We start from the raw sequence: 114,830 nt of genomic DNA on the forward strand, positions 1-114,830 counted from the left end.
GGCGCGGAGAGTCCGCGCGCCCCGTGGACCAGGTCGGGGCGTACGGCGATGACGGCGCCCACGGTCAGCGCGGTGATCGCGGCCTCGCCGATGCCGATGAGGACGTGTACGCCGACCATCGCGGTCAGCACCTTGCCGATCGGCACGTCCGTCGTGCCGCCGACGGCGTAGATCAGCGTGAAGGCCGCGGCAGCGGCGGGCACGGACACCAGCGCGGCGACGAACGCGGAGGCGGTGACGGACGGGCGGCGGCGCGGAAGGATCTTCACGAGGCCGCGGAAGAGCGCGTACGCGACGAGAACCGTCACCACGCCCATGACGCTGATGTTGACACCGAGCGCGGTGAGCCCGCCGTCCGCGAAGAGGATGCCCTGCATCAGCAGGACGACCGAGATGCACAGCACACCGGTGAACGGGCCGACGAGTATCGCGGCGAGCGCGCCGCCCAGCAGATGCCCGCTGGTGCCGGCCGCGACGGGGAAGTTCAGCATCTGTACGGCGAAGATGAACGCGGCGACGAGCCCGGCGAGCGGGGCCGTCCGTTCGTCCAGTTCGCGGCGCGCGCCGCGCAGGCTGACGGCGACGGCGCCCACCGCGACAACACCTGCCACAGCCGAGACAGGTGTGTTGATGAATCCGTCGGGGACATGCATGGGGAGGCTCCGCTTCCTGCGCGTGCGCGGGGGTGATTAACCGTTCGATGATAGTGCCCTCTTGCAAAGAGGTCGCAAGAGCGCACTGGTCACAAATAAAGCGGAGCGCGCGCCCCAAAATATGGGACATTAGAGGACAAAGCCCCCGAAACTGAGGAGCCGCCCGATGCACCCCGCAATTGAGGACCACGCACGGGCTTGCCTGATCACCGATGGCCCCCAGCGCCACGCCGTCCCGGTCGCCCTCCGGTACGACCCCGGGGAAGACCCGCTCGCGGTGCACCTGATCTTCCCGCCGGACGTCTCGCCCGACGGCGCCGAGAACGAATGGGTCTTCGACCGGGCCCTCCTGGAGGGGGGCATGAGCCGCCCGACCGAAACGGAGAACGGTGACGTCAAGGTCTGGCCGTGCGGCAGGGTGCAGGCGGTGATGGAACTGCGTTTGCCGCAGGGCATGGCTGTGATCCAGTTCGACCGGACGCCGCTGCTGCGCTTCCTGCGCCGTACGCACGCCGTCGAAGAGCCACCACTCGCCGAAGCCGACCACTGATCCCGCCCGTCCCTCCCACCGAAAAACGGTGAGGTCCCCCTGGACCGGACCGGCAGTTGCCGTAACCCGCAGGGGGACCTCACCGTCGCACCGGATCCCGTCCCCACGAGCCGGTGCGCGACCGGGACCGCCTTCCGCTCAGGCAGCGGCCCCGGAGCTCTACAGCTTTCAGCGCCTACGCACGCACCAGCTCCCGCTCACCCGGGGCATCGCCGCCGGCGCCGTCGTCGCCCAGCTCCTTGCGCAGCTGCTCACCCTCGACGTCCACGTTCGGCAGCACCTTGTCGAGCCCGCGGGGCAGCCACCACGCCTTCTTGCCGAGCAGTGCCAGCACCGCCGGCACGATGGCCATCCGGACGACGAAGGCATCGAAGAGGACGGCGATCGCGAGCCCGAAGCCGATCATCTTGACCATCGACTCGCTGGAACCGATGAAGCCGGCGAACACGGCCATCATGATCACGGCCGCCGCGGTGACGACGCGCGCGCCGTGCTGGAAGCCGGTGACGATCGCCTGTCCCGGCCGCTCCCCGTGGACGTACGCCTCACGCATGCGCGTGACGAGGAAGACCTCGTAATCCATGGCGAGACCGAAGACGACACCCACCATGAAGATCGGCATCATCGACATCACCGGCCCGGTCTGCTCGACGCCGAACACACTCGCCAGCCAGCCCCACTGGAAGACCGCGACCACCGCGCCCAGCGCCGCCACCACGGACAGCAGGAACCCGAGCGCCGCCTTGAGCGGTACGAGAACCGACCGGAAAACGACCATCAGCAGCAGAAACGCGAGGCCGACGACGAGCGCGAGGTAGGGCAGCAGCGCGTCGTTCATCTTCTGCGAGAAGTCGATGTTCATGGCCGTCGAGCCAGTGACCAGGACTTCGGCGCCGGTGTCGGACGTCAGGTCCGTACCCGCGTCGCGGATGGACCGTACGAGCTCCTCGGTCCCCTCCGAACTGGGCCGGTCCTTCGGAACGACGGTAACCACCGACGTGTCGCCGGCCTTGTTCAGCGGCCCGGGCACGGTGGCGGCGACGCCGTCCATGCCCTTCACGGTGTCGGTGACCTTCGCCAGGGCGTCCTTGGGCTCGTCGGCGCCCTTGACGTCGACGACCAGCATGAGCGGCCCGTTGAAGCCCGGCCCGAAGCCGTCGGAGAGCAGGTCGTACGCCTTGCGCTGGGTGGTGCTGACGGGCTGCGAACCGTCGTCGGGCAGCCCCATCTCCAGCGAGGCCGCGGGTACGGCGACGATGCCGAGCCCGACAACCGCGGTGACGAGCACGGCGACCGGCCGGCGCAGTACGAACCGAGCCCAGCGCGTACCCATGTTGGGCTTGCCCGCGCCGTCCGCGGCGACCTCACCCTGCCGCTTGCGGGCCTTGCGCCCGAAGACCTTCTTCCCCGCGAACCCGAGCAGCGCCGGAACCAGCGTGAGCGCGATGAGAACGGCGATCACCACGGTGCCCGCTGCGGCGAAGCCCATCTTGGTCAGCATCGGAATGTTGACGACGGCGAGCCCGACCAGCGCGATCACAACGGTCAGCCCGGCGAATACAACAGCGGACCCAGCAGTTCCGACGGCCCGCCCAGCCGCGTCCTCCGGCTCACGCCCCTCGGCCAGCTCGGCGCGGTAGCGGGACACGATGAACAGCGCGTAGTCGATGCCGACCGCGAGCCCGATCATCATCGCGAGCGTGGAGGTGGTGGAGCCAAGGTCAAGAACGTTCGCCAGAGCGGTAATGGCGGAAATGCCAATCCCCACCCCGATGAGCGCGGTGAGCAGCGGCAGCCCCGCGGCGATCAGCGACCCAAAAGTAATGACCAGCACGATCGCGGCGATGGCCACTCCGATGATCTCGCCGGACCCGGTCTCGGGCACGGCCTGGAGCGCGTCACCACCGATCTCGACGGTCAGCCCCGCGTCCCGCGCCTCGTCACCGGCTTCAACGAGCGCCTCCCGGGCCGCGTCCGTCAGCTCCATACCGCTGACCTTGTACGAGACCTGCACATAAGCGGTCGTACCGTCACGGCTGAGAGCCTTGCCCGCGTACGGATCGACAATCGAGGCGATCTGATCGGCCCCGGAACCACTCTTGAGCCCGGCAACAACCCCCTCAACTTCCTCCCGGTGGCCGGCATCGGTCATCCGCTCCCCTTCGGGAGCCTTGAACACCACGCGGGCGGTGGCGCCGTCCGCGGCAGCACCGGGAAAGCGCTCATCAAGAAGGTCGAACGCCTTCTGAGCCTCGGTCCCGGGTATGGAGAAGGAACTGGAAGTGGCGGTGGACGCGGAGGCGGCGCCGACACCGGCGAGCACCAGCAGCGCGACCCAGGCGAGGGCGACGAAGGGGCGGCGGCGAAAGGCGAACCGGCCCATTGTGTAAAGGAATGTGGCCACGAGGGCGTACTCCCGGTCAGGTCGTTGGTACGAACAGGGCATGGGTGACCAGCCCGACGACGAGAGCGGTGCGCGTCAGGTGGAGCGTTTCTACGGGGACGGACGCCGGGCGGGGAGATTCCACGGCGCCGCTGGGACTAAGCCACTGCTACACCGGAGCCATCAGGCGGCACCCAGCGCGGGCAGCACCACGGCATCGACGTAGTCGGCGAGAAAGGCCCGGTCGGGCGACCGGCCCTCGATGAGCTCCTGGGCGACGAAGGCGCCGACCAGCATGTGCGGGACGTACCGCAGAGCGGCTGTCTCGGCAGGGATCTCCCCCCGGTCGACAGCACGCCGCAGCAGACCGTCCAACCCAGTGAGTTCAGGCGCGATGAGCAATTCCCGCAGCGCCTGATGGAGATCAGGGTTCGCGTGCACGGCCTGGGCGAGCCCCCGCATCAGCGCGGAGTCCCTCTCCAGCTGGCAGTCATCGGTCCGTTCCACCAGGGCGTGGAAATCGCCCCTCAGCGTCCCGGTGTCGATGTCGGCAACACTGACGGGCTTGTTGTGCCGCAGCGCCCTGGCCACGAGCTCCGGCTTGCTCCCCCACTGGCGGTAGAGGGTGGCCTTGCTCGACCGCGTGCGGGACGCGACGGCATCCATGGTCAGCCCGTCGTACCCGACTTCCCGGAGCAGGTCGAGGACGGCTTCGTACAACTCACTCTCGCGCTCGGCCGTAAGCCGCGTGCGTCCCATCCCAACCTCCTCCGAACCGAACGAAACGGTTTCGTACACCAAGTACGCTACGCCCCCGCCCCACCGAAACGAAACCGTTTCGATCGTGATCTGTCCCACAAGTTGCCGCGCCCCCGCCATGCGGAAAGCATTGGGGGGTGAGCGACGCACCCGGGTCCGTCGGCCCGCAAGAGACCACGCCCGCCGCGCGAAGCACGGTGCCAGGAGGGGACGCGTCGGGGCGCTCCCCGCAGGGCGTTGAACGCAACCACCCCGAAGAGATCTCCGTACCCGAACGTTCGACGCCCGAGGAGACGCCGCGGCGCGGCACCGACCCCGCAGCCCCCGCACACGGCAGAGGCGCGACCCCCGCGACCACACGAAGCGACACCCTCGCCTACCTCCGCTTCCCGCACCTGCACGGCGACCTGCTCTGCTTCGCCGCCGAGGACGACCTCTGGCTGGCCCCGATCGTCCCGCCCGGGAAGCAGCCGGACCGCGCCTGGCGCATCACCGTCGACCGTACGAAGGTCTCCCACCCCCGCTTCTCCCCCGACGGCCGCCACATCGCGTTCACCACCTGGCGCAGCCTCGACCCCGAAGTCCACCTCGCCCCCGTGGACGGCGGCCCCGCCCGCAGGCTCAGCTACTGGGGATCCCTCGACACCCGCGTCTGCGGCTGGACCCCCGAATCGCCCGACCACCCTCCGCACATCCTCGCCGTCGCCTCCCACGGCCAGCCGTTCTCGCACTTCTCGTGGGCCTACACCCTCCCCACGGACGGCAGCCCCGGCTCCCAGCTCCCCTGGGGCCCGGTCTCCGACATCGCGGTAGCGGACATCAACAACGAGCGCCGTACGCTCCTGCTCACCGGAAAACCCCCGCACGAGCCGGCAGCCTGGAAGCGCTACCGGGGCGGCGCCACCGGCCGCCTGTGGCTGCACGGCGAGCGACTGCTGCCCGACATCGGCGGCCACCTCAACTGCCCCATGTTCGTGAACGGACGCATCGCGTTCCTCTCCGACCACGAGGGCGTGGGCAACCTCTACTCCTGCCAGTACGACGGCACCGATCTCCGCCGCCACACCGACCACGACGCGTTCTACGCACGCAACGCCTCCAGCGACGGCACCCGCGTCGTCTACCAGTGCGCGGGCGACCTGTGGCTGGTCGACGACCTGTCCCCCGGCGCCGTACCGCGCCGCCTGGACGTCCGCCTCGGCGGCCCCCGGGCCGGCCGGCGCACGTACCAGGTCCCGGCCGCCGCCAACGTCGACGGCCTGTCCGTCGACGCCACGGGCCGCGCCAGCGCGGTCGTGGTCCGGGGCAGCCTGTACTGGCTGACCCACCGCGACGGCCCCGCCCGCACCATCACGGACACCCCGGGCGTACGGGCCCGCCTGCCCGAGATGCTCGGCGGCAGCGGCCAGGTCGCGTACATCACGGACGCGGAGGGCGAGGACGCGATCGAGATCGCGTACCTGCCGCGCGCGAGCGGCGGGCGCGAGCCGCGCCGCCTCGCCGCCGGCAAGCTCGGGCGCGTACACGACCTGGTGTCGGACCCGGAGGGCGAACGCATCGCGATCGCCTCCCACGACGGCCGCCTCCTCCTGGTCAGCACGATGGAAGAACCGGAAGGCGAACCCGGCGAGGTCACCGAACTGACCCGCTCCGCCAACGGCCCCGTCCGCGACCTCGCCTTCTCCCCCGACGGAGCCTGGCTGACCTGGTCGCACCCCGGAATCGGCCGCTCCCTGCGCCAGATCAAACTGGCCAAGATCGAATCAAAGCAAATCATCGACGTGACGAACGGCCGCTTCGAGGACGAGAACCCGGTCTTCACGAGCGACGGCCGCTATCTCGCCTTCCTCTCCTGGCGAGGCTTCGACCCGGTGTACGACGTCCACACCGGGGACCTCTCGTTCCCGCTGGGCTGCCGCCCTTACCTCGTCCCGCTCTCCTCCGCGACGCCGTCCCCCTTCGCGGTGTCCGCGGAAGGCCGTCCGGCGGCGGGCGGTCTTGACCCGGTGGAAGGCGAGGAGAGCGAGAGCACCGACGGCATGACGGTGCTCGTCGAGGTCGAGGGCCTGGCGAGCCGGGTGACGCCCTTCCCCGTGGCCGCCTCCAAGTACTCGGGCCTGCAGCCCGTTTCCGGCGGCGGCCTGGTGTGGCTGCGCTGGCCGATCTCGGGAGCGCTGGGCGAGACGTTCGCGAACCCTGCCGACGTGTCGGGCCGCCCCACCCTCGAACACTTCAACCTCACCAAGGCGCGCAAGACGGAACTCGTGGCCGACCTGGACTGGTTCGCGGTGAGCGGCGACGGCACCCGCCTGGTGGTGATGGACGAGGGCGAGATGCGCGCCGTCCCCGCCACCGAGACCGGCGACACCGACACGACGGTCTACCTGGACCTGCGCCGCATCATGCACCAGGTCGACCCGGAGGCGCAGTGGCGCCAGGCGTACGCGGAGGCGGGCCGCATCGTCCGGGCGTACTTCTGGGAACCGCACATGTGCGGCATCGACTGGGAGTCGGTCCTCGACCAGTACCGCCCGCTGCTCGAACGCGTGGCGACCCCCGACGAGTTCGCCGACCTGCTGCGCGAGGTCCTGGGCGAGCTGGGCACCTCGCACGCGTACGTCGCCTCCGCGCGCCGCAACGAGGGGCCGCCGCACTACCAGCGGGCGATGGGCCTGCTCGGCGCGAACTTCGTGTGCCGGGACGGGGCATGGCTGGTACGCCGCATCCTCCCCGGCGAGTCGTCCGACTCCAAGGCACGCTCACCGCTGGCCGGTACGGGCATCAGGGAGGGCGCGGTCCTCACGCACGTGGACGGCCGCCCGGTGGACCCGGTGGCGGGCCCGTACCCCCTGCTTTCGGCGGCCGGGGGAACGACGGTGGAGCTGACGTTCAAGCCGGCGGAGGGCGAAGGCCCGGCCCGCCGGGTCGCGATCGTCCCGCTGATCGACGAGCGTCCCCTCCGCTACCAGGACTGGGTGGCCAAACGCCGGGAGGTGGTGCGGGAGTTGAGCGGCGGGAAGTGCGGCTACCTGCACATCCCCGACATGGGCGGCTCCGGCTGGGCGCAGTTCAACCGCGACCTGCGGATGGAGGTCTCACTCCCGGCCCTGATCGTCGACGTACGGGGCAACGCGGGCGGCAACATCAGCGAACTGGTCGTCGAAAAACTCACCCGCACCATCATCGGCTGGGACCTGACGCGGGACGCGCAGCCGGTCTCGTACGCCTCGAACGGCCCCCGGGGGCCGGTGGTCGCCCTGGCCGACGAGGCGACGTCGTCGGACGGCGACATGATCACGGCGGCGTTCAAGTTGCTGAAACTGGGCCCGGTGGTGGGCCAGCGCACCTGGGGCGGCGTGGTGGGCATGACCGGCCGCCACACTCTGGGCGACGGCACGGTGATCACCGTGCCGATGAACGCGGCGTGGTTCGACGCGTACGGCTGGACGGTCGAGAACCACGGCGTGGAGCCGGACATCGAGGTGCTGCGTACGCCGCTCGACTGGGCGGAGGGCCGCCACGCACAGCTGGCCGACGCGGTCCAGGTGGCGCTGGACCTCCTGGCTTCGCGCCCGGCGGCAACCCCGCCGACGTACTCGAACGTCCCGAACAAAACCCGCCCCAACTTGCCCCCGCGCACGGGGTGAGTGGGCAGAGATGACGCGGGGCTCCGCCCCGCGCGCCCCACACGGCGCTCCGCGCCGCTGCGTAAGCCCGGCGCTGCGCGCCGCCCCCTGCCCCACCCCGCCCACCCGCTGGAACGGAGCTGCGAGAGGCACAGGTCTCCCGTGAGTGACGGAACACCGTCGGCGCCTGCGGCACTCAAAACGGCGGGCGCTGCCCTCGGCCACCGTCCGCCTGCGCGGCAGCGCAGTGGCGCCGCACCCAACCCGCAGCCGCCAACGGCGCCCGCACAGTGGCGCCCCACCCAATCCCCAGCCGCCAACGGCGCCCAGCAACCCACCGGAGACCCGCACCTCCGCAGCCCCGCCCCAACGGGCGGGCGTGGGTGGGCAAGGCCACGGCGCGCAGCGCCGGGGATCCCCCACCGGCGCGAAGCGCCGGGCGGGTGGGGGGCCGGGGCGAAGCCCCGCCCATCGGTGTCCCGCACCCCCGCCCCGCCACGCGAAAGACGCACCCAGTGGTGACCGGGTGCGCCCTTCACGACGATCACGAGGCAACGCCCCGCACCGCGTCAGCCGCGGTAACGCTCCGGGCCCTCGCCCAGCTCGTCGTCCATGTCCAGCATGTCCCGGCCCCGCCCCGGCTCCCGGTCCTCCCGGTCCTCCCGGGCCCGACGGACCCGCTCCGACGCTTCGTCCTGCACGCCGCCGCCACGCGAGGGCTGCGAGGGCCGCGTACCCTGCTGCCCACTCTGCTTGGCCTGCTTGGCCTGGTCCGCAAGCTCCTGCGCCTTGTCCTTGAACTGGTCCTTGATGCCCATGAGGTTCACTCCTGTTGGGGTGTGACGGGATGGAAGCGGGGCGTAGCGCCCCGCGGGCTCGACCAGACTGACACGACCGGACATTCAACGCATTTCGATCACTAACGCTGCGTACGCACCTTCGCGTCCGCCTCGCCCCCCGCCCCCACAAGCCCCTTCGAGACCCCCGCCAGCCGAGGCTCGAACCGCTTCATCTCCCGCTGCCCCACCACCCCGATCAGCGTCGGCAGATAGCCCCGCACGGACTGCATCCCGCGCAGCCACCACTGCGCGTACACATGCGACGAACGCCGCTCTATCCCCGCGACGATCCGGTCGACCGCCGGACCGAGCGGATATGTCCGGTTCGAAGGCCACGGCAGCCGCTGCCTCAACTCCCGCATCACGTCGTCCTGGTCCGCGCCCCGCACCATGTCCGTGTCGGTCCACGAAAGGTACCCGACCCCGACCCGCACCCCGCGATACCCGACCTCGGCCCGCAGCGAATGCGCGAACGCCTCGACCCCCGACTTCGACGCGCAGTACGCCGTCATCATCGGCGCCGGCGTGATCGCCGCCAGCGACGCGATCTGGAGGAAGTACCCCCGGCTTTCCATCAGCACCGGCAGGAACGCCCGCCCCGTCACCGCCCCGCCGATCAAGTTGACCTCGATGACCCGCCGCCAAGCGACCGGATCGGAGTCCACGAACGGCCCACCGGCCGCGACCCCCGCGTTGGCGACGACGATGTCGACCTTCCCGAACCGCTCCTTCACCTCCCGCGCGACCTGCGCCATCGCCTCGTGGTCGGTGACATCGGCGTACCACCAGTCCGCCTCGGCGTGCAGCCGCCCCGCCACCTGCTTCAGCTCGTCCGGCTCCAGCCCGACCAGCGCCACCTTCGCGCCGCGCGCCGAGAGCTTGCGCGCCAGCAGCTCGCCGACACCCCGTGCCGCGCCCGTGACGACCGCGACCTGACCCTCCAGGCTCCGCTTACTGCTCATACGGCCTGCTCCTTCTCTTCACTCGAATCGGCCGGAACGGCGACGTACTCACTCACAAGCTCACGAAGCTTCGCCGTAACGACCTCCGGCGCCTCCACCGGCGTCATGTGCCCGACGCCGGTCAGCTCGGTGAGCCCCAGCGAATGCGGCAGCGCCGCAGCGATCTCGCGGGCGTGCACAGGCGGCGTCAGCCGGTCGGCGGTCCCCGCGATGACGGCGGTGGGTACGGTCAAGTCCCGTACACCCGCAGCCAGATCCAGCTCGCCCAGCACGTGCGACCAGGCCACTCGCGCCGCTCGCGGACAGGCGTGGACGATACGAGCGCACTCCGCCACCCGCTCCGGCGACGCCCCGGGCCCCATGGTCCCGTACTTGAGAATGACCTTCGACAGCGGCGTGACCGGCCCCAGCGGCGCCCGCGCCCCCAGCACCGCCCGCGTGATCCGGGTCCGCAGCCGCCCGGCCCGCATCGGCAGTACGAGCGACTCGGCGACCAGCCGCGAAGTCCCCGTACTGCACAGCAGAACCGCCGCCGCGTGCTCACGGAAGCCCGGCCGCCCCGCGGCGGCCATCATCGTCATGCCGCCCATGGAGTGCCCGGCCAGTACGGCCCGCTCCCCGGGCGCGAGCGCGGTGGCGAGCACCGCTTCGAGGTCGTCGGCGAGGGCGTCGGTGCTGTATCCGTCGCGCCCGACGGCCGGGGAACGCCCGTGCCCCCGCTGGTCGTACACCACGACCCGGCACTCACCCGCACCGGCCAGCTCGCGGATCTGTGCCGCCCAGAAGAGCGTCGAGCACGTCCAGCCGTGCGCCAGGACCAGCGCGGGAGCATCCGCGGGCCCGTACACCTCCACGTGCAGGCGCGATCCGTCGGCGGAGACGGCGGTCAGCTCACGCGAGGCGACGAGCGGCTGCGGCTCTCCCACCACCCGCATCAGCCGGCTCATGCGACAACCTCCGCAGCCTCGACGCCGGCGTCGGCCCCGGCGTCGACCCCGGCCTCGCCCTCGCCCTCGTCCTCGCCCGCAGCGGCCCGCACCCGGATCACCTCGTACTCCGCGAGGTTCACCTCCCGAGTCGCGCGCCGGAACTCGCTCGGCGTACCGGGCCAGATGGTGGTGTTGCGACCGTTCGCGTCCAGGTACCAGCTGTCGCAGCCGCCCGTGTTCCACACGGTCCGCTTCATCCGGTCCTGCACCCGCCGGTTCCACGCGTGCACGGCCGAAGCCCGCGCCCCGAGCGCCGCCTTGCCGCCCAGCACCCTCAACTGCCGCAGATAGTCGGCCATGTAATTCAACTGGGACTCGATCATCAGGATCATCGAGCTGTTCCCGAGCCCGGTGTTGGGCCCGATGATCGTCATCCAGTTCGGGAAGCCCGCCGCCGTCGCGCCGCGCAGCGACTCCATCCCGTCCTTCCACGCCTCGGCGAGCGTGATGCCGTCCGCGCCCACCACTCGCTGGGCGATCGGCATGTCGGTGACATGGAAGCCCGTGCCAAACACAATCGCGTCGACCTCGGTCTCGGTCCCGTCGGCCGCCACGACCGTGGATCCGCGCACCTCCTTGAGCCCCGAAGCCACCACGTCCACATTCGGCTTCGCGAGCGCCGGGTAGTACGAGCTCGACAGCAGGATGCGCTTGCAGCCGATCCGGTACGACGGTGTCAGCTTGGCCCGCAGCGCCGGGTCCTTGATGGCCTTGGCCATGTTGGCCTTGGCGAGCGACTCGACGAGCCCGAGCTGGTTCGGGTGCTTGGTGAAGGCGGTGACCTGCAACTCCCGCACCCCGAAGAGCAGTCCGCGCCGCGCCTTCCCGGTGAACGGCAGCTGCCGGTGCAGCCACCGCTCGGGCCCGGTGATGGCCCGGTCCATGCGCGGCATCACCCACGGCGGCGTCCGCTGGAACAACGTCAACTTGGCCACATCGGGCTGGATCGACGGCACGATCTGAATCGCGGACGCACCGGTCCCGATCATCGCGACGCGCTTGCCGCGCAGGTCGTAGTCGTGGTCCCACTGCGCCGAATGGAAGACCTTGCCAGGGAACCCGTCGAGCCCGGGAATATCCGGAATCTTCGGATCGGACAGCGGCCCGGTAGCCGAAACCACCACATCCGCGGTGAGCGTGTCGCCCCGCGCGGTCTCGATCTCCCAGCGCAGCTCGTCGCCGTCCCAGTGCATCATCTTCACTTCGTGGTTCAGCCTGATGTGCGGCCGCAGCCCGAAGGTGTCGGTGACGTGCTCCAGGTACGCCCTGATGTGCTCCTGCCCCGAGAAGGTGCGCGGCCAGTCGGGGTTGGGCGCGAACGAGAACGAGTACAGATGGGACGGTACGTCGCAGGCGCAGCCCGGGTAGCTGTTGTCCCGCCAGGTGCCGCCCACCGAATCGGCGCGCTCCAGGACGACGAAGTCGGTGATCCCCTCGCGGCGCAGCCGGACCGCGGCGCCCAGGCCGCCGAATCCGGATCCGATCACCGCCACTCGTACGTGCTCGTGCTCGGCCATGCCGACGCCTCCCGCGGTCCCACGACTCTGCCAGCAATCACTGGCACGATTGGGAGAGTAGAGCAGCGCCGTACTCATGGGTAGGGGTCCGACAGAGGAAAGTTACCGGCGGTACGACATAAGGTTCCGGGGTGGACAAAGTCACAGCAGCACGCGAGTACCGCATGGAGGAGCTGGCCAGGGAGGCCGGCATCACCGTGCGCACCCTGCGCTTCTACCGCGAGCGCAAGCTGCTGCCGCCACCGCGACGTGAGGGTCGTATCGCCTGGTACGACGACCACCACCTGGCCCGGCTGCGCACCATCGCCGCCCTGCTGGAGCGCGGCCACACCCTGACCGGCATCGCGGACCTCACCGCCACCTTCGAGAGCGGCCGCGACGTCGGCGAGCTCTTCGGCGTCGGCGAGGACGCCGCCTCCGCCACCTGGAGCGAGGAGACCCCGGTCCGGCTCACTCCCGAGGACCTCGCCGACCATTTCGCGGGCGAGGTCACCGCGGAGAACCTGGCCACCGCGCTCGACCTCGGCTACCTGGCCACCGACGGCGAGGAGATCGTCCACGTCAGCCGCCGCCTGCTGGACGTGTCGGCAGCCCTGGTGCGCGAGGGCGTACCGCTGGCCGCCGTGCTCCAGGCGGGCCGGGAGGTGCGCGAGCACACGACGGCCATGGCGGGGATCTTCGCGACGATGGTCCGCTCCCACCTGGACGAGGACACGGCCGGCGCCTCTTTGCAGCGCCTGCGCCCGCTCGCCAAGAGCGTCGTCGAGGCGGAACTGTCGATGGCCCTGGACCGCCTGATCAGAGCGGAGAAAGACGTATGACCGACGTCAGCGCTCGAAAACCACCGTCACCGGCGCATGGTCCGACCAGCGCAGGTCATAGCTGGCCGCCCGCTCGACGTACGCCTTGACCGCCCGGTCCGCCAGCCCCGGCGTCGCCACCGCGTAGTCGATGCGCCATCCCGAGTCGTTGTCGAAGGCCTTCCCGCGGTACGACCACCAGGTGTACGGGCCCTCCTGGTCCGGGTGCAGTGCGCGCACCACATCGACGTACGCCGCCTCCTCGAACACCCGCGTCAGCCAGGCCCGCTCCTCCGGCAGGAATCCGGAGGACTTCCGGTTCGCCTTCCAGTTCTTGAGGTCGGCCTCCTGGTGGGCGATGTTCCAGTCGCCGCACACCAGCACCTCGCGCCCGTCCGCCGCCGCGCGCTCCTTCAGCCCCTTCAGGTACGGCAGGAACTCGTCCATGAACCGCACCTTCCCGTCCTGCCGCTCGGTGCCGACCTCACCGGAGGGCAGATACAGACTGGCGACGGTCACACCAGGCAAATCCGCCTCGACGTACCGCCCACTCCCGTCGAACTCAGCACTGCCGAACCCGACCTGCACCCGCTCCGGCGCCCGCCGCGTATAAAGCGAAACACCGGCCCGCCCTTTGGCCGCGGCCGGTGCGTGCACAACGAACCAGCCCTCGGGGTCGCGCACCTCCTCGGGGAGCTGCCCGGGTTCGGCCCGTACTTCCTGGAGGCAGATCACATCGGCGGAGGTCCCGGCCAGCCACGGCACGAAGCCCTTCTTGGCGGCAGCGCGCAGGCCATTTACATTTGCGGAAGTCACAGTGAGCACCCCGGCACAATACAGACCCCGAAAATCGTCCGATGCCAGATCCTGCATAGAAGTACGCTGACACGCATGAATATCCGCAGACGCCCGTACGACCACCCCGACGCCGTGAAGCTCGAAGCGGAAGTGCAGCAGGAGTACATCGAGCGCTACAACGGCGAGGGCGACACGACCCCGCTGGACCCCGCCATGTTCCGGCCGCCGGGCGGCCTCTTCCTCATCGCGTACGACGAACAGGACCGCCCCGTCGCCACCGGCGCCTGGCGCACGCAGGACGAGAACGGCGAGGGCTACACGGACGGCGACGCCGAACTCAAGCGCATGTACGTGATACCCGATTGCCGCGGCATCGGCCTGGCCCGCCGCATCCTCGCCGCCCTGGAGGACGACGCCCGCGCGGCCGGCCGCATACGCATGGTCCTGGAGACGGGAACGCAGCAGCCGGAGGCCATCGCCCTCTACACGTCGAGCGGTTACACCCCCGCCAAGAAGTTCGGCCACTTCCGCGCATACGAGGACAGCCGCTGCTTCGCCAAGCCGCTGACCCCGTAACGGACATGGCGCGGCATCAACGGAACGCCAAAGAGCCCCAGCCGGATCTCTCCGACTGGGGCTCTGAGCTGCGGTGGACCTGTGGGGATTTGAACCCCAGACCCCCTCGATGCGAACGAGGTGCGCTACCAGACTGCGCCACAGGCCCTTGCAACGAGTGAAACTTTAGCACCTCGATCGGGGTGCTTGGAAATCCGTTCCTCGCAGGTCACTCGTTGGCCGCCCGCGGCCGGTCCCCCTCCTCGTACTGGTCGAAGAGCGGCGTGCGCCCGCGGCCCCGGTCGCGGCGTGCCGGGTTGGCGCGCCGGCCCTGGGGCGGGTCGGTGGCGGGCGGGGATTCGGGGGCGGGCGTCGGCTCGGCGGTGCTGGAGCGGGCCGAGCTCCAGGTGCCCGGGTCGCCGAAGTCCACGCCGGCGGTGGCGCGCGGGGCGACGGGAGCGGTGACGTACGTCGGCAGCGGGACCGGGACCGGGTCCCAGCTCTCGCCGCGGGCCGCGCCGCGCTCACGCTCGCGCTGCTGGTCCACCCATTCCGCGTGGTCCGTCTGCTCCACCAGCGCGCGGCGGCCCGCCTCCTGCGGCGAGACCGCGGGCGCCGGTTCGGGTTCCGGGCGTACGACGGGCTCCTCGTCAGGGTCTGCCGAAACCGGCCGACGGCTTGGGTGCGGGCGGCGCTCGCGCAACCGCTGCGCCGCCACTTCCGCCCTGCGCCGGTCCATGGTGAAGGCGAAGCGCCGCCGCTCGGTGGCCCGCAGATGCACGATGTACGTGCTCAGCAGCACGGCGGGCACGGCCGGCGCCCAGAGGAACTTCAGCCCGCCGACCGCCGCGACGATCGCGCCGAGCGTGAAGGCGAGGAAGAGGATCACGGTGGTGCGTCTGCGGCGCGCGAGGACCTTGGAGCGCCGGGCCCGTTCGGCGGCGGCACCGGCGGTGCGTGCCCGCCGTTCCTCCCGCGCGTCGTCCCGGGCGCTCTCCCGCGCCTGCTCCCGCACGTCGTCCCGTGCGGCAGGGCGCTCCTTCTGTGTCGGGGGCACGGCGAAGGCCCGGACGTCGACGGAACTCAATCGGTCCGTCACGGCGTCCGGGTCCGCGTCGGGCTCCACCTCACCCGCGGCGCGATCCTGCAGCTCCCTGGCATATCGGCGCTCCATTGCCGCCCGTCCGGACAGCAGCCGGATGGCGGTGCTGAAGCGTTCCGTCGGACGGGCTTCGTTGAGCTCGTCCTGCCTGCGGAGCCACATCGGCACCAAGTAGGCGGCCCAGGCCCCGACAATGACTGCGTAAATCAGGCCGCTGCTGCTCACACCCCACACCGTAGAGGGGTTCGCGCAAGGCCATCGGCCAATTGAGCCGGTGTGTCGCACGATCTGGCTGATAACTCGAACTTTTTTGTTACTGATCGGATCAACGGGCTGCTTTGCCGATCAATTTCGAACACTTATTTCATTTATGAGATGTGCCGGGTCGCGCCTGGTGCCAGCGGTTCAGCAGCCCCTCGGGGACTTCTTCCGCCGTGAGCGCGTAGACCAGATGGTCACGCCACCCGCCGTCAATGTGGAGATATCGGGGACGCAGCCCCTCCTCGCGGAATCCGAGCTTTTCCACGACTCGGCGACTGGGCGTGTTCTCGGGCCGAATACAGACCTCGATGCGATGCAGGCCGACCGTACGGAAGCAGTGGTCGACGGCGAGGGCGACCGCCGTCGGCATCACACCGCGGCCCGCCACCTCGCGGTCCACCCAGTAGCCGACGTGCCCGGAGCACATCGATCCCCAGGTGATCCCGGCGACCGTCAACTGGCCGACCAGCTGCCCCCGGTACTCGATGACGAAGGGCAGCATCCGGCCCGCGTTCGCCTCGGAGCGCAGGTGGCGGACCATCTGACGGTACGTCGGACGCTGGGCCACCGGGCCGGCCGGCGCGGGCGGCGGGATCGTAGCCTCCCAGGGGCGCAGCCAGTCGCGGTTGCGCCGGTTCACCTCGCGCCAGCTCCCCTGGTCCCGCAGCTTTATCGGGCGGAGGGTGACATCGCCGTCCACCAGCTCGACGGGCCAGGACGAAACGTTCAGCTCTGGCTCCCGGATAGCGGCGATCCGGAGCCGGATCCGGGGTGGTCGCCGCCCCGGATCTGGTCCACGGCGTGGAGCAGGAGGCGCTCCAGGACCGCGAGTCCGTCCCGTACGCCGCCGGTGGAGCCCGGCAGGTTCACGATCAGCGTCCGGCCCGCGACGCCCGCGAGACCGCGGGAGAGCGCGGCGGTCGGTACCTTCCCCAGGCCCTCGGCGCGGATGGCCTCGGGGATGCCGGGAATGTCGTAGTCCAGGACGCGGCGGGTGGCATCGGGGGTGCGGTCGGTCGGCGAGATGCCGGTGCCGCCCGTGGTCAGGATGACGTCGTACGCCGCCGCGACGCCGGCCCGCAGGGCCTGCTCCACCGGGTCGCCGTCGGGGACCACCTGCGGCCCCTCGACCTCGAAGCCCATACCGCGCAGCCCCTCGGCGAGGATCGGACCGCCCCGGTCGGCGTAGACGCCGGCGGACGCGCGGTTGGAGGCCGTCACCACCAGGGCGCGGCGTGGCGGCTGAGCGGCCGGGGCCGGCTCGATCCCGGGCTCGGCCGCCGGCTCGTCGCCGTGGCTGTGGCCGTGACTGTGGCTGTACACCTCTCCGGCGCGCGGGGCGGGGCTCATGCCCGGCTCCAGTCGCCGGACTTGCCGCCCGTCTTCTCCTCGACCCGTACGTCGGTGATGACCGCGCCCTTGTCGACCGCCTTCACCATGTCGATCACGGTGAGCGCGGCGACCGTGACGGCGGTCAGCGCCTCCATCTCGACGCCCGTACGGTCCGTCGTACGCACGGTCGCGGCGATCTCGACGGCGTCGTCGGCGACCGTGAGGTCGAGCTTCACGCCGGAGAGCGCGAGCGGGTGGCAGAGCGGGATCAGGTCGGGCGTGCGCTTGGCGCCCATGATGCCCGCGATACGGGCGGTGGCGAGGGCGTCGCCCTTGGGGACCCCCTCGCCGCGCAGCAGCTCGATGACGCGCGGGGCGACAAGGACGCGTCCGGTGGCGCGCGCGGTGCGCGCGGTGACGTCCTTGCCGGAGACGTCGACCATGCGGGCCGCCCCCGCCTCGTCGATGTGCGTGAGCCGTTCGTGCGTACTCATTACGTGTGGCGCTCCCGGTCAGGGCCTATGAGGGCAGACACGGTACCCCCACCGGGCCCCGGTCACCCGAGCAGGACCACGTCGACCTCGGTTCCGGGTTCGGCCTCGGTGGTGTCCTCCGGGACGATGATCAGGGCGTTCGCCCGGGCGAGGGCCGCTACCAGGTGGGATCCGGCACCGCCGACCGGGGTGACGGTGCCCGCCTCCTCGTCGTACGTACCGCGCAGGAACTGGCGCTTTCCGGAGGGGGAGGAAAGGGGCTTGTCTGCTGTCAGGGTCGCGCGGGCCTTCGGGCGGTGCACGTCCTTGAGGCCCATCAGGGCGCGGATCGCCGGGCGTACGAAGAGCTCGAAGGAGACGTACGACGAGACCGGGTTGCCCGGGAGGGCGAGCAGCGGGGTGTGCTCGGGGCCGATGGAGCCGAAGCCCTGGGGCTTGCCGGGCTGCATGGCGAGCTTGCGGAATTCGATGCCGCTGCCGGGCTCGTCCTCGTCGCCGACGGAGGACAGTGCTTCCTTCACGACGTCGTACGCTCCGACGCTGACGCCGCCGGTCGTGACGATCATGTCGGCGCGGATCAGCTGGTCCTCGATGGTGGCGCGCAGCGTGTCGGCGTCGTCCGTGACGGCGCCTACGCGGTAGGCGATGGCTCCGGCGTCGCGGGCGGCGGCGGTCAGCGCGAAGCTGTTGGAGTCGTAGATCTGGCCGGCCGCCAACTGCTCGCCGGGCTGGACCAGTTCGCTGCCCGTGGACAGGACCACGACTCGCGGGCGCGGCCTGACCTTGACGGTGGCGCGGCCGATGGCGGCGAGCAGGCCGATCTGGGGCGGGCCCACGACCGTACCGGCCTCCAGGGCCAGGTCGCCGGCCTGGACGTCGCTGCCGCGCGCGCGGACGTGCGCCCTCGCCTCGACGGGGCGGTGGACGCGGACCTCGCCGGTCGCGCCCTCGGGGGCGTCGCTCGCGGCGCGCATCGTGGCGACCGGGCCGCCGCCCGTGCCCCCGTCGGTCCACTCGACCGGGACGACGGCCTCGGCGCCGGGCGGCAGCGGGGCGCCGGTCATGATGCGGGCGGCCTCGCCGGGGCCGACGTGAAGTGTCTCGCCGCTGCCCGCCGCCACGTCACCGATGACGGTGAGGACGGCGGGGAACTCCTCTGTGGCGCCCGCGACATCGCTCGTACGGACCGCGTAACCGTCCATCGAGCTGTTGTCGAAGGGCGGAAGCGCGATCTGGACCGTGATGTCCTCGACGAGGACACAGCCCTGCGCGTCGGGCAGTTGCAGCTCGATGGGCTCGAGCGGCTTCACCGCGGCGAGGATGTCCTCAAGGTGCTCGTCGACAGACCAGATCGTGCTGCTCAAGGTGCCTGCATCTCCTCGGTCACGTAACTGCGAAGCCAGGACCGGAACTCCGGCCCCAGGTCTTCACGTTCGCATGCGAGTCTGACAATGGCACGCAGATAGTCTGCGCGGTCGCCGGTGTCATAGCGGCGGCCCTTGAAGACGACGCCGTGCACGGGGCCGCCGACCTTGTCGTCCTCGGCCAGGTGCTGGAGGGCGTCGGTGAGCTGGATCTCGCCGCCGCGGCCCGGCTCGGTCTTGCGCAGTATGTCGAAAACGGCCGGGTCGAGCACATAGCGGCCGATGATCGCGTAGTTGCTGGGCGCGTCCGCCGCGTCGGGCTTCTCGACGAGGCCGGTGACCCGTACGACGTCACCCTCGCCGGTCGGCTCGACGGCCGCGGATCCGTACAGGTGGATCTGGGAGGGGTCGACCTCCATGAGCGCGATGACGCTGCCGCCGTACAGCGCCTGGATCTCGATCATCCGGGACAGCAGCGGGTCGCGCGGGTCGATCAGGTCGTCGCCGAGGAGCACCGCGAAGGGCTGGTCGCCGACGTGCGGCGCGGCGCACAGGACGGCGTGGCCGAGGCCCTTGGGGTCTCCCTGGCGGACGTAGTGCATGGTGGCGAGGTCGCTCGACTCCTGCACCCGGGCGAGGCGTTCGGCGTCGCCCTTGCGGCCGAGGGCCGATTCCAGCTCGTAGTTGCGGTCGAAGTGGTCCTCGAGCGGGCGCTTGTTGCGGCCGGTGACCATGAGGACGTCGGAGAGGCCCGCGGTCACGGCCTCCTCGACCACGTACTGGATGGCCGGCTTGTCGACGACAGGCAGCATCTCTTTTGGAGTGGCCTTTGTCGCCGGCAGGAACCTGGTACCGAGGCCGGCGGCAGGGATGACAGCCTTGCTGATCCCGGGGTGCGACTGAGTCATGGTCAGAACGATATCCGTTGCGTATGGGAGGAAGATGAGGCTCCGGTCATTAAATTCTCATACGAGCCGTTTTGTGGAGCCGCTGTGGTGTGTGACGAGCCTGACAAGGCCGGGTTGCGAAGAGAACTCCTCGACATGAGATCCCGGTTGACCAGGGATGACGTCGAGAAGGCCGCTGCGGTTCTGGCCCGCGTGGCACTGGAGCTGCCGGAGCTCGCGGACGCCGGGACCGTCGCCGCGTACGTCTCCATCGGGAGTGAGCCCGGCACCCGGGCGCTGCTCGACGCGCTGCGTGCGCGGGGCGTGCGGGTGCTGCTTCCCGTGCTGCTCGTGGACAACGATCTGGACTGGGCCGCGTACGAGGGGGCGGAGCAGCTGGCGCGCGCCCGGCTCGGGCTCCTTGAACCGCGGGGCGCGCGGCTCGGCGTGGAGGCCGTGCTGGAGGCCGACGCGGTGCTGCTGCCGGGGCTGGCGGTGGACGGGCGCGGGATGCGGCTCGGGCGGGGAGGCGGATCGTACGACCGAGTACTCGCCCGGCTGGAGGCGGCGGGCGCGCGGCCCCACCTGGTGGTGCTCCTGTACGACGAAGAGGTGGTCGCGCGGGTCCCGAGGGAACCGCACGACCACCCCGTGAGCGCCGTGGTGACGCCGGGCGGTGTCAGGCGTTTTACGGCCTGAGTACCAGTTTGTCGGTGGTGTTCTTCTCGACCGCCTGGTCGCTGAACGGCCAGTCCAGCAGCTCGCCCTTCGCCCACATGTCGGTCTGGTCGGTGTAGTGCGAGCTGTACGCGTGGCCCGACGCGCCGGTGAGGTTGATCCAGCGGGACTTGTCGAGGTCGTTGAGGTTGACCACCATGCGCATGGACGGCACCCAGATGACCTCGTAGCCGCCCGCCGCGTTCCAGCCGGTGGCGTTGACGGCCGCCTCGCCGCCGCCCAGGTTCCACGGGCCGCGGTTGAGGAGCGACTGGACGACGCCGGGGCCGCTCGTACCGAGGGTCTGGTTCTTCAGGTTCAGCTGGTGCAGGCGGCCCCAGCTCCAGGAGTCGATGTCCTTGCCGAGCTTGGCGGTCAGCTCCCAGCGGGCGTCCTTCAGCGCGCGGGCGAGTAGCTCGTCACGGGTGTCGGTCGGTCCGTCCAGGCGGTTCTTCGGCGCCTGCCACCACTCGTTCTTCTCGTCGCCCAGCATCTTGCGGACGACCTCGTACCAGCGGTCGCCGCCGTCCGGCTGCGCCGAGTCCTTGGCGCGCTGGCCGCATTCGCGTACCCGCTCGTCGAGGTCGTCGACCGGGCCCGTGGCGTCGGCGGGACGGACGCTGAGGCACTGTCCCTTGGCCCGCAGCTCCTTGGGGAGTTTGTTGCCGAAGGCGAGCTTGAGGACGTTGCGCCACACCGCGTTGAAGTACGCGGCGGCCGCCGAGTCCGGCTCCTGGGTGTAGTCCCAGCCTTCGAGCAGCTTCTGCGTCTCGCGGACGTTCGGGTCGGACACGTCGATCTTCAGCAGGTGGGGGGTGAGCAGCTTGGCGATCTCGCTGCTGTTGTCCATCTGCATGGTGCGCATGTCGTCGGTGGAGATCTTGCCGCCGTCGGCGATCTTCGACTCGATGAGGTCGTTGATGCGCTGACTGCGGGCGCCGTATCCCCAGTCCTCGGTGAGGAGGTAGGGGTACTTCTTCTTGTCGATCACGGCCTGGTTGGCGGTGACGATGTAGCCGCGCTCCGGGTTGTACTCGTACGGCAGCTCGGCCTGCGGGATGAAGCGCTTCCAGCGGTAGCGGGAGTCCCAGCCGGCGGCGGGTGTGGTGCCGTCGCCTGCGTTACGGACCGGGATGCGGCCGGGGGCCTGGTAGCCGATGTTGCCCTTGGTGTCGGCGTAGATGAGGTTCTGGGAGGGGACCTCGAAGTGGGCGGCGGCGGCGCGGAAGGTCTTGAAGTCCGTGGCCCGGTTGAGCTCGAACACGGCGTCCATGGACTTGCCGGGCATCAGGGCGGTCCACTTGAGGGAGACCCCGTAGCCGGCGCCGCGGTCAGGGGCGGCGTTGGTGACCGGGGCCTTCTCGCCGACCTTCCCGAGCTCGTCGTTGCGGTCGGAGACGAGCGGGCCGTTGGTGGTGGAGCGGACCGTGATCGTCTTCGGCTTGCCGCCGGCGACCTTGATGGTCTCCTCGCGGGTGGTGAAGGGCTTCGTACGGCCGTCGTAGAGGTAGCCCTCGTCGGAGACCTTCTCGAGGTAGAGGTCGGTGACGTCGGCGCCGAGGTTGGTGAAGCCCCAGGCGATGTCCTGGTTGTGGCCGATTATCACGCCGGGCATGCCGGAGAAGGTGTAGCCGGCGGTGTCGTACTGGCAGGTCTTGGAGAGGCTGCGGCAGTGCAGGCCCATCTGGTACCAGAGCGACGGCAACTGCGGCGCGAGGTGCGGGTCGTTGGCGAGCAGCGGCTTCTTGGTCGTCGTGTACTTGCCGGAGACGACCCAGGAGTTGGAGCCGATGCCGCTGCCGTTCGGGCCGAAGAGTGCGGGGATCTCGTCGAGGGCGTCGGAGATGCCGGAGAGCTGGGACTGGAAGCCCTGGGTGGCGTCGGCGGCGGCGTTGCCCACGATGCCGGTACCTGCGGTACCTGCGGTGCCTGTGCCGACGCCCGTACCTGTGCCGGTTCCAGTTCCGGTTCCGGTGCCCGTGCCCGTGCCGGTTCCCTCGGCCGAGGTGGCTGACGCCTTCGGGTCGTACTTCTTCGTCGTCTCGTCGACCGCGCCCTCTTCGACGACCGGCTTGTTCCGGTCGTACGGGTAGGACGGGTAGAGGTCCTTGATCTGCTTCGCGCTCAGCCTGCTCGTCATCAGCGAACGGTCGATCTCGTCCTGCATGTTGCCGCGCAGGTCCCAGGCCATGGCCTTGAGCCACGCGACCGAGTCGACGGGCGTCCACTTCTCGGGCTTGTAGTCGTTCACGAAGCCCAGAGCGGCGTACTCGACGGAGATGTCCTTGCCCTCGCGGCCCGCGAGGTAGGAGTTGACGCCGGCCGCGTACGCCTGGAGGTTCTTCTTCGTCTCCGGCGACAGCTTGGTGTCGTACTCCTGCTGCGCGACCTGGCGCCAGCCGAGCGTGCGCAGGAACGCGTCGATGTCGACCTGGTCCGCGCCGAACATCTCCGAGAGCCGACCCGACGTCATGTGACGGCGGACGTCCATCTCGTAGAAGCGGTCCTGCGCCTGGACGAAGCCCTGGGCGCGGAAGAGGTCTTCGTCGGTGTCCGCGTAGATCTGCGGGATGCCGTAGTTGTCGCGCTTGACGTCGACGAGGCCCGAGAGGCCGTCGATCTCGATCGACCCTGTGGTCTGCGGGAAGGAGGCGCGCACCGTGCTGATGCTCCAGTACGTGCCGTAGCCGACACCCGCGACGAGGGCCAACACCAGCACGATCACGATCAGGCGGGCGCGACGCCCCTTCTTCTTCTTGCCGGAAGAGGCGGTGGTGTTGGCGGGCATCGCTGTCCTTCGAGGGGCAGGGTGGTCCTTGAGTGCTGGAGCAACCATAGGCGCAGCGCTCCGGCGGCCTGGACTCGGTGCCTCCAACGGCGATCGTACGGACGATCGAGCGCGTCAAGGAAACGTTAAAGATTAGGTAAGGTAACGAAGTACCGGCCGCTGGAGGAACGATCCGGCAGGCGTGCGAGGGAAGGAACGGCCCGCTGACTGTCCACCAGCTCAATGAACTCCTGCTCATCTGCTCGCTCGTTCTGCTCATCGCCGTCGCGGCGGTACGCATTTCGTCCCGAAGCGGACTCCCCAGTCTGCTGCTGTACCTCGGGATCGGGATCGCCATAGGGCAGGACGGCATTTTCGATGTCCACTTCGACAACGCCGAACTGACGCAGGTGATCGGCTATGCCGCACTTGTGGTGATCCTGGCCGAGGGCGGCCTGGGCACGAAGTGGAGGGAGATCAAACCCGCGTTGCCCGCCGCGGTCGTCCTGTCGACCGTCGGCGTCGCGGTGAGCGTGGGCGTTACGGCGGCCGGTGCGCACTATCTGGTGGGGCTGGACTGGCGGCAGTCACTGATCGTCGGAGCGGTCGTCTCGTCGACGGACGCCGCCGCGGTCTTCTCCGTACTGCGCAAGGTGCCGCTGCCGTCGCGCATAACGGGCGTACTGGAGGCGGAGTCGGGCTTCAACGACGCTCCTGTCGTGATCCTGGTGGTCGCCTTCTCGACGGTCGGTCCGGTGGACGACTGGTACGTCCTGCTCGGCACGATCGTCCTGGAACTGGCGATCGGCGCGAGCATCGGTCTCGCGATGGGCTGGCTCGGGGCGTACGCACTGCGTCATGTGGCGCTTCCCGCGTCCGGTCTTTATCCGATCGCCGTCATGGCCATCGCCGTATCGGCGTACGCCGCAGGGGCCATCGCCCACGGCAGTGGCTTTCTCGCCGTCTATCTGGCCGCGATGGTGCTGGGCAACTCCAAGCTGCCGCACTGGCCGGCTACGCGCGGGTTCGCGGACGGGCTCGGCTGGATCGCGCAGATCGGCATGTTCGTCCTGCTCGGGCTTCTGGTGACACCGCACGAGCTGCTGGTCGACTTCTGGCCGGCGGTGATGGTGGGACTGATTCTCACCATGATCGCGCGGCCCCTGTCGGTGCTGCTCAGCCTGCTGCCGTTCCGTATCCCGTGGCAGGAGCAGGCCCTGATGTCGTGGGCCGGGCTGCGCGGCGCGGTGCCCATCATCCTGGCGACCATCCCCCTGGTGTCGGAGATCGAGGGCAGCGACCGGATCTTCAACATCGTCTTCGTCCTCGTCGTCGTCTACACCCTCGCCCAGGGGCCGACTCTGCCCTGGCTGGCGAAGTGGCTGCGGCTCGGCGAGGACCCCTCCGAGGCCGCCGACCTGGGCATCGAGTCGGCGCCGCTGGAGCGGCTGCGCGGGCATCTGCTGTCGGTCGCGATCCCCGAGAAGTCGAGGATGCACGGCGTGGAGGTGGCCGAGCTGCGGCTGCCGCACGGGGCCGCCGTCACCCTGGTCGTACGGGAAGGCACGAGCTTCGTACCGCTGCCGACGACCGTGCTGCGGCGCGGCGACGAGCTGCTCGTGGTGGCGACCGATCCGGTACGGGACGCCGCCGAGCGGCGGCTGCGGGCCGTCGGGCAGGGCGGCAAGCTCGCCGGGTGGCTGGGAACGGGTGGCAACGGCTCCCACCGATCACGTTGATCACGCTGATCACAGGTGGTGTGACGTAATCCGTACGCAATCGCAGGTGCGCCGCCGCGGATGCCCTGTAACATGAAGGCCTACTGATCGACCAACTCTGCCTGACGCAGAGCTGGCGCGACCGTACGGCGGCCGGCCCCCTCGCAGTGGGTGTCCTGGTATCTACCGCCGGTCCTGCGCAAGAGGACAGCTCTCGGCGGCTCCCGCACGCACACACCGCGTGCACAGGGGAGCGTCACCAGGCGGCAGAAAGGCAAGGACCGTGTCCAACACGGTCACTACCCCCCGTCCCGGTTACGGCCAGCTGCTCCGCACCCCTGGAGCATGGACGTACCTGGTGCCGGGATTCCTGGCACGGCAGCCCTTCGCGATGCTGACGATCGGCATCGTGCTGCTCGTGCAGCACACCACAGGGTCGTACGGAAGCGCGGGCGCTGTCGCCGCCGTGACCGGCGTTTCCATGGCACTGTTCGCGCCGCAGAGCGGCAAACTGGCCGACCGTTTCGGACAGAGCGCCGTTCTGTTTCCGGGCGTTCTCGTGCACACCGCTTCCGTCGTCACGCTGCTCGTGCTCGCGCTCTCGGGAGCGCCCATGTGGGCGCTCTTCGTCGCGGCTGTTCCCACCGGTGCCTCTGTTCCGCAGATCGGCCCCATGGTGCGCGCCCGCTGGGCCGCCAAGCTGGAGGGCTCGCCGCTGATGTCGACCGCCGCGGCCTTCGAGTCCGTGACGGACGAGTTCACCTTCGTCGTGGGACCGGTTCTCGCGACCGCGCTGTGCACCGGTGTGCACCCGGCGGCCGGTCTGGCCGCCGAGGCCGTGCTCACCCTGGTCGGCGGTCTGTTCTTCGCCGCACAGCGACGTACGCAGCCGCAGGCCGGACGCCTGTCGATGACCGACGGGCCGCGCGCCTCCGCGCTGTCCATTCCGGGCGTACGGGTGCTTGTGGTGGCCTTCCTCGGCATCGGCGCTGTCTTCGGGGGAATGCAGGTCTCGCTGACCGCGTTCTCCGAGGAGATCGGTAACCCCGGCGTGAACGGACTGCTCTACGGAACGTTCGCCGCGGGCAACATGCTCGCCGGTATCGCGTGCGGCGCCATCGCCTGGAAGGTCGGGCCCCGGCGCCGTCTGATGGTCGGGTACGCCGCGCTGACGCTGGCCGCCTCCGGACTGTGGGCGGTGCACTCCGTGCCCCTGCTCGCGGGCCTGGGACTGCTCGTCGGCCTGTGCATCGCGCCCGCGCTGATCACCGGCTACACGATGGTGGAAAGCCTGGTGCCCGCCACGGCACGTACCGAGGCGTTCACCTGGCTGACCGGCGCGGTCGCGCTCGGCCAGGCCGCGGGCGTCACGGTCGCGGGACGGCTGGCGGACGCCAACGGCGCGAGCGCCGGGTTCCTGGTGCCCCTGGTGGGTACCGCGCTCGCCCTCGCCACCCTGGTGGCGCTGCGCTCGCGGCTCGCACCGAAGGCTCCGGGACGGGTCGCCGCACGTGGCGTGAGTCACCGAGTGCCTGTGACGGTGGACTGATCCAGCGGAATACGTCAGTATGGAACGTCGTTAGCACTCATTGAGTGAGAGTGCCAGGAGGAGCAAGTGCCGACCTATCAGTACCAGTGCACCGAGTGCGGCGAAGGCCTCGAGGCGGTGCAGAAGTTCACCGATGACGCACTGACCGTGTGCCCCAGCTGTGAGGGACGCCTGAAGAAGGTGTTCTCCGCGGTCGGCATCGTCTTCAAGGGTTCCGGGTTCTACCGGAACGACAGCCGCGGCTCTTCGTCGAGCAGCACGCCGGCCACGGCGTCGTCCTCGAAGGCTGCCGGGGCGTCGTCCTCGACGTCCTCGTCGGGGTCCGACTCGAAGCCGGCCGCTTCGTCGTCGAGCTCGTCGTCGGGCTCCAGCAGTTCGTCCAGCTCTTCCAGCAGCTCCTCGGCCGCCTAGGCCTACCGCTTCTGGGTGACCCCGCCGTTTCCGACGGCGGGGTCCTCGGCGTTTTCGCTCCCGGCTACTGTGGCCGCCATGGCGAATGCGGAGATCGGCGTGATAGGCGGCTCGGGCTTCTACTCCTTCATGGAGGACGTGACCGAGGTCGAGGTGGACACCCCGTACGGGAAGCCGAGCGACTCGCTCTTCCTCGGTGAGATCGCCGGGCGGCGGGTGGCCTTCCTCCCCCGCCACGGGCGCGGTCACCACCTGCCGCCGCACCGCATCAACTACCGCGCCAACCTGTGGGCGCTGCGGTCCGTCGGTGCGCGTCAGGTGCTCGGGCCGTGCGCGGTGGGCGGGCTGCGGGTCGAGTACGGGCCCGGCACGCTGCTCGTACCGGATCAGCTGGTGGACCGTACGAAGGCACGCGCGCAGACGTTCTACGACGGCGAGACGCCGGTGGACGGGAAGCTGCCGAACGTCGTTCACCTGACCTTCGCCGACCCGTACTGCCCCGAAGGGCGCAAGGCGGCGCTCGACGCGGCGCGCGGGCGGCAGTGGGAGCCGGTGGACGGCGGGACGCTGGTCGTCATCGAGGGGCCGCGGTTCTCGACGCGGGCGGAGTCTCGGTGGCATGCGGCGGCGGGCTGGTCGGTGGTCGGCATGACCGGACACCCCGAGGCCGTGCTCGCCAGGGAACTGGGACTTTGCTACACGTCGCTGGCGCTGGTCACGGACCTGGACGCCGGGGCGGAGGCGGGCGAGGGTGTCTCCCACGAGGAGGTGCTCAGGGTGTTCGCGGCGAATGTGGACCGGCTGCGCGATGTGCTCTTCGACGCGGTGGCGGGGCTGCCGGCGGACGAGACGCGCGACTGCCTGTGCTCGCACGCGCTGGACGGGCTCGACACCGGGATCGCGCTGCCCTAGCGGGTGGCCCCGGACGCCCATGCGGGTGAGCGGATTGTCCACAGCCGGGGGCCTGTCCACAGGCGTGGGCGGGATTCGGGCTCACCGTGGATCGTGAGGAGCGTTAAGCCGGAACTCCTCGAGTCCTCGTGGCAGGCGGTGGTCACCGTGTCCCTCTATCCCTACGTCCCCACTCCCCCCACTCTCCCCGTGCCGCCCGTTCCCGGGCCGGATCCGTGCGGTGTGCCCGAATTCGCCCCGCTGCGGGTGCGGGGCGGCAAGCACCGGCTCCGGCGGGCGGTGCGTCGCAGGAGGCGGGCGATGGCCGCCGGGCTCGCGATGACCGCCGCCGCGCTGGCCGCTTCGGGGGCGCGCGACGCGGGGCGTACGGGCGGCGGTGCGGCACAGGCGCGAGCACAGGCACAGGCGCGGGAACACGCGCTGTCGCGGGCCGACTCGGGTGCGGCGGCGCGGCGCGAGCGCCGGCCGGTGGAGATGGTGTCCGCGCCGGTGCGTATCGCGGACGCCGGGACCGTGCGGCTGCTGCGCCGGGGAGACCGTGTCGACGTGATCGCGGCGGCGGCCGACTCGTCGGTGGCGGGCGGTGAACCGCCGGACGCGCGGGTGGTGGCCGCCGGTGCACGGGTGGCGGAGGTGCCGAAGGTGCACGAGTCCGCAGGGGCCGCAGGGGCCGAGGGCGGCGGAGCGCTGGTCGTCCTGTCCGTACCGCGAACCACGGCCGCGGCCCTGGCCGGTGTGGGCACGACGTCCCAACTGGCGGTGACACTGTGCTGACTCGAGTGCCGGCTCGAACTGGCCGACTGTCAAGTCGCTGGTGCGTGGGTCGGGATTGGACAGGGCCGTCACCTGCTGACGTAGGTTTCGGAACTGTTTGCTCCGCCCCCGGTACATGCGAAAAGAGGCTCATTCGTGAGCGAGGAGAAGAAGCAGAGCGTGCTGGCCGGCTTCAAGGCCTTCCTGATGCGCGGCAACGTGATCGACCTGGCTGTCGCGGTGGTCATCGGCGCCGCGTTCACCAACGTCGTGAACTCGATCGTGAAGGGGGTCATCAACCCGCTGGTCGGTGCGTTCGGCACGCAGGACCTGGAGAAGTACAGCTCCTGCCTGAAGCAGCCGTGCAAGTCGGACGAGAACGGCGTGATGCAGGGCATCCCGATCAACTGGGGGCTCGTTCTCAGCGCGGTCCTCAGCTTCCTGATCACCGCGGCGGTCGTCTACTTCCTCATGGTGCTCCCCATGGCCAAGTACCTGGCGCGGCGGGCGGCGCGGGACAAGGCGAGGGAAGCCACCGTGGAGGTCATGGAGGTCACCGAGGTCGAACTGCTGAAGGAGATCAGGGACGTCCTGGTCGCGCAGCGCGGCACGGAACCCGGCACGGAGCGCGGCACGGGCCGCGACAACACGCCGTAGCCCGTGCTCAGAGGTGGTGCGGCGGCTTCTCGTCCAGGAATCGGGCGAGGTCGGCCGCGCTGCCACCACTACCGGGAGGCCGCTCACCCCACCCTCGGTCCGTATCGTCCGCTGATTGGTGGTCCAGTGGATCGCCGAAGTCCAGCGCCGGCTTCGGCCGTGGCTTGCTCTCGGCCTGCTGCTCGGACGTCTGCTCCGGGTCTCGCGATCCGTGGGCGGGGGCGGTGCTCATGTTTCCAGGGTACGGCGAACGGCCCGTGCGGGTACGCCGGCAGTCTCCGCGGCCGTGCCCTCCGGTGGATTCTCCCGTGATACGCAGGACTTCATGGGACACCAGACGAGGGCGGACGCCCTGACCGATGTGACCGGACTGCGGGTCGGCCACGCGAACGTGCCGGGCGACCGGGCGCTGAGCGGCACCACTGTCGTGCTGGCGCCGGAGGGCGGGGCGGTCGCCGCCGTGGATGTCAGGGGCGGTGGTCCGGGCACCCGCGAGACGGACGCCCTCGACCCGCGCAATCTGGTGCAGCGCGTCGACGCCATCGTCCTGACGGGCGGCAGCGCCTTCGGTCTCGACGCCGCGTCCGGGGTGATGGCCTGGCTGGAGGAGCAGGGCCGGGGCTTCCGGGTCGGGCCAGGCCCGGCGCAGGTGGTGCCGGTCGTCCCGGCCGCCTGCCTCTTCGACCTGGGGCGCGGCGGCGACTGGCGGGCCAGGCCGGACGCCGCGACGGGACGGGCCGCCGCCGAGGATGCCGCGCGTACGGACCTCGGGGCGCCCGTGGCCCAGGGCGGGGTGGGCGCGGGGACGGGCGCTGTCGCGGGCGGGATGAAGGGCGGGGTCGGCACGGCCTCCGTGGTGCTGGACTCGGGGGTCACGGTCGGGGCGCTCGCGGTCGTCAACGCCGCCGGTTCGGCCGTCGATCCGCTGACGGGCGTCGTCTACGGGAGGTACTTCGAGGGGCGGTGCGAGTATCCGGCGGCGAAGGTGCACGCCGAGGCGCAGCTCAGGCTGGCCGACGCGCGGGCACAGACGCAGCGTCGCAGCTCAGTTGCCTCCGCCGGCTCCGCGCTGCCCCCGTTGAACACCACCCTGGCTGTTGTCGCCACGGATGCCGAGTTGACCCGCGCGCAGGCGCAGAAGCTCGCCGGTACGGCGCACGACGGCCTCGCGCGCGCCGTGCGGCCCGTGCATCTGCTCACCGACGGGGACACCGTTTTCGCGCTGGCCACGGGCACGAAACCGCTGTTGGGTGGGTCGGTGGAACCCGCGTTCGCGGCGCACGCGGGGGCGGCCGCCCTCAACGAGGTACTGGGGGCGGGTGCGGACGCGCTCACCCGTGCGGTGGTGAAAGCCGTGCTGGCAGCGGAGGGGGTCGACGGGCCCGGGGGTGTTTACCCGGCGTACCGGGACCTCTACTGACGTACTGGCGGAGCCAGTTGGCCAGGGGGCGCGGGAACCTTGGGTGCGCCCCCTTCGTTTTGCTCAACCCCGGCGACGTTGTCAGACCCAGGGGCTACGTTGAGCACTCGGCAAGTAACAAGCGGCGACGGCCTGGAGAAACCCTTGAGCGATCCGTACGAGACAACCGAGGAGCACCTCGAGCGACTCCTGGGGCGCGCACTCAACTCGTTCGACCTGCCCGACGTGGCGGTGGAGCGGCTCGAATCGGCGCTGGCACACAGCACGTCCCTGCACTCCTCGCACCACAGTGCGGGGCTGCACCGTGAGACGTTCAAGCATGTGTTCCTGCTGGCTGACGGCAGCTCGCTCGTGTTGTGGGAGCTGGCGCACAACGCGGGGCGCGACGGCACCACGCAGCACGAGCTGTACACGGAGGCGACGGAGGTCCGGCTGGCCGCGTCCAGACTGCCGCGCCCGGGCGGCACCGATGCCTTCGGGCTGCCCGGTGGGGATGACGCCGACCTTGACGCCGACCTCGAAATCCTCGCCACGCTCATGGCCACGCGGCCGGCCGCCGCCCGGCGCATTTTCATCCCGGACGACTCCGCCGACCACGCACGCCGGGTGCTCCGCCGCGCGGAGAACGCCGGGCGGCCCGGGCAGGACATCGCGCTGCGCCTGAGCGGCGCCGTCGCCCACCAGATCACGCAGGCCTTCGGCCGCCAGTGCAGCGTGGAGGGCCGGGACGCCGGCTTCACTCTGTACGAGCACGCGTTCCTGCTGTGCGACAACAGCGAGGTCAGCCTCTGGGAGGTCGAGCACACGGCGACGCCGGACGGCCGTCACATGTGCGAGGTGTACGAAACGGAACGCGCCGCGCGCGAAGCGATGGAGCTTCGCGCGCGGGTGCGGTGACGTTGGCGGTGCCGGTGCGTTGACACCGCCGCGGTGTCGATACCCCGGCTGGGTCAGGCTGCTACTGCGACCTTTTCGGGGTGGGCCGGGGCTTGGTCGGTGTTTGGGGGTTGGGGTGTTTTGCGCAGGCCCTTGAGGGTTATTACCAGGGTTGCGCTGACCACCGTTCCGGCCAGGATGGCGGTCAGGTAGAGGAACGGGTTTCCTATCAGCGGGACCACGAAGATGCCGCCGTGCGGGGCGCGCAGCGTGCACTCGAAGGCCATCGACAGGGCGCCGGTCACCGCGCCGCCCGCCATCGCCGCCGGGATCACGCGCAGCGGGTCCGCCGCTGCGAACGGGATCGCTCCCTCGGTGATGAACGACGCGCCCAGTACCCAGGCCGCCTTGCCGTTCTCACGCTCCGTCTTGGTGAAGAGCCTGCGGCGTACGGTCGTGGCCAATGCCATCGCGAGGGGCGGGACCATACCGGCGGCCATGACTGCGGCCATGACCTTCAGGCTGCCCTCGTTGGGGTTGGCGAGGCCGCCTACCGCGAAGGCGTAGGCGACCTTGTTGAGCGGGCCGCCGAGGTCGAACGCCATCATCAGGCCGAGGATGACGCCGAGGATGATCGCGTTGGCGCCGGAGAGGCTGGACAGCCAGTCGGTGAGGGCGCTCTGCAGCTTCGCGATCGGCTCGCCGATCACCAGGAACATCAGGAAGCCGACGATGATCGAGGAGATCAGGGGGATTACTACCACCGGCATGATGCCGCGGAGGGGGGTCGGGACCTTCAGCTTCTGGATCGCCATCACTACCGCGCCTGCGATGAGGCCCGCCACCAGCCCGCCGAGGAAGCCGGCGTTGATGGCTACGGCGATCGCGCCGCCTACGAAGCCGGGGACCAGGCCTGGCCTGTCCGCCATTCCGTACGCGATGTAGCCGGCCAGGATCGGCACCAGGAAGTTGAAGGCCACGCCGCCTATCTGGAACATCAGCGCGGCCCAGCTGGTGGTGTCCGTCCAGGCGAAGTGCTCGATGACCGAGGGGGCCTTGTTGATCTCGTAGCCGCCGATGGCGAAGCCCAGGGCTATGAGGAGGCCGCCTGCGGCTACGAACGGGACCATGTAGCTGACGCCGGACATGAGCCACTTGCGGAGCTTTGTTCCGTAGCCTTCGCCCGGTTCTCCGGTTTCTTCCACCGGGGAGCCCTTGGCCGCAGTCGAGACCTCGCCCCGCTCTGCTTTTGCGCGTACTTCGGTGATCAGGTCGGCGGGGCGGTTGATGCCTGCCTTTACGCCTACGTCGACTGTTGGCTTGCCCGCGAAGCGCTCTTTGTCGCGTACGGGCACGTCGTGCGCGAAGATCACGCCGTCGGCGGCGGCGATTACGGCCGGGTCGAGGCGCTGGAAGCCGGCGGAGCCCTGGGTTTCGACTGTCAGCTCGACGTTGTTGTTTGCTGCGGCCCGTTCCAGTGCTTCGGCTGCCATGTAGGTGTGCGCGATGCCTGTGGGGCAGGAGGTGACGGCGACGATCCTGAAGGGGGTGGCGGGCGGGGCGGGTGCTTTGGGGTCGGTCCCGCGCTGCGGCGTCTCCTCGGGTGCCGAACGTTCGGGCACCGCGTCTTCTTCGGGTCGGTTGCGTTCGACACCCTGCGGGGAGCGCCCCAGCACGTCCCCTCCTGCCACCTCGGTCTGCGAAGCGGTGGTGGGCGCGTCCTGCGGGGTGTCGCCGCGGATCAGGGTCGCTGTCGATGACGGGTCCTCGGCCGCGCGGAGGGCGGAGGTGAAATCCTCGTTCATGAGCTGGCGGGCCAGGGCCGAGAGGATCGTCAGGTGTGCGTCGTCCGCGCCTGCCGGGGCCGCGATGAGGAAGATCAGGTCGGCCGGGCCGTCAGGGGCGCCGAAGTCGATGCCGTGTGGGCTGCGGCCGAAGGCCAGTGTGGGCTCGGTGACGTGCTCGCTTCGGCAGTGCGGGATGCCGATGCCGCCGTCCAGGCCGGTCGGCATCTGTGCCTCGCGTGCCGCGACGTCGGCGAGGAAGCCGTCGAGGTCTGTTACGCGGCCGAGCGCCACCATGCGCTCGGCCAGCGAACGCGCCGCCTCTTCCTTCGTGCCGGCGGCCAGGTCGAGATCGACCAGGTCCGCGGTGATCATCTGGCTCATCGCGGGCTCCTTGCGGGGTGTGGGTGCCATGCGGCCGGCTCCGCCAGCGCGCGGTCGAGGGGGACGTCGGCGGTCATGGTGACCGCCGAGGGGTTCAGGTCGGACGGCGTCGGCATGACGCTGCCCGGGAGTTGCACGGCGGCCGCGCCGTGCGCGACGGCGGAGGCGAGGGCGTCCGGGCCCTCACCGCCTGCGGTGAGGAAACCGGCCAGGGAGGCGTCGCCCGCGCCGACGTTGCTGCGGATCAGGGTGATTCGGGAGGTGGCGTAGTACGTGCCGTCTTTGCTGATGAGGAGTTGTCCGTCGGATCCCAGGCTGGCGAGCACCGTGCGCGCGCCGGCGTCCCGGAGTTCCTGCGCCGCCTTCAGCGCGTCGCCGATGGTGATGAGGGGGCGGCCTACGGCCTGGGCCAGTTCGTCGGCGTTGGGCTTCACCACGTCCGGGCGTTCGCGGAGTGCCGCGAGGAGGGACGGGCCCGAGGTGTCGAGGGCGATGCGGGCGCCGGCTTTGTGGGCGCGGGCCACCAGTTCGGCGTACCACTCGGGGGCCAGGCCGCGCGGGAGGCTGCCGCAGCAGGCGATCCAGGCCGCGCCGGTCGACTCGTTTTGTGTGGTGGTGAGCAGCGACTCGGACTCGGTGGGGGAGAGTTCGGGACCCGGGGCGTTGATTTTGGTGAGGGTGCCGTCCGGTTCGACGATGGAGATGTTGGAACGGGTGTGGCCGGCTACTCGGACCGGGGCGACCTCTATGCCCTCGGCGCTGAGGAGTTCGGCTACGAGTGCCCCTGGTGCCCCGCCCAGCGGCATGACCGCGATGGTGCGGTGACCGGCCGCCGCGACCGCGCGTGAGACGTTGACGCCCTTGCCGCCCGGATCCATCCGGTCGGCGGTGGCGCGCAGCACCTCGCCGCGCTCCAGGGCCGGGACCTCGTACGTCCGGTCGAGGCTGGGGTTGGGGGTGATGGTGAGGATCATGTGCACTCGTTCCTTAAACACACTGCACTTCGGTGCCGGCCGCCTTGATGGCGGCGGCGTCTTCCGGGCTCAGACCGGTGTCCGTGATGAGCAGGTCTACGTCGGTGAGGTCGCCGAAGCGGGCGAAGTGCTCCTGGTTGTGTTTGGCGGAGTCTGCGAGCAGGACGACTCGGCGGGCGGCCGCGACGCATGCGCGCTTCACTGCTGCCTCGGCCAGGTCCGGGGTGGTGAGGCCGCTGTCGAGGGAGAAGCCGTTGGTGGCGAGGAACGTCACGTCGGCGCGGATCTCGCCGTACGCACGCAGGGCCCAGGCGTCTACAGCCGCGCGCGTACGGTGGCGGACTCGGCCACCGACGAGGTGCAGGTCGATGCCGGGGTGGTCGGCCAGGCGGGCGGCGACGGGGAGCGCGTGGGTGACGATCGTGAGGCCGCAATCCAGCGGTACGTCGGCTGCCAGGCGGGCGATCGTCGAGCCGGCGTCGAGGATGACGCTGCCGGAGTCGGGCAGTTCGGCGAGGGCGGCTCGCGCGATGCGGTCCTTTTCGTCGGCGGCCGTCGACTCGCGCTCGGCCAGGTCGGGCTCGAAGTCGAGTCGGCCGGCGGGGATGGCGCCGCCGTGTACGCGGCGCAGGAGGCCGGCGCGGTCCAGGGCCTTGAGGTCGCGGCGGACGGTCTCGGCGGTGACCTTGAAGGTCTCGGCGAGGGAGAGCACGTCCACCCGTCCGCCCTCGCGTGCGAGGCGGAGGATTTCCTGCTGGCGCTCCGGTGCGTACATGTGGGATTACATCCGTTCGATGCCCGAACCTGTGGTTTCACTGGCAGAGTACGACCAGGTTGCGGGCATGTAAACAGATTCGGGCAGACGGTCGGACATATTCGGGCGCCTGAATGCCGTACGGCGCCCGTGTCCAGGGGACACGGGCGCCGTCGGATGGCGGGTCAGTGCGTGAGCGCCGGCTCACCCTTCGCCGCTGGGGTGCCTGCTGCCTCGGCGCCCTCCGCGCCCACTCGGGGCCGCGCCGGCAGCGCGAACATCACGCAGAAGATGACCACCAGCACCGCCGTCGTCCACCAGAGTGCGTTCTGGAAAGCGTCCACGAACGCCATGCCCAGCGCGTTCGGGGCGAGACCGTCGTCGATCACTCCGAAGAAGACGACCGACACCAGGCCGAGGCCCAGCGCGTTGCCCATCTGCCCCATCGTGTTGATGAGGCCGGACGCCGAGCCGGCGTGCTCGCGCGGCACGTCGGCCAGCACCGCGTCGGTGAGCGGCGCCACGATCAGGCCCATGCCGAGGCCCATGACGATGAGCGGCAGCGCCATCTGCCAGGACTGGATGGCCGTCCCGTACCGGTCGGCCTCCCAGATGTAGAGGAGGAGTCCCGCCACCATCGTCAGCGCCCCGGCCTGGAGGACCTTCCGGCCGAAGCGCGGGACGAGCTTCTGTACGGAGAGGCCTGCGGCGAGTGAGACCGCGATGGAGAACGGGATGCCGGTCGTGCCGGCCCGCAGCGGGCTCCAGCCGAGACCGAACTGCATGTACATCGTCCAGACCAGGAAGAAGATGCCCAGCGCCACGCCGAAGGTCAGCTGCACCGCGATGCCCGCCGCGAAGCTCTTGACCTGGAAGAGGGACAGTTCGACGAGGGGGGAGCCGTCCTTGCGGGTCTTGTAGCGCTCGTACGCGATGAAGAGCGCGAAGACCGCCGGGCTGGCGATCATCGAGAGGTGGCCCCACAGCGGCCAGTCCAGCTCCTCGCCGCGGGTGAGGGGGTAGATCAGCATGAGCAGGCCGAGCGTCGCGAGCGCTACGCCGACGAGGTCGAGGCGCAGCGCCTTGGGAGCCTTGGACTCGGTGATGAAGCGGATGCCGAGGATCAGGCCCGCGATGCCGACCGGGAGGTTGATGAGGAAGATCGGGCGCCATCCCATTCCGAACAGGTCCCACTCCGTGAGCAGCGCGCCCAGCATCGGGCCCGATACGGCGCCGAGGCCGACGACGGCGCCGAACAGGCCGAAGACCTTGCCGCGTTCGTGCGCGGGGAACGTGGCGTGGACGATCGACAGCACCTGCGGCACCATCAGGGCCGCCATCGCGCCCTGGAGGATGCGGGACGCGACCAGGGTCTCCGGGTTGGGAGCGAAACCGCAGAGCGCGGAGGCGAGTGTGAAGCCGGTGATGCCGATCAGGAAGAGGCGCTTGCGGCCGTAGATGTCACCGAGCCTGCCGCCCGTGATCAGCCCGGCCGCGAAGGCCAGGGCGTATCCCGCGGTGATCCACTGGATCGCGCCGAAGTCGGCGCCCAGGTCCTGCTGGATGCTGGGGATCGCTATGTTGACGATCGTGACGTCGACCAGGTCCATGAAGGCGGCGGTCATCACGATGGCTAGCGCGAACCACCTGCGGCGGTCTGGCGGAGGTGTTGAAGTCATGTGAGTGAGGCTATGGGGAATGTAGGACAGTTTTTGTCCTAACGGGACGGCATCCTGAAAACATGACGACCGACACACCGGCCCGGCTGCTGCAACTGCTCTCGCTCCTCCAGACGCCCCGCGAATGGCCCGGCAGCGAACTCTCCGAGCGGCTGCGCGTCAGTCGCCGCACCGTGCGGCGCGACATCGACCGACTGCGCGACCTCGGCTATCCGGTACAGGCGACGATGGGCGCGGACGGCGGCTACCGGCTCGTCGCGGGCAAGGCCATGCCGCCGCTGGTGCTCGACGACGAGGAGGCCGTCGCCATCGCGGTGGGACTGCGGGCCGGCGCGGGCCACGCCGTCGAGGGCATCGAGGAGGCGTCCGTACGGGCGCTGGCGAAGCTTGAGCAGGTGCTGCCGTCCAGGCTGCGCCGGCAGGTTTCCACCCTCCAGGCCGCCACCATCCCGCTGACCAGCGGCGACGGCGCGACGATCGACCCGCGGACGCTCACGGTGATAGCGGGCGCGGCGACCGGGCAGGAGCGGCTGCGGTTCGGCTACCGGGCGGGGGACGGATCCGAGAGCAAGCGTCTCGTCGAGCCGCACCGGCTGGTCAGCACGGGGCGGCGCTGGTATCTCGTCGCGTACGACCTGGACCGGGAGGCGTGGCGTACGTTCCGGGTCGACCGGGTCAGTGAACCGTTGGCCACGGGGGCGCGCTTCACGCCCCGGGGGCTGCCGAGCGGGAACGCCGCCGAGTTCATCCGGCAGTCCTTGAACCGCTCGCAGGCGCGGTACCGAGTGGTGGCGACGTTCGACGCGCCCGCCGAGTTCGTGGCGGCCCGGCTTCCGGGCTCCCTCGGCACACCGGAGCCGGTGGCGGGCGACGACAGCCGCTGCCGGCTCGATGTCACCTCGACCGACTCGATGGAGTGGCTGGGGATCCGACTCGCCCTGGTCGACTGCGAGTTCACCGTGTCCCAGCCGCCGGAACTCGTCGACTATCTGGCCGGGCTCGGCGGACGGATCAGCCGTGCGACCGGCGACAGGCGATGAGGGGTAGGGGACAGGGGATGGGGCGAGCCCCGGCGCCGGGGGGAGGGCGCCGGGGCTCGGCTCTGGGGCGACGCGTACTTCGCCGGGGCGCTTATGCCGCCGATTCGAAGCCCGTGTCGCGGGCGAGGCGCTTCAGCTCCAGCAGTGCGTGCTTCTCGATCTGCCGGATCCGCTCGCGCGTCAGGCCGTGCTGCTTGCCGACCTCGGTCAGGGTCCGCTCGCGGCCGTCCTCAATGCCGTACCGCATGCGGATGATCGATGCCGTGCGCTCGTCGAGGTGGCCGATGAGATCCTCCAGCTCCTCGCTGCGCAGCAGCGACATCACCGACTGCTCGGGCGACACCGCCGAGGTGTCCTCCAGCAGGTCGCCGAACTGGGTCTCGCCCGCGTCGTCGACCGGCATGTTGAGCGAGACCGGGTCACGCGCCCAGTCCAGGACGTCGCTGATGCGTGCCGTCTTGGCGTCCAGCTCGGCCGCGATCTCCGCGTGCTCCGGGTCGCGCCCGTGCATGCGGTTGAACTCGCGCTGCACGCGCCGGATGCGGCCCAGCTCCTCCACCAGGTGCACGGGGAGCCGGATGGTACGGGACTGGTCGGCTATGGAGCGGGTGATGGCCTGGCGGATCCACCAGGTCGCGTACGTCGAGAACTTGAAGCCCTTCGCGTAGTCGAACTTCTCGACCGCGCGCACCAGGCCCGCGTTCCCCTCCTGGATCAGGTCGAGCAGGGGGAGACCACTGCGCGGATAGCGGCGCGCGACAGCGACGACAAGGCGGAGGTTGGAGCGGATGAACAGGTCCTTGGCGCGCTCGCCCTCGGCGACCAGCGCTTCCAGCTCTTCCCGGGAGGCACCGCCCGCCTCGCTCTCCACCTCTTTGTCGAGGATCTGCTGGGCGTACACGCCCGCCTCGATGGTCTGTGAGAGATCGACTTCCTTGGCGGCGTCGAGCAGCGGCGTCCGTGCGATCTCGTCGAGGTACATGCCGACCAGGTCGCGGTCGGCGATCTCCCCGCCTACGGCGCGAACGCTGCGTACCCCGCCGGACCCGCCGGTGGCGGTCTGACGACGGGCGACGGCACGGGTTGCCATGCGGTGCTCCCTTGCGTAAGTAGGTCGCGGTTGCGCGGTCGGTGGCTGCGGGACTCCCTTCGGGTGCCCTGCCTCCGATGGAAACAACGACTGGAATCCGGACAGAATTCCCATGGCGTGCATTCATTTTCGTGATCTTGCAGTACCCTGTCGGCTCCCCGAGGGGAGGCGCGTGCCGCGGCATCCTCAGAGGTGCAGGTCAGCGCGGGCGCCGAGGCCGCCGGGCAGCGCCGCCCGTGATTGCGCTCTTACCCCTGAAGACGGCCCCCACCGGTTTCTGGTTGCTCGGTTGCTCGCGATGTGGGTGCGCGGGCAGACGTCCGCAGCGGCTGGGGTCCGCTGCGCGGAGCATTTCCCCTCCCCGCCCCTTCCCGAACTGGGGGCAAGCCCCCAGACCCCAGTCAACACAGACGCCCTTCGGGCGTGTCCTCAATCGCCGGACGGGCTGGGCCTAGGCCGGGGCCTACACCCCGGCCTAGGCCCAGCGCCCGATCCGCTCCGCCCGCCCCGGACATAGCCTCCACCGCATGGACACGACAGGCACTCTCGATGAAGCACTCGAACGTCTTCACACCCACGGCCCCGAACGCCTCGGCCGTCTCACCAATCACGCCCCGATGGCCGTCGAATCGCTCGCCGCGCGCGGCGAGGCCCGATCCGTCCACCGTTGGCTGGATCTCTACGCCGACAGGCTGGAGGACTTCCCCGCCCTCCACACACCGGTGACCGACAGCAACTGGCAGGCCGCGCTCGGCGATCCGCGCCGCGCCGCCGACTGGATCGCCTACTTCGCACGCCTGGTTGAGGAGCAGCCGTGGCGCGAAGTGCTCGCCACCTGGTGGCCCCGCCTGCTGCCCGGCATGTACGGCGGCGCCGCGCACCCCGTGATCCGCGTGGGCCACGCGGTACGCACGCTGCTGGCCGACAGCAAGGACGGCGAGGACGGCCCCCGGCGCACCGAACTCGCCCACGGCCTCGGCTACTGGGCCGCCCGCCACCTCCCCGTCCAGCCGCCCGCCCCGCTCCCCGGCGCGCGCACCGCCGCCGAAGCGCTCGACGCCGTACCGGCCATCGACGTACGGCAAGGAGGCTTCCCGGACCGCCTCGCGCGGGTCACGCGCCTGCCGGTCTGGGAGGGGGCGCAGGCGCCGATCGGCCCGGACGAGGCGCGGCAGAAGCTGGCGGAGCTCGTACGGGCGGCCACCCACAGGTACGCCACGCACGGCCACGGCGACGAAACCATGCTGGTCCACGCGGCGACCGCCCCGAACGCCGTCCTGCGCGCCCTGCCCGCACTGCCCCGCACCCTGTGGGCACCGAGCCTGCACGCCGCCTGGACGGCGTCCGCCGCAGTCACCTCGATGTACGCCCCGGACGCACCCGTGCCGTACGCCTCGCCCGGCTCCATCACCCCCGAGGAGGTCTTCGAGCGGGCGACGGCGCACGGCGACGAGCACGTCATCAAGCTCACCGACACCGCGCTCGATCTGGGCGACGAGCAGGCGCTCGCGGCCGCGCTGCGCGCGATCGAGCTGAGCGAGCCGCTGGTCTGACGGCCCGGCACCGGCGTCAGCCGAACTGCAGCGAACGCTTCGCCAGGCCCATCCAGAAGCCGTCAATCACATTGCGCTGCGTACCCAGTTCGCCCATCGACGCGCCCAGCGTCACGAACAGCGGCGCGAAGTGCTCAGTGCGCGGGTGGGCGAGCCGGCCGGCCGGGGACTTGTGCTCGAAGTCGAGCAGCGCGTCCACGTCCGCCGCCGCCAGCGCCTCGCGCCCCCACGCGTCGAACTCCGCCGACCAGCCGGGCACTCCCCCACCCTGGTGCCGCAGGGCCGCCAGGTTGTGGGTGAAGAAGCCGCTGCCGACGATCAGTACGCCCGCGTCACGCAGAGGCGCGAGCTTGCGCCCGATGTCCAGTAGCCGCTGCGGGTCGAGGGTGGGCATGGAGATCTGGAGTACGGGGATGTCGGCCGCCGGGAACATCTCGACGAGCGGGACGTACGCCCCGTGGTCGAGCCCGCGGTCCGGGAAGTCCTGGACGGGCGTACCCGCACCGCGCAGCAACTTCCGTACGGATTCCGCGAGTTCGGGTGCGCCGGGTGCGGCGTACTCGACACGGTAGTAGTGCTCGGGGAAGCCCCAGAAGTCGTAGACCAGCGGCCTCGCCTCTGTGGCGCCGAGCGCTAGCGGGGCCTCCTCCCAGTGGGCGGAGACCATCAGGATCGCGCGGGGGCGCGGCAGCTCGGCGGACCAGGCGGCGAGCTGACCGGGCCAGACGGGGTCGTCGGCCAGCGGCGGGGCGCCGTGGCTCAGGTAGAGGGCGGGCATACGCTCCATGGCCGGACGAACCTCCTTGAAGTTTCAAGCTGCGGGTTGTTTGGACTCTAACTCCATCTAGTTTAAGTTTCAAGAAGTGGGTCGTAGAGTGGTTGCATGACGACGGGACCCCGCTGGCTCAGCGAACAGGAACAGCGCACGTGGCGTGCCTACCTCCAGGCAACCACGCTTCTGGAGGACCACCTCGACCGCCAGCTTCAGCGCGACGCCGGGATGCCGCACGTCTACTACGGCCTGCTCGTGCAGCTCTCCCAGGCACCGCGGCGGCAGCTGAGGATGACCGAGCTGGCCCGCATCGCGAAGATCACCCGCTCCCGGCTCTCGCACGCCGTCGCCCGCCTGGAGCGCAACGGCTGGGTGCGCCGCGAGGACTGCCCGTCCGACCGGCGCGGGCAGAACGCCGTACTGACGGACGAGGGGTACGCGGTGCTGAAGGAGACCGCGCCCGGCCATGTCGCCACCGTCCGCCAGGCGATGTTCGACCGGCTCACCCCCGAGCAGGTGCGGCAGCTCGGCGAGATCATGCAGGTCATGGCGGAAGGGCTGCAGCCGAAGGACACGGACGCGGACCTGCCCTGGCTCCGCTGACGCTGAGCGGAACCAGGGCAGGTGGCTTGTACGACTGCGTCAGTGTGCGATGACGGGGATCTTCATCTCGTCCGCCGCATTCGCATCCGTACCCGCATCCGTACCCGAGCCCGCGATCGTCGTCGTTCCCGGGCGGCCGGTGTTGATCAGCGTCAGCGCGATCGTCGCGGAGACGGCCAGGATGCCCACCGCCCACCAGATGGCACTCGCGTAGCCGTGCACCATCGCCTGCGCCTGGAGCAGCTGCTCGTTGGTGGCGCCGGCGGCGTGCGAGGCGACGTACGCCGTGGTGGCGCTCGCCGCGATGGTGTTCAGCAGGGCCGTGCCGATCGCGCCACCCACCTGCTGCGAGGTGTTGACCATGGCCGAGGCCACGCCCGCGTCGCGCGGCTCGATGCCGTGCGTCGCCAGCGACATGGCCGGCATGAACGCCGTACCCATGCCCAGACCCAGTAGCAGCTGCGCGGGCAGGATCAGACCGGCGTACGACGAACCGATCTCCAGCTGCGTCAGCAGCAGCATGCCGAGCGCCGCGACCAGGAAGCCGGGGCCCATCAGGTAGCGGGGCGCGACCCGCGTCATCAGGCGGGCGCCGATCTGGGTCGAGCCCGTGATCATGCCCGCGATCATCGGCAGGAAGGCGAAGCCGGTCATGACGGGCGAGTAGCCCTTCACGATCTGGAGGTAGTACGTGAGGAAGAGGAAGAGGCCGAACATCGAGATGACGGCGAGGCCGAGGGAGAGGTAGACACCGCCGCGGTTGCGCTCCATCAGGACGCGCAGCGGCAGCAGCGGCGACTTGACCTTCGACTCGACGAACACGAAGGCGAGCAGCAGCACCGCCGAAGCGATGAACAGGCCGACCGTCGCGCCCGCCGCCCAGCCGTCCGACTCGGCGCGCGTGAAGCCGTACACGAGCGCGACCAGGCCGAGGGTGGAGAGGACGACGCCCGGGATGTCGAGCGGCGAGCGGTTGCGGCCGCCGGCCGGCTCGCGGATCACGAAGTACGCGCCGGCGGCCGCGACGATCGCGAAGGGGATGTTGACGAAGAAGGTCCAGCGCCAGTTCAGGTACTCGGTGAGGAAGCCGCCCAGGATCAGGCCGACCGCGCCGCCGCCACCCGCGATCGCGCCGAAGATGCCGAACGCCTTGGCCCGCTCGCGTACGTCGGTGAACGTCACCGCGAGGAGGGAGAGCGCGGCCGGCGCGAGCAGCGCGCCGAAGGCGCCCTGGAGGGCGCGTGAGCCCAGCATCATCGCCTCGCTGGTGGCCGCGCCGCCCAGCGCGGAGGCCGCCGCGAAGCCGAGCAGGCCGACGACGAAGGTGCGCTTGCGGCCCCAGATGTCGGCGATACGGCCGCCGAAGAGCAGCAGACCGCCGAAGGCCAGGGCGTACGCCGTGATGACCCACTGGCGGTTGGCGTCGGAGATTCCCAGGTCCTGCTGGGCCGACGGCAGCGCGATGTTCACGATCGTCGCGTCGAGCACCACCATCAGCTGGGCGAGGGCGATGAAGACCAGCGCTTTCCAGCGGTTGGGATCAGGGAGAGCGGCCGTGTCGGGTGTTTTTGGCATGGAGGTAGCCACCTAGGGGTGCGAAGAGGCGAAAAGGTACGTAACTAAGTCGTCGTGGGAAGAGTCAGGACTCCCGGCGCAGGTCCTCCAACGTCGCGGGAGAGCCGGGGAGAACGGAGCGCGCCGGTGCCTCCAGGCCGTCGAGGAAGAGTTGCAGGTGCCGGTGCACGAACTGGTCGAAGTTCATGCAGGCACTGCCCGGCAGCGGCCGGGTGAGCTGGGAGAGGGCGATGAGCAGGTCGCCGACGGCGACGTCGTCGCGGAGCCGTCCGCACTGCCGTGCGCGCGCCATGAGGCCGTCGACGGCCTCTTCGAGGCGTTCGCGCTCGGCCAGCAGTTCCGGATGGTCCTTGTCGAAGCCGCCGGCGAGCATCGGGCACAGCGCGCCGATGCGCTCGTCGGCGGCCGCGTGGACGAAGCGGCGCAGCGCGTCGAACGCGTCGGCCTCTTCGGCGGTCGCCGTCCGCGCCTGGTCCGTGGCGCGGGCCATGACGGAGACGACCACGTGGTGGATGAGTTCGTTACGGTCCGGGAAGTGCCGGTAGAGCGTCGCGTTGCCGACGCCCGCGCGGCGGGCGATCTCGTCGAGCGGCACCTCGGGGCCGAACTCGACGAACATCTCGCGCGCGGCCGCGACGATCCGCTCCCGGTTGCGCAGCGCGTCGGCGCGCGGGCGCGGCGTCCGGCGCCGATCGGTTTCGGGCCGATCGGTTTCGGTGCGGGTGACGGTGGCCACGGCGCTTCCTCTCGTACATAACCGGGGATCGAGTCCCCGCTTCGGCTGACACTCCTGCAAACGGGGAGAGTGTCCCCGGTTATTTCCCGAAGTCGCACATGTGATCCGGAACACAGCCAGGCCGGGAAATTCCCACGATCGGGTCACCCAGCGGGCGGCCGGACGGCCCCCGGCACAGGGTGATCGAACGAGAGCAGTCTGGGACGGCCGGCTGCCGCGGACCCGAAGGCGAACGTATGCAGCGGACCCGCCCCCGGATACGCAAGCCCCGCCACATAGTCAGCGTGGCCGCCCTCACCGGCCTCGTCCTCACCGCCGTGACCTCCGACGGATCCCCGCTCAACAACCGTTCCAGGGCATCGGCCGGCCCGGTGGCCACCGCCGACCAGGCCGTTTCGGTGGCCGACGAAGCCGCCCTCAAGCCGTGCCGGATCGCGGGCACCATGGGCGTACAGATGTCGGAGGGCCTCCCGACGCCGCCCGGCTTCGCGCGCTCCACGGGTGACGTACGCGCCCTCACCCTCATGATCGACTTCTCGGACGCGCCGGGGAGGGGCCCGGCGCGCGACCGGTTCGAGGAGTTCTTCCCGCAGACGACGCAGTGGTTCACGACGAGCTCGTACGGGCGTCTGCGCTACCGGCCCGTCACGCCGTTCACGGACTGGGTGCGGATGCCGATGCCCTTCGCGGAGTACGGCATAGACCGCGGCTCACCGTACGAACCGGGCTACCGCAGCCTCGTCGAGGACATCATCGCCGCGACCGACGACCGGGTGGACTTCCGCTCGTACGATCTCGTCAACGTCCTGGTCACACCCAACGCCGGACCCTCGGCCCTGGACACCGTCCTGTCCGTCACCTTCTCCGGCAACGACGACGCGCCGCGCGCGGACGGCGTCCCGCTCGCCAACACGTCGTTCGTCTACAGCCGCCAGGACGACGGGTCGGGATCGTACGGCGAGACGGGCTATCGCGTGCTGCCGCACGAGAACGGCCATGTCTTCGGGCTGCCGGACCTCTACACCGTGGACGGCGGGGGTGCGGTCGGGCACTGGGACATCATGTCCGAGGACTGGGGGGCCAACAACGACCTGCTCGGCTGGCACAAGTGGAAGCTCGGCTGGCTCGACAGCGCGCAGATCCGCTGCGCGTCCGAGAACGGCACCAGCGAGCACGTCCTCGCGCCGCTCGCCTCGCGCGCCGGGAGCGGCGAGGGTGACGCGGGCGACGCGGGCAGTGACGGCCGCGAGGACAGCCGGGTGAAGCTGGTGTTCATACCGCTGACGGACAGGGCGGGGTACGCCGTGGAGGTACGCACCCGGGCCGGCAACGACGAGGCCGTCTGCAAGCCGGGCGTCCTGATCTACCGGGTCGACGCCGACGTCGACACCGGCCACGGTCCGGTGACCGTCGCCGACAGCGAGCGCGACAGCGGGGGCTGCACGCGGCGGCCCAATGTGCACGCGGAGCTGTCGGACGCGCCGTTCGGGGAGGGCGAGACCTTCAAGGACCGGCAGTACGGGATCCGGATCTCGGTGACGGAGGAGGACGAGCGCGGCAACTTCCGGGTCCGCGTCAGCCGCCGCTGACGAGGCGGTCCGTGGTGGTGCGCAGCTCCCGCTTGAGGATCTTGCCGGTGGCGTTGCGCGGCAGCGGTTCGTCCCGTACGAGCACGTGGGCGGGCACCTTGAACGCGGCGAGACCCTTGGCGACATGCGCGCGCAGCTCGTCCGCACCGGCCGTGGCGCCGGGCCGCAGCTGCACGACCGCTGCGACTTCCTCGCCCAGGACGGGATGCGGAACGCCGAGCACGGCCGCGTCGAGTACGTCCGGGTGGTCGTGCAGCGCGCTCTCGACCTCGACGCAGTACACGTTCTCGCCGCCGCGTATCACCATGTCCTTGATGCGGTCGACGATGCTGACGCGCCGGTCGCGCACGGTCGCGAGGTCCCCGGTCCTGAACCAGCCGCCGTCGGCGAAGGCCTGCGCGGTCGCCTCGGGGTCGTTCCAGTAGCCCCTGACGAGCGACTGCCCGCGCAGCCACAGCTCACCGACCTCGCCGTCGAGCAGCGGCTGCCCGTGTGGCCCGGCGATGCGGACTTCAGTGCCCGGTGCGGGCCGGCCGACACTGCCGGGGTACGCGCGGTAGGCCGCGCCGAAGTTGGCCATGACACCGCCGCTGGTCTCCGTGAGCCCGTAGCCGTTGCGCGGCTCGATGCGCTCGCCGTGCCGGGCGGTGAGCCGCCCGACGAGGCCGGCGGGCGCGGCGGCGCCGCCGGTGTTGAGCATGGCGAGGCTCTGCAGCCCGTCCCCGGCCGCTTCGGCGGCGTCCAGCAGCTGGAGGGCGGTGGCCGGTACACCGGCGTAGTGCGTGACCTTGTGCTCGCGGATCAGCGTGAGCGCCCGCCCGGCGTCCCACTTGTGCATGAGGACGAGGGTGCCGCCGGCCGCCATGGCGGCGTACAGCGCGGTGAAGGCGGCGACGTGGAAGAACGGGAACGTCATGAGCGATACGGGGGTCGGCCCCTGCCCCGGGATCTGCCCGCGCCCCAGCGCGGACAGCGCGGCGTGGAACCGGGGGTGCGTGGCGGCGCCGGCCTGGGCGAGGTGGGTGGCTACGGCGCCCTTGGGGCGGCCGGTGGTGCCGGAGGTGTAGATGATCGTCGCGTCGTGCTCGGCGCGTACGTCGACGTCGGGCGGGGCGAGGTGCGGATCGGCTGCCCTGATGCCCTCGTAGGCCTCGCCCCACTGGCCCGCGTCGCCGTGGAAGACGACGACCTTGGGCCGCCGTGGCTCGCTGCGAGCCGCTAGCCACGGCTGCACTCGGGGCAGGCGCTCGCCGTCGACGAGCAGCACGCTGGGTGTGCAGTCGTCGAGGGCGTACGTGAACTCCGCCTCCGTCCACCAGGCGTTCAGCGGCACGGCGACCACCCCCGCCAACTGCGCGGCCCAGAAGGCTACTTGCCACTCGGGGTGGTTGCGCATGGCGATGACGGCACGGTCCCCGGGGGCGAGGCCGTAGTCCTCGACGAAGCGGCGGGCCAGGGCGGAGGCCGCGGCGAAGAACTCGCCGTAGGTGTAGCTCCCGCTCTCCGCGATCAGGAACGGCCGGTCTCCGTACGCCCACGTCGCCTCGACGAACTCCCGCAGCGTCCGGGGGCCGCCGGCGTACATCGGACTGCCGTCCTCCGCGCGCACGACTTCGAAGGGCGCGCCTGGGGCGGTCAGCGCGGCTTCGGCGACGCGCAGGGGATCATTGTTCGGCACGGACGAACCTCTCTAAGCGCTTGCTCAGCTCTCAGGACGCTATGCCCGCCCCCGCCTCACGTCAAGATTCGTGCGTCATACACATTTCTGCCAGGCCCAACCTTCACCACCTGATCGCACCTGGGGCGGGTGGGCGGGGCTGCGCACCAACCTGAGCGGAAAATGATGGACCAGGTGTGACCTGCGGAAACACATTGATCGTGTGTGGGGCGTCGGTCCTGCAGAGACCTCGCTCAAGCCGCTGAGCGAGGTGGGTCACGCTACCTTGACGGCATGCGGGCCGATGCTGACCGTGACGTCGACGTGGCCGCCGAGAGCGGCCGCATAGGCGCGCAGCGTCTCCAACTCCATGGCGTCGATGTCACCATTCTCGATCTGCGAGATCCGGGACTGGGAGACACCGAGGACGGCGGCGACCTCGCCCTGAGTCTTTCCCACCAGCTTGCGCAGCTCGCGCAGGTGGTAGCCGGCGATCTGGGCGTCCAGAGTGGCGTCCGCGCGTGCCTGGAGCTGGGGATCGCTCATCTCAGGGTTGCGCCGGTGCGCTTCTGCCTTCACGTCCTGCCAACGACGGGCCGGGCTCATCGCTTGTCTCCCTTCGAGGGCCGTTCCTGCTCTGCCTGCTTCTCCTCGCGGTACGCCGCGTAGCGCTTCTCCGCGAGGGCGATCGATTCGGGGTACCACTGTGACCAGCGGCCGGCTTTGTCACCCGCGACGAGGAAGACCGCCTCGCGGTCGGGGTCGAACACGAACAGTAGACGTAACTCGCTGCGCCCGCGCGACCCAGGGCGCAGTTCCTTGAGGTTCGAGAGACTGCTGCCGGTCAGAGTGTCGACCAAAGGGCGGCCCAGTCCAGGTCCGATCGTCGCCAGCCGGTCGATGGCGCGCTCCACGAGCACTGCCGTCTCAGGGTCGGACTCGGCCAGGGTGAGGAACCACTCATTGACCGGTTCCAGAAGAACGATTTCCCACGCCACCCCCAAAATATAACCCAGGACTCATTTCGATGCCAGGGGTCGCGTGGAGCTGCCTGCCTTGCGGGCGGAAGCCGTTGAGACGCGTCGACCTGCCCGGCGTCGCGTACGACACCTTCACCATCGGCGTCCAGATCCGTGCCGGACAGTGGATGCGGGCAGAGCTCCAGCGGGTCATCCGTACGGTCCGCCCACTTCCACCAGGCGGGCTGGCCTGGGCACCGCCGCAGTATGCGGCAAGCTCGCGCGCCGTCGTCTTCCCGGCCGCAGAGGACGACGCCGCCCGCCGCCCCTCTCACGCCAGGCCAGCGAGTACCTCCGCCTCCTTTTCGGCGGAGAGGCCGTCCGCGAGGGGTGGCGCGGTATCCGCCGGTAGTGACTGGCGCCAAGCCCACGTGTCCTTCACCGTGTCCAGCAGCGGGCGGCAGCGCAGGCCCGTGGACAGGGCCCTCGAGACGTCGCCCGCGTGCACCGCCGCGTGGAGTTCGCTGCCCGGCGGAGCCCAGATCGGCAGGTCGCTCCAGCCCTCGACGCCCGCGGCTTCGATGGCCTCCGGGGAGAGCCAGCGCAGTTCGGCGTCCGATCCGGTCGCCTGTACGCAGGCGTCGAGCAGGTCGCCCATCGTGGCGTGGTCGCGTGGGCCGACCAGGTTGTACGGGCCTTGCAGGCCGGCGTCCACCGCGTCGAGCACCCACGCCGCGAGGTCGCGCGCGTCGACGTACTGGAGGGGCGTGGTCTTGGGGCCCGGGGCAAGCACCGGGCCGCCGGCCTCGCGGGCGATGCGGTCCAGCCACCACGTCAGGCGGCCGGGGGTTTCGCGGGGGCCGAGGATCACGCCGGGACGGATGATCAAGGTGCGCTTCTCGCCGAGTTCGCGGAGGACTGCCAGCTCCGCGCCGCGCTTGTCCGCCGGGAATTCGGTCGCTTCGGCGTCGGGGTCGCCCTCGGCCAGCGGGCCGTCCTCGTCAAGGCCCGCCGGGGCCGGCCAGGCGTACACCGAACGGCTGGAGACGAAGGCGTAGCGGCCCACGCGGCCTGCGAGCAGCCGGGCCGCGTCGCGCACGACGGACGGGGCGGACGACCAGGTGTCGACGACCGCGTCCCACTCGCCGGTGGCGAGGGCGGCCAGGCCGTCGGGTGCGGTGCGGTCCCCGTGCAGGGCCCGCACCCCGGCCGGCGCCGGGTGCTCGCCCCGGTGGAAGACGGTGACCTCCCAGCCCCGGTCCCGCGCGGCCTCGGCGACCGCGCGCCCCCCGAAGTCCGTACCACCGAGCAGCAGCAGCTTCACAGCTTCGTCCCGGTGCGGTACGCCGCGAAGCGGTCGGTGATCTCCCGGGCGCGGTCCTCCGCCTCCGACAGCTTCATCTCGGCGCACTCGTAACCGAGTTCCTCCGTCATGATGGCCATCGATGCGGGCTCGAAGACAACGGTGCCGTCCGCCTGTATCTCGCTGATGCCGTCCTGGATCTGGCCCGACACGTTGATGGCGTGCGCCTGCTCCTCCGTCATGCCGTCCGGCAGCAGCGGCCGGAACTTGCCGGACTCGATCGCCACCGGGAAACCCCCCAGCGCGCCGTCCGCGCCCGGCGCGTGGACGACGGCGTCGCGGCCGTCGGCCAGCGGCTCCAGGACGCTGAGGGCCGAGGCCGCCGTCATGGTCTGGCCCGGCATGCCGCCGGTGCGGCGGTACTGCGCGGGGAGCCGGTTCAGCAGCGCCTCGATGTCCAGCTCGGCGGTGATGTCGCGGCCGTCTACGCGGATGCCGAGGCCCATGGCGGCCGGGCCGCTGTTGCCGTGGCGCGACAGGCGGTGCGAGACGTAGTGGTGGGCGACGAGCCGCACCTCGACGTCGGCGGTGCTGCGGCCGAGTTCGTCGGCGGCGGCGGCCGTGATGCCGGGGACGTTGTTGGCGACGTTGCCGATGCCGATGTCGGGGGACATGCCGATCGCGGTGAGCGCCGGGTGCACCGCGTCCGGGTAGGCCGCGTTGACTACGACGGCCTCGGTGCCGGAGAGCTTGACCGCTTCCATCGCCTTCATCACCGGGACCAGGTGCATCGGCAGCCACGGGCCGTAGTTGGCGGCGTACACGCGCTGGAAGGCGGACGGCTCCAGGGTGGAGATGACCCACCACGACTGGTAGCTGGCGGCGAGGAAGATGACGTCCGGCGCGAAGGCCGCGATGCGCTCGGCGGTCCGCGCTACGTCGGTCAGGTCTGTCACGGCGTGGCTCACGGTGGGGGTGTAGCCGCGCTGCACCGCACAGAAGCGGGTCAGGTTCGTCGCGCGCAGCGCCACCTCCTCGTCACGGCCTACGAGTTGGACGTGACGGTCTCGCGTGCTGTGGGCGAGCTCGTGGAAGACGCGGCGGCCGATGTCGCCGGCGCCCAGGATCATGATCTTGCGGGGCTGGTTCATGACGTACCTCCGAGGTGGGCGTGAGCGGTGGCCGGCGGGTAGGGGGCCGCGAGCCGGTGCGCGTCGCGGACCAGGCGGGGCAGTTCCCGCATGGAAGGGAAGGCGAGGGCGCCGTCGCGGTGCGGGCCGACGGCGGGATCGGCGGTGTACTGAAGGACCCGCATGCCGGCGCCGAGCGCGGCGTCGACGCCGACCGGGCTGTCCTCGACCACGACGCAGTCGTCCACGTCGGCGCCGCACTCGGCGGCCGCCCACAGGAACAGCTTCGGGTCCGGCTTCCAGGCGTTGATGTCGTACGCCGAGAAGAGCCGGCCCTCGAAGTGGTGCAGGATGCCCGACTTGCCCAGGCGGCTCGCCATGATCTCCGGCGGGCTGTTCGAGGCGACGCACATCCGGGCCCCGAGGAACGACCTCAGCTGCTCAAGGGCGTACGCGACACCCTCGATGGGCTCCAGCCAGGAGCCGATGAGCTCGTCGCACTTGGCGCGCGCGAGCGCCATGGCGTCGGCCGGCGGCGCCGCACCCGAGATCTCCTCCATCAGGTCGATGCACTCCTGCATCTTCTTTCCGGAGAACAGCTCGTCCCGCCGCTCCTTGGTCAGGTGAAGGCCCATCAGCTCGCCGATGTACGCGAGCCCGCCGTTCTCGGCGTCCTGGGTGTCGACCAGGACGCCGTCCAGGTCGAAGATGACGAACTCACTCATAGGTGATCCAGTCCACGCTCTCGATGGCGGCGACGGTCGCGGCCAGTTCCCGGTGGTTCGCGGCGGAGCCGATGACAGCCGCCGTGTTGCCGCGCGCGCCGATGCGCCAGTCCGCGGCGGCGCCCGGCTCGGCCAGGACCGTGACGCGGTCCACGTTCGGGAGGCGGCGCAGGGCGGAGACGTTGCGGATCGACGCCACCCTGCGGGCCCCGACGGGCGGCACGATCAGGTAGTGGAAGGCGATCGGCCCGTCGTGCTTCACCTCGGGTGTCTCGTACGGGCGGCCCAGCGCGGCGGCGACCGCCACGTACGCGGGGTCGGAGGTGCCCGAACGGACGGCGAGGTCGTCGACCCAGGCACCGAGGCGGCCGTTGACCTCGATGACCCGGGGTCCTTCGGCGGTCAGCTTGATCTCTACGTCGGCGACGCCGTGGATGCGCAGGGCGCGTACGGCGCTGCACGCCAGGTCGCGTACGGCGCGCTCCTCGGTCTCCGGCACGACGGAGAAGCCGCCGTAGCCGCCGCGCTCGCGGAACGGCTCGGCCAGCGCGAACTTGCTGGTGGTGAAGACCGGACGTACATCGTCACCGTCGCCGTCGGCGACGCAGTCGACCGCGATGTAGTCGCCCCAGGGGGCCGGGGTGTCCCGGCCGACCAGCAGCTCCTCCAGCATGACGGCGGTCTCGGCGGGGCCGCCTTCCCCATCGCCGCTGAACAGGTCCGCGAGGGCGGCGTGGCACTCCTCGGGGGTCGTCACGGCCTGGGTGTTGCGGCTGGACGCGCCGATCACCGGCTTGATGATGGCGGGCAGTCCGACGTACGCGATCGCCTCGTGGGCCTGCTCGGGCGTGGTGATCGTACGGAAGCGGACGCTGTCGACGCCCGCCTCGGCGAAACGCTGCCGCTGGAGGTCCTTGTGCGTGATCGCGTCGACGTCGGCGGACCGGTGGTAGCGCAGCCCGAGCGCCTCCGCGAGCCGGACGGTGCGCGCGATCTGGAACTCGCTGAAGGTGATGATGCCCGCCGGGGCGAGGGCGCGCAGCGCGTCCAGCAGCTCCGCCTCGGTGCGGCCCGCCGTGTCCACCACGGAACCGACCGTCTCCAGCGTGGGGATCATCTCCCGCGCGTGGTCGGTTTCGGCCGTCACGAAGACCAGCGAGCAGCCGTTGTCCCGGGCGGCTTCCGCCAGCCGGGTCGGTGCGAGGCTCCCCGCGTCGTAGACGACGAGAAGCACCGGCTTGTCACTCATGGGGCAACCTCTGTGTTCCGGATAGCAGGGGGCGGGATGTCAGGAGAAAAGGGGATGTCCGGGGAAAAAGGGGCGTGACGGTCCTGCGGGCTGTCGTCGGGTGACAGTCCGCCGGTCGTACGGCGACGGATCAGGCGGCCGTGAATCCTCCGGCGCGGCGGGCGGTGGTCAGGGCCTTGGCGAGCGTTTCGACGGTCGAGCAGGTGAACAGCACCCGCACCGGGATCTCCAGGCCGAACTCCTCCTGGAGCCGCAGGGCCACCCGCGTCGCGGTCAGCGAGTCGCCGCCGAGCTCGAAGAAGTCGTCGTGTGCGCCGACCTCGTCGGCCCACAGCGCCTCGGCCCAGATACGGGCGACAGCACGCTCGGCGGGGGTGCGGGGCGCCACGAACTCGGCGTCCAGGCCGGTCCGTTCGCCGTCCGGGGCGGGCAGCGCGGTGCGGTCCGTCTTGCCGCTGGTGGTCAGCGGCAGCCGGTCGAGGAAGACGAAGGCGCCGGGCACCATGTAGCCGGGCAGACCGCGTCCGCACCAGTCGCGCAGGGCACCGACGCTCAGCGTGCGGCCGTCCGCCGGCACGCAGTACGCGACGAGCGCCTTCTCGCCCGGTACGCCGCCGGGGACGTCCTCGCGGACGGTCACCACGCAGGAGGCCACGTCCGCGTGGGCGAGCAGCGCCGACTCGATCTCGCCGAGCTCGATGCGGAAGCCGCGCACCTTCACCTGGTGGTCGAGGCGGCCCAGGAACTCCAGGTTCCCGTCCGCCAGCCACCGCACCAGGTCCCCGGTGCGGTAGACCCGCGCCTCGGGCCCTTCGGCGCCAGACACCGGGAAGGGATGCGCCGGGAAGGGATGGGCGGTGAAGCGCTCGCCGGTGAGTTCCGGGCGGCCCAGGTAGCCGCGGGCGACGCCCTTGCCGCCGATGAGCAGTTCGCCGGGTACGCCGACGGGCACCGGGCGGTCGGCCTCGTCCACGACGTACACCTCGGTGTTCGGCGTGGGGCGGCCGATCGGGACGGGGCCGGAGGCGTCACGGATTTCGGCGACCGTCGCGTAGATCGTGGTCTCCGTCGGGCCATAGCCGTTGACGACGCGGCGGCCCGCGCGCAGCATCTTGGCGGCCAGGTCGGCGGGCAGCGCCTCACCGGCGGTGAAGATGGTGAGCTCGCGCGGCTCGGAGCGGTCGCCGAGGGCGTCCAGCAGGGGCCGCCAGGCCGACGGGGTGGCCTGGACGAGGGTGACGTCGTGCCGGTCGACGAGGGCGGCGAGCGCGCGCGGAGTGTGGACCTGTTCGCGGTCGGCGCCGATGATCCGGCCGCCGCTGATCAGCGGCAGGAACACCTCGACGTTCGCGATGTCGAAGGTCGCGGACGTGGTGAACAGGACCCGGTCGCTCGCGGGCTCCGGGAAGATCTCCCGCATCGCGAAGAGCAGGTTGACCAGCGACCCGAGCGTGATGGCGACGCCCTTGGGAGTGCCGGTGGACCCGGAGGTGTAGAGGACGTACGCCAGGTCGTCAGGACCGGCGGCCGGGGCGGGGTCCGCCTCGCTGCGCGCGGCGACCGTCTCGCGGTCGGTGTCGCTGTCGACGGCGACGAGCGCACGGCCCTCGCCCGTGAGCCGTGCGCGCAGGGACTCCTGCGTGACGACGACGGGCGCGGCGGTGTCGCGCAGCACGAAGTCGAGCCGGTCCACGGGGTGTTCCGGATCGAGCGGTACGTACGCCCCGCCCGCCTTCAGCACCGCGAGCAGCGCGACGATCAGCTCGGGGCCGCGCTCCAGGCAGACGCCGACCGGGACGTCCGGCGCGACGTCGAGGGAGCGCAGGTGGTGGGCCAGCCGGTTGGCGCGGACATTGAGGGCGCGGTACGTCACTTCCTCGTCCCCGAAGACGACTGCGACCGCGTCGGGCGTCTGCCGGGCCCGCTCGGCCACCAGCTCGGCGACACCGCGCCCGGCCGGGAACTCGGCGGGGCGCACGCTCCACTCGGTGAGCAGGCGCCTCCGCTCGGGCGCGTCGAGGATGTCGAGGGCGTTCAGCGCGGGGTCGCCAGGGTGCTCCGCGACGGCGGCGAGCAGGGTGAGGTAGTTCCCGGCGAACCGCTCGGCGGTCGCGGCGTCGAAGAGTGCGGTGCTGAAGTCGAGGCACACCTCGATCTCCGGCTCCCCCCGGTCCGCGAAGACCAGGGCCATGTCAGGCGGACAGTTTCCGGCCGTGGCGGGAAGCTCGGCGTCCGAGACGGCGAACAAGGCCTGCACCAGCGGATGGTGGCTGGTGTCCGGCTCAGGTACGAGGGCGGCGACGAGCTCGGAGAACGGCAGTCCCTGCCGGGCCTGCGCCCCGCGCACCGCCGCACCGACCCGCTCCACCAGGTCCCCGAAGGTCGCCGCTGCCGCCAGGTCGGTCCGTACGACCGCGAGTTCGCCCGATATTGGCTCGCCGACGGCAACGTCCTGCCGACGGCTCCAACGGCCCAGCAGCAGCTGGTACGCCGCGAGCGCCACGACCGGCAGCGGCGCGCCGTATCCGGCGGCGGCCTTGCGCAGGGCGTCCGCCGTAGCGGCCGGGACGGTGCGGGTGTGGCGGGCCGTACCGGGCTCACGCACGGAGGGGCGCGGGCGGTCGGCGGGCAGCTCCAGGGGTTCGAGGCCGGCCAGTTCGGTGCGCCAGTGGTCCAGGTCCAGGCCCAGGTCCAGCTCGGTCGCGTCAGTCATGACCCCTCCGGGGTGCCGAGGATCCGCGCCAGCGCGTTGCGGTCCGTCTTTCCGTTGTCGTTGAGCGGCAGGCCGTTGAGCCGCGTGATCCGCGCGGGCACCATGTGCAGCGGCACCTGGTCGCGCAGCCACGCGTCGAACCGCGCCGCGTCCGTCTCCCGGCCCGCGTAGGCGGCGACCAGCTCGGTCTCGCCCTCCGCCGTCGGGAGTGCGATCACGGCGACGTCGACGACGGCGGGATGGCGGCGCAGGACGGCCTCCACCTCGCCGATCTCCACGCGGTGGCCGCGGATCTTGACCTGCTGGTCGAGTCGGCCGCAGTGCACCATGAGCCCGCCCTCGCGGCGGACCCGGTCACCGGTGCGGTACCAGTGGCGGTCGGTGAGCGGGGCGGCGCCGTCGTACACGGTGGCCCGGCCGCCCTCCTCGTACGACAGGAACCGGCCGGTGTTCTCGCGCGGGTCGAGGTAGCCGTCGAACCGCTGCGGGCCGCGTACGCACAACTCGCCCTCGTCGGCGGGCAGTCCGTCCTGGTCGAGCAGGACGCCCTCCATGCCCGGGTACATCGTGCCGATCGGCACCGTGCCGCCGGTGAACTCGGGCCAGTCGGAACTCGGGCCGGTCAGGCGGTGGTTGGCGCAGCAGATGGCCAGCTCGGTCGGACCGTACACATTGTGGATCTGCGAGTACGGGGCCACCTCGCGCCACAGCGCGGCGTGCTCGGCGGTGACCGGCTCGGCGCCGAACATACTGTGCTTCAGCGTGACGCAGCGTCCCAACGGGAGATTCCCGAGCCGATGGGCCTCGCGCACCACCGACGGCACCGAGAACCAGTGGGTCAGCTTGCGCTCCACGGTGAAGTCGACCGGCGTGTACAGGTCGGCCGCCATCGGGACGACCAGGGTGCCGCCGCCGCCCCAGGTCGCGAAGAGGTCGAAGGCGTGCGCGTCGAAGGTCAGGCCGAAGGACTGGGTGAGGCGGCTGCCGGGTGCGATCTCGTAACGCGGGATGTTGTGTTCGAGGTACGGCGAGAGGTGGCGGTGCAGGATCGGTACGCCCTTGGGCTGGCCGGTCGACCCCGAGGTGAACAGGATGTACGCCTCGCGGTCGAGGTCGGCGGGGACCGGCGGCAGCGTCTCCTCCAGCGCCTCTTCGAGCAGCTCCGGGTCGGCGCGCTCGTCCTCGTCCAAGGCCAGCACGGTGGGCCGGTGACGCTCGGGGAGCACGCCGAAGAGCTTGGCTGACCGGTCGTCCACGAGCGCGACGGTGACCCCGGCGCGCTGGGCGATGTCGAGGTTGCGCTGCTGCGGATAGTCCGGATTCAGCGGCACCACGGCCGCGCCGAGCCGCTGGATCGCCAGGTATCCGGCGTACGCGCCCACCGAACGGGCGGCGGCCAGAGCGACCCGGTCGGGCAGCCCGCCGTGCTTGTGCACGATGCGGGCGGCCAGGGTGAGGGCGAGGCGGCGCAGCTCGGCGTAGGTCAGGACTTCGTCGCGGATCTCCAGTGCGGGGTGGTCCGGCAGGCGCAGGGCCGATTCCTCGAACCACTGGTACATCGTGCGGTGGGGGAGAGGGGCGGTGTCGGGCGTCATCGGTTCCTCGATATCCATGTACGTTCCAGGTTCTCCACGAGGTCGCTGCCGGTCGGGCGGCGCCGAAACGGGTCTTCGGACGCCGCGTGCGCGTGTCGGGTGCTGCGGTCGCCGACAACGGCCGGAGTGGCCGACCCGGCCGCGCGGCGGGTGAGGTCGTCCGGTCGGCCGAACCCCCGGTGGCCACCGGCCAGTTCCGCGCTGAGTCCGCTCGCCTGCCGCTCGAGGCAGCGCCGTCGGGCGGGGCGGGCTGTCGGGCGCGGGAGGCCCCGCGCCGACCGGTCGGCGGTGTACCCCTGTCGCACGGAGAGCACCTTCGTCGTCATCGCGACCGCCCCGGGGTCCGCTCCCTGGTCGGCCGGGCGCGCATGGCGCGCAGCCGGGCCTGGCCGCGCTCCTCCGCGCCGGTGGCGGCCTGCACGGCGGCCGGGGGCACGGCGCCGTCTCCGCCGCCGGCGTTCTTCCCGAGGAAGGCCGCCATGGCGCGCACGGTGGAGTGCCGGAACAGGTCGACCACGTCGACCTCGCACTCCAGCGCGGTCCGCAGCCGGTCGCGCAGCCGGATCAGCAGCAGCGAGTTGCCGCCCGCGTCGAAGAAGCTCTCGGCGGGACCGACCGTGCGGCCGAGCACCTCCCGCCAGGCGGCGGCGACGAGCTGTTCGGTGCCGCTCACCGGCGGCTGGGCCTCGCGCTGGGCGGCTTTCGCCTCCTCGGCAAGTGCCTGCTCCAGCGCCTGGGCGACGGCCGCGCCGTCCGGTCTGCCGCTGGGCAGCAGCGGCAGCTGCTCCAGTACGCCGATCCGGGTCGGCAGCATGTAGCCGGGCAGCAGCTCGCGCAGGTGCGCGCGCAGCTCGTCGGCGGTCGGGGCCGCCGCCCCCGGCGGGGCGGCGACAGCGGCGTCGATGCCCTCGGGCGCCCCCGTCGTCACATGGGCGCGTACGACGCGGGGGTACGCCAGCAGCGCCGCCTCGATGTCGGCGGCGGCCACCCGGACGCCGCGCACGCGCGCCTGCTCACCTGTCCGCCCGGCGAACACCAACCGCCCGTCGGGCGTGTGCCGTGCCAGGTCACCGGTGGCGAACAGGCGCCCGCCGGGGCGCTTCCCGTACGGGTCGGGGCGAAAGCACTGCGCCGTGCGACGAGGATCGTTCAGGTAGCCACGGGTGACGGCGTCGCCCCCGATGTGGACTTCACCGACGACGCCCGGCGGGACGAGCTCCCCACGCCGGTCGAGGACGTACGCCGTGGCGCCGGCCGGAAGCCCGAGCGGAACCGGCCGGCCGGTCCCGTCCGGGGTGACCGGTCCGCCGAGGGCGGGTCCCGCCGTCTCGGCGGCGGCGTAGAGGTGGTGGACCGCACCGACCCCGGCGGCGTACGCCGCACGAAGGGTGGCCGGCGCGAGAAGTTCACCACCGACGAGGACCGTCGCCGGTACGGCGTCCCGGCCGTCGCCGAGCAAGCCCGCGAGGGCGGACGGAGCGGCGTACACCGTGCCCGTAGGGGCGGCCTCCGGCACGACCGCGCGGCCGCCCCCGGTGAGCGGGGCGAAGAGTTCGAACACCGCGCCTGGTGAATCCGGCGGGCTGAGCTGCGCCACCGCGTCCAGCGCCCCGGCGGGCAGCTCCCGGTGGGCCCAGCGAAGGCGGGAGGTCAGGTTCCGGTGTTCGGCGAGCACGGGCAGTGGGTCGCCCGTGGTGCCCGATGTGCGCAGCACCCAGGCGGCGTTGGCGGGCGACACGGCGGGCAGCGGCGCGGCCGGGGCCGAGCCGGCCGGTTCCGCGAGCTGCTCCAGTTCGACCACCCGCACCCGCGTGTGGTCGAACAGCGATGAGGAGTCCAGGTCCGCGAGCACCGTCGTCAGCCCCGCATCGTCCACAGCCAGCCGCAGCAGGAACGCCGGCAGCTCCGGGTCCAGCGGAACGCACACCCCGCCCGCCTTGAGCACGCCCAGCTGGGCGGCAGCCAGCGCGAACGACTTGGGCGCGCAGACCCCCACCGGGGTCTCCGGCGTGACGCCGTACTCCACCAGCCGTGCAGCCAACAAGGCCGCCGCGTCGTCCAGTTCGCGGTACGTCCACGTACGCGAACCCTGCGCCACCGCCACCGCGTCCGGCGTACGAGCGACCTGCTCGGCCACCATCGCGTGCAGCACCTCGCCGCCCGCAGACTCCTCGCCCGCCGGGTTCCACTCCTCCACCAGCTGCCGCCGCTCCCCGGCCGTCGGCCGCAGCAGCGCGGACACCCGCGACGAGGGGTCGGCGGCTATGCGCTCCAGTACGGTCCGCAGCCGGACCAGCAGCCGCTCCGCCGTCGCGCCCTCGAAGAGGGCGGTGCGGAAGTCGACCAGGGCCAGCAGGCCCTCGTCGGTCTCGATGGTGTCGATGGCAAGGTCGGTCTTCATGGTGGGCAGCCGCAGCTCCCCCACCGTGAACACCGCGTCCGCCACCCGCCGCACGGGCGCGGCCGGCGAGTGCGTGTACATGACCTGGTACAGCGGGTGATAGCTCGGGTCACGCGCTGCCCCGAGCCGGTCCATGACCTCGTCGACCGGCAGGTCGGCGTGGTCCAGTGCGTCCAGCAAATCCCCGCGCACCTGCCGCAGCAGCTCCCCGAACTCCGGGTCGCCGGACAGGTCGGCGCGCAGCACCACCGGCCGGGTGAGGTAGCCGACGAGCCCGGCGCTGTCGGTCGTGTCCCGCCCGGAGACCGCCATGCCCGTGAGGACGTCGGTCCCGCCGTACTGGCTGAGCACCACATCGCACGCGGCCTTGAGCACCATGAACGAGCTGCACCGCTTGGTACGGGCGAGCCGCCGCAGCGGCTCCACCACCTCGTGCGGGATCACGGCCGTGCGCCGCTCGCCCTCGTGCCCGCCGCGAGCCGGGCGCGGCCCGGCGAGGGGCAGTTCCAGCACCTCGGGCGAGCCGGCCAGCCGCTGGGTCCAGTACGCCAGGTTCGCGGCCGCGCCCCGCTCGTCCTCCTCCGTACGCCGGGCCAGGAATGCGCCGTACTCCACGGCAGGCTCCGGCAGCGGCGACGGGCTCCCCTGCGCGAACGCGTCGTACAGCGCTGTCAGTTCGGACGTGAAGACCTCCAGCGACGCCCCGTCGAAGACGATGTGGTGTACGCCCACGAGCAACCGGTGCGTGGTGTCGTCCAGCCGCAGCAGCCGCACCCGCAGCAGCGGACCGCCGTCCACGGCGAACGGCTCGCGCGCGAACGCCTCGGCCACCGCCGCCGAGTCGTCCCGCGCGTCGACGACAGGCAGCGCCACCGACTCCGGCGACACCCGGACGCACTGCACGGGCTCCCCGTCCGCGCCCCGCACAATCCGGGTGCGCAGAGCGGGATGGCGGCGTACGACCTCCTCCAGCGCGCGCCCGAGAGCCGCCGCGTCGAGCGGCCCGTCGATGCCGACGGCGAACGGAATGCTGAAGAAGGGATCGTCCGGCCGCACTTGGGCCAGCGCCCACAGCCGCCGCTGGGCGGGCGTGAGAGGGAAAAGCCGCTCGGCGGCCGTCATGAGGCCACCCCCGCCCCCGCCTCGGTCTTGTTCCGGTTACGCACCGACGCGGCGGCCAGCACCGCCGCGGCCGGCAGCAGCAGCCCGCCCGCCACGATGATCGACGCGGCGATGCCCATCAGGTCGGCCGCCAGGCCGCCCAGGACCACACCGACGATGGTGAAGTTGACCATCAGGGCGTTGAGCAGCCCGACGCCGCGCCCGCGCAGTTCCTCGGGCAGGTCGCTGATCAGGGTGTTGGCCACCGGCACCTGGAAGAGACCGGAGCCGATCCCCGCCACCAGGCACCAGGCCAGCACGACGGACACACCGAGCGAGTCGCCCAGCGAGTCCCGCAGCCAGCCGGTCGGGGCGAGCAGCAGCAGGGACGCCCCGAACAGCACGATCGAGCCGATGAGCAGCCCCCGGTCGGAGAACCGGCGTACCAGCGCAGGACCGGTAAGGGCCCCGATCACGCAGCCCGCGCCGAACGCCGCCTGTGCCATACCGAAGTTGAAGGCGGACAGGTCGAAGACGCTCAGGAGCTGGGAGTTCAGGTTGGTGGTGAAGAGCCCGAGGACGAGCATCACCGGCACCAGGATGATCGCGAGGAAACGCAGCGAGGGGACCGCGAGCACGCCGGAGATGCCGGTGCCGAGCGACTTCCAGTACGACTCCCGGCCGCTGTCCGGGCCGGGGACCGGGACCTCGCGCAGCACAGCCATGCTGCCCAGCAGCACCGCCGAGACCACGAAGGTGGCCGCGTCGATGACGAAGACGGCGGAGACGCTGCCGAACGCGAGGAGCAGCCCGCCCAGGGCGGGGCCCACGAGGTTCAGAGTGTGGTTCGTGGACTGGAAGAGGGCGACCGCCGTCGGGATGCTGTGGCCCCGGACGATGAGCGGGATCGCGGTGATCCGGGCCGTCTCGAAGAACGCCTTGGCGATGCCCGTGAGCAGGATCAGTACGAGCAGCAGCAGCGGCGAATCCCGTACCGGGATCATCGCCAGCACCAGCGCCACCCGCACCAGGTCGGAGCCGACCATCAGCCCGCGAGCGGGGAAGCGGTCGGCCAGCGGGCCGACGAACGCCCCCAGCACGCCGGAGGGCAGCAGCTGGGCGATGACCACGAGGGACACGTACAGGACCGGGTTCGAGGTCTCCGTCGCCACCACGTAAATCAGGGTGATCTTGGTGATCGCGTCACCGAGGAAGGACGCGACGACGGCCAGCCAATAGCGGAAGTACGTCCGGTCCTTGAGCAGTTCAAGCACTGTCAACCACCTCGTTCAGAATTGTGGCGACGCCCTCGATGTGGGGGTGGCGCATCATCGTGTAGTGGTTGCCTTCGACCACCCGGACGTCAAGACCGCCCTCGGCTGTCAGCTCGCGCCACGCCTCGGTCGAGTCGTACGTCTCCTCGGCCGCGCGGATCAGGGTGACCCGGCCCTTGACGTGCAGGGGGCGGAAGTTCCAGACGAGCCGCAGGTTGGCGACCCAGAGGTCGAGGATGTCGCGGACCTGCTCGCGGCCTGCGTCCGGCGGCAGGTAGTCGGAGGCGCGGGCGATGGCGAGGAGGTAGTCGAGGTGCTCGTCGGGGGTCATCCCCTTGAGCTCCTCCACGGACTTCAGCGCGTTGCCGTAGTCCCACTGGAGGTTGGCGGCGATGGCCTCGACGATGTCGGCGGGATCGGGCTCGGAGCCCTCCGGGACCTCGGCCGGCGGGTGCGAGTCCATCATGATGACGGACACCTCCGCGCCCGTCTTCTCCAGCTCTCCGGCGACGGCGAAAGCGTTCGTACCGCCGTAGCACCAGCCGGCCACCGTGTACGGGCCCTCGGGCTGCACATCGCGGATCAGCTCCGCGTACGCCGCCGCGCGCGCCCCGAAGTCGGCGTACGGCAGGACTCCGTCGACCGGTGGGGGCGAGGCCAGGGCGTACAGCGGCCGGTCGCCGCCCGACATGAGGCCGGCGAACGGCATGTAGCAGACGACCTCGCTGCCCGCCGGGTGGGCGAAGAAGACGGGGGTGCCGGTGGAGCCGGAGCCGATCTCCACGAGGTGTACGTCCGCCTCGTCCTGGTAGCCGTCGCGCAGCATGCGCGCGAACCGCTCGACCGTGGCGCCCCGGAAGATCGCGGCCATCGGCAGCTGCTGCCCGAAGCGCTTCTCGATCTCGGCCATCAGCCGCAGGACGAGCAGGGAGTGGCCGCCCAGGTCGAAGAACCGGTCGTGCAGACCGATGGGCCTGACCCCGAGCACCTCCTCCCAGATGTGCGCGACGTCGAGTTCGACGGCGTCGCGCGGCGGGACGTAGCTCGCGGCGTCCCGCTCGATGACGGGTTCGGGCAGAGCGCGACGGTCGATCTTGCCGCTGGTGTTGAGGGGGAAGGCGTCCAGGGCGACGATCGCGGACGGGACCATGTAGTCGGGCAGGAAGCGGCGCAGGTGCTCGCGCAGCTCCTCGGCGCCGGGGCCGGCACCCTCGGCCTCGTCCGCCGCCACCACGTATCCGGTCAGCCGCTTGTCCCCCGGCCGGTCCTCCCGTACGAGGGCGACCGCGCGGCGCACCGCCGGGTGCTCCTCCAGCCGGGCCTCGATCTCGCCCAGTTCGATACGGAAGCCGCGCAGCTTGACCTGGCCGTCGTCGCGGCCGAGGAAGACGAGCGTGCCGTCCTCCCGCAGCCGCGCCTTGTCGCCCGTCGCGTACAGCCGCGCGCCGGGCCGGCCGCCGTACGGATCGGGTACGAACCGCTCCGCGGTGAGCGCCGGCCGCCCCCGGTAACCGCGCGCCACTCCGGTGCCGCCCAGGTACAGGTCGCCGGGCATGCCGACCGGGACAGGCTCCAGGCGCTCGTCGAGCACGTACACCTGGGTGTTGTCGAGCGGGCGGCCGATGGAGACCTGCTCGGTGCCGCTGTCCAGGCGGTGGGCGGTGGACCAGATGGTCGTCTCGGTCGGGCCGTAGACGTTCCAGGTACGCCCGGGCTCGCGGACGAGCTGCTCGGCCAGCGCCGGGGGCAGCGCCTCGCCGCCGACCAGGACGCGCAGAGATCCGTCGTTGCGCCAGCCGGCCTCCACCAGGAGCTGCCAGGTGGCGGGGGTGGCCTGCATGACGGTGGCGGACGTCTCGGCGAGCAGAGCGGCCAGGCGGCGGCCGTCGACCGCCTCCTCCTTGCGTACGACGTGCACCCGGGCCCCGCTGATGAGCGGCGCGTACAGCTCCAGGCCCGCGATGTCGAAGGTGACCGGAGTGACGGCGGTGAGGGTGTCACCGGCGCCGAGGCCGGTCTCGGCGGACATCGCCAGCAGGAGGTTGGAGAGGTTCCGGTGGGTGACCTCGACGCCCTTGGGGCGGCCGGTGGACCCGGAGGTGTAGATGACGTACGCCAGCCGGTCCTCGCCCGCTGCGACCGCCACCGGGACGGCCGGGGCGGTGGCAACGGCCTGCGCGTCGGTGTCCAGGCAGATCCGCTCGCCGGGACAGTCCACGAGGCTGTCCAGCAGCCCGGAACGCGTCAGCAGGAACCTGGCGTCCGCGTCGCCGGTCATGGTGGCCAGGCGCTGCGGCGGGTATCCCGCGTCCAGCGGCAGGTAGGCGCCACCCGACATGACGACGCCCAGCAGGGCGACCACCAGGTCGACGGAGCGCTCCAGGCAGACCCCGACGACGGTCTCGGGCTCCACGCCCCGCTGCTGGAGGTACGAGGCCAGCCGACCCGCCCGTTCCAGCAGGTCGGCGTACGTCAGCTGCTCGTCGCCGCAGGAGACGGCGACCGCGTCGGGAGTGGCCGCAGCCTGACGACGTATCAGAACATCGAGCGAGACGCCGGGCTCGCGCGCCGCCTCGGTCCGATTCCAGTCGACCAGCACCGTGTGCGCCTCGTCCGGCCCGAGCAGCGACAGGTCACGCACCGCGCGCCCCGCGTCCTCGGACATCTGCTCAAGGAGACGCACGATCTGCCGGGCCATCCGGGCCATCGTGCTCTCGTCGAACAGGTCGGTGTTGTACTCCAGCACCCCGTGGAAGTGGTCGTCCGCGAGTGCCGGGTCGTCGAAGAAGCCCAGCATCACGTCGTCCTTGGCGGTGGCGTTGTCGAGCATCAGCTCCTCGACGGTCAGCCCGGCCATGGGGGTCTCCTCCTCGTGGAGGAAGTCCACGAGGATGAACGACGTCTGGTAGATCGGCGTACGGCTCGGGTCGCGGTCCAGGTCCAGCTCGTCCAGCAGCGTCCCGAAGGGGATGTCGTGGTGGTCGAAGGCGCCCATCATGGTGGTGCGGGTCGCCTGGAGCAGTTCCCGTACGGTCATCGCCGGCCGGACCGTGGTGCGCAGCGGCAGCATGGTCAGGAAGTAGCCGATCATCGGCTCGGTCTCGGGCCTGCTGCGGGTCGACGAGGTGGTGCCGACCACGATGTCCTGCTGCCCGGTGAGCCGGTGCAGGATCAACTGCCAGGCCGCAAGGAGGGCGATGTTGACGGTCACGTCCTCGCGCTTGGCGAGGTCGCGGATTGCCTGCGTCAGCTCCGGCGTCAGCGGGAACTGGTAGCGAGCACCATTTGCTGTCTGGAGGGGCGGCCGGGGCCGGTCGGTCGGCAGCTCCAGCACCAGGTCGGCGCCTTCGAGCTGCTTCTTCCAGTACGGCAGGTGCTTGCGCTGGACCTCCTCGCGCAGCCACTGCGGCTGCCACTCGGAGTAGTCCGGGTAATGCACCTCGATCGGGGGCAGCTGCGGCTCGCGGCCGGTGGCGAACGCCGAGTAGAACTCGGCGATCTCGGCGTTGAAGATGCCCATCGAGCCCCGGTCCCAGACCAGGTGGTCGACCGTGCCGACCAGGACGTGCTCGCGGTCACCGACACGCAGCAGGGCGATCCGCAGCAGCGGTCCCTTCACCAGGTCGAACGGCTTGCGCATCTCCTCCGTCGCGAGCCGCATCATCTCGTCCTCGCGCCGGTCGGCCGGCACGGACCGCAGGTCCTGATGGTCCAGCGGCACCGCCATGGAGTCGTGGATCACCTGAACGGGAGCGTGCCCGTCCTGCTCGAACGTCGTCCGCATCGCCTCATGACGCTGCACGAAGGCGTCCACGGCACGCTGGAGCGCGTCCGTTTCCAGCTCGCCATGCAGCCGGGAGGCGAAGTACACGTTGTAGACGGGGTCTTCGGGGTCGAACTGGTGGATCAGCCAGATGCGTTCCTGGTCCACGGTGAGCGGTACGCGGTTCTCCCGCTTCCTGCGCGGCACGGGCGCGTTGGTGACGGTGCTGGTGCTGCGCTCGCGCATGCGCCGGTCGAGAAGGGCGCGCTGCGCGGGGGTGAGGCCGGCCAGCCGGTCTGCGAGTCCGGTCACGACTGCTCTCCTTCGGTCTCGCCCCGGTGGCGGTAGCGGTTCTTGAGTTCGGTGAGGTGGTCGAGGCCCTTGAGGACCTGGCCGGGGTCGAGCCCGAAGTCGACGAGGCAGGCGACCTCGTCGACGCCGATGTCGACCAGGTCCTCGATCAGGGACTCGCACTTGTCGGGCGTGCCGAGCAGCGCCAGCGTGTCGAAGTAGCGCTCGAAGGTGGCGTTGAGCATGACGTCGCGCTCGGCGTCGTTCAGCTTGGAGAACTCGCTGCCGAAGCTGTCCTGCTGTTCGAGGAAGGTCTTCAGGTACGCGGTCAGCGGCCCCCGTACCGTCTCCCTGGCCTCGTCGTTGTCCGAGCCGACGAAGGTGTGCACCATCGCGGTGACCCGGCCCTCGGCCGGGTCGTACCCGGCCTTGGCGAGCGCCTCCCGGTAAGCGGCGGTCTTGTCCTTCAGGTCGGCGGGGCGCTGGGCGACCAGGCCGGTCAGCACGTACGCGCCGATCTCCCCGGCCCGTACGAACGTCTCGATGCTGCCCTGCGCCGACACCCACACCGGGAGCTTCGGCTGGAGTGGGCGCGGAAGCGTGCGTACGGACTGCAACGAACCGTCCGCGCGCGGGAATTCGACACTCTCGCCCGACCACAGCCGCTGGACGGCGTCGATCGACTCGAACATCTCATCCTTGCGGCGTGGGTAGCGCTGCTGCCCGTCGCCCGGCGCGAGGAGGAAGTCGTCCGGGTGCCATCCGGACGCCGCCGAGATCGCGGCCCGGCCGCCGGACAGGTTGTCGACGACCGCCCACTCCTCTGCCACCCGCACCGGGTGGTGCAGGGGAAGGACGCAGCTGCCCGCGCGGATCTGGATGTTCTCGGTCAGTACGGCGATGGCGGAGGCCAGCAGCGACGGGTTCGGGTAGAGGCCGCCGAAGTCGACGAAGTGGCGCTCGGGGACCCAGATGCCGTCGAAGCCGTTGGCGTCGGCGTAACGGGCGCTGTCCAGCAGCAGCTGGTACTTGCCCGGGCCCTTGGCCGTACCGTCGCCGGAGAAGAAGAAGAGGCTGAAGTCCATGGTGCTGCCGGGGCGCCGGGTGCGGCGCGGGGTTTCGGACTTGGTCGCGGCCCGCGCACCCGAGTCCACGGCGGACGGCGCCTTGACGTTGCGCTCGCGCATGGACCGTTCCAGTACGGCGCGCTGCTCGGGGGAGAGCGAGGACAGCCGCTCCTTGAGCTTGCGCGCGACCTCGGACTCGTCGGACAGGTCAGACACGGTCGTCACCCTTCAGCTTTGCCTCGGCCTCACCGGCGGAGAGACTCTCGACCTCGCGCAGCAGTGCCTCGAACTCGTCCAGACCGATCGCTTCGGCCTGGTGGGAGCGGATCGTGGCGGCGAGTCCCGGGACGGTCGGCGCCTCGAAGACGGCGCTCATGGGGAAGTCGCCGTGGGCCTGCCGCAGCCGCCCGACGATCTGGATGGCGAACAGCGAGTTGCCGCCCAGGTCGTAGAAGTCGTCGTCGGGCCCGATCGGGGAGACGCCGAGCATCTCGTGCCACACCCGGGCGACGGACTGGGCGAGTTCGTCGTCCGGCCACACCGTCGCCGGGTCCCAGTCGTCGTCGGTACGGGCGCGGCCGCTGCCGAGCGAGTCGGTGAACGAGGTCGCCGTCAGCCCGGACTGGTCGGCCAGTACGTCCTGGAAGTCGGCCCTGGAGACCACGACCTGCGGGAGCCCGCCGGTCAGGGCCGCCCGCGCGAGCGCCAGGCCGTCGGTGGCCGGGATGCCCTGGGAGAGGCGCAGCCGCTCGTACAGCTCCCGCACCTCCGGCAGGCCCGCCATCTGCTGCTCGAACCAGTCGTCCCAGTCCCACTGCGACCAGTCGACAGTGACCGTCGGCCGGCCGGCGGCGGTGGCCGCCTGGGCGAAGGCGTCGAGGAAGGTGGCGGCCGCGCAGTTCTCGGCCTGGCCGAAGCCGCCGACGATGCCGGTGGTGGCGGAGGCGGTGAGGAAGAAGTCGAGCCCGTCACCCGCCAGCAGCTCGTCAAGCAGCAGGGTCGACTTCACTCGGGCCGCCAGTACGGCGTCGAAGTCGTCGCGCGTCTTGAGCGCCGTCAGGCCGGAGCCCCGGTCGTCGGCGAGGTGCAGTACGCCGTTGATGGCGCCCAGCACGCTACGGGCCTCCTCGACGGTGGCGCGCGCCTGGCCGGGGTCGGCCAGGTCGGCGGTGCGGTAGGCGACGGTGTCGGGGTGGGCGGCGCGCAGGGCGACGAGGCGGGTGACCCGGTCGCGTACGCGGTCGTCGTCACCGGCGGCTCCGCTCTGCCAGGCGTCCCACTCGCTCTCGGCGGGGAAGCCCGGGGCGCCGACGAGCAGGGCCCTCGCCCCGCCGGCGGCGATCTGCTCGGCGAAGACCAGCCCGGTCTCGCCGGACGCGCCGGTGACGAGGTACCCGGCGCCCTCGCGCCACGCCCGCCCGGTGGGTACGGCGGCCAGCTCGACCGGCGCGAAGGCCCGCAGGAGGCGCTGGGCGCCCCGGTAGGCGACGAGGTTCTCGCGCCCCTCGCCCGCGAGTTCGGCGCCCAGCTGCGCGGTGAGGCGGGTGCGGGTGGCGGCGTCGTCGCCGGGGAGGACGACGTCGACGCTGCGACAGGTGAGCCAGGCGTACTCCTGCGGCAGCACGGTGACCGCGCCGTACAGGGTGGCCCGCTCGGGCCGGACCACGGCCGAACCGTGCGCGTCCTGGAGGCTGTCGGTGAGTACGTCGATCCGCACCGGGCGGTCCTCACCGGTCTCGCCGAGCGCCTGGGCGAGGGCGACGAGGCTGTGGAAACCGGTGTCCAGGCCGAGGGCGTAGCGGCGTACCGCATCACCGCAGTCGTCCCCTTCACCCGTCACCGCCCAGGCGTGCACGACCCGGTCCGGGGCCGCGCCCGCCTGCCGCAGCTCCTTGACGACCTGGCCGAGGTGGCCCGCGTCGGCGGGGTCGGCGTCGAAGGCGTGGTCGGAGGTACGGGCGTACGCCGCTGCCTTGCGCACCGTCGTGACGGTGTGGCCGCGCCCGCGCAGGGCGGCGGTCAGCCCGTCGGTGAGACCGGCTCCGTCCGCGAGGACGAGCCAGCTGAGCGGTCCCGCTGTGTCCGGCTCCTCCGCCTGCGGGAGGGGCGCGCGGTGCCAGACCGGGGCGTACATCCAACGCTTGGGGTCGGTACGTACGTTCCCGGCGCCGGCGGCGCCCTCCGGCTTGGGCAGCAGGTAACTGCGTCCGGCAAACGGGTAGGCGGGCAGCGGCACGCGGCGCCGGGCCCGGTCGCCGTGCAGAGCGGCCCAGTCGACGTCCACACCGTGCCGCCACAGCTCGGCCAGCCCCTCGCGTACGGTGCGGGGTTCGGCCGACTGCTCCTCGGCCTCCCCGCGCGGCTTGCGCAGCAGGGTGACGACGGGCGAGGGCTCCGGGTGGATCCGCACGAGCCCGCTGAGCTGGCTGCCGGGCCCGGCCTCGACGAGGACCACATCACCGCGCTCGGCAAGGGCGGTGATCCCGTCGGAGAAGCGGACCGGCGCGCGGGTGTGGGACACCCAGTAGTCGGGGTCGGTGGCCTGCTCGTCGGTGATCCAGGTGCCCGTCACATTGGACAGGAAGGGGATCTGCGGCGTGTTCAGCCGCACCGAACGCAGCACCTCGGCGAGACCGGGCAGGGCCGGCTCGACCAGCGCGGTGTGGAAGGCGTGCGACGTCTCCAGCTCCCGTACGGACACACCCTGGGCCTCCAGCACCCGGCGCGCGTCGGCGACCTCTTCGGGCGTACCGGCGACGACGCAGGAGCCGGGCGCGTTGACGGCGGCGATTGTCGCGGTCAGACCGTCCAGCGCCTTGGTCAGGGCCGCCTCGTCCAGCAGTACGGAAAGCATCCGGCCGGGGGCCAGGTCCTGCATGAGGGCGGCACGCCGGGCGACGACGCGCAGCGCGTCCTCCAGGCTGAACACCCCGGACAGGCACGCCGATACGAGCTCGCCGAGGCTGTGCCCGGTCATGGCGTCGGGGCGTACGCCCCACGACATGAGCAGCTGCGCGACGGCGTAGTCGATGCTGAAGACGGTGGGCTGGGTGTAGAGGGTCTGCCGCAGCCGCTCCTTGGCCTGGCCCCGGTCGGCGGCGAAGGCCACCTCGCGGACGTCCCAGCCCAGTTGGGGGCGGAGGATCTCGGCGCACCGGTCGAGCGCGTCACGGAACACCGGCTCGGTGCGGTACAACTCGGCGCCCATGCCCGCGTACTGCGCGCCCTGCCCCGGGAAGACGAACACGACGTCGGGCGCCTCGTCCGGCACGGCGCCGACGGCACCGCCGGCCCGCTCCAGCGCGGCGGCAGCGCCGACGCGGTCGCTGGCGACGACCGTACGCCGATACGGAAAGGCACCACGCCCGACTTGCAGGGTGTACGCGATGTCGGCGAGCCCGACGGCGTCGTGCCCTGCGCCCTGCCCGACCCCGTCGGCCGCGAGACGCGCGGCGCCAACCAGCCCGGCATCCCGCCCACGCCCGCCCGCCGCCAAGGCCGCCCCGGGGCGCGCAGCAGCGTCGTCCGACCCGGACCCGCCCACCGAGGGCGCCGCCGCTAGACGCGTGCCAGCGTCGTTCGCGGCGTCCAGCCCGGCATCCCGCCCAGGCCCGCCCGCCGCCAGGGCCGCCGCCGGGCGTACAGCGGCGGAGCGCCCGGTCACATCCGCCCTGAGGGTCGTCGCGAGACGCGCGGCAGCCGCGTCCAGGGCTTCGGGCGTACGGGCCGACAGCGGCAGCACATGCCAATCGTCGGCGTCGGCGTCGGTCTCACCGTCCGCCCGCGCCGCGACCGGCGCCGCCTCGAGGATCACGTGGGCGTTCGTGCCGCCGATGCCGAACGCACTCACCCCGGCGCGCGGCGCCAGCTCCGGCTCCGTATCCGGCCACGGCACACCCTCCGCGTTGACCCGGAACGGGCCCTTGTCCAGGGAGAGGCGGGGGTTCGGGCTGCCGAAGTGCGCCGTCGGCGGGATGAAGCGGTGCTCCAGCGCCAGCGTCGCCTTGATCAGGCCCGTGACACCGGCCGCCGCGTCCAGGTGGCCGACGTTCGACTTCACGGAGCCCAGGTAGACCGACCCGGCGGCCGCGTCCGGGCCGAACGCCTCCGTCAGCGCCTGGACTTCGATCGGGTCGCCGAGCGGCGTCGCGGTGCCGTGCGCCTCGACGTACTGGACCGTACGCGGCTCGACCCCGGCCACCGCCAGCGCCTCCGCGATCACCTCGGCCTGGCCGTGCGGCGACGGGGCGGTAAAGCCGATCTTGGCCGAGCCGTCGTTGTTGACCGCGCTGCCGCGGATCACCGCGTGGATGTGGTCGCCGTCGGCGACCGCGTCCTCCAGCCGCTTGAGGACCACCAGCGCCACACCGTCACCGGAAACGGTCCCGGAGGCGTCCGCGTCGAACGGCCGGCAGTGGCCGTCCGTCGAGAGGATCGCGCCCTCCTCGTACCGGTAGCCGCGCGGCTCGAACTCACGCACCGCCACACCGCCCGCCAGCGCCAGGTCGGACTCCCGGCTGAGCAGCGACTGCACCGCCAGATGAACCGTCACCAGCGACGACGAACACGCACTCTGCACAGTGAAGCTGGGCCCGGTCAGACCGAGCTTGTACGAGACCCGCAACGCCAGCATGCCGGGGTCGTTGCCGATCGCGACCTGGATCTCGTCCGAGATCCGGCCACCGTCGCCGGACCCGCCGCCGCGCGAAGCGATCCGCTCCTGGAGGTAGCCGCTCCCCGACGTGCCGGCGAACACACCGGTCCGCCCCTCGAACGCCTTCGCCGGATACCCCGCCCGCTCCAGCGCCTGCCAGGCGGTCTCCAGCAGCAACCGGTGCTGCGGATCCATGAGTTCGGCCTCGGACCGGGTGACACCGAAGAAGTCGGCGTCGAAGCGGTCGAACCCGTCCACCGGGAAACCGGACTTCACGTACGCCGGGTCGCTCAGCAGCTCCGCAGAAACCCCGGCCGCCGCCAGCTCTTCGTCGGAGTAGGACGTACGCCCCTCCTCGCCCGCCGCCACCATGCGCCACAGCTCGTCGACGTCCGCGGCGCCCGGGAAGCGGCCGCTCATTCCGATGATGGCTACGGCCTGCTCGGGCAGTGGTGGCAGTGATGGCAGTGGCAGATCCGTCTCGTACGTCATGCGTTCTTCTCCCCGTGCGGGTGGGATGCGGACCGGCTGTCGTCGCCGGTGTCGTGCTGTACGGCGAGCAGCTCGTCCAGGGCGCTCGCGAGTTCCCGTACCGTCGGCCGGTCGAAGAACAGCCGCAGCGTCGCGCCGACGCCGAGCTGTTCCTTGGTGAGGGCCACGGCTTCGGTGGCGAGCATCGAGTGGCCGCCCAGCTCGAAGAAGTCGTCGTCCAGTCCCACCCGGTCGACCGAGAGCACCTCGGCCCAGATGTCGGCGAGGGCCTTCTCGACGGGGGTCCCGGGCGCCGCGAACTCCGCGTCGAGCTCGGGGCGTACCGCTTCAGGAGCGGGCAGCGCGCGCCGGTCCACCTTGCCGTTGGGGGTCAGCGGCAGCCGGTCCAGGACGACGTACACATTCGGCAGCATGTACTCGGGCAGCGTCAGCCCCAGGTGCTCGCGCAGTTCGGACGGCCCGGCCGGCGACCCGGCCGAGGCCATCCAGTACGCGACAAGCCGCGGGGCTCCCGCCGCGTCCTGGTCGACGACCACGACGGTGTCGCGGACGGCGGGGTGGCGGGTGAGCGCGTTCTCTATCTCGCCGAGCTCGATGCGATAGCCGCGGATCTTCACCTGGTGGTCGAGGCGGCCCAGGTACTCGTGGTCTCCCTGGCCCTCACCGCCGACCGCGCGCCGCGTACTGTCGCCCGACCGGTACCGGCGGGCCCCCGGCACGGCCGCGTCCGGGTCGGGCAGGAAGCGCTCAGCGGTGAGGGCGGGGCGGCCCAGGTAGCCGCGGGCCACGCCCGCGCCACCGACGTACAGCTCACCGGCCTCGCCGCCCGCCGCCCGCTCGCCGTCCGCGCCGATCACGTCCAGCGTCCAGCCGCCGATGGCGCCGCCGATCATGCTGCCGGCCGCACCTTCGAGATCGGCCGAGGTCATCCGGCGGTAGGTGGAGTGCACGGTGGTCTCGGTGATCCCGTACATGTTCACCAGCACCGGCACCTCGTCGCCGTGCCGCGCGATCCACGGCCGCAGCATCTCGGGCGGCAGCGCCTCCCCGGCGAAGACCACCAGCCGCAGCGCGAGCCCGGCGAGGGGGCCCAGTCCGTCGTACTCCTCCTCGTACCGTACGAGCTGCCGGAAGGCGGCCGGAGTCTGGTTGAGCACGGTGACGCCCTCGCGGTGCAGCAGCGCGTGCAACTCCTGAGGTGCCCGGCGCACTTCGTCCGGTACGACGACCAGCCGGCCACCGTGCAGCAGGGCGCCCCACATCTCCCACACAGAGACGTCGAACGCGGCGGACGCGCACATCGACCACACGTCGTCCGGCCCGAAGCCGAACCGGTCGCGGACACCGCTCAGCAGGCCCGTCACATTGCGGTGCTCGATCATGACGCCCTTGGGGGTGCCGGTCGAGCCGCTGGTGTAGATGACGTACGCGAGACTCGCCGGCCCGGTGCCGGGGTCCTCGGGCGCGGTCTGCGGGTACGCCGTCAGGTCGACGCCACCGCCGAGTCCGCCCATCAGCACCGTGTGCGCGGCACGCAGCCCGCGCCCGTCCGTGTCCGCATCCGTCAGCAGGACGGCGGCGCCCGCGTCGGTGAGCGTGAAGCGCAGCCGCTCGTCCGGAGCGGAGGGGTCGAGCGGTACGTACGCCCCGCCTGCCTTGAGCACCGCGAGCAGCGCCGTCACCAGGCCGGTGGTGCGCTCCATGCAGACGGCGACCGGCACTTCGGGGCCGACGCCGAGGGCGCGCAGGTGGTGGGCGAGCCGGTTGGCGTCGCGCTCCAGCTCGCGGTAGGTCAGCCGGCCGTCGCGGCCGGTCACGGCGACGGCGTCGCCGCGCGCTGCCGCCTGCCGTGCGAACCACGCGTCGATGGTCGCCGGGGGCCGGGGTGCGGGTGTGGCCATTTGGTCAACGGTCACGGTGGGGGTTCCTCTCAGTGCCGGCGGCGCCGAACCGGGCCGCCGCGAGCTCCAGTACCGGCGTCTGTGGTCGGGCCGTCGCTTCCGTCAACGTCCGCTCGTAGGCGGACAGCAGCGCGGCCGGGGTGTCCGGCCCGAACAGATCGGTGTCGTACTCAAGAGTCAGAGCGAGGCCCGCGCCGCGCTCTTCCGCGTACAGGCTGAGGTCGTACTTCGCGGTGTCCTGCGGGCCGGTGAGGTCCAGGGAGCACCCGTCGAGCCCGGCGAAGACCGGCTCCGACCGCTCCTTGATGAAGCTGAACATCACCCGGAAGACCGGCATGAAGTCGCGGCTGCGCCGGGACACCAGGGCCTCGACCAGCTTGTCGAAGGGCAGCTCCTGGTGCGCGGACGCGTCGAGCACCGCCGTGCGGACCCGGGTCAGGAGCTCGCGGAATCCGGGGCCGCCGTCCAGCCGGACCCGTACCGGAACCATGTTGATCAGGCAGCCGACCAGGTCCTGGAGCTCGGGCCGGTCCCGGCCCGCGACCGGGGTGCCGACCGTGATGTCGGTGGCGCCCGACCAGCCGGCGAGCAGCGTGTGCAGGCCGGCGAAGAGGGTCATGTACGGAGTGACACGCTCGCGGCGGCTGAACTCTCGTACCGCCGCGACGATTTCCGGCCCCAGCTCGCGCGTGACGACGGCACCCCGGAAGCTCCGCGTCGTGCCGCGCGGCCGGTCGGTCGGTACGGCGAGCGCCTTCGGGTCGTCCCCGAGCGCACCGCGCCAGTGCCCGACGAGGGCGTCCAGGGTCTCGCCCTGGAGCCGCTCGCGCTGCCAGGCCGCGTAATCGGCGTAGTGCAGCGTCACATCGGACAGCGAGTCCCCACACCCGTAGAGCTGACCCAGCTCGCGGAACAAGACCTCCACCGACCACCCGTCAACGGCGATGTGATGGAACGTCACGACGAGCCGGTACTCGTCCGCGCCGACCCGCACCAGCCGGGCCCGCAGCGGCGGCCCGGCGGCCAGGTCGAACACACCCGCGGCCTCGTCGGCCGCGACGCGGTCCGCCTCGCCCGCCGGGTCGGCGGCGCCGGTCAGGTCCGTGTACGGCAGATCCAGCGGCGCCGGGTCCCCGATCACCTGGTACGGGCGGCCGGACGGAGCGGCGTACGTCGTCCGCAGCACCTCGTGGCGGGCGACGAGGGCGTCGAGGGCCCGGCCGAGGGCGGCCCGGTCCAGGGCGCCGCGCAGGCGCAGCACGGTCGGCACGTTGTAGAGGGTGGTGTCGGGGTCGATCTGCTGCATGAACCACAGCCGTTGCTGGGCGAACGACAGCTGGGGCCGCTCCTGCCGGGCGCCCGCGCGGGGACCGGCGGGAACGGACGCGACGGCCGTGGACCGGTCCGCCCCGGCCCGTTCCGCCCTGGCCCGTTCCATGGCCTCGCGCACCAGGCGGCCCATCGCCTCCAGCGTGTCCGCGCCCAGCAGCCCGTCCGCCGCGACGTGCGCGCCGAGTTCCTCGTCGATACGGGCGGCGAGCAGCCGCGCCTCGTCCGGCCCGCCGCCGAGGCCGGCGAACCCCGACTCCATGTCCACCGGCGCACCGGCGACGTCCAGCAGCTCCGCCCACATCTGGGCGAGCTCTTCTTCCACGAATCCCATGGTTTTCATGCGGGTGAGGTCTCCGGGCGAGAAGTGCGCACAGTTTCCTGGAGCAGGTCGAGAAAGTCTTTCGGCACCTTGCTGAGATAGAAGTGATCGCCTTCGAAGACGTGCACCTCGGTGTCGCCCGCGGTGGTGTGCGTGCCCCACAGCCCGGCGTCCGCCACCGGCACATCGGAGTCGCCGTCCGCGACGAACACCGTGACGGGGCAGCCGACCGCGGCGCCGTCGGCCGCCCGGTAGGACGCCAGGGCTGCCAGGTCGGCTCGTATCGCCGGGAGGACCAGCGCGATCAGCTCCGCGTGCTCGCCGACGCCCTGGGCGGTGCCGCCCAGCCCCATGATCCGCGCGAGCACGTCGCTGTCGTGCTCCTCGCCAACCGGAGCCAGGCGCTCAGCTCGCTCCGAACGGTTCGAAGGGGCCGAACAGGCCGACGCGACCAGCCCCGTGGGCGCCGGGCCAACGTCCGACCGCTCCAGCCGCCGCGCGACCTCGAAGGCGACGATCGCCCCCATGCTGTGCCCGAACAGAACCGGACGTACGACGCCGAGCCGGCCGGCCAGCACCTCGGTCACGGAGTCCACCAGCGCCGCGACGGACCGGGCAGGCTCCTCGAACAGCCGGTTCTCCCGGCCGGGGTACTGGATCACCAGCAGCTCGATGTCCGCGTCCAGCGCCGCCGAGAGCCCGTAGTAGTAGCTGGCCGAACCGCCCGCGTGCGGAAAGCAGACCAGGGTGTGCGCGGCCTCCGGCTTCGGGTGGAAGCACCGGATCCAGCGACTCGCCTCCGCATCGGCGTCCACGTTCTCCACGACGTCCCTCACCGTGCCGGGAGCGCCGTGGCCCGCAGGGCCCGGTGCGCCTCGGCGAACTCGACGACCTGGCCGGCCATCGCGGTCAACTGCCCCTGGATGTGCGGGTCGTCGCACTCCCCGCCCGCGGTGAAGCCCGCCGCCGCGCTGTTCATCGCGACCCCCAGCGGAGTGCTCCAGCCCCGGAGCGCGTGCACGACGTCCCGCAGGGCGCCCAGGGTGCTCACCGCGCCCTGCCAGCCCTGCCCCACGGCCAGGCAGCCGACGGCGCGTCCGGTCAGGTACGGCCTGCTGTCCTCCCGCAACTCCTCGGTGTAGTCCAGGGCGTTCTTCAGCAGGCCCGACACCGTCCCGTGGTACGCCGGACTGGCGAGGACCACGCCGTCGGCGACGACGAGCGCGGCCAGCAGGCGGTGGGCCTCGGGCGGCAGTGCCACGGCACGCGGATCGTAGAGCGGCATGACCAGTTCGGCGCCGCCGATCAGGGTGACGTCCGCCCCCAGCCGGGCCGCTTCGGCCAGCACCACCCGAAGCCCCTGCTCCGCGGTGGAGCCCGGCCGGGAGGACCCCCCGACTCCGACGACCTTGACGGCCTGCTGCATGAACCCACCCATTCGATTGGCGAACTCCCGGTCGCCCAGGACCGTTCGACCCCAACCCTTGGTCAAGCGAAACTTCGGGGTCAACGTCCTCCCGACGGGCAGATCCGATGGTCGGCTTCGGTGATTCCGATCGGCCGCTCGCCGGACGTCCGGCCGATCGGCGTCGCCGATGGGAGCCATCGACGATCCGCGTGTGCTTGTGATTGCTGGTCAGACCCGGTACGGCGATAATTTGCCCCCTGCTTTCGACGCCGGTCGACCGGCGACCGCTCCCCCACTCACCCGGCTCTACTCGATCGGCGATATCCATGCCCCTGGTCGACGACCCGCTCGCCCCGCGCATCGCCATCGTCGGCGCGACCGGCGCGGTGGGTGGCACCCTCCTCGAACTGATCGAGGACCGGGGACTGCGCTACCGGGAACTGCACCTCGTGGCCTCCGCCCGCTCGGCCGGCCTCGAAATCCGGGTCGGAGACCGGGACTACCGGGTTACGGACCTGACCGCCTTCCACTTCGGCGATGCCGATGTGGTCTTCTTCTCCGCCGGTCACGCCGTCAGCCGCGCCTGGGTGCCGGTCGCGGTGGCCCACGGCACCCTGGTGATCGACAACACCTTCGCCTTCCGGATGAACGCCGACATCCCGCTGGTGGTCCCGCAGGTCAACGCCGCGGAGCTGGACCGCCGCCCGGCGGCCGGCGTGATCGCCAACCCCAACTCCGTCACGATCCCGCTGGTCCGCGTCGTCCGGGACGTGGAGCGCCGCTGGGGGGTCCGCCAGATCGTCGTGAGTACGTACCAGGCCGCGTCCGGCAGCGGCCACTCCGGCATCGAGGAGCTCCAGGAGGCGTCCAGGCTCGCGCTGCAGGACCCGCAGGCGCAGATGCCGGCCAAGGAGTTCACCCCCGCGCTGGCGTTCAACGTCGTACCGCAGATCGGCCAGGTGCTGGCCAACGGCTTCACGCTCCAGGAGCAGAAGCTGCTCCAGGAGTCACGCAAGATCCTCGGCCTGCCCGACCTCGACGTGACGGCGACCTGTGTCCGGGTCCCGGTGGTCAATGGACATTCGGCGGCGGTGTGGATCGAGTGCCTGTCACCGGTGGACCGTACGGAACTGTGCGCGCTGCTGAGCGCGCAGGCCGACGTAACCGTCCATGACGACGGCATGCACGGGGACGTGCTGACGCCCGCCACGCTGGGCGACCCGAACCACATCCACGTGGGACGGATACGCGTCTCCCCCACCAACCCGAACAGCTTCCTGCTGTGGCTGGTCACCGACAACCTGCGGGTGGGCGCCGCACTCAACGCCCTCCAGATCATGGAGGAATTAGTAGCCAAGGGGCACGTGTAAGGGACGACCGGCCGCCCCAAACACCAAAAGGCCGCCACCGGCACGTCGACTCCACGAAGACGACGTACCGGTGACCTGGGCGGAGGGCGTCAGCCCACCAGTTGCAACTGATCCTGCGCCATGAACTGAACAGTACGGTCGATGAACACCCGCATCTCCCGGGTGAGCTGCCTGCCCCGGCGCCACGCGATCTGCGTGAACACCTCGAACGGCGGCTCCCAGTCCAGGACCGCCAGCGTCCCGGCGGCGACCGCGTCGGACACCGCCATCGTGGGCAGCACGCTGACCCCGAAACCGGCCGCGATCCCACGCTTGACCGACTCGATGTTCCCGAACTCCAGCAGTTGTACGGGCCGGGCGGCGCCGGCATTGAGCTCGGCCTCCAGCAGCCCCCGGTACGCGCACCCCGCCTCGGGCGCCAGGACGCGCGCCCCGCGCAGCTCGTCGGTCGTCACGTGGCGCACCGACGCGAGGGGATGACCGGGCGCGGCGACCGCGACCAGCGGCTCCCGCCCGAGCACCTCGGTCCGTACGCCTGGATGCTCCGTCTCCGCCTCCATCAGAAAACCCATGTCGAACTCGCCCTGCCGCAGCGCCTCGCACGTCTGGGCGCACTGGCTGGGCCTCAGCGCGAGCTGGAGCAGGGGATAACGGTGATGGAAGAACTCAAGCACCGGCGGCATGCGGTAGGACGTGAGGCTCTCCGTCGTACCGATGGTGAGCACACCCGAAGGCTCCGCCCAGCCGGTCGTCTTGTCCCGGGCCTCGTCGACCAGCGACAGGATCTGCTCGGCGTACGGTACGAGCCGCTCCCCGGCGGCGGTCAGGCGGATACGCCCCCTCAGCCTTTCGAAGAGCTCCACGCCCAATGCCACTTCCAGCCCCTTGACCTGGGCGGTGACGCTGGACTGCGCGTACTTCAGCTCGGACGCGGCCCGGGTGAAACTCAGCAGCGTCGCGACGCGGTGGAAGGTGGTCAGCTGTCTCAGGTCCACGCCGGCTCCCGGTCGTTCACTGCCAGCCCATGTCCGGCTGAGGCCCCTCGGCGGACGTCTTCCCGGCCCCCTCCGTGGCGGCCGACACGGTGGTGGCGGTGGCCGTGTCGCCGGGGGTGAGGGCAACGACGGCGGGTGCGAGGAGCGCCGCGGCGGCGAGCGCGGTGACAGCGGCAGCCTTGGCGATACGGGCACGGAACATGACCGGCGTCCTTTCGGGACGTAAATCCAAGAGGAAAACTTCGTCTGGCGAACCGGACCGTGGACCGATTCCTGGCGGATTCGTCCGCCTCGGAAGTAGCATCACCGCCGGTGAACCTTGGGGGAAGGAAAACGGCGGGCCACTTTGGGTCATGACCCAAAGTGTCCACCGTGTCACTGACGGGCCCTGGCGGGCCGCCCCTGCGCCGTACGCAAGACGATGGAGCGACACCGCCGGAACGGGGAACTGAGCGATGCTTGAATTACTGGGACTCGATACGCCGACCGAAGCCGTGTACCGGGCCATGCTGGAGCGGCCCCAGGACGACGTCACCGCACTCGCGCGACACCTGGACCTCGCCGAGGACGCCGTACGGGCCGCCTGGGACAAACTGTCCCAACTATCCCTGATCCAGCCTTCCACCGCCCCCACCCAGCCACCCCGGGCCGTCAACCCCGAGCTGGGCCTGGACTACCTGCTGGCCCGAAGACAGGCGGAGTTCGCCCTGCACCGGCAGCGCATGGCGGCAGCCCGGACGGCAGCCTCCCAACTGATCTCCGAGTACGCCGACCAGTACGCCGACCGCAGGCCGGCCGGGGGCCAGGGCAGCATGGAGCATCTGGCCGACGTGGCGCAGATCCGGGCGAGGCTGGCCGTACTCACCGACAACGTGCGGCGGGAGGTGATGACTTTCGCCCCGGGCGGTGCGCAGACGGAGGAGAACATGGCGTCCGCGCGTCCGCTCAACGAAAAGCTGCTCGGGCGCGGAGTGAAGATGCGGACGATCTACCTGGAGAGCGTCCGCAACTGCGCGGCCAGCGTGGCCCACGCCAACTGGCTCACCACGATGGGCGGCCACGTCCGTACGGCCGGGGAGCTCCCCCTCCGCATGACCCTCCTCGACCGCGAGACGGCCATCATCCCCCTCAACAACGAGGACAGCAGCGAAGGGGCGGTCGTCATCACGGGGAAGGGAACGCTCACCGCACTCTGCACCCTCTTCGAGAGCGCCTGGGAGGCTTCTCGCCCACTGGGCGAGAAGCCCCGCCGGGACGCCGACGAACTCGACCGGCAGGAGGCGGCAGCCCTGCGGCTGCTCGCCGAGGGCCACACGGACGAGGGCATAGCCAAGCGCCTCGGCGTCTCCCACCGCACCGCCCGCCGCATCGCGACGGCCCTGATGGACCGCCTGGGCGCCCGCAGCAGATTCGAGGCGGGCGTGAGAGCGGTCCAGCGAGGCTGGCTCCCCCACGACCTGTAAAAGCCCAAAAGCCCAGCCCCACTACACCGACTGACCAGCGACCCGGCGAACGCTCAGCGGCCGCTGGTCGGTCCAGACGACCTCCACATGCGCGAGGCACTCCTCCCGGGACCCACTGAAGCCCGCACCCCGCCACCCGTCCGGCAGGTCGCGCCCCTGCGGCCAAATCGAGTACTGCTCCTCATCGTTGATGACAACGGCGAAACGGCCCTCTTGGTCGTCCTGGACCACGACCCACCTCCACGGCTTTGCTCGGGGTTACACCGCCCACCCTGAGCCGCACGGCCGCCCGCCACAACACCGCACTAATGCAACCTCCCGAACCCCCACATCGACAGAACCGATGCCGAACGGCTCGACGACAGTGTGAAGGGGAGAGCCAGGCATGGTTTCCACGCCACACCCACATTCGCTCGCCGACCCTCGCACGGTCCGGCTTGTCATGTTCGCCCTAGAAAACGGCGACGAGGACCTGATCGGGCGATTGCGAAACGCGACGGCGACGGCGCGCTTCCTGTCCCCGAGCAAGCTCTTGCTCCGCATATCCCGGAACCCCGCGCGGCAAGAGGCGTACTTGGACGAGGAGTTCGCCCGCGTGGTGTCGTCCTGCATCCCCGGGAGTACCGAGCAGTCCCGTTCAGCACCATGGAGCGCATCGCGCACAAACATCACCTCGCCGTCACGGTGGCGTGGTCAACGGGACTCACCGAGGGGATCGCCCGGGGTGACCCTCGAAAGGACCAGCCGCGCCTGCGACGACTCACAGAGCGGTACTCGTTTCCGCAGGTCATCCGGCCATCCGTGAGGCCGCTGCCCCCCGATCCCCTATGGGGGCGCACCCGCGCAGCGAGATCCGCTAGGCTGTCAGCGGTCAGTGGGCTACCAGGTCGCCCGCTCGGGAAAGCGTCCGCGAGGACTCCACCCCAGCAGCGTCTGCACGCCACCTGACCAGGAGGTTTGCCACACCGGCCGACAATCCCACCCCGGGGTTTCAGCCGGATCGCCGCAAACCCCGCCTCCGTAGCTCAGGGGATAGAGCACCGCTCTCCTAAAGCGGGTGTCGCAGGTTCGAATCCTGCCGGGGGCACAGCAAAGCAGCAGGCCAGAGGCCCTTCTGCCCACAAGGGCGGGAGGGCCTTCGGCTTGCGGCACATATATGGCATACATGGGGTGCGCCCAGAGCGTGGGGAGCTGTCGCACAATGCCCGTGAAAGACGAACTGGCCCAGCGCCGGTACGAGAACCTGGTCGACCTCCTTGAGTCGCTGATGAGGGCTGCCCTCAAGCCCAAGTACAAGGGGTACTACGGGCATCTGATCCTGAGCGGCGATGACCTTACGGAGATGGGCGAGCTAAAAGACGTTCGGCGCGCGGCTCGCGAGGCGGGCCGCCATCTCGGCTGGAAGCCCACCACCACACTCGTCGGCGGTCGGCTCTTCGTCATCGACGAGCGGGAGGTGCCCGAGCAGATCGAGCAGCTGGCCGCGGATACGGCCGCCGCGGCCATGGACCGGGCCTGGCGCGAAGACCACTGAGCACGCGGCTGAAATGATCCTAGGCGGTCATCTGGAAGCGACACCGGCCGGGCTCCGCGTACCCGTTCCGATGTCAGCGATGCCGCCTGGAACGCTGGTTGCCCACCCACGCACCGAGACGGATCTCGCGCTGCTCCGTCGTAGGGGCCTCACCGCAGCAGGGCGCCCAGACCTGCGGCAAGCTCGGCGGGGCCGCCCCGGTCGGCGAGGGTTATGGCTGTCGCCCGCAGGCGGGGGAAGTCCCGTTCGGGGATGCGGTGCAGGCCGAGCCGGAAGGCCGGTTCAGGTTCGTCCGGTTGGTCGTCCATGGCCCGCAGCTCGGTCAGGAGGAAGCCGAGCAGCCACGCGGTGAAGGCTCGGTGGATCCGCACGGCGCTGGGGTTGTCGAGGCCGGCGTCGTGGAGCAGTGCCAGGACGCGCTCGTCGCTGCGCAGTACGGGTAGTGGCCTGCGGGCCAGTGGCGTGGAGAGCAGGCGCGTGGCCAGCAGCGGCACCACGTGGGGGTGGCGCAGGGCGACGCCGTGGGTCGTGAGGGCGACGTGGTGGAGTTCCGCGCGCCAGTCCTGGGCCGGGGACGGCGCGGTCCGTGGCCCGGCCGCCAGGTCCTGGTCCAGTTCTCGGTAGAACTCCTCGACCAGCCCGTCCAGCAGTGCGTCCTTGCTGGGAGCGTACCGGTACAGTGCCATCGCTTCGACGCCCAGTTCCGCGCCGAGCTTGCGCATGCTGAGGCCGGACAGGCCGTCGCGGTCCACCACGTCCAGGGCGGTGGCCAGCACACGTTCTCTGCTGAGTCGGCCGTAGCGCCCTCGGTCGCCGGCCCGCCGTCGCGGCCCATTGGGCTCGGCGTTCGCTTCCTTCACCATGACCGGCCTCCGCTTGACATCAGGAATCAAAAGTCGCAAAGTCGGACGTATACGACGTCAGCGTACATCGTCAGCGTACAGCGATGGTGACTTAGGAACGTCAGGCCATGACGCACAGTGAGCAGAAATCGGCAGATCTCATCCAGGTGGAGCACCACTTGGCGCGGATCTCGGACGGAAACGTCGTCCGCATCACTGACGCAGGCCCCGTCTTCGAGCACCCCTACCCGGTCCGCACGGTCCGCCAGGCGACGTTCGTGCCAGTGCTTCCGGTCCGGGACCGGGCCGCACTGTGGGCGATCGCCGGGGGCTGGGGGGCGTCCTTCCTCTGGTTCTGGTCGTGGTGGCTGCAACCGGAGCACCGGGCGGGCTGGGCCGGGCTGATCGTCAACAGCCTCCTCCTGCTGTACCTCACCGCCCTTCCCTGCTACTTCTTCGTCACAGCCCTCCGGCTGCGCCGGGTCGACCCGGCACTGCCCATCCCGCCGGTGGCGGTCGCCTTCGCTGTGACCCGCGCCCCTTCCGAACCGTGGCCCACCGTCCGCCACACCCTCGAAGCCATGCTGGCCCAGGACTACCCGTACGCCTACGACGTCTGGCTGTGCGACGAGGACCCCACCGAAGAGATCGAGCAATGGTGCAGGCAGCGCCGTGTCCAGGTCTCCTGCCGACGCGGAGTGATTCCGTACCACCGGGCGGGATGGCCTCGGCGCACGCGCTGCAAGGAAGGCAATCTCGCCTACTTCTACGACCACTGTGGCTACTGGCGCTACACCGTGGTAGCCCAGCTCGACTGCGACCACGTGCCCGCTCCCACGTATCTCGCCGAAATGGTCCGCCCCTTCGACGACCCCGCCATCGGCTACGTCGCCGCACCCAGCGTGTGCGACGCCACCGACGCAGCGTCCTGGGCGGCACGGGGCCGGCTGCACCGCGAGGCCATCTGGCACGGTGCCGTGCAGCTGGGCCACAGCGACGGTCTCGCCCCGATGTGCATCGGTTCCCACTACGCGGTACGCACCCGGGCCTTGCGGGACATCGGCGGCCTCGGGCCCGAACTCGCCGAGGACTTCTCCACCACCTATCTGCTCAGCTCCGCCGGCTGGCACGGCGCCTTCGCCATCGACGCCGAAGCACACGGGGACGGGCCGCTGACCTTCGCCGACATGGTCACGCAGGAGTACCAGTGGTCCCGGAGCCTGACCACCATGCTGCTGGGCCTCCTCCCGCGCCATCTGGGGCGGCTGCCCGCCTTGCTGCGGCTGCGCTTCGGTTATGCCCTGGCGTACTACCCGCTCCTCGGCCTGATGATTGTCGCCGGGCTGATCCTTCCGCCGGTGGCGGTGATCACCGGCCTGCCGTGGATGAATGTCAACTACTTCGACTTCCTGCTGCACTTCTGGTCGATGCCCCTGTGGCTGGTGCTGACGCTGTGGCTGCTGCGACGCAGGCAGCTGATGCGCCCGCGCACCGCCCCCGTCATGAGCTGGGAGACCTGGCTGTTCGCGCTCGCCCGCTGGCCCTTCGTCGTCTGGGGCCTGGTCGGCGCGCTCCACCAGAAGATGCGGCCCCGCCCGCTGACCTTCAAGGTCACGCCCAAGGACACTGGTGGGCCCCGGCCGCTGCTCGCCAGGCTGACCGTGCCGTTCGCCGCGCTCGCCGTGGGTCTGTCCGCGGTCGCCCTGTACGGGGAGCTGACCGGCCCGGCGGCCGGTTATGTCTTCCTGTGTGTCGTTGCCGCAACTGCCTACGCCACTGTGGCGCTCGCCGTGCCCGTACTCCACGTGCGGGAGGCAGCCAGGGCGTCAGGAACGCGCTTCGCGGCCGCGTTGGCGACCGCCCGCCTGCCCCTGACCCTCGGCCTGCTGTCGTGGGTGCCCGTCGCCACGGCGATCTTCTTCTATCCGGCCTACGCGGCCGCCGTCCTTGGCTGGTGAGTGCGGTGACCACGAACCGACAAGCACACGCGCACCCAGGAGTCGGACCCATGAGCTCACCGTCAACGATCCTCGTCACCGGCGGGGCGGGCTTCATCGGCTCTCACGCCTGCGTCGAACTCCTCGACCACGGCTACGAACTGATCGTGGTCGACAACTATGCGAACAGCACACCCCAGGTCTTCGCCCGCGTAGAACGGATCGCCGGCCGCTTCGTCGGCGCCGTGTACGAGCTGGACATCCGTGATCGGCGCGCCCTTTCGGCAGTCTTCGACCGCCACTCTGTGGACGCCGTTGTACACTTCGCCGCTCTGAAGGCCGTCGGCGAGTCGACACGGATGCCCGTCGAGTACTACGACACCAACGTAGGCGGGACGACCTCCCTGCTGCGGGCGATGCACGAACACGGAGTGCACCAGATGGTGTTCTCCTCGTCCTGCTCGGTGTACGGAGACGCCGGGCGGGGGCCGCTCAGCGAGGCGACCCCCGCCCGGCCCACCAATCCGTACGCGGCCTCCAAATGGGCGTGCGAGCAGATCCTCGCTGACGTGTGCCACCGGGTCCCGGAGTTCACCGTGCTGTCTTTGCGGTACTTCAACCCGGTCGGCGCCCATCCCAGCGGACTGCTCGGTGAGGATCCCAGCGGGACGCCGGACAACCTGATGCCTTATTTGTCGCAGGTCGCTATCGGCAGGCGCCACCACCTCCCTGTGTTCGGTGACGACTACGCGACGCCTGACGGAACCGCCATCCGCGATTACCTGCACGTCATGGACACCGTCGAGGCACACCGCGTGGCGCTCGACCACCTGGCCGACGGCCCCGGCATGCACACGTACAACCTGGGGCTCGGCAAGGGCCGGTCGGTCCTCGAAGTCGTCGCCGCCTTCAGTGCGGCGTGCGGCACGCCCGTCCCGTACAACATCGTGTCCCGCCGCCCCGGTGACGTGCCCGAACTCGTGGCGGACGCCTCGGCGGTGGCGCTCGCCTGGGGGTGGCGACCCACTCGGGGCCTGGCCGACATGTGCCGGGACGCATGGCGGTTCCAGCAGCTCAACCCCTCTGGCTATGCCGGTTCCGCCCGGCAGGCGAACCGTTAGGAGTGACGTCATGCGGATGACAGTCATCGGCACCGGGTACGTCGGAACGGTGCATGCCGCGTGCATGGCCGACATCGGCCACGAGGTTCTCGGCATCGACATCGACGCCGACCGGATCGCTTCCCTGGCAGCGGGCCGCGCGCCCATCCGCGAGGCCGGCCTGGACGAACTCCTCGCCCGTACCGTCGCATCGGGGCGGCTGCGCTTTTCCACCTCTCTCGCCGAGGGCGCCGCCTTCGCGCGGACGCACTTCGTGTGCGTAGGCACCCCACAGCGACCCGACAGCGAGGCTGCCGACCTGCGGTACATCGACGCCGTGACGGACGAGCTGGCACGGCACCTGAGGCCGGGCAGTCTGGTCGTGGGCAAGTCCACCGTGCCGGTCGGCACCGCGGTCAGGCTCGGGCGCCGGCTCGCGGCGTCCACCCGGGACACTGAGGTTGCCTGGAATCCCGAGTTCCTGCGGGAGGGCTCCGCGGTACAGGACACCATGCGACCCGAACGGATCGTGGTAGGCGTCTCATCGCGGCACGCGGAGGCGACGCTGCGGGCCGTGTACGAACCCCTGCTGCGGGCAGGCGCTGCATTCTTCAGCACCGACACGGCCACGGCGGAACTGGTCAAAGTGGCGGCGAACTCCTTCCTCGCGACCAAGATCTCCTTCATCAACGCGATGGCCGAGGTGTGCGACGCGGCGGGCGCCGATGTGACGGTCCTCGCCAGAGCCATCGGCGCGGACTCACGGATCGGCAACCGCTTCCTGGAGCCCGGGCTCGGCTTCGGCGGGAGCTGCTTCCCCAAGGACATCAGGGCCTTCGCGGCCCGCGCCGAGGAGCTCGGCGCCGGCGAGTCGGTGGCGTTCCTGCACGAGGTCGACCGCATCAACACCCACCAGCGGCAGCGCACCGTGACCCGGGCAAGGCAGCTGGCCGGCGGGTCGTTCACCGGCCGGCGGGTCGCTGTGCTTGGCGCTTCGTTCAAGCCGGGCAGTGACGACGTACGCGACTCGCCCGCCCTAGCGGTCGCCACAGCCGTGCGCCAGCAGGGAGCCGCCGTGCGCATACACGACCCACAGGCCCTGGACAACGCGCGCGCGGTCTTCCCCGACTTGGGGTACGCCCTGGACATCCCCAAGGCGTGCGAAGACGCCGACCTGGTCCTGCACCTCACGCCCTGGCCGGAGTACCGCGAAATCGACCCCGCCGCGCTCGCCACAGTGGTGCGCACACCGCTGCTCCTGGACGCCCGTAACAGCCTCGACGCACAACCCTGGCGCGCGGCCGGCTGGACCCTGCACGCGCTGGGCCGCCCCATGGGAGGTACGTCATGAAGGTCGTGATCACAGGCGGTGGCGGATTCCTCGGATCCCACCTGTGCGAGGCACTGCTCCGCAGAGGAGACACCGTGTGGTGCCTGGACAACTTCTGCACCGGCGAACCTCACAACGTCGCCCACCTGCGCGCCAACCCCCGATTCCGGCTCGTACACGGCGATGTGACAACAGCGTTCGACATCCCAGGACCGGTACACGCCGTAGCCCACCTCGCCAGCCCCGCATCGCCGCCCGACTACCACCGGCTGCCCTTGGAAACGCTCTCGGTCGGCAGCCGGGGCACAGAGAACGCCCTGCGACTGGCCCTGCGGCACGGCGCGCGCTTCGTCCTGGCCTCGACCAGCGAGGTGTACGGCGACCCCGAAACACACCCCCAGCCAGAGGACTACTGGGGCAACGTCAACCCGGTCGGCCCGCGCAGCGTCTACGACGAAGCCAAGCGCTACGCGGAAGCACTGTCCATGGCCTACCGGCGCAGCCTCGGCGTCGACGTGGGCGTCATACGGATCTTCAACACCTACGGACCACGGATGCGCCCGTACGACGGCCGCGTGGTGTCGACATTCATACGCCAGGCACTGGCAGGCGGGCCGCTGAGCGTCTACGGCAACGGCAGCCAGACCCGCAGCTTCTGCTACGTCGACGATCTCGTACGTGGCATCACCGCGATGATCGACCACCGCGATCTCAGCGGCCCCGTTAATCTTGGCAACCCGGCCGAGCACACCATCCTGGAGCTGGCAGAACTCGTCCTCCGCATCACAGGATCGCGGTCACGAATCGAGAACCTCCCGCTGCCCGTCGACGATCCCACCCGCCGACGGCCTGTGATCACCCGGGCCCGCGAACAACTCGGCTGGGAACCCCACGTGCCGGTCGAAGAGGGCCTGCGGCACACCGCAGCCTGGTTCACCGCCCGCTTCCGACCTCAACCCGAGCCCGAACCCCACCCATTGCGCGACCCGCACCCCGCACGCCCGCACCCTGTGGAGGCTTGAACATCATGAACCGGACAGCCGCGACGATTGCTCTCGGCGCCGCCATCCTCCTCCTTACCGGCAGCGGCTGCTCCGCCACGCCCCACTACGCACCGCCGTCCACCACGTACTACATCAGCCCCGACGGCGACGACCGGAGTGCCGGCACGTCGCCAGGCGAGGCATGGCGCTCCCTCGCACGCGCAGAACGCACAGCGCTCGAGGCCGGCGACAAGCTGCTGCTGAAGGGCGGGGCCCTGTTCGCCGGCTCCCTCACCGTGGGCGAAGGAGAAGCGGGCAACGCGGAGCGGCCTGTAGTCATCGGGTCGTACGGCGGGGGCCGGGCGACGGTCGCGGCGACGGACAGCCCCGGTGTCTCCATCTACAACACGGCAGGCGTCGAGATCCACGATCTCAAGGTGACCGGGAAGGGCAGCTCCTTTGTCCGTGACGGCGGCATCAACCTCTTCAGCGACCTGCCGGGCAGCAAGAAACTCGACCATGTCGCTGTCTCCGAGGTCGACATCTCCGGATTCCGGGCGGGCATCGCGGTCGGCGGCGCGGACGGGAGCACCGGATTCAAGAACGTGCGGGTCAGCCAGGCCAAGTTGCACGACAACAAGGACGTAGGACTGCTGACCTACGGCCCCGACTTCAACGCCGACCGCCCGTCCTACGCACACCAGAACATCCGCATCGAGAGGGTCGAGGCCCACCACAACAGCGGAGACCCCAAGACGACGGAGACCCACTCCGGCAACGGCATCGTCCTCGGCGGCGTGCGCGACGCAACGGTCCGTGACTCCAGCGCGCACGACAACGGAACCCGGGCCTCGGCCGAGTCACCCGCCGGTCCCGTGGGCATCTGGGCCTACGACGCCACCGAAGTCCTGCTGGAGCACAACACGTCCTTCCGCAACCGCACAGGCACCGCCGTTGACGGCGCGGGCTTCGGCCTCGACTCGAACGTCTCGTCCTCGACGATCCAGTACAACCTGGCGTTCCAGAACGACGGGCCGGGCTACTACGTGTACGCGAACAAGAAGAACGGGGCACACCGGGACAACACCATCCGCTACAACATCGCGACCGACAACGGGCGCAAACTGCCCGTCAACGGCGCACTGGCCATCCACGGCGAAGACATCCGGGATCTGGACATCTACCAGAACACCCTCGTCATGTCCGACTCCCCGAACGGTCCGGGCCCCGCCATACGACTGCGGGAAGGGCAAACGGGCGTCACCGTACGCAACAACATCCTCGTAACCGACGGAGCCCCGTTGATCACCGCCGAGAAAGGGCTCGAACCCCGCAACGTTGTCCTTCAGGGCAACAATTACTCCACGGCCGCAGGCTCCTGGAGCATCGACTGGGCAGCCCGCACATACCCGGACCTGGACGCCTGGCGTACGGCAACCGGTCAGGAGCGCGCCGACGGACGGCCCTCCGGTCTGAGCGTCGGACCCTGCTTCGCGGGCGGTGAGCTGCCGGGCATCCGGTCCGCCGAAGACGCGTCGATGATCGTCCCCGACTGCACAGCCCTCGCGGGCAAGGGGCTGGACCTTCGAGCACTCTTCGGCACGGACCCCGGCACCGTCGACTACTTCGGCCGGACCACGGGCACGCCGCCGCCGGTCGGAGCCGCCGTCCCCTCGGTGACGGACTGAACAGCCGGGCACGGCCTCCCGACGATGCACCGCACCCCGGCAGTGCCTACGCTCGGAAGGGAGGCGTATGCCTGTGCCCCGGACACGTGGACGGATGGCCGGTTACGTCTTCCTCCTCCCCACGTTGTCAACCGACAGGGGGAGCCGGACATGAGCTATGACGCCTTCCTGGCGCTGGTTCGTGACCGTGGTGGCTATGCCAGCCGGCAAGAGGCCGAGCAGGTCCTCGTGGCGGCACTGGACGTGCTCGCTTCCAGGCTCAGCCCCGGCGCGGCTCAGGCCCTGGCCGACGGACTGCCCGCCGTAGTGACCGAAGCCCTGGAGCGTCGCTCAGAGCAGGAGGGGGAGGCGGAGCCGTTCGGGGCGGAGGAGTTCTGCCGCCGGATGGCTGAACGGACGGGAGCGAGTCCCAAGGCTGCTCGCTGGGACGCCCAGGCTGCGCTGGCCTTCCTCGCCGACGACCTTCCTCCCGAGCGGATCGCACGGATCCTGAACGAACTTCCCTGTGACTACCGCGCCCTGCTCGGCGACCCGTGGCTGAGCTGACCAGACACCAAGGGGTGTCGCAGGTTCGAATCCTGCCGGGGGCACCAGCGAAAAGACCCCCAGCCGATCATGGCTGGGGGTCTTTGACATCTACGGATGACATCAACGGACACGGTCACTGAGGGGCGGGACGCCTCTTGAGCAGCCGGTCCATGTGGCTGATGGCCTCGCGCTGGGTGTCCTGGACGACGTGCGTGTACACATCCATGGTGATGCTGATCTGGCTGTGCCCGAGGATCTCCATCACGACACGGGGAGCCACCCCGGCCGCGGTGAGCAACGTCGCACAGCCGTGCCGGGCATCGTGCAGCCGGAGGCCGGCGGAATGGTGCGAGCGTTGTGGAGTCCCATCCCGACCACCTTCGACCCAGGCAGAGCCGAGCAGTCGCGGCCCAGGGCGTCAAGGTCGTTCGTACAGTGGCGCGCTCCACCTTGACGCCCTGAACCACGCCCGCTCCACGGTGTGTGGGTCGAAGGCGGACGGGATGGGAGCTGGGGTGGGTAGTGGGTTGAGGTGAGAGTGCGAAGTCCCGCTGTAGCGTGACCACATGGATGAACCCCGGATCAAGGTGTACGGCTCAGCCACCGAAATCACTGTCGCGGGCAACGCCGCCGGGCTGCGGGACCTGGCCGAGCGACTCGTCTGTCTCGCCGAACCCGAACTCCGGGACGGCTACCACGAGCATCTTGAGAGCGGCATCAACCTCGAAGACGGCTCGATCAGCCTGATCCTGGAACGCGATGACAAGCTGTAGGACTCACTCCCGCCCGGCGTAATGCTGCGTGCCCCTCCCGTGCCCGATCGAGCGGGGAATCTTGGGCAAGACCGGGTGACTACGGTGTATTCAAACGTGAGCGGCCCCCGACCGATTTACCTGGTCAGGGGCCGTTCACCTGCGGTGGGTGTGGGATTTGAACCCACGGTGGTAGTCACCGAGGGCGGCTCGACGCGAGGCGGCTCCCTGGTCGACGAGATCGTCCGGAAGGGCGCCAGGCGGATGATGGCCGCCGCGCCGGAGGCCGAAGTTGATGACTACATAGTCGAGTTGGCCGACGAGAAGGACGAGCGCGGGCGGCGGCTCGTGGTCCGCAACGGACACCACCGACCCCGGAAGGTGACCACCGCGGCCGGGACGGTCGAGGTGAAGGCTCCACGCGTTAACGACAAGCGCATCGACGCGGCGACGGGCGAGCGCAAGCGGTTCTCCTCGGCGATCCTGCCGCCCTGGGCAAGGAAATCCTGCTGCGGACGAAGGTCACCAAGGGCGCCGGCTCCCGCGCGGCCGCCCTGGCGATGGTGTTCAAACTCGTCGAGTCCGCCCAAGCACGGTGGCAGGCCGTCAACACACCCCACCTCGTCACCCTGGTGAGGGCCGGAGCCCGCTTCGAACGCGGCGAGCTCCTCGAACGCCCCGAGACGCTCGCGGCATAAGGTCAGGCCACCATGACCGACTACGACACCTACAGCACCAGCACACACACCGCGAGTGAACTGGTCCGCCTCGTCACCGGCCACCTCGATGTGGTCTTCACTGAGCGCGAAAGTGACTACCGGGGCGTCTACCACCTCGCCCAGGGCAATTACGGATACATCGAGATCCAGCCGAACGCGATCCCCGGCGATGACGGCCAGGACGACCTCTACACCCCGGAACACCCGGCGGCCCGGGTCCTCTTGCTCACCAACACCCCGGCCCCAGAGCCCACCCTGCACACCCGCCTGGGCGCCATCCAAGGCCTCGTGCATCTGGGCCGTGAATCATGGTGAGCCGCTGCTGACCCACAACTCTTGACAATTACTCCCGCAGCGCAACGGCAGCCCTTAAGGCCGTTCAAGCGTGTCCTGCCGTGATCACCAAAGCAAGGGGCCTGTTACAGCAACGCCTCTGTGGCTGGGGCGGTCAGCTCCACGGCTTTGCGGTAGCCGCTTTGGGGCGAGCCTGTGTGGCGTAACAGGGATGCGTGACGACCTCATGAAAATGCGGTCAGACCGCAAGCGTTCCGCCGTCGGGGGGCGCCGCCTCCAACGGTGGCTGGCATCCCTTCGCCTGGCTCAACCATCGGGACTCCACCGACCTATGCCTGTTCCTCGCGGTCTTCGTCGGCCGGGCGTGGCTCGAGCATGTTCGGAGCTCCTCCATTGAGCCAAGAGCGCCACCTTCGCCGAGCTAGCACAACCTTGATCGGGTGGCCGATTACGATCACGACCCCGAGCCCCAATAGCCAGCCGCCTCGGGCGATCTCCTTGGCGGGCCAATCATTCCAGGTTGCTGAAATGAGGAAAGAAGCGGCCAGGAACGTAATGCCAGCAGCGCAGAGCATGAGCCCTGCGCTCAAGAAGTAAGCACTGAATCGCGCCCCCTTCCAGCCTTGTGAGACCTTCGCTTGGATCCGTGGTCCACCCAAGGTTCGCGGCCGCCCCCGCTGTTGCCGGTATCGTTTCATCACCTCGGCTTCGATGCCGACAATGTGACCTCTGCGTCGACGCTGCCCCATCTCAGCCCCCTAGTGATACGCAACGTCCAATGCTAAGGCTTGTCCCGTATAAGGGCGTGAGCTGGGGGTTTGCCCGGTACGGTCGGCGGGTGGAGTCGAAGAGGGTGAGCAAGTAGTCGCCTCGTGGCACCTGTACGGCTCAGAGGCTCCGTCCGGCCCGCTGGACGTGTGACTGATCGACAGCGAGGCGGTCGTCACGCACATCACGACCGGTTCGGACCGGTGCCTGATCGTGGAGATGGCGGCCCCCTTCGCGGGATGCGACGTGGCGGATTCAGGCCGCGTAGAGGTGGCGCCAATCAGCGGCGAGACCCCGCTCGCGGATCACCTCGGCGAGACGGTACTGGCAGTCAGCGAAGAGGGTGCCCCGAACAGCGGGCGGATCGCACTGGAGATCACCTTCGACTCCGGCCGTGTCCGGTGGGAGACCTGATCCGGAGATCTCCGCTTGTCCAGCAAGTGATCAGCACACCTACCACGGCGGGAACCGTGTGAGGCTCCCGTCGTGGCTAATGTGATCACGGCGTCGCAGCCGCCCTGGACAGCCCCGTTCACCGGGTTGAGCCCCCACTGTTTCGGCATGTTGGTGACACAGCTGCGGCACGAAGGAGCTGACGCGGTCCGCAGAGGCCGGCCGTGGAGCTTGCCGCTGGAGGACCGGGTGGTCATCACGGCCCACCGCGCAGCAGTGCAGCGGTTGAAGCAGGCCCGAAGGGACCTCCTCACCGCCCTGCACGCGTGGAGCGACGACGGAGGACCATTCGGCCACACAGACACTCCTAACGCGGGGCGGTAGCAGCCGCAGGCAGGCAGGCAGGCACCGCGCCGACGCTCCAGGGCGAGGACGATCCCAAGATACGGAGCACCCTGGCAGAAGGCTGCTCCTGAGGCGCCCTCCGCTGCACCTGGGCAAGGGCGACAGCACCTTCGCGTCCCGTATCCGGGTGGGCGGCGGCTGGAACACGTACACCCACCTCGTCGGCGTCGGCGACGCCAACCGCGACGGGCGCCCCGACCTGTACGCAGTCAACGCTGCCAACCCCCACGGCGCGTACCTCTCCAAGGGCACGGGCGACTGGCGCGTACCCTTCCGCTCGCGTGAGCAGGTCGGTGTGTACTTCGACGGCACCAAGCGCCGGTACGACCACTTCGCCTGAGCGACACCTCCGTCGGCCTGACGACATCGCCACTTCCAGCACAACCTTCTGACGTGATCAAGAGTCTGACCGGGCGCGCAGCCCCTGGTGCGCGCCCGGTCGCTTGAGAGGAACCCGCTTTGATCCATGTTCGTCCCGCCCGACGTCAGCTCGTCGCGGCCGTCACCACCGTTCTGGCCGTGACCGTCGGTGCGAGCCTCGCGACGGCGCCCGCGATCGCCGCGACGCCCACCGCTGCCGTCGCCGCGGACGCCGGACCCGCCGACGCGCAGGCGACCGTCGACGGCGTCATCTCCATCCCCCGCACCGACCAGATCCTCAGTGTCGGCCCGACCGGGTTTCTGTCGGTGGAGCGCCGATGGGACCACACGTACTACCGCTGGACCAGCACCGTCGACGGCACCACCACGGGCCTCGAGGAGTGGAACAGCGGGTACCGCGGCGGCGGTTCCGACACCGTCGTCGCCAAGGAGGACGGCACGACCCGGTACCTGCTCCATGACATGTCGTCGCCGGGCAGCGACCCCGCGGTCGTCAACCAGACCGACACCCGGCTCTCCTGGACGGGCGTGGTCGGCAGGACTCTCGTCTTCTCGTCCTGGGACAGCCAGAGCAAGGTGGGCCAGCTCCGTCTGATCAGCGAGGGGAACCAGGCGGGCAGCGACCGGCAGGTGACCGGCCTCACGCCGAACGCGAGGGTCCAGAGCGTCGAGGCCCTGTCGGACAGCTCGGCGCTCGTCCGGTACGTCGCGGCGGATGCCGACACCAACCGCTCCTACCTCGCCGTCGTGGACGTCGCCACCGCCTCCGTCGTCGAGAAGCGCGAGGTGGGCGTGTCCGCGTACGACACCGACACGGCCCTCTCCGGGGACCGCTGGGTCTGGGTCGACGCCCCGACGACCGCGCACGCCAAGCTCATGTACGCCGCCCGCGACGGTTCGGGGAGCACGCCGGCCGTGGAAGCGGCCGACCTGGGCAACTCCGTCCGCCCGCACATCGGCGTCCTGGGCGACTGGGTCACGTACGCGGCTCCGGGCGGCGCCGCCGCGACCGAAGCGTCTCCGCGCTTCGCGCTCAGTGCCGTCAACCTCGTCGACAAATCCACGGTCAAGCTCCTCGACCACGCCTCGTCCACCGTCCCCACCGCCGACGGCGCGCTCCTGGTGCGCGGCGGTACGGTCGCCCACGGCGAGGGGGTCTACAGGGTCGTACTCGGGGCGGACGGCAAGCCCACCGCCACGCTCATCGCGAGCACCGGCGAGCCGACCGTGCTCACGCTGCACACCGCGGCCACTCCCCCGGTCGTCGACCTCGACAAGAACAACGGTCAGGCCCTGCTCCGCTGGGTGCTCTCCCGGACCAACGCCAAGGGCTCCGTGACGGTGCGTCATGTCCGCACGGGCCGCAGCGTGCGGTACGACTTCGCGCAGGCGGGCACCTTCGAGGGCAAGGGAGCCGTCGACTTCCGCTGGGACGGGATGCTCCCCAACGCCGGAGGCATGAAGGAGTTCGCGCCCAGCGGCGACTACGCCTGGGACTTCACCGCCTCCCCGCTCAACGGCATCGGTCCGGACGTCGCGCAGACCGGCACCTTCAAGGTCACCCGCACGACCGGCCTGCACGACTACACGAACAACAGCACACCGGACCTGCTCTCCCGTGACGCCGCGGGCGTGCTGTGGCGCGACGACTCGGCCAAGGTGTCATCCGCGCCGCAGCCGTACTCGACGGGTCGGGTGAAGGTCGGCAGCGGCTGGCAGATCTACAACCAGCTGGAGGCCGTCGGGAACATCGCCGGCAGCCCGGCCGGCGACCTTGTCGCCCGTGACAAGGCCGGCGTGCTCTGGCTCTACCAAGGCAACGGAAACGGCAACTTCGCCAGCCGTACGAAGATCGGCGGCGGCTGGCAGATCTACAACAACATAACCGGCGGCAGCGACTTCAACGGCGACGGGAAGTCCGACCTCCTCGCCACCGATGCCGCCGGCGACGTGTGGTTCTACAAGGGCACGGGCAGCACGAGCGCGCCGTTCGCACCCCGCAAGAAGATCGGCTGGGGCTGGGGGATCTACAACCAGCTCACCGCCACCGGCAACATCACCGGCACCTCCGCCGGAGACCTCGTCGCCCGCGACAAGGCCGGTGTCCTGTGGCTGTACGAGGGCAAGGGCGACGGCACCTACGCCCCGCGCACGAGGATCGGCGGGGGCTGGGGCGCCTTCTCCCACCTCGTCGGCATCGGCGACGCCGACCGCGACGGGCGGGCCGATCTCTACGCGGTCGGAACCTCGGGCGCCAAGTTCTACGCGGGCACCGGCGACAAGGCGGTCCCGTTCAAGCCCGCTGCCCCGGGCAACCTGCTCTCGGACTCGGCACCCGTCAACTCGGTTTTCTGACGACGTCGGCCTCCATCCGGTGACCCTGTTCTGACGGGACGTCGGCACGGTCGCCCGGACGGTCCTTTCGACGCGGTGGTCCTTGGCGCCCAGGCGCCGGTGAGGGCGGATACGAGCAGCAGCCCGCATCCGCCCTCTCCAGGTTCCGTGAGGGACGGGCATCGGCTCCCGGTCGCCCCGCGTGTCCGAGACCCCCGTCGGGACGAGGCCGTCCTCGCCCCGCTCTATCCGCACCTCGAAGCCCGACCCGGGCACGCGCCCGTGGGGGAGTGTCTGGGGGAGCATGAGTGCTTGATGTACTAAGGGCCTGTAGATACCGCTCGGCTCGCCTATCGGCCGAGTGCGAGGTTGTGCAGGCGGGCGTTTCCGCTCATCGCGTGATGGACGCCGTCGCCTGGGTTTCGTCGCGATCGCGGATGACGCGTACACGACTCGCTCAGCCCATGAGCCGGGCCCCTCGCCGAGGTCCAGCACGTTGCTCATCAGCACCTGCCTTGGACCGCCCGCATGCACTGCCGCGCATACGCACCTTTTCTGCGTGGCCGCGATGGGGATAAGGCGGATGTGACCAACGAAGACCTACCCGTATCGCGGCGTAGCGAAGCCAAGCGGGCCCAGGACCGGCGTCGCCGCCGGCGCATGCGGAACAACGGAGCCATCGAACGCTTCACAGTGGAAGAGATCGGTGAACGGGACGGCTGGATCTGCGGCCTGTGCCGAGACCCAGTTGGCCGGGCCTATCAGCACCCGGATCCCCGGGCGCAGAGCGTCGACCACATCCGCACCATCGCGGACGGCGGCTCCGACACCCGCGACAATGTGCGTCTCACCCACTGGGGCTGCAACCACGCACGCAACAACAGCACCCCTCTGAGTACCGTCGAGGACGCTGAATCGCAGCGCGCTGTCCTCCAGCGGATACCCGCACTGCGGGCCTATGCAGAGAGCCTCACGCCGGAGGTCATGATCCGCCGTTCTCAGGCCTTCCACTCACCGGACAGGTATCGCGCCAAGTTGGCGTATCGGGTGGAGCGCTACGAGCGCGAAGGGCGCTGATCACGTACGCATCGCAGCTACCGCCGAACCGCGAGCAGTTCGCGGCGTACCAGCACTTTGGCGATCGGCTCGCCGGTGGCTTCTGCGTGTGCCAGCCGCTCCTTCACTTCTCGCAGCGTGCGCGGCCGGTAGCCGGGGCCACCGCAGCAGCTCTTGTGGAAGCGGATGCCGGCGTTCAAGAGCAGGGAGAGGACCCGCCATCCCTCGCTGTCCCGCCTCGGAGGCGGGGCAAAGGCAGAGCCCACATGGATCAGTGGATCGGCGCAGCGAGGACAGCGACGCTCGTGATCGTTGTATCGCGTCGGGTACTCCTGCTTGTACGCAGCCCGGCAGGGCAGGCAGACGTAAGAAGTTCTCGCGTGGCCGAACATGCGGTCAGCCTAGATGCGACGCCGGCCAGGCAAGGCCCACCACGCAGTCTCTAATCGAGCCGATACGTGGCTTCCTGCTCCTGCCGATCAGCAGGCAGGAGCACGTCCCCGTGACCTGCACAGCTTGCCCGGGCACATCGCACGCGACAACAAGCACGCCGCATACCGGCTCAAATACGGTGCTGAGCTGACAGATTGTGCCACTCGTGACTGCGCCCGCCGACACAGTGCAGCGCCCGCCTGCGGGCATCGGCGATGCTGAAGAGGGCGACGAGCAAACGAAATGACTTCATGAGTTCGCCACCGCGTGAGCATCACGACCGGCGTGTGAGTGGGCCGAATCCCAGAGCGCGCAATGCTCTCCGGCACATCTTCTTCCCTCGCGCGGGCCTGCCCGCAGAACAGCACCAGCGCTTGGACTGCCTCGCGTCGGCCGTCCTCCGAAAGGCCTTCGAACCACTCGATGCCCTCAGTCATCGGTCTGATTCCTTGCGCGATTTCGTTGAGGATCACCTCGTGTGCACGCACCGCCACACCCCTCCCCCCACCTGGTGAGGCAGGCCGTCATCATCCCCGATGCCCGAATCGCCGGCCGAGCAGTCGCTGCCTCCGCCCGGCGTTGTGGAGGGGGAGTCGGGTGTTTACAGTTGGGCGCTCATTCGCCCGCCGTGTCGTGCATCCGGCGGGTGCGTCTTCACACTCCGGGGAGATTCATGCGCAAGCGCGCAATCTTCGCTGTACTCACCGCTGCCGCCGCACTGGGCGCGTTCACCGTCCCTGCGGCGTACGCGGACGAGACCGTCGGCGACATCCAGATCACCGGCGTCGCCGTCAACGGCGGTAAGAACATAGTCGTCGGCACCGCCGACACGACCGTCACCGTGTCGGTGACCGCTACCGACCCGTCGGGCATCTGGGACGCCGATTTCCACCTGTGGCGCGGCACCGATCCCAACAACCCCGACAGCTACATCACGCCCGACCAGGACACCACCCCGGCGGACTGTGTCGCCGCCAACGCGACCACCTCCACCTGCTCCAAGACGTTCACCTTCGAACCGGACTGGTGGCTCACCAACGCCGACGCCGGGACGTGGAAGGTCGGCGTCGACGTGTGGGCCGAGGACGACAGCCGGACCCACCGCGACGCCTATACGACCACCCGCCTCCAGCGGCTCTCCAAGATGACCGCCAACGCGGGGCCGGAGCCGGTGGCCAGTGGGAAGACTCTTACCGTGACCGGCAAGCTCACGCGGGCCAACTGGGACACCGGTGCGTACGCGGGTTACACCGCCCAGCCGGTCAAGCTGCAGTTCCGCAAGGCGGGCACCAGCACGTACACGACCGTCAAGACGGTGAACACCTCCAGCACCGGTGACCTCACCACCACCGTCACCGCGTCAGCGGACGGCTACTGGCGCTGGAGCTTCGCCGGGACCACGACCACCCCGGCCGTCTCGGCCGCCGGTGACTACGTCGACGTTCAGTAAAGAGCGGGACGTACCCCCACGGCCGTAGCCCTCCTCGCGTGACTGCGAGGAGGGCTACGGGCAGCGTGGCATTGACTTCAACCGAGTACACACCGAGTGCGTCGCGGAGTGTGTCGCCTCTCCTCGCGGGATAGCTTCGAGCCATGGAACAGCGCATCAGCCTGATCACCCTCGGTGTCGCCGACGTGAAGCGTGCCCGGGCGTTCTACGAGCGTCTGGGCTGGCACGGGCAGGAGGTCGAGCAGACCGTCTTCTTTCAGGCGGGGGGTCTCGCCGTGGTCCTCTGGGGGCGTGACCAGCTCGCCCTCGACTGCGGGATCGAGGACTCCCGTACGGGCGGCTTCGGCGGAATCGCCCTCGCGCACAATGTGCGGAGCCCCGCCGAGGTCGACGAACTCATCGCCACGGCGGAGCGGGCGGGAGCGACCGTCACCAAGCCCGCCGCCACGACCTTCTACGGCGGGTACGCGGGCGTCTTCACCGACCCCGACGGCCACCCCTGGGAGATCGCGCACAATCCGGGATTCCGTCTCGCCGAGGACGGTTCACTCGCGCTTCCCGACTTCGGAAACCTTTAGCGCCGGTCGTCCGACCGGCGGCTGTCAGTGGTGGGTGGCAGTCTGGCGTGCATGAGCGACTCAACTGACACCACACCTGACGGGCGCCCCGTCCCGCCCATGAACGCCGACGAGCGGACCACGCTCGACGGCTGGCTCGACTTCCACCGCGCCACGCTCGCCCTCAAGTGCGAGGGCCTGGACGACCGGCGGATACGGCAGGCGTCTGTCGCGCCTTCGTCGCTGACGCTGCTCGGGCTCGTCCAGCACATGGCCGAGGTGGAACGGAACTGGTTCCAGCGGGTGTTCGGTGGTCTCGACGTCCCCGAGGTGTACGGGGAAGGTGACGGCAGGCGTGCTGACGGGACCGACGGAGGCTTCGGGCTGGTCGAGGGGCGGGGCATCGACGAGGCGCTGCGGGTCTGGCGGGACGAGATCGCGCGCGGCCGCGAGATATGCGCGGGGCGGGCGCTGACGGACACGGTGCTGTTCCGCGGGCAGGAGATGAGTCTCCGCTGGATCTACGTGCACATGATCGAGGAGTACGCCCGTCACAACGGGCACGCGGATCTCGTGCGGGAGCGCGTTGACGGGACTTCCGGAGTGTGAGGGGGCGGTGTGGGTCGGCATTGCCGGCTATGACGCGCTGCAGGTGATCTTCATCTGGGCCGCCGCGTGGTGCGCGCCGACCAGGTCCTCGTCGCCCCAGTCGCGGCCCCGGTCGATGAGTTGGACCGCGAAACGGTCGCCCTTCACCTCGTAGCTGCCCACGGGTACGAGGCTGCCCCGGTGGGCGGTCTGGCGGACCGCGAAGGCGGCGTACGACGAGTCCTCGTCCTCGGGGTCGGCCAGCAGGCGGTAGAAGGTGGGGTTGCCGGCCACGTCCAGGTCGCGGTGGCTCTTCGGTACGTACACCGCCAGCGCGCACTCGTCGAAGCCGTCGCCGACCTGCCAGGACCAGGTCGCCGTGTTGCCACGGTCCTGGTCCGGCGCGCCCGACATGGGGACGGCGGTGAAGCGGCCGTCGCAGGAACCGCCCGCGTAGCCGCCGGACTCGACCGTGTACCAGCCCGCGTCGCCGTTCTCGAAGCGGCCGGACTCCTCGTAGTGGCCGGAGCCAGCGGAACAGCCGGGGCCCGCCCATGCCGTGGAGGAGGGGTGGCGGGCGGGCGGGGGCTTCTCGGGTGCCTTCGGCTGCTTCGCCGGGGGACGGGACGTGGCGGCGGGGCCGCTCGGGTCCCTGCTCGGGATCGCGCTGTCCGAAGGCGTGGCCGGGGCGTCGGGCGGGGCGTCGGGCGGGCCCGTCGGACCGATCCGGGTCGGTACTCCGCGGGACAGGTCGTCCGCATTGCCCGCCGGGCCACCCGCGCCCGCGCCCGCGCCACCACTGCCACCGCCGCTGTCGCCGTCCGCGTCGGCCAGCAGCATGGCCGACGTGACGAGCACCGCCAGTACGACGACAACCGCCGTCGCCAGCAGCGCTCTTCGCGGGCGTGAGAACGTGGAGAGACGGCCCGCGACAGTCTCGCGGGCGATCCAGGCCCCGCTCGCCATTCGGCCGTCGCCCGCGCCTGGCCCACAGCCGGGACAGACCATGCCCGGCAGCGCGCCCCTTCGTCCGCCGCCGCACCGTTCGCACACCATGTGGACCTTCTCGCACCCGAGCTCTGAATCACCCTGAGCAGTCGGCCAGTAGCCGGCCAGTGCTCAGTGGCCGGTAGCCAAGTGCCCCACTATGCATGAGGCCCGGGCCCCGAGACAGAGGCCGCGCACGATTCGACGCCCGGGCGCCACGGGCAGGCCGGGCCGCCGCACGTCCATGAAAGCCCGTCCGTCCGCGCCGTCGCGCCGTCGCGCCGCATAATCCCCGCCGCGCCCGCGCACGTTGACAACTCGCCCGGGCGCGGCGTCACGCGTCACACTGCGACCCCGCGCTCAGTCGCCTTCTTCCCCTCCGTCGGCCCCTTCGCCGCCCACGTCGATCACGCCGCCGTCCCGGCCGCGCGGTTGCAGCTCCACCTGGATGCGGTGGGTCGTGTCGCTCGCCGTCGTCCTGCCCACGTCCGCCGTCACCACCCCGATCCGCAGGCCGCCCTTGCCGCCGGTCTCGCGGCGGACCTGGACCGCGAATTCAAGGCTCACCCGCTCCACCCGGAAGCGCAGGCCACTCGCCCTGCCCCGGCGCTGGGCCTCCTCCAGTTCGGCTCGTACCTGGCTGATCACGTCCGCCAGTTCCGCACCCTGTGTCGCCTCGCCGGTGTAGTTGGCGTCGTTCGCGTTCAACTTGCTCACATCCCCCCGCTGCAGCCAAGGCCCCATTGTCACCTGCTGCGACTACGCTGGTACAGCATGGGGGTGCCAATCAATGAGACCAACTTCCGTACTGATCAAGAAACTTGGCGGGTACGGCTGCGCACCGCCGACCCGCGCGGCCAGGTGCTCGGAGCGGGCGTGCTGCTCGGCGACGGGCTCGTGCTGACCTGCGCACATGTCATCCGGATCGCCGGAACCGACGATCACCAACCGGCCGTGACGGTCGAGTTCCCCGGCTCCGGAAGCGCCGATTCGTGCTCGCTGCGCGCCACCGTCGTACCGAAACACTGGGTCCCGCGCGCCGACGACCACACCGGCGATCTCGCACTCCTCCAGCTCGACGGGCCACCTCCGGTCGCCTCGCACGCCACCCTCCACCGGCTGCCGACCATCTGGAACCGCCGAGTCCACTTCGCCGGCTACCCCTCCCGCATCACCGGCGGCAAGTGGGCCGAAGCGCTCATCAAGGGCCCTGGCGGGCCCGGCGACGAGTGGGTGCAGATCGATCCGGTCACGGAGGCCGACACCCTCATGCGGCGCTTCAGCGGCGCCGGCGTCGTCGACAACCGCACCGGCCGCGTCATCGGGATCGTCGTCAGCAAGCTCGACTCCGAGCGCGAGGGTGCGCACTACCGGCACGGTTACATGATCCCGACCGGCACGATCGTCAAGCACCTCGACCTCGTGCGCGAGCGCTGCGTGAGCGGCCGGCCCCCGGTCCCGGCCACCCTCACCACCGGTCACGACGACCCGGATCCCGGCCCCGCGTCCGCCGGGCCCGCCTCCCCCCGCCCCGCCCCCGACCGCGGATTCGCGCGCTGGCTCACCCGCTGGCTGGCGGGCGAGGACGACCTGGCCGACGTGGAAATCACCTTCGTACGGGACGAGGACCAGGACGCCGCCCTCGCCCTGCGCACCACCCTCACCCTCGCCGACCGCGAACGCTCCCCCCGCACCTCCGTCACCACCTCCCGCCCCGACCACACCGGTACCTCCCCCCGCCCCGGCAGCCTCGACCTGGCCCTCGACGCCGGCGGCAAAACGCCCGCGCAGATCGCCGAGGAGATCGCCGAAGGCATGGCGCTCGACGGCCCCGGGCTGCTGCCCCTGCCCGCGCGCATCGCCGCCGACGCCCTGCCGCTGACCACCGTGGCCCGCGGCGTGGACGACGCCCTCCAGCCGCTGGAGACGGTCGAGCTGCTGCACACGCTGGTGCGGCGCGGCGGGCGCCTCCTGCTCGTCTTCCGGCAGCTCGACTCGCCCGCCCTGCACCGTACGTACGAACTCCTCCTCGATCCGGCCACGCGCCCCCAGCGCTGGCTGGAGCGCATCGGCCGCCGCGTCGCAGCTCTCGCCCGTACGGAGGAACGCGCCCGGGAGTTACGCCGGCGGGCGGCGACCTGCGTCAGCCCGCTGCCGTCCGTCCCCCGGTACGCCCCTGACCTGGAGCTCAAGGCCGCCCGCCTCGAAGCCGATCCGCAGCAGGGCACGACCGGCTTCCTCGTCAAGCTGTCGTACGTCGAAAGGACCGTGGAGACAGCCCTGTTGGAGGCGGAGACCGCCCACCGGGCGCTGACCGGGCAGCTCGCCCGCCACCAGGACCTGCGCGGCCTCCTCGACGGTCACCAGGCCCGCCTCGCCGCCCACGGCATCACCGAGGCGGCGGCCTCCCTGCACCAGGAGGCGCAGCGGCTGCTGACCGGTGGGCCGTGCGAGCTGACAGTGGCGGAAGCGGCGGTCGAGCGGTTCGTACAGGCGGCCCGCAAGGCGCTCGAAACGGGGCAGCAATGAGCACGAGGGCGTGTCCGCACCCCGGGTGCACCGGGCAGGTCACCGAAACCGGCTTCTGCGATCTCACCGGCCTGCCCGTGGACGATGACGTAACGAAAACAAGGGACGTGAAGGAAGCGCCGGAGAAGGCGCCCGCCGCCGCTCAGTTCGTCCTCTCCCCCGCCGGTGACCGCCTCATGGACCTGCCCCACGTCGAGGTCCCCGACCCCGCCCTCCTCGTCGACTCCGCCGAGGACCAGCCCTCCTCCCACGTCATGCGCTGCGGCAATCCCGACTGCACGGAGCTCATCGGCGTCGTGACGTCCGAGGGGCGCTGCAGCTGCGGTACGCCGTACGCGCTCCAGCCCCAGCTGTCCGGCGACGACGTACTCGCCGACCAGTACCAGGTCGTCGGCCCCATCGCCCACGGCGGCCTCGGCTGGGTCTATCTCGCCGAGGACGCCCAGCTCTACAACCGGCCCGTAGCCCTCAAGGGCCTGCGCAACCCGCACAGTTCACTGGCCCGCGAGGTCGCGCTGCGCGAGCGCCGGCACCTCACCGACCTCAACCACAAGGACATCATCCGCGTCATCAACTACGCGACGCACCGCCCCACCGGCACCGACTACATCGTGATGGAGTTCGCGGGCGGCATGGCGCTGCACCAGATCGCGGAGCGGATCGCGCGCGACGAGGAGCCGTTCGCCGGGCCGCGCGTGCACGAGTTCATCGTCAGTTACGGGATCCGCATCCTCGACGCGCTCGGCTATCTGCACACGCACGAGCGCAAGGTGTACGGCGACATGAAGCCGGACAACGTCATGCACTGCGGCGACGGCATCAAGATCATCGATGTGGGCGGGGTGCGGGAGTTCGGGGCTCCCGGGCCGTACACCGACGACTACAAGGGCCCCGAGGTCGAGCAGGACGGCCGGGCGTACCCGCAGTCCGACCTCTACAGCGTCGGTGTGACCCTGCGCGAGCTGGCCGACTCCGCCCACCACCCGGCCCCCGGCCTCGGCGCCGAGTCCCTGCACCGCGCGCTCGCCCGCGCCACCGACGCTGAGCCGCGCAAACGGTTCGCGACGGCCGCCGAGATGTCGCTCCAACTGCGCGGCGTCATCCGCGAACTGCGCTCCTTACGGCTCGGTACGGAGACCTTCGAGCCCTCCCGCCTCTTCGAACCGGCGTCGGCGGCACTCGACGGCGGTCTCGGCCAGGCCCCCGCCCTCGACCGCTGGGCGTACGGCACGCACCGCCTCCCCCTGATCGCCGCACGCCCCTCCCCCGACGAGGTCGCGGCGGGCCTGCCCGTACCCAAGGCAGACCCCGACGACCCGCACGCGGCCTCCCTCGCCCGCATCTCGTACGACGCACCCGGCCTGCTGCAACTGCTCGCGGACTGGACACCGTCCCCGGAACTGCACCTCCTGCGCTGCCGCCTGCACCTGGGCCTGGCCCGCCGCGAATTCGCCCGCCGCAGCCACTGGCGCATCCATCACCACGAGCGGGCGCGCGACGAACTCGACCTCGCCACCCGCCTCGTCGGTGCCATGGCCCCGCACGACTGGCGCCTGCGCTGGCACACCGGGCTGCTGCACCTCGACCACGACCGCATCGCCGAGGCCCGCGAGGAGTTCGACCTCGTCTACGACTCGCTCCCCGGCGAGTACGCCCCGAAGCTCGCCCTCGGCTACTGCCACGAACGGCTCGGCGAACCGGGCCGCGCCAGGGACTACTACGAGGCGGTGTGGCTCCGTAACCACTCCCTGGGCAGCGCGGCCTTCGGGCTCGCCCGCATCCATCTCGCGCGAGAGGAGCGCGAAAAGGCGCTGGACATCCTGGAGCACGTACCCAAGGACTCGCGGCACCGCACCGCCGCGCGGACCGCGATCGTACGCATCCTGGCGGGCCGGCGGCCCCCGGACGGCGCGCCGCCGCCCCTGGAGTCCATCGTCACCGCGCTCGCCCGGGTCACGCAGTTGCAGGAGGAGGAGGGGCTGACGGACCGGCACGCGGTGCTGCGGCTGGAGACACACATCAGGGAGGTCGTCCTGGACTGGGTCTGCGGGGCGCCCGGCGGCCTGGACAGCGGTGGCGGGGCGCGGCGGCTGGCGGAACTGCGCGAGCGCGTCCAGGACGAGGACCTCACCGAGAACAGGCTGCGCAGACGCCTGGAGGAGGCGTACCGGGGCCTCTCCCAGCAGGCCGGTGACGTGCGGGCACACGCGCTGCTCGACCTGGCGAACGGGATTCGGCCACTGCGCTGGACACACAAGGAGCACACATGGCTCAGGACCGCACAGAAGATGCGCCGGATACGAAAGACATGGAAGGCGCAGGCGCAGGCGCAGGCGCAGGCGCAGGCGCCCTCACCGGGAGCACGGGAGCCGTCTCCCTCGAAGTGAGCCAGCAGCCGTACGTCTCGGTGGAGCGCGGCGGCGAGGGCGGGACGCGGATGTGCGCCGTGGTGACCGTGACGGTGGACCTGGCAGCGGCCCGGGAAGGGGCGGCGGCGCCGGCACCCCCCTCCCGGGCCGAGGTGCTGCTCCTCGACTGCTCCGCCTCCATGGGCTACCCGCGCGAGAAGCTGTGGGCCGCCCAGGACGCGGCGACGGAAGCGGTACGCGCACTGCCCGACGGCACGCACTTCGCGATCGTCGCCGGACGCCACACCGCGGAGCTGGTCTACCCCACGGGCTCCGGCCCGTCGGCGACGACTCCGGTACGCGCCGACGCCACCACCCGCAAGGAGGCCGAGGAGGCCATCGCCCGCCTCGCACCGAGTGGCGGCACGGCCATCGGCAGCTGGCTCGCCCTCGCCCGCGAGCTGTTCGGGCCACGCCCCACCGCCGCCGTCCGGCACGCGCTGCTGCTCAGCGACGGACGTAACGAACACGAGGAGCACGCCGCCCTCGCGGCCGAAGTCGCGGCCTGCCAGGGCTTGTTCACCTGTGACGCGCTGGGCATCGGCGAGGACTGGGACCCCGACGAGCTCCAGCTGGTCGCCGGCGGCCTCGACGGCAAGGCCGACGCCGTACGCGACCTCGACGCGCTGCCCGGCGAGTTCCGCGCCGTCACCGCCGAATCGGCCGGCCGGCACCTCACCGGCCTGCGCCTGCGCCTCACCCACCGCCCCGGCAGCGCCCCGCTGACCGTCCAGCAGGTCCACCCCACCCGCCGCGACCTGCTCGCGGACCGGGTGACGATCAGCGACCGGTGCCTGGAATTCCGTACGCCGCCGTGGGGCGACGAGACCCGCGAGTACCTGGTGTGCGTCGCCGCTTCCCGTACGCCACAGGATCCCGTCGACCGGGCGCTGTGGCTGGCCGACCTGAAGGTGGTCCGGGAGGCGCGGGACGACGAAGGCATCGCGCCACAACTGCCGCCCGCGCGCCCGCTCCTGGTCCGCTGGACGCGCCATCGTGACCTCTACAGCACGTACGACCCCAAGGTGGCGCACTACGCCCATCACGACGCCCTCGTCCGCGGCCTCGAAGAGGGCCGCGCCGCCCAGCGCGCCGGCGACCCGGTCCGGGCCCGCGCGGCCTGGGGCGAAGCCGTGCGCCGCGCCCACGCGATGGGCAACGAGCCCATGCTGCAACGCCTCGGCGACGTCGTACGGATCATCGACGCGGCGGCCGGCGAGGTGGAGATACGCCCGGACATCCGGCCGCTCGACATCAACTCGGCGATGGTGCTGCGCGCCCACAGCACGATGCTGCCGCCGCAGCGCACCCAGCGGAAGCCTCAGGAACCCGAGTGCCGATGACGACGTACCTGCCACGCCGGTTCTGGCGTTCAGCCACCGGAGCCGACGGCGTCAGCACCGTCGGCTACCTGCGCCGCCAGCTCGCGTGGCTGCTCGCGCTGACCGCCGTCGGCGGCGCGGCGCTCTTCGGCGCGTACGACGAAGTCCACCGCGACTCCGTGTCGATCCGCGACCGCTCCGGCCCGGCCGTCGTCGAACTGGCCAGGGCCAACACCTCCCTCCAGGAGGCCCACATCACCGCACGCGAGCACCTGGACTACCGGGCCCGCAACCACAAGTGGCCGGACATCCTGGCGCGCGGCGAGGAGTACCGGACCCAGGTCGCCGAGGCGAAGAGCAGCCTCGCCCGGGCCGCCGCGTCAGGCGCCCTGAACCGCGAGGACCAGCAGACCCTGCGCATCGCGTCCGGGCTCGTCGACAGCTACGCCCTGCGCATCGACGGAGCGTGGACCCAGTCGAAGCAGCCGAAGCTGAGCCACGCCAACCTCTCGTACGCGGAGCGGATGATGTACGCCCGCACGTCCGGCATCCTCGACCGGATCACCGCGCTCCAGGCCCGGCAGGGCGCGGCGCTGGACCGCCAGGAGGACTGGGGAGCCGCGCCGCTGCTGGCCTGGCCGGTGGCGGTCACGGCGTGTGCGCTGCTCGGCGTACGGCTGGTGGGCACCCAGGTGTTCCTGCGGCAGCGCGTGCGGCTGCGGCTGAGCATTCCGCTGGCGGCGGTGACGCTGCTGCTGGCGGCCGTTCCGGTGCTCGCGTTCGGGACGTGGCAGGCACACGCGAGCCAGACGCTCGTACAGCACGCGGCCGACGGGCTGACACCGGCCGGCCCTTCCGGCAGACCGGTGGAGGCCACCGCCATCACCGACGCCGAGGCCCGCATGGACAAGGCCCTACGGGAGGGGAACACCGAGGCCTGGTCCCGGGGCACGGTGTTCATTCCGCTCGGGACCGCGCTGATGGCGGGAGTCATCCTGTGGACGCTCCAGTCGCTGCTGGTCGAGTACGCCGTGCCCCGGCGCCGCACGGGGGGCCACCGATGACCCGCTCCCTTCGGCTGCTGCTCGCCCTCTGCCTCTTCGCCGGGCTCGCCCTGACGTCAGCCGCCTGCACCAAGGAGCCGCCCCCCACCGTGAGCGTGCTCGGTCCCTGGACCGGCGACGAGGCGGAGAGCTTCGAGACGGTGCTGGAGCAGTTCACGGGGAAGTACGGGATCGAGGTCGACTACCAGGGCACGACGTCGTTGCGCGAGACGCTCCTCGCGCAGATGCAGGCCGGATCGCCGCCCGACATCGCCGTACTGAACAGCCTCGGCGAGCTCACCGAATACGCGCACAAGGGTGTGCTCGTACCGCTTCCCGAGAACGTCCGCGAGCGTTCCCCGGAACCGTGGGCTCCCGAACTCACCATCCGGGGCCGCAAGAACACGTATTGGACGCCCATAAAGGTCGATCTCAAGAGCGTCGTCTGGCACTACCCGGGCCGCCCTGCCCAACGGGGCAACTGGTGCATCGGCATGGGCTCCGGCGCGACGACGGGGTGGCCGGGCAGCGACTGGATCGAGGACATCCTGCTCCAGAAATCGGGCCCGGCGGTGTACGAACAGTGGGCGACCGGCGAACTGGCCTGGGGCAGCAAGGAAGTGCGCGAAGCGTGGAAGACGTGGGGCCGGCTGATCGGGTCGCGGGCCGACGCCGCTCTGCGCAGCGACTTCGAGGGCAACGACGGCAAAGGCCTGCTGAAGCGGACCGGTGACGGGTGCGGGCGCGAGCACCAGGGCAGTTTCGTCCGGCGGCTGTACGGCAAGGACGTCGCGTACGCCCCGACCACGGAGGCCGTCGCGGAGCTCGACAACAACCGGGGCGCGTACGAGGTGGCGGGTGACATGGCGGCGATGTTCCGGGACACCGGGGGCGCACGGTCCCTCATCACCTTCCTCACCGGCGACGAGGCGCGGGCCACCTGGGCGCGGGCGGTGCCGGAAAGCAACCGGCCGTTCTTCCCGGTCTCCGTCGGCTCGTACGGCGACGCCTGGGCGAACCGGGCGGTGAACGAGACGCTGACGGGGGCGGAGCGGCTGTGCGCGGACGCGTCGGACGTGATGCCGGCGGGGGTACGGGGCGCGTTCTACCGGGCGGTGCTGGAGTTCCTGGCGGCGCCGGAGGACGCGGAGCTCCTGACGGGCCTGCTGCGGCAGCTCGACGACGAGACGGCACGCCACCGCGAACTGGGCACGCCCCGGGTCCCGTCGGTGTGCGCGGCGCCACCGGGCGGGGGGCAGTAGGGCGAGGCGCCTGCGGCGGGCCCTCCTGGGGCTCCGCCCCAGACCCCGCTCCTCAAACGCCGGAGGGGCTGAACTTGCCGCGTTGCGGCTACATCCAGCCCGCCACCGCGCTGCGCACCGCCGCCACCGCCTGCCCGGCCCGCTCCGCGTCGGAGCGTACCGAGTGGCTGAACTCGACGTGCAGGAACGGTACGTCGAGTTCGGCCGCGGCCCGGCCCTGTTTGTTCTCGCGGCCTTCGAGCACGCACTTGCGCGCCCACGCCCGGCACACCTCGAAGTCCCGGCCGCCCAGCGCCCGCGCCAGCCGGCGGCCGCTCTCGCGCGCTTCGGCGCTCCGGTCCCTGCCCGTGGACACGATCACGTCGTAGTCCGGTTCGGTGCTGTCCGCGAAGCCGTGCAGCTGCACACCCGGCAGCCGGCGCTCCGCGAGCTCGTCGCACACGGCGTGGAAGACCGTGTCGCGCCGGTGTGCGACATCGGCCGCGTCACCCCGGCCCGCTCTCCGGTGCGCACCCGCGACCACCAGTACGCCCCCGGGCTGCCCGGTCAGTACGCCGGACCCGAGCCGTTCACTGTCGGCGTCGGCCACGGGGTGCGGAACCTGCACCGACCAGCGGACGGGGGCCCCGAGCCCGACGTACACCCGGCCCCAGCCCCGATTGGCCTCCCCAGCCGCGTCGGCCACCTCGGCGTACCGCCGGCCGGTGGCCCTGTCCGTGAGCGTACGGACCCCGAAATCGACTTCGGCGAGCTTCCGGCCCGCCTCCGCGCGCCGGCCGTCGACCAGGAGCCCGACGCCCTCGGCGACGGTGCGGCGCTCCACGCGGCTGGGTGGGCGGTACCCGGAGTCCGCGACGATCTCGGTGGCGAACGTGTTGATCCGGCGGTCCAGATCGATCCCATTGCGGCGTGGATCGGGTGTGTTGTCGCTTACGCCTGAATCACCCTTTTGTGAGGAAGTGTTCATGGTGACAACCGCCACAGCCACCACCGTGACCAGCAGAGTTACCAGAATCGTTAGCTTCATGGTCGGGATCCGTGTCATAGGGCGGCGAAAATACCATCGTGATGAGACATCCCCACTTGCCCGGCATACCCCGCGCTGTCGCCCTTGCCCTTCTGGCGGCCACAGCGGCAGGTTGCGGACTCCTGGACACGGACGACGCCGCCGAGGCGAGCGGCCCTCCGGCGTTCACCGTCGCCGCGGCGGGCGACATCCTGATCCACCCGCAGCTGACGGACCAGGCACGCAAGGACGCCAGGGACGCCAAGAACGCAGCCGGGACGGGCATCGACTTCGACCGGACGATGGCCGGCATCAAGCCCGTCATCAGCAAGGCCGACCTGGGGATCTGCCACTTCGAACCGGTCGTGGGCAAGCCGGAAGGGCCGTTCCAGAGCTTCCCGGACTTCCTCATTCCGCCGCAGATCACCACCGCGATCAAGAACGTCGGTTACGACACCTGCTCGACCGCCTCGAACCACGTCCTCGACCACGGCCCCGCCGGAGTGCGGCGCACGCTGGACGCCCTCGACTCGGCCGGACTCAAGCACACCGGTTCGGCCCGCACCCGCGCGGAGAGCGAGAAGCCGCTGATCCTCGACGTCAAGGGCGTCAAGGTCGCGCAGCTCTCGTACACCCTGGGCTTCAACGGCCGCGAAGTACCCGCGGACAAGCCGTGGCTCGCCAACAAGACCTCCTTCGACGACATCGCGGCCGCGGAGAAGGCCGCCCGTACAGCCGGAGCCGAGGTGGTGATCCTGAGCATCCACTGGGGCCGTGAGCACCACCCGGAGCCGGGCACCCCGCAGCTCAAGCTGGCCCGCAGGCTCGCCGAGGAGACCGGCATCGACCTGGTGATCGGCCACCACGCGCATGTGGTGCAGCCGATGGAGAAGATCGACGGCACCTGGGTCGCGTACGGCCTCGGCAACCAGCTGGCCCGCCACGACGTGCCCACCGGTCTCACCGAGGAAGGCATCATCGGCTGGTTCGAGTTCCGGAAGAAGGACGGCGACTGGGACGTGCAGGCGCGCTACGTGCCGACGCTCGTCACCATTCCGCCGGACCCGGGCGAGGCGGCCGAAGCAGCCGGGGCAGGCGACGCGGGCACGGACCCGGACGGCGCCGGGGAGACACCCGGGGTGAAGGACCACCGCCTCCTGAACGTCGCCGAGGCGCTGCGCGACGACAAGGACCTGTCGGACGAGGAGCGGGCCCGCTACCGGCTCGCGTTCGAGCGCACCCAGGGAACCATGCTCAACCGGGGAGCCTCGAAGGACGGCCTGAGGCCACTCCAGGACCTGCCGGGCTGACGAAACACAGACGTAACGCGCGTCACACCGGGCGGCTTTCGTACAACCATTCGTGGGCCCTCGCGAGTCATGACGCTCCGGTGGCCTGTGCGGCGTCCCGACCGACACCGCGTCACGCCCAGCAGACCCAGCCCCAGAGCCAGACCCACCGCACGCCCTTACCCGCTGTTGCCCAGAAACTGAAGGTGAACACTCATGGCCGCTTCGCCCGCGACGCGGCGGCACAAGGTCCGTCGCCGCGCCGACATGTCGCTCCTGGGTGGCATCCGCCCGCCCATCGCGGCCCTCTCGGCCCTGCTGCTCACCTTGGCGGGGATCACCGCCCTGGGCCTCGGCAAAGCCGACCAGGACCTCGTACCCAAGGCCGTGCTGACGTCTCAGAAGCACTTCGCCGAGGACGGCGCGGTCGCGCTGCGCGCCTCCATCGACGAGAGCGTCACCGACCTCAACCGGACCGCCGGCCTCTTCAACGCCTCGGACCCGGTCTCGCCCGACGCCGTACTCGACAAGATCGGCAGCGTCTACCAGAAGTGGACGGGCACGGCCGTACTGGAGATCAAGTCCGGCAAGCTGCTCGCCGCCCGCGGCGAGAACGTCCCGGTCACCGCGGTCGACACCACCAAACTCCGCGAGGAGAACGGCCTCAGCCCCCGCATGGTGCGGCTGCAGAACGGCGAGACCCGACTGCTCTCCTTCGCCCTGCTGTCCTGGGAGGGACGCCCCCAGCAGCTGCTGATCGCGTCCAACAGCCTCCGCTTCCCCGGCATCGCGCTCGGCCAGTTCCGCGCGATCGCCGTCGTCGACAGCGAGGGTCGCATCCTCAGCAGCGACGGCATCGAGGAGCCCGAGCAGGCCCAGAGCGAGTTCCAGCGCGGTGTCGTGAAACGGTCCGAGAAGGAGCTCAAGGCCTTCGCGAAGACCGCCGCCATCAAGGCGATGCAGCACCCCCTCAAGTCCAAGGAACCCGGCTCCGGCGGATTCCTCGGCGTCAGCGGCAGCCTGTACGGCACCGAGTCCCAGGGCGACCGCGCCGTCGCCGGCTACGCGACGCTCGCCGGCCCCGAGGCCGGTGAGAGCACCGTCGCCACCAGCCTCGGCCTCACCGTGGTCGCCATGGTCGAGGTGGCCGAGGACCCCACCCGTTCCGCCGGACCGCTGTTCGGCCTGCTCGCCGCCGGCTCCCTCCTCGTCATCGGGGCACTGGCCGTGGCGCTTCTCCTCGGTACGGTCCAACGCCCCCTGATCCGGCTCTTCCTGGAGAGCAGGCGCCTGACCCGCGGCGACCTGACCCGGCCGGTGAACACGCCGTCGCACGGCGAGGCCGCCCGGATCGGACACGCCCTGGAGCGGGTACGCCGCCAGCTCATCGGCGCACCGGTGGACAGCACCGCCACCGAAGGCCCCGGCAGGCGCGGCCGGTTCGGCAGCCGCGGGCTCATAGCCGTCTGCGCGGTGCTGCTGCTCGCCTGGTCCGCCCCGATGCTGCTACTGCTCAACCGCGCCGACTCCACCGTCGTCGTACCCGAACAGATGGTCAATGACCAGC

The 114,830-nt window shown here is 70.8% G+C and carries 95 protein-coding genes, 2 tRNA genes and 4 pseudogenes (2 of these 101 running past the window's edge); 46 read left to right on the forward strand and 55 right to left on the reverse strand.

Features of this window, described 5'->3' with window-relative positions; all coding sequences use genetic code 11:
• A protein-coding gene (locus ABZX79_RS16955) for an energy-coupling factor ABC transporter permease (RefSeq protein WP_355257377.1) crosses the window boundary here: on the reverse strand, positions 1 to 653 show its 5' portion. Its footprint begins 418 nt before the window's first position; only the first 653 of its 1,071 coding nucleotides appear in the window; its start codon is at positions 651 to 653; the stop codon falls past the left edge of the window.
• 166 nt (positions 654 to 819) lie between these two features.
• Here ABZX79_RS16955 and ABZX79_RS16960 point away from each other — a divergent pair, with 166 nt between their 5' ends.
• Positions 820 to 1,203, forward strand: a complete 384-nt coding sequence (locus ABZX79_RS16960; RefSeq protein WP_355257380.1) for an SsgA family sporulation/cell division regulator — start codon at positions 820 to 822, stop codon at positions 1,201 to 1,203.
• 175 nt (positions 1,204 to 1,378) lie between these two features.
• Here ABZX79_RS16960 and ABZX79_RS16965 read toward each other — a convergent pair whose 3' ends face one another.
• A complete protein-coding gene (locus ABZX79_RS16965) occupies positions 1,379 to 3,607 on the reverse strand; it encodes an MMPL family transporter (protein ID WP_355257383.1) in 2,229 nt (742 codons plus the stop codon).
• Positions 3,608 to 3,769: 162 nt separating this feature from the next.
• The gene (locus tag ABZX79_RS16970; RefSeq protein ID WP_355257386.1) at positions 3,770 to 4,345 is read right to left on the reverse strand and encodes a TetR/AcrR family transcriptional regulator; all 576 of its coding nucleotides are present in this window, start codon (positions 4,343 to 4,345) and stop codon (positions 3,770 to 3,772) included.
• 395 nt (positions 4,346 to 4,740) lie between these two features.
• Here ABZX79_RS16970 and ABZX79_RS16975 point away from each other — a divergent pair, with 395 nt between their 5' ends.
• Positions 4,741 to 7,992: a S41 family peptidase gene (locus ABZX79_RS16975; RefSeq protein ID WP_355257684.1), complete on the forward strand. Its 3,252-nt coding sequence runs from the start codon at positions 4,741 to 4,743 to the stop codon at positions 7,990 to 7,992.
• A gap of 548 nt (positions 7,993 to 8,540) precedes the next feature.
• Here the strand turns inward: ABZX79_RS16975 and ABZX79_RS16980 are convergent.
• From ABZX79_RS16980 to ABZX79_RS16995, 4 genes are all read right to left on the reverse strand, one after another.
• The gene (locus tag ABZX79_RS16980; protein WP_355257389.1) at positions 8,541 to 8,789 is read right to left on the reverse strand and encodes a hypothetical protein; all 249 of its coding nucleotides are present in this window, start codon (positions 8,787 to 8,789) and stop codon (positions 8,541 to 8,543) included.
• 101 nt (positions 8,790 to 8,890) lie between these two features.
• Positions 8,891 to 9,772: an SDR family oxidoreductase gene (locus tag ABZX79_RS16985; protein ID WP_355257392.1), complete on the reverse strand. Its 882-nt coding sequence runs from the start codon at positions 9,770 to 9,772 to the stop codon at positions 8,891 to 8,893.
• Complete coding sequence (locus ABZX79_RS16990) at positions 9,769 to 10,719, reverse strand: alpha/beta hydrolase (RefSeq protein ID WP_355257395.1); 951 nt, start codon at positions 10,717 to 10,719, stop codon at positions 9,769 to 9,771. Before ABZX79_RS16990 ends, ABZX79_RS16985 begins: the two co-directional genes overlap by 4 nt.
• The gene (locus ABZX79_RS16995; RefSeq protein WP_355257398.1) at positions 10,716 to 12,278 is read right to left on the reverse strand and encodes an NAD(P)/FAD-dependent oxidoreductase; all 1,563 of its coding nucleotides are present in this window, start codon (positions 12,276 to 12,278) and stop codon (positions 10,716 to 10,718) included. The genes ABZX79_RS16990 and ABZX79_RS16995 overlap by 4 nt, the downstream gene beginning before the upstream one ends.
• 164 nt (positions 12,279 to 12,442) lie before the next feature.
• Between ABZX79_RS16995 and ABZX79_RS17000 the strand changes: the two genes are divergently transcribed.
• Positions 12,443 to 13,099 (forward strand): MerR family transcriptional regulator, encoded by a 657-nt coding sequence (locus ABZX79_RS17000; protein ID WP_355257687.1) that lies wholly within the window; start codon positions 12,443 to 12,445, stop codon positions 13,097 to 13,099.
• Positions 13,100 to 13,105: 6 nt separating this feature from the next.
• On the opposite strand, the gene ABZX79_RS17005 is transcribed toward ABZX79_RS17000, so the two are convergent.
• Positions 13,106 to 13,903: an exodeoxyribonuclease III gene (locus tag ABZX79_RS17005; protein ID WP_355257401.1), complete on the reverse strand. Its 798-nt coding sequence runs from the start codon at positions 13,901 to 13,903 to the stop codon at positions 13,106 to 13,108.
• Positions 13,904 to 13,969: 66 nt separating this feature from the next.
• Between ABZX79_RS17005 and ABZX79_RS17010 the strand changes: the two genes are divergently transcribed.
• Complete coding sequence (locus tag ABZX79_RS17010) at positions 13,970 to 14,452, forward strand: GNAT family N-acetyltransferase (RefSeq protein WP_355257404.1); 483 nt, start codon at positions 13,970 to 13,972, stop codon at positions 14,450 to 14,452.
• 74 nt (positions 14,453 to 14,526) lie between these two features.
• Here the strand turns inward: ABZX79_RS17010 and ABZX79_RS17015 are convergent.
• The 7 genes from ABZX79_RS17015 to galU all read right to left on the reverse strand — a co-directional run bounded on the left by ABZX79_RS17015 (position 14,527) and on the right by galU (position 19,892).
• A tRNA-Ala gene (locus ABZX79_RS17015) sits at positions 14,527 to 14,600 on the reverse strand.
• A 60-nt stretch (positions 14,601 to 14,660) separates the two neighbouring features.
• On the reverse strand, positions 14,661 to 15,758 hold the full coding sequence (gene glpR, locus ABZX79_RS17020; protein ID WP_355257407.1) for a gephyrin-like molybdotransferase receptor GlpR: 1,098 nt from the start codon (positions 15,756 to 15,758) through the stop codon (positions 14,661 to 14,663).
• Between the two features lie 139 nt (positions 15,759 to 15,897).
• Complete coding sequence (locus ABZX79_RS17025) at positions 15,898 to 16,524, reverse strand: GNAT family protein (RefSeq protein WP_355257690.1); 627 nt, start codon at positions 16,522 to 16,524, stop codon at positions 15,898 to 15,900.
• Complete coding sequence (locus tag ABZX79_RS17030; protein ID WP_355257409.1) at positions 16,521 to 17,144, reverse strand: MogA/MoaB family molybdenum cofactor biosynthesis protein; 624 nt, start codon at positions 17,142 to 17,144, stop codon at positions 16,521 to 16,523. Before ABZX79_RS17030 ends, ABZX79_RS17025 begins: the two co-directional genes overlap by 4 nt.
• Positions 17,141 to 17,620, reverse strand: coding sequence for a cyclic pyranopterin monophosphate synthase MoaC (gene moaC, locus ABZX79_RS17035; protein ID WP_214976193.1), 480 nt, complete (start codon positions 17,618 to 17,620; stop codon positions 17,141 to 17,143). Before moaC ends, ABZX79_RS17030 begins: the two co-directional genes overlap by 4 nt.
• 62 nt (positions 17,621 to 17,682) lie before the next feature.
• Positions 17,683 to 18,984 carry a gephyrin-like molybdotransferase Glp gene (gene glp / locus ABZX79_RS17040; protein ID WP_355257413.1) on the reverse strand — a complete coding sequence of 434 codons (1,302 nt, stop codon included), beginning with the start codon at positions 18,982 to 18,984 and terminating at the stop codon, positions 17,683 to 17,685.
• A complete protein-coding gene (galU, locus tag ABZX79_RS17045) occupies positions 18,981 to 19,892 on the reverse strand; it encodes a UTP--glucose-1-phosphate uridylyltransferase GalU (RefSeq protein ID WP_355257416.1) in 912 nt (303 codons plus the stop codon). The genes glp and galU overlap by 4 nt, the downstream gene beginning before the upstream one ends.
• 135 nt (positions 19,893 to 20,027) lie before the next feature.
• Between galU and ABZX79_RS17050 the strand changes: the two genes are divergently transcribed.
• Entirely contained in the window at positions 20,028 to 20,570 is a 543-nt protein-coding gene (locus tag ABZX79_RS17050) for a 5-formyltetrahydrofolate cyclo-ligase (RefSeq protein ID WP_355257693.1), read from the forward strand.
• On the opposite strand, the gene ABZX79_RS17055 is transcribed toward ABZX79_RS17050, so the two are convergent.
• Positions 20,560 to 23,376 (reverse strand): penicillin acylase family protein, encoded by a 2,817-nt coding sequence (locus ABZX79_RS17055; RefSeq protein WP_355257419.1) that lies wholly within the window; start codon positions 23,374 to 23,376, stop codon positions 20,560 to 20,562. The genes ABZX79_RS17050 and ABZX79_RS17055 overlap by 11 nt on opposite strands.
• Before the next feature lie 125 nt (positions 23,377 to 23,501).
• Complete coding sequence (locus tag ABZX79_RS17060; protein WP_355257422.1) at positions 23,502 to 23,741, reverse strand: hypothetical protein; 240 nt, start codon at positions 23,739 to 23,741, stop codon at positions 23,502 to 23,504.
• On the opposite strand from ABZX79_RS17060, the gene ABZX79_RS17065 reads away from it, so the two are divergent.
• The 6 genes from ABZX79_RS17065 (at position 23,628) to mscL (ending at position 29,355) form a co-directional block, all read left to right on the forward strand.
• Positions 23,628 to 25,094 carry a potassium/proton antiporter gene (locus ABZX79_RS17065; RefSeq protein ID WP_355257695.1) on the forward strand — a complete coding sequence of 489 codons (1,467 nt, stop codon included), beginning with the start codon at positions 23,628 to 23,630 and terminating at the stop codon, positions 25,092 to 25,094. The two genes, ABZX79_RS17060 and ABZX79_RS17065, sit on opposite strands and share 114 nt — an antisense overlap.
• Positions 25,095 to 25,356: 262 nt before the next feature.
• Positions 25,357 to 26,622 (forward strand): MFS transporter, encoded by a 1,266-nt coding sequence (locus ABZX79_RS17070; RefSeq protein WP_355257425.1) that lies wholly within the window; start codon positions 25,357 to 25,359, stop codon positions 26,620 to 26,622.
• A 66-nt stretch (positions 26,623 to 26,688) separates the two neighbouring features.
• Complete coding sequence (locus tag ABZX79_RS17075; RefSeq protein ID WP_355257428.1) at positions 26,689 to 27,033, forward strand: FmdB family zinc ribbon protein; 345 nt, start codon at positions 26,689 to 26,691, stop codon at positions 27,031 to 27,033.
• Between the two features lie 78 nt (positions 27,034 to 27,111).
• Positions 27,112 to 27,945: an S-methyl-5'-thioadenosine phosphorylase gene (locus ABZX79_RS17080; protein ID WP_355257430.1), complete on the forward strand. Its 834-nt coding sequence runs from the start codon at positions 27,112 to 27,114 to the stop codon at positions 27,943 to 27,945.
• Positions 27,946 to 28,134: 189 nt separating this feature from the next.
• Positions 28,135 to 28,719, forward strand: a complete 585-nt coding sequence (locus ABZX79_RS17085) for a hypothetical protein (RefSeq protein ID WP_355257698.1) — start codon at positions 28,135 to 28,137, stop codon at positions 28,717 to 28,719.
• Between the two features lie 135 nt (positions 28,720 to 28,854).
• Positions 28,855 to 29,355: a large conductance mechanosensitive channel protein MscL gene (gene mscL / locus ABZX79_RS17090; RefSeq protein WP_355257433.1), complete on the forward strand. Its 501-nt coding sequence runs from the start codon at positions 28,855 to 28,857 to the stop codon at positions 29,353 to 29,355.
• Between the two features lie 7 nt (positions 29,356 to 29,362).
• On the opposite strand, the gene ABZX79_RS17095 is transcribed toward mscL, so the two are convergent.
• Positions 29,363 to 29,587, reverse strand: coding sequence for a hypothetical protein (locus ABZX79_RS17095; protein WP_355257436.1), 225 nt, complete (start codon positions 29,585 to 29,587; stop codon positions 29,363 to 29,365).
• 93 nt (positions 29,588 to 29,680) lie between these two features.
• Here ABZX79_RS17095 and ABZX79_RS17100 point away from each other — a divergent pair, with 93 nt between their 5' ends.
• A complete protein-coding gene (locus ABZX79_RS17100; protein ID WP_355257439.1) occupies positions 29,681 to 30,775 on the forward strand; it encodes a P1 family peptidase in 1,095 nt (364 codons plus the stop codon).
• A gap of 144 nt (positions 30,776 to 30,919) precedes the next feature.
• Positions 30,920 to 31,672 (forward strand): DUF6227 family protein, encoded by a 753-nt coding sequence (locus ABZX79_RS17105; RefSeq protein WP_355257442.1) that lies wholly within the window; start codon positions 30,920 to 30,922, stop codon positions 31,670 to 31,672.
• Between the two features lie 53 nt (positions 31,673 to 31,725).
• Here ABZX79_RS17105 and ABZX79_RS17110 read toward each other — a convergent pair whose 3' ends face one another.
• From ABZX79_RS17110 to ABZX79_RS17125, 4 genes are all read right to left on the reverse strand, one after another.
• Positions 31,726 to 33,819 carry a fructose-specific PTS transporter subunit EIIC gene (locus tag ABZX79_RS17110; RefSeq protein ID WP_355257701.1) on the reverse strand — a complete coding sequence of 698 codons (2,094 nt, stop codon included), beginning with the start codon at positions 33,817 to 33,819 and terminating at the stop codon, positions 31,726 to 31,728.
• Positions 33,816 to 34,793, reverse strand: coding sequence for a 1-phosphofructokinase (pfkB, locus tag ABZX79_RS17115; RefSeq protein ID WP_355257444.1), 978 nt, complete (start codon positions 34,791 to 34,793; stop codon positions 33,816 to 33,818). The genes ABZX79_RS17110 and pfkB overlap by 4 nt, the downstream gene beginning before the upstream one ends.
• 13 nt (positions 34,794 to 34,806) lie before the next feature.
• A complete protein-coding gene (locus tag ABZX79_RS17120) occupies positions 34,807 to 35,568 on the reverse strand; it encodes a DeoR/GlpR family DNA-binding transcription regulator (protein ID WP_355257447.1) in 762 nt (253 codons plus the stop codon).
• A 164-nt stretch (positions 35,569 to 35,732) separates the two neighbouring features.
• A complete protein-coding gene (locus ABZX79_RS17125; RefSeq protein WP_355257450.1) occupies positions 35,733 to 37,226 on the reverse strand; it encodes an MFS transporter in 1,494 nt (497 codons plus the stop codon).
• 62 nt (positions 37,227 to 37,288) lie between these two features.
• On the opposite strand from ABZX79_RS17125, the gene ABZX79_RS17130 reads away from it, so the two are divergent.
• Positions 37,289 to 38,266, forward strand: coding sequence for a YafY family protein (locus tag ABZX79_RS17130; protein WP_355257453.1), 978 nt, complete (start codon positions 37,289 to 37,291; stop codon positions 38,264 to 38,266).
• Positions 38,267 to 38,357: 91 nt separating this feature from the next.
• Here ABZX79_RS17130 and ABZX79_RS17135 read toward each other — a convergent pair whose 3' ends face one another.
• The gene (locus ABZX79_RS17135) at positions 38,358 to 39,356 is read right to left on the reverse strand and encodes a sigma-70 family RNA polymerase sigma factor (protein WP_355257456.1); all 999 of its coding nucleotides are present in this window, start codon (positions 39,354 to 39,356) and stop codon (positions 38,358 to 38,360) included.
• 527 nt (positions 39,357 to 39,883) lie between these two features.
• Between ABZX79_RS17135 and ABZX79_RS17140 the strand changes: the two genes are divergently transcribed.
• Positions 39,884 to 40,909: a questin oxidase family protein gene (locus ABZX79_RS17140; protein WP_355257459.1), complete on the forward strand. Its 1,026-nt coding sequence runs from the start codon at positions 39,884 to 39,886 to the stop codon at positions 40,907 to 40,909.
• A 16-nt stretch (positions 40,910 to 40,925) separates the two neighbouring features.
• On the opposite strand, the gene ABZX79_RS17145 is transcribed toward ABZX79_RS17140, so the two are convergent.
• On the reverse strand, positions 40,926 to 41,687 hold the full coding sequence (locus ABZX79_RS17145; RefSeq protein WP_355257704.1) for a class III extradiol ring-cleavage dioxygenase: 762 nt from the start codon (positions 41,685 to 41,687) through the stop codon (positions 40,926 to 40,928).
• A 105-nt stretch (positions 41,688 to 41,792) separates the two neighbouring features.
• Here ABZX79_RS17145 and ABZX79_RS17150 point away from each other — a divergent pair, with 105 nt between their 5' ends.
• Positions 41,793 to 42,284 (forward strand): MarR family transcriptional regulator, encoded by a 492-nt coding sequence (locus ABZX79_RS17150; RefSeq protein WP_355257462.1) that lies wholly within the window; start codon positions 41,793 to 41,795, stop codon positions 42,282 to 42,284.
• Positions 42,285 to 42,323: 39 nt separating this feature from the next.
• On the opposite strand, the gene ABZX79_RS17155 is transcribed toward ABZX79_RS17150, so the two are convergent.
• Together ABZX79_RS17155 and ABZX79_RS17160 are read right to left on the reverse strand one after the other, a co-directional pair.
• Positions 42,324 to 43,859, reverse strand: a complete 1,536-nt coding sequence (locus tag ABZX79_RS17155; RefSeq protein WP_355257465.1) for an MFS transporter — start codon at positions 43,857 to 43,859, stop codon at positions 42,324 to 42,326.
• A 64-nt stretch (positions 43,860 to 43,923) separates the two neighbouring features.
• Positions 43,924 to 44,595: a helix-turn-helix domain-containing protein gene (locus ABZX79_RS17160; protein WP_355257468.1), complete on the reverse strand. Its 672-nt coding sequence runs from the start codon at positions 44,593 to 44,595 to the stop codon at positions 43,924 to 43,926.
• A gap of 236 nt (positions 44,596 to 44,831) precedes the next feature.
• On the opposite strand from ABZX79_RS17160, the gene ABZX79_RS17165 reads away from it, so the two are divergent.
• Entirely contained in the window at positions 44,832 to 46,184 is a 1,353-nt protein-coding gene (locus ABZX79_RS17165; protein ID WP_355257471.1) for a M6 family metalloprotease domain-containing protein, read from the forward strand.
• Here the strand turns inward: ABZX79_RS17165 and ABZX79_RS17170 are convergent.
• From ABZX79_RS17170 to ABZX79_RS17260, 19 genes are all read right to left on the reverse strand, one after another.
• Positions 46,171 to 47,862 carry a class I adenylate-forming enzyme family protein gene (locus ABZX79_RS17170; protein ID WP_355257474.1) on the reverse strand — a complete coding sequence of 564 codons (1,692 nt, stop codon included), beginning with the start codon at positions 47,860 to 47,862 and terminating at the stop codon, positions 46,171 to 46,173. The two genes, ABZX79_RS17165 and ABZX79_RS17170, sit on opposite strands and share 14 nt — an antisense overlap.
• A 255-nt stretch (positions 47,863 to 48,117) precedes the next feature.
• On the reverse strand, positions 48,118 to 48,447 hold the full coding sequence (locus tag ABZX79_RS17175; RefSeq protein WP_355257477.1) for a helix-turn-helix transcriptional regulator: 330 nt from the start codon (positions 48,445 to 48,447) through the stop codon (positions 48,118 to 48,120).
• On the reverse strand, positions 48,444 to 48,845 hold the full coding sequence (locus ABZX79_RS17180; RefSeq protein WP_355257480.1) for a type II toxin-antitoxin system RelE/ParE family toxin: 402 nt from the start codon (positions 48,843 to 48,845) through the stop codon (positions 48,444 to 48,446). The genes ABZX79_RS17175 and ABZX79_RS17180 overlap by 4 nt, the downstream gene beginning before the upstream one ends.
• Before the next feature lie 286 nt (positions 48,846 to 49,131).
• Positions 49,132 to 50,124 carry an NAD-dependent epimerase/dehydratase family protein gene (locus ABZX79_RS17185; RefSeq protein ID WP_355257483.1) on the reverse strand — a complete coding sequence of 331 codons (993 nt, stop codon included), beginning with the start codon at positions 50,122 to 50,124 and terminating at the stop codon, positions 49,132 to 49,134.
• Positions 50,121 to 51,254, reverse strand: a complete 1,134-nt coding sequence (locus tag ABZX79_RS17190; protein ID WP_355257486.1) for a hypothetical protein — start codon at positions 51,252 to 51,254, stop codon at positions 50,121 to 50,123. Before ABZX79_RS17190 ends, ABZX79_RS17185 begins: the two co-directional genes overlap by 4 nt.
• Positions 51,251 to 51,958: an HAD-IA family hydrolase gene (locus ABZX79_RS17195; protein ID WP_355257488.1), complete on the reverse strand. Its 708-nt coding sequence runs from the start codon at positions 51,956 to 51,958 to the stop codon at positions 51,251 to 51,253. The genes ABZX79_RS17190 and ABZX79_RS17195 overlap by 4 nt, the downstream gene beginning before the upstream one ends.
• Positions 51,951 to 53,207 carry an ATP-grasp domain-containing protein gene (locus ABZX79_RS17200; RefSeq protein ID WP_355257491.1) on the reverse strand — a complete coding sequence of 419 codons (1,257 nt, stop codon included), beginning with the start codon at positions 53,205 to 53,207 and terminating at the stop codon, positions 51,951 to 51,953. The genes ABZX79_RS17195 and ABZX79_RS17200 overlap by 8 nt, the downstream gene beginning before the upstream one ends.
• Before the next feature lie 130 nt (positions 53,208 to 53,337).
• Positions 53,338 to 55,920: an amino acid adenylation domain-containing protein gene (locus ABZX79_RS17205; RefSeq protein WP_355257493.1), complete on the reverse strand. Its 2,583-nt coding sequence runs from the start codon at positions 55,918 to 55,920 to the stop codon at positions 53,338 to 53,340.
• Entirely contained in the window at positions 55,917 to 57,533 is a 1,617-nt protein-coding gene (locus ABZX79_RS17210) for an AMP-binding protein (RefSeq protein ID WP_355257495.1), read from the reverse strand. The genes ABZX79_RS17205 and ABZX79_RS17210 overlap by 4 nt, the downstream gene beginning before the upstream one ends.
• A complete protein-coding gene (locus ABZX79_RS17215) occupies positions 57,512 to 57,841 on the reverse strand; it encodes a hypothetical protein (protein WP_355257498.1) in 330 nt (109 codons plus the stop codon). Before ABZX79_RS17215 ends, ABZX79_RS17210 begins: the two co-directional genes overlap by 22 nt.
• The gene (locus tag ABZX79_RS17220; protein ID WP_355257501.1) at positions 57,838 to 61,038 is read right to left on the reverse strand and encodes a condensation domain-containing protein; all 3,201 of its coding nucleotides are present in this window, start codon (positions 61,036 to 61,038) and stop codon (positions 57,838 to 57,840) included. The genes ABZX79_RS17215 and ABZX79_RS17220 overlap by 4 nt, the downstream gene beginning before the upstream one ends.
• The gene (locus ABZX79_RS17225; protein WP_355257504.1) at positions 61,035 to 62,291 is read right to left on the reverse strand and encodes an MFS transporter; all 1,257 of its coding nucleotides are present in this window, start codon (positions 62,289 to 62,291) and stop codon (positions 61,035 to 61,037) included. Before ABZX79_RS17225 ends, ABZX79_RS17220 begins: the two co-directional genes overlap by 4 nt.
• A complete protein-coding gene (locus ABZX79_RS17230) occupies positions 62,284 to 66,366 on the reverse strand; it encodes an amino acid adenylation domain-containing protein (protein WP_355257507.1) in 4,083 nt (1,360 codons plus the stop codon). Before ABZX79_RS17230 ends, ABZX79_RS17225 begins: the two co-directional genes overlap by 8 nt.
• The gene (locus ABZX79_RS17235) at positions 66,363 to 67,628 is read right to left on the reverse strand and encodes a MupA/Atu3671 family FMN-dependent luciferase-like monooxygenase (protein ID WP_355257510.1); all 1,266 of its coding nucleotides are present in this window, start codon (positions 67,626 to 67,628) and stop codon (positions 66,363 to 66,365) included. Before ABZX79_RS17235 ends, ABZX79_RS17230 begins: the two co-directional genes overlap by 4 nt.
• Positions 67,621 to 72,558 (reverse strand): beta-ketoacyl synthase N-terminal-like domain-containing protein, encoded by a 4,938-nt coding sequence (locus ABZX79_RS17240; protein WP_355257513.1) that lies wholly within the window; start codon positions 72,556 to 72,558, stop codon positions 67,621 to 67,623. The genes ABZX79_RS17235 and ABZX79_RS17240 overlap by 8 nt, the downstream gene beginning before the upstream one ends.
• Positions 72,555 to 74,474 carry an amino acid adenylation domain-containing protein gene (locus ABZX79_RS17245; protein WP_355257516.1) on the reverse strand — a complete coding sequence of 640 codons (1,920 nt, stop codon included), beginning with the start codon at positions 74,472 to 74,474 and terminating at the stop codon, positions 72,555 to 72,557. Before ABZX79_RS17245 ends, ABZX79_RS17240 begins: the two co-directional genes overlap by 4 nt.
• The gene (locus ABZX79_RS17250) at positions 74,464 to 76,131 is read right to left on the reverse strand and encodes a condensation domain-containing protein (RefSeq protein ID WP_355257519.1); all 1,668 of its coding nucleotides are present in this window, start codon (positions 76,129 to 76,131) and stop codon (positions 74,464 to 74,466) included. The genes ABZX79_RS17245 and ABZX79_RS17250 overlap by 11 nt, the downstream gene beginning before the upstream one ends.
• Complete coding sequence (locus ABZX79_RS17255; protein WP_355257522.1) at positions 76,128 to 76,934, reverse strand: alpha/beta fold hydrolase; 807 nt, start codon at positions 76,932 to 76,934, stop codon at positions 76,128 to 76,130. Before ABZX79_RS17255 ends, ABZX79_RS17250 begins: the two co-directional genes overlap by 4 nt.
• Positions 76,935 to 76,942: 8 nt before the next feature.
• The gene (locus tag ABZX79_RS17260; protein WP_355257525.1) at positions 76,943 to 77,536 is read right to left on the reverse strand and encodes an NAD(P)H-dependent oxidoreductase; all 594 of its coding nucleotides are present in this window, start codon (positions 77,534 to 77,536) and stop codon (positions 76,943 to 76,945) included.
• 308 nt (positions 77,537 to 77,844) lie between these two features.
• On the opposite strand from ABZX79_RS17260, the gene ABZX79_RS17265 reads away from it, so the two are divergent.
• A complete protein-coding gene (locus ABZX79_RS17265; RefSeq protein ID WP_355257528.1) occupies positions 77,845 to 78,888 on the forward strand; it encodes an aspartate-semialdehyde dehydrogenase in 1,044 nt (347 codons plus the stop codon).
• Positions 78,889 to 78,977: 89 nt separating this feature from the next.
• Here ABZX79_RS17265 and ABZX79_RS17270 read toward each other — a convergent pair whose 3' ends face one another.
• Positions 78,978 to 79,883: a LysR family transcriptional regulator gene (locus tag ABZX79_RS17270; protein ID WP_355257531.1), complete on the reverse strand. Its 906-nt coding sequence runs from the start codon at positions 79,881 to 79,883 to the stop codon at positions 78,978 to 78,980.
• A gap of 16 nt (positions 79,884 to 79,899) precedes the next feature.
• On the reverse strand, positions 79,900 to 80,085 hold the full coding sequence (locus ABZX79_RS17275) for a hypothetical protein (RefSeq protein ID WP_355257534.1): 186 nt from the start codon (positions 80,083 to 80,085) through the stop codon (positions 79,900 to 79,902).
• A gap of 253 nt (positions 80,086 to 80,338) precedes the next feature.
• Between ABZX79_RS17275 and ABZX79_RS17280 the strand changes: the two genes are divergently transcribed.
• Positions 80,339 to 81,346, forward strand: a complete 1,008-nt coding sequence (locus ABZX79_RS17280) for a helix-turn-helix transcriptional regulator (protein ID WP_355257537.1) — start codon at positions 80,339 to 80,341, stop codon at positions 81,344 to 81,346.
• 21 nt (positions 81,347 to 81,367) lie between these two features.
• Here ABZX79_RS17280 and ABZX79_RS17285 read toward each other — a convergent pair whose 3' ends face one another.
• A complete protein-coding gene (locus tag ABZX79_RS17285) occupies positions 81,368 to 81,577 on the reverse strand; it encodes an MbtH family NRPS accessory protein (RefSeq protein WP_355257540.1) in 210 nt (69 codons plus the stop codon).
• Between the two features lie 783 nt (positions 81,578 to 82,360).
• On the opposite strand from ABZX79_RS17285, the gene ABZX79_RS17290 reads away from it, so the two are divergent.
• Positions 82,361 to 82,433: transfer RNA gene (locus ABZX79_RS17290), tRNA-Arg, on the forward strand.
• A gap of 114 nt (positions 82,434 to 82,547) precedes the next feature.
• Positions 82,548 to 82,880: a hypothetical protein gene (locus ABZX79_RS17295; protein ID WP_355257543.1), complete on the forward strand. Its 333-nt coding sequence runs from the start codon at positions 82,548 to 82,550 to the stop codon at positions 82,878 to 82,880.
• 149 nt (positions 82,881 to 83,029) lie between these two features.
• Here the strand turns inward: ABZX79_RS17295 and ABZX79_RS17300 are convergent, their stop codons facing one another.
• Positions 83,030 to 83,743 (reverse strand): TetR/AcrR family transcriptional regulator C-terminal domain-containing protein, encoded by a 714-nt coding sequence (locus ABZX79_RS17300; protein WP_355257546.1) that lies wholly within the window; start codon positions 83,741 to 83,743, stop codon positions 83,030 to 83,032.
• A gap of 107 nt (positions 83,744 to 83,850) precedes the next feature.
• On the opposite strand from ABZX79_RS17300, the gene ABZX79_RS17305 reads away from it, so the two are divergent.
• The 6 genes from ABZX79_RS17305 to ABZX79_RS17330 all read left to right on the forward strand — a co-directional run bounded on the left by ABZX79_RS17305 (position 83,851) and on the right by ABZX79_RS17330 (position 91,306).
• Positions 83,851 to 85,680, forward strand: a complete 1,830-nt coding sequence (locus ABZX79_RS17305; protein WP_355257548.1) for a glycosyltransferase — start codon at positions 83,851 to 83,853, stop codon at positions 85,678 to 85,680.
• A 50-nt stretch (positions 85,681 to 85,730) separates the two neighbouring features.
• Positions 85,731 to 86,780 (forward strand): UDP-glucose 4-epimerase GalE, encoded by a 1,050-nt coding sequence (gene galE, locus ABZX79_RS17310; RefSeq protein ID WP_355257551.1) that lies wholly within the window; start codon positions 85,731 to 85,733, stop codon positions 86,778 to 86,780.
• A 10-nt stretch (positions 86,781 to 86,790) separates the two neighbouring features.
• A complete protein-coding gene (locus ABZX79_RS17315) occupies positions 86,791 to 88,110 on the forward strand; it encodes a UDP-glucose/GDP-mannose dehydrogenase family protein (protein WP_355257554.1) in 1,320 nt (439 codons plus the stop codon).
• Positions 88,107 to 89,111, forward strand: a complete 1,005-nt coding sequence (locus ABZX79_RS17320) for a UDP-glucuronic acid decarboxylase family protein (RefSeq protein WP_355257557.1) — start codon at positions 88,107 to 88,109, stop codon at positions 89,109 to 89,111. The genes ABZX79_RS17315 and ABZX79_RS17320 overlap by 4 nt, the downstream gene beginning before the upstream one ends.
• A 5-nt stretch (positions 89,112 to 89,116) precedes the next feature.
• On the forward strand, positions 89,117 to 90,760 hold the full coding sequence (locus ABZX79_RS17325) for a right-handed parallel beta-helix repeat-containing protein (RefSeq protein WP_355257560.1): 1,644 nt from the start codon (positions 89,117 to 89,119) through the stop codon (positions 90,758 to 90,760).
• Positions 90,761 to 90,910: 150 nt separating this feature from the next.
• Positions 90,911 to 91,306 carry a DUF2267 domain-containing protein gene (locus tag ABZX79_RS17330; RefSeq protein ID WP_355257563.1) on the forward strand — a complete coding sequence of 132 codons (396 nt, stop codon included), beginning with the start codon at positions 90,911 to 90,913 and terminating at the stop codon, positions 91,304 to 91,306.
• Between the two features lie 115 nt (positions 91,307 to 91,421).
• On the opposite strand, the pseudogene ABZX79_RS17335 reads toward ABZX79_RS17330, so the two are convergent.
• A pseudogene (locus tag ABZX79_RS17335) lies at positions 91,422 to 91,631 on the reverse strand (tyrosine-type recombinase/integrase); the annotation flags it as partial.
• Between the two features lie 223 nt (positions 91,632 to 91,854).
• Between ABZX79_RS17335 and ABZX79_RS17340 the strand changes: the two are divergent.
• From ABZX79_RS17340 to ABZX79_RS17380, 9 genes and pseudogenes are all read left to right on the forward strand, one after another.
• A complete protein-coding gene (locus tag ABZX79_RS17340; RefSeq protein WP_355257566.1) occupies positions 91,855 to 92,061 on the forward strand; it encodes a hypothetical protein in 207 nt (68 codons plus the stop codon).
• Between the two features lie 168 nt (positions 92,062 to 92,229).
• Positions 92,230 to 92,544: pseudogene (locus ABZX79_RS17345) on the forward strand (transposase); the annotation flags it as partial.
• A gap of 56 nt (positions 92,545 to 92,600) precedes the next feature.
• Entirely contained in the window at positions 92,601 to 92,738 is a 138-nt protein-coding gene (locus ABZX79_RS17350) for a hypothetical protein (protein WP_355257569.1), read from the forward strand.
• Positions 92,739 to 92,750: 12 nt separating this feature from the next.
• Complete coding sequence (locus tag ABZX79_RS17355; RefSeq protein ID WP_355257572.1) at positions 92,751 to 93,074, forward strand: hypothetical protein; 324 nt, start codon at positions 92,751 to 92,753, stop codon at positions 93,072 to 93,074.
• Between the two features lie 993 nt (positions 93,075 to 94,067).
• Entirely contained in the window at positions 94,068 to 94,235 is a 168-nt protein-coding gene (locus ABZX79_RS17360; protein WP_355257575.1) for a hypothetical protein, read from the forward strand.
• A gap of 72 nt (positions 94,236 to 94,307) precedes the next feature.
• Positions 94,308 to 94,472, forward strand: a pseudogene (locus ABZX79_RS17365) (IS5/IS1182 family transposase); the annotation flags it as partial.
• A gap of 274 nt (positions 94,473 to 94,746) precedes the next feature.
• On the forward strand, positions 94,747 to 94,959 hold the full coding sequence (locus tag ABZX79_RS17370; protein WP_355257578.1) for a hypothetical protein: 213 nt from the start codon (positions 94,747 to 94,749) through the stop codon (positions 94,957 to 94,959).
• A gap of 119 nt (positions 94,960 to 95,078) precedes the next feature.
• Positions 95,079 to 97,355: a VCBS repeat-containing protein gene (locus tag ABZX79_RS17375; RefSeq protein WP_355257581.1), complete on the forward strand. Its 2,277-nt coding sequence runs from the start codon at positions 95,079 to 95,081 to the stop codon at positions 97,353 to 97,355.
• 564 nt (positions 97,356 to 97,919) lie between these two features.
• Entirely contained in the window at positions 97,920 to 98,411 is a 492-nt protein-coding gene (locus ABZX79_RS17380; protein ID WP_355257584.1) for an HNH endonuclease, read from the forward strand.
• 17 nt (positions 98,412 to 98,428) lie between these two features.
• Here ABZX79_RS17380 and ABZX79_RS17385 read toward each other — a convergent pair whose 3' ends face one another.
• Entirely contained in the window at positions 98,429 to 98,782 is a 354-nt protein-coding gene (locus ABZX79_RS17385; protein WP_355257587.1) for a deoxyxylulose-5-phosphate synthase, read from the reverse strand.
• 170 nt (positions 98,783 to 98,952) lie between these two features.
• Positions 98,953 to 99,316: pseudogene (locus ABZX79_RS17390) on the reverse strand (DUF5958 family protein).
• Positions 99,317 to 99,495: 179 nt separating this feature from the next.
• On the opposite strand from ABZX79_RS17390, the gene ABZX79_RS17395 reads away from it, so the two are divergent.
• From ABZX79_RS17395 to ABZX79_RS17405, 3 genes are all read left to right on the forward strand, one after another.
• Positions 99,496 to 100,272: a calcium-binding protein gene (locus ABZX79_RS17395; protein WP_355257590.1), complete on the forward strand. Its 777-nt coding sequence runs from the start codon at positions 99,496 to 99,498 to the stop codon at positions 100,270 to 100,272.
• Positions 100,273 to 100,415: 143 nt separating this feature from the next.
• A complete protein-coding gene (locus tag ABZX79_RS17400) occupies positions 100,416 to 100,850 on the forward strand; it encodes a VOC family protein (protein ID WP_355257593.1) in 435 nt (144 codons plus the stop codon).
• Between the two features lie 51 nt (positions 100,851 to 100,901).
• Positions 100,902 to 101,438, forward strand: a complete 537-nt coding sequence (locus tag ABZX79_RS17405; protein ID WP_355257596.1) for a DinB family protein — start codon at positions 100,902 to 100,904, stop codon at positions 101,436 to 101,438.
• Between the two features lie 27 nt (positions 101,439 to 101,465).
• Here the strand turns inward: ABZX79_RS17405 and ABZX79_RS17410 are convergent, their stop codons facing one another.
• Together ABZX79_RS17410 and ABZX79_RS17415 are read right to left on the reverse strand one after the other, a co-directional pair.
• Positions 101,466 to 102,383, reverse strand: coding sequence for an adhesin (locus ABZX79_RS17410; protein WP_355257599.1), 918 nt, complete (start codon positions 102,381 to 102,383; stop codon positions 101,466 to 101,468).
• Positions 102,384 to 102,764: 381 nt separating this feature from the next.
• Positions 102,765 to 103,121, reverse strand: coding sequence for a trypco2 family protein (locus ABZX79_RS17415; protein WP_355257602.1), 357 nt, complete (start codon positions 103,119 to 103,121; stop codon positions 102,765 to 102,767).
• A gap of 57 nt (positions 103,122 to 103,178) precedes the next feature.
• Here ABZX79_RS17415 and ABZX79_RS17420 point away from each other — a divergent pair, with 57 nt between their 5' ends.
• Genes ABZX79_RS17420 through ABZX79_RS17440 form a run of 5 tightly spaced genes read left to right on the forward strand, consistent with a single transcriptional unit; the run spans position 103,179 to position 110,968 of the window.
• The gene (locus tag ABZX79_RS17420) at positions 103,179 to 104,933 is read left to right on the forward strand and encodes a serine protease (RefSeq protein ID WP_355257605.1); all 1,755 of its coding nucleotides are present in this window, start codon (positions 103,179 to 103,181) and stop codon (positions 104,931 to 104,933) included.
• On the forward strand, positions 104,930 to 107,320 hold the full coding sequence (locus tag ABZX79_RS17425) for a tetratricopeptide repeat protein (protein ID WP_355257608.1): 2,391 nt from the start codon (positions 104,930 to 104,932) through the stop codon (positions 107,318 to 107,320). Before ABZX79_RS17420 ends, ABZX79_RS17425 begins: the two co-directional genes overlap by 4 nt.
• A complete protein-coding gene (locus ABZX79_RS17430; RefSeq protein ID WP_355257611.1) occupies positions 107,317 to 108,684 on the forward strand; it encodes a vWA domain-containing protein in 1,368 nt (455 codons plus the stop codon). The genes ABZX79_RS17425 and ABZX79_RS17430 overlap by 4 nt, the downstream gene beginning before the upstream one ends.
• Entirely contained in the window at positions 108,681 to 109,727 is a 1,047-nt protein-coding gene (locus tag ABZX79_RS17435; RefSeq protein ID WP_355257614.1) for a hypothetical protein, read from the forward strand. The genes ABZX79_RS17430 and ABZX79_RS17435 overlap by 4 nt, the downstream gene beginning before the upstream one ends.
• Positions 109,724 to 110,968 carry an extracellular solute-binding protein gene (locus ABZX79_RS17440; RefSeq protein ID WP_355257616.1) on the forward strand — a complete coding sequence of 415 codons (1,245 nt, stop codon included), beginning with the start codon at positions 109,724 to 109,726 and terminating at the stop codon, positions 110,966 to 110,968. Before ABZX79_RS17435 ends, ABZX79_RS17440 begins: the two co-directional genes overlap by 4 nt.
• A gap of 88 nt (positions 110,969 to 111,056) precedes the next feature.
• Here ABZX79_RS17440 and ABZX79_RS17445 read toward each other — a convergent pair whose 3' ends face one another.
• Positions 111,057 to 111,995, reverse strand: coding sequence for a hypothetical protein (locus ABZX79_RS17445; protein ID WP_355257619.1), 939 nt, complete (start codon positions 111,993 to 111,995; stop codon positions 111,057 to 111,059).
• Between the two features lie 41 nt (positions 111,996 to 112,036).
• Here ABZX79_RS17445 and ABZX79_RS17450 point away from each other — a divergent pair, with 41 nt between their 5' ends.
• Both ABZX79_RS17450 and ABZX79_RS17455 read left to right on the forward strand, forming a co-directional pair.
• On the forward strand, positions 112,037 to 113,284 hold the full coding sequence (locus ABZX79_RS17450; RefSeq protein ID WP_355257622.1) for a CapA family protein: 1,248 nt from the start codon (positions 112,037 to 112,039) through the stop codon (positions 113,282 to 113,284).
• Positions 113,285 to 113,530: 246 nt separating this feature from the next.
• Positions 113,531 to 114,830, forward strand: partial view of a HAMP domain-containing protein gene (locus ABZX79_RS17455; RefSeq protein WP_355257707.1) — the 5' portion only. The gene runs 953 nt beyond the window's last position; only the first 1,300 of its 2,253 coding nucleotides appear in the window; the start codon lies at positions 113,531 to 113,533; the stop codon falls past the right edge of the window.

The sequence above is a fragment of the Streptomyces sp. NPDC002994 genome, from assembly GCF_040611155.1.
Classification (GTDB): Bacteria; Actinomycetota; Actinomycetes; order Streptomycetales; family Streptomycetaceae; genus Streptomyces.

What these genes read in the sequence shown, in the direction of transcription:
- ABZX79_RS16960 (WP_355257380.1), top strand. Translation starts at nt 820, where the DNA reads ATGCACCCCGCAATTGAGGACCACGCACGGGCTTGCCTGATCACCGAT.
- ABZX79_RS16970 (WP_355257386.1), bottom strand. Translation starts at nt 4,345, where the DNA reads ATGGGACGCACGCGGCTTACGGCCGAGCGCGAGAGTGAGTTGTACGAA.
- ABZX79_RS16980 (WP_355257389.1), bottom strand. Translation starts at nt 8,789, where the DNA reads ATGGGCATCAAGGACCAGTTCAAGGACAAGGCGCAGGAGCTTGCGGAC.
- ABZX79_RS16985 (WP_355257392.1), bottom strand. Translation starts at nt 9,772, where the DNA reads ATGAGCAGTAAGCGGAGCCTGGAGGGTCAGGTCGCGGTCGTCACGGGC.
- ABZX79_RS16990 (WP_355257395.1), bottom strand. Translation starts at nt 10,719, where the DNA reads ATGAGCCGGCTGATGCGGGTGGTGGGAGAGCCGCAGCCGCTCGTCGCC.
- ABZX79_RS16995 (WP_355257398.1), bottom strand. Translation starts at nt 12,278, where the DNA reads ATGGCCGAGCACGAGCACGTACGAGTGGCGGTGATCGGATCCGGATTC.
- ABZX79_RS17000 (WP_355257687.1), top strand. Translation starts at nt 12,443, where the DNA reads ATGGAGGAGCTGGCCAGGGAGGCCGGCATCACCGTGCGCACCCTGCGC.
- ABZX79_RS17010 (WP_355257404.1), top strand. Translation starts at nt 13,970, where the DNA reads ATGAATATCCGCAGACGCCCGTACGACCACCCCGACGCCGTGAAGCTC.
- ABZX79_RS17030 (WP_355257409.1), bottom strand. Translation starts at nt 17,144, where the DNA reads ATGAGCCCCGCCCCGCGCGCCGGAGAGGTGTACAGCCACAGTCACGGC.
- moaC (WP_214976193.1), bottom strand. Translation starts at nt 17,620, where the DNA reads ATGAGTACGCACGAACGGCTCACGCACATCGACGAGGCGGGGGCGGCC.
- galU (WP_355257416.1), bottom strand. Translation starts at nt 19,892, where the DNA reads ATGACTCAGTCGCACCCCGGGATCAGCAAGGCTGTCATCCCTGCCGCC.
- ABZX79_RS17050 (WP_355257693.1), top strand. Translation starts at nt 20,028, where the DNA reads ATGAGATCCCGGTTGACCAGGGATGACGTCGAGAAGGCCGCTGCGGTT.
- ABZX79_RS17055 (WP_355257419.1), bottom strand. Translation starts at nt 23,376, where the DNA reads ATGCCCGCCAACACCACCGCCTCTTCCGGCAAGAAGAAGAAGGGGCGT.
- ABZX79_RS17080 (WP_355257430.1), top strand. Translation starts at nt 27,112, where the DNA reads ATGGCGAATGCGGAGATCGGCGTGATAGGCGGCTCGGGCTTCTACTCC.
- ABZX79_RS17095 (WP_355257436.1), bottom strand. Translation starts at nt 29,587, where the DNA reads ATGAGCACCGCCCCCGCCCACGGATCGCGAGACCCGGAGCAGACGTCC.
- ABZX79_RS17100 (WP_355257439.1), top strand. Translation starts at nt 29,681, where the DNA reads ATGGGACACCAGACGAGGGCGGACGCCCTGACCGATGTGACCGGACTG.
- ABZX79_RS17110 (WP_355257701.1), bottom strand. Translation starts at nt 33,819, where the DNA reads ATGAGCCAGATGATCACCGCGGACCTGGTCGATCTCGACCTGGCCGCC.
- pfkB (WP_355257444.1), bottom strand. Translation starts at nt 34,793, where the DNA reads ATGATCCTCACCATCACCCCCAACCCCAGCCTCGACCGGACGTACGAG.
- ABZX79_RS17120 (WP_355257447.1), bottom strand. Translation starts at nt 35,568, where the DNA reads ATGTACGCACCGGAGCGCCAGCAGGAAATCCTCCGCCTCGCACGCGAG.
- ABZX79_RS17125 (WP_355257450.1), bottom strand. Translation starts at nt 37,226, where the DNA reads ATGACTTCAACACCTCCGCCAGACCGCCGCAGGTGGTTCGCGCTAGCC.
- ABZX79_RS17130 (WP_355257453.1), top strand. Translation starts at nt 37,289, where the DNA reads ATGACGACCGACACACCGGCCCGGCTGCTGCAACTGCTCTCGCTCCTC.
- ABZX79_RS17135 (WP_355257456.1), bottom strand. Translation starts at nt 39,356, where the DNA reads ATGGCAACCCGTGCCGTCGCCCGTCGTCAGACCGCCACCGGCGGGTCC.
- ABZX79_RS17140 (WP_355257459.1), top strand. Translation starts at nt 39,884, where the DNA reads ATGGACACGACAGGCACTCTCGATGAAGCACTCGAACGTCTTCACACC.
- ABZX79_RS17145 (WP_355257704.1), bottom strand. Translation starts at nt 41,687, where the DNA reads ATGCCCGCCCTCTACCTGAGCCACGGCGCCCCGCCGCTGGCCGACGAC.
- ABZX79_RS17150 (WP_355257462.1), top strand. Translation starts at nt 41,793, where the DNA reads ATGACGACGGGACCCCGCTGGCTCAGCGAACAGGAACAGCGCACGTGG.
- ABZX79_RS17155 (WP_355257465.1), bottom strand. Translation starts at nt 43,859, where the DNA reads ATGCCAAAAACACCCGACACGGCCGCTCTCCCTGATCCCAACCGCTGG.
- ABZX79_RS17165 (WP_355257471.1), top strand. Translation starts at nt 44,832, where the DNA reads ATGCAGCGGACCCGCCCCCGGATACGCAAGCCCCGCCACATAGTCAGC.
- ABZX79_RS17175 (WP_355257477.1), bottom strand. Translation starts at nt 48,447, where the DNA reads ATGAGCCCGGCCCGTCGTTGGCAGGACGTGAAGGCAGAAGCGCACCGG.
- ABZX79_RS17190 (WP_355257486.1), bottom strand. Translation starts at nt 51,254, where the DNA reads ATGAACCAGCCCCGCAAGATCATGATCCTGGGCGCCGGCGACATCGGC.
- ABZX79_RS17195 (WP_355257488.1), bottom strand. Translation starts at nt 51,958, where the DNA reads ATGAGTGAGTTCGTCATCTTCGACCTGGACGGCGTCCTGGTCGACACC.
- ABZX79_RS17200 (WP_355257491.1), bottom strand. Translation starts at nt 53,207, where the DNA reads ATGAGTGACAAGCCGGTGCTTCTCGTCGTCTACGACGCGGGGAGCCTC.
- ABZX79_RS17205 (WP_355257493.1), bottom strand. Translation starts at nt 55,920, where the DNA reads ATGACTGACGCGACCGAGCTGGACCTGGGCCTGGACCTGGACCACTGG.
- ABZX79_RS17210 (WP_355257495.1), bottom strand. Translation starts at nt 57,533, where the DNA reads ATGGATATCGAGGAACCGATGACGCCCGACACCGCCCCTCTCCCCCAC.
- ABZX79_RS17215 (WP_355257498.1), bottom strand. Translation starts at nt 57,841, where the DNA reads ATGACGACGAAGGTGCTCTCCGTGCGACAGGGGTACACCGCCGACCGG.
- ABZX79_RS17220 (WP_355257501.1), bottom strand. Translation starts at nt 61,038, where the DNA reads ATGACGGCCGCCGAGCGGCTTTTCCCTCTCACGCCCGCCCAGCGGCGG.
- ABZX79_RS17240 (WP_355257513.1), bottom strand. Translation starts at nt 72,558, where the DNA reads ATGACGTACGAGACGGATCTGCCACTGCCATCACTGCCACCACTGCCC.
- ABZX79_RS17250 (WP_355257519.1), bottom strand. Translation starts at nt 76,131, where the DNA reads ATGAAAACCATGGGATTCGTGGAAGAAGAGCTCGCCCAGATGTGGGCG.
- ABZX79_RS17260 (WP_355257525.1), bottom strand. Translation starts at nt 77,536, where the DNA reads ATGCAGCAGGCCGTCAAGGTCGTCGGAGTCGGGGGGTCCTCCCGGCCG.
- ABZX79_RS17265 (WP_355257528.1), top strand. Translation starts at nt 77,845, where the DNA reads ATGCCCCTGGTCGACGACCCGCTCGCCCCGCGCATCGCCATCGTCGGC.
- ABZX79_RS17275 (WP_355257534.1), bottom strand. Translation starts at nt 80,085, where the DNA reads ATGTTCCGTGCCCGTATCGCCAAGGCTGCCGCTGTCACCGCGCTCGCC.
- ABZX79_RS17280 (WP_355257537.1), top strand. Translation starts at nt 80,339, where the DNA reads ATGCTTGAATTACTGGGACTCGATACGCCGACCGAAGCCGTGTACCGG.
- ABZX79_RS17295 (WP_355257543.1), top strand. Translation starts at nt 82,548, where the DNA reads ATGCCCGTGAAAGACGAACTGGCCCAGCGCCGGTACGAGAACCTGGTC.
- ABZX79_RS17300 (WP_355257546.1), bottom strand. Translation starts at nt 83,743, where the DNA reads ATGGTGAAGGAAGCGAACGCCGAGCCCAATGGGCCGCGACGGCGGGCC.
- ABZX79_RS17305 (WP_355257548.1), top strand. Translation starts at nt 83,851, where the DNA reads ATGACGCACAGTGAGCAGAAATCGGCAGATCTCATCCAGGTGGAGCAC.
- galE (WP_355257551.1), top strand. Translation starts at nt 85,731, where the DNA reads ATGAGCTCACCGTCAACGATCCTCGTCACCGGCGGGGCGGGCTTCATC.
- ABZX79_RS17315 (WP_355257554.1), top strand. Translation starts at nt 86,791, where the DNA reads ATGCGGATGACAGTCATCGGCACCGGGTACGTCGGAACGGTGCATGCC.
- ABZX79_RS17320 (WP_355257557.1), top strand. Translation starts at nt 88,107, where the DNA reads ATGAAGGTCGTGATCACAGGCGGTGGCGGATTCCTCGGATCCCACCTG.
- ABZX79_RS17325 (WP_355257560.1), top strand. Translation starts at nt 89,117, where the DNA reads ATGAACCGGACAGCCGCGACGATTGCTCTCGGCGCCGCCATCCTCCTC.
- ABZX79_RS17330 (WP_355257563.1), top strand. Translation starts at nt 90,911, where the DNA reads ATGAGCTATGACGCCTTCCTGGCGCTGGTTCGTGACCGTGGTGGCTAT.
- ABZX79_RS17340 (WP_355257566.1), top strand. Translation starts at nt 91,855, where the DNA reads ATGGATGAACCCCGGATCAAGGTGTACGGCTCAGCCACCGAAATCACT.
- ABZX79_RS17350 (WP_355257569.1), top strand. Translation starts at nt 92,601, where the DNA reads ATGGTGTTCAAACTCGTCGAGTCCGCCCAAGCACGGTGGCAGGCCGTC.
- ABZX79_RS17355 (WP_355257572.1), top strand. Translation starts at nt 92,751, where the DNA reads ATGACCGACTACGACACCTACAGCACCAGCACACACACCGCGAGTGAA.
- ABZX79_RS17385 (WP_355257587.1), bottom strand. Translation starts at nt 98,782, where the DNA reads ATGTTCGGCCACGCGAGAACTTCTTACGTCTGCCTGCCCTGCCGGGCT.
- ABZX79_RS17395 (WP_355257590.1), top strand. Translation starts at nt 99,496, where the DNA reads ATGCGCAAGCGCGCAATCTTCGCTGTACTCACCGCTGCCGCCGCACTG.
- ABZX79_RS17400 (WP_355257593.1), top strand. Translation starts at nt 100,416, where the DNA reads ATGGAACAGCGCATCAGCCTGATCACCCTCGGTGTCGCCGACGTGAAG.
- ABZX79_RS17405 (WP_355257596.1), top strand. Translation starts at nt 100,902, where the DNA reads ATGAGCGACTCAACTGACACCACACCTGACGGGCGCCCCGTCCCGCCC.
- ABZX79_RS17410 (WP_355257599.1), bottom strand. Translation starts at nt 102,383, where the DNA reads ATGGCGAGCGGGGCCTGGATCGCCCGCGAGACTGTCGCGGGCCGTCTC.
- ABZX79_RS17420 (WP_355257605.1), top strand. Translation starts at nt 103,179, where the DNA reads ATGGGGGTGCCAATCAATGAGACCAACTTCCGTACTGATCAAGAAACT.
- ABZX79_RS17425 (WP_355257608.1), top strand. Translation starts at nt 104,930, where the DNA reads ATGAGCACGAGGGCGTGTCCGCACCCCGGGTGCACCGGGCAGGTCACC.
- ABZX79_RS17435 (WP_355257614.1), top strand. Translation starts at nt 108,681, where the DNA reads ATGACGACGTACCTGCCACGCCGGTTCTGGCGTTCAGCCACCGGAGCC.
- ABZX79_RS17440 (WP_355257616.1), top strand. Translation starts at nt 109,724, where the DNA reads ATGACCCGCTCCCTTCGGCTGCTGCTCGCCCTCTGCCTCTTCGCCGGG.
- ABZX79_RS17445 (WP_355257619.1), bottom strand. Translation starts at nt 111,995, where the DNA reads ATGAAGCTAACGATTCTGGTAACTCTGCTGGTCACGGTGGTGGCTGTG.
- ABZX79_RS17450 (WP_355257622.1), top strand. Translation starts at nt 112,037, where the DNA reads ATGAGACATCCCCACTTGCCCGGCATACCCCGCGCTGTCGCCCTTGCC.